Source organism: Azospirillum lipoferum 4B, from assembly GCF_000283655.1.
GTDB lineage: Bacteria > Pseudomonadota > Alphaproteobacteria > Azospirillales > Azospirillaceae > Azospirillum > Azospirillum lipoferum_C.
Map to the genome: position 1 here is coordinate 2,172,196 of NC_016622.1, position 112,503 is coordinate 2,284,698.

106 protein-coding genes and 4 tRNA genes (2 of these 110 cut by a window edge) are annotated in these 112,503 nt (G+C 68.0%); 63 read left to right on the top strand and 47 right to left on the bottom strand.

The window, feature by feature from the left end; translation table 11 throughout:
* The 23 genes from AZOLI_RS10015 to AZOLI_RS10125 all read left to right on the top strand — a co-directional run.
* Positions 1–122, top strand: the 3' end of a protein-coding gene (locus AZOLI_RS10015; RefSeq protein WP_244442467.1) for an adenylate/guanylate cyclase domain-containing protein. 775 nt of this gene lie to the left of the window's left edge; the window shows 122 of its 897 coding nt (coding positions 776–897); its start codon lies beyond the left edge, outside the window; the stop codon is at positions 120–122.
* A gap of 184 nt (positions 123–306) precedes the next feature.
* The gene (nifB, locus tag AZOLI_RS10020) at positions 307–1,872 is read left to right on the top strand and encodes a nitrogenase cofactor biosynthesis protein NifB (protein WP_162488052.1); all 1,566 of its coding nucleotides are present in this window, start codon (positions 307–309) and stop codon (positions 1,870–1,872) included.
* Between the two features lie 54 nt (positions 1,873–1,926).
* The gene (locus AZOLI_RS10025) at positions 1,927–2,118 is read left to right on the top strand and encodes a 4Fe-4S dicluster domain-containing protein (protein ID WP_014248512.1); all 192 of its coding nucleotides are present in this window, start codon (positions 1,927–1,929) and stop codon (positions 2,116–2,118) included.
* Positions 2,119–2,297: 179 nt separating this feature from the next.
* Entirely contained in the window at positions 2,298–2,813 is a 516-nt protein-coding gene (locus tag AZOLI_RS10030; protein WP_014248513.1) for a hypothetical protein, read from the top strand.
* The gene (locus AZOLI_RS10035) at positions 2,810–3,622 is read left to right on the top strand and encodes a 4Fe4S-binding leucine-rich repeat protein (RefSeq protein ID WP_014248514.1); all 813 of its coding nucleotides are present in this window, start codon (positions 2,810–2,812) and stop codon (positions 3,620–3,622) included. The genes AZOLI_RS10030 and AZOLI_RS10035 overlap by 4 nt, the downstream gene beginning before the upstream one ends.
* A gap of 29 nt (positions 3,623–3,651) precedes the next feature.
* On the top strand, positions 3,652–3,978 hold the full coding sequence (locus AZOLI_RS10040; RefSeq protein WP_014248515.1) for a nitrogen fixation protein NifZ: 327 nt from the start codon (positions 3,652–3,654) through the stop codon (positions 3,976–3,978).
* A gap of 32 nt (positions 3,979–4,010) precedes the next feature.
* Positions 4,011–4,316 (top strand): nitrogen fixation protein NifZ, encoded by a 306-nt coding sequence (locus tag AZOLI_RS10045; protein ID WP_014248516.1) that lies wholly within the window; start codon positions 4,011–4,013, stop codon positions 4,314–4,316.
* A gap of 14 nt (positions 4,317–4,330) precedes the next feature.
* Positions 4,331–5,482, top strand: a complete 1,152-nt coding sequence (locus AZOLI_RS10050; RefSeq protein WP_044550736.1) for a cysteine desulfurase family protein — start codon at positions 4,331–4,333, stop codon at positions 5,480–5,482.
* 40 nt (positions 5,483–5,522) lie between these two features.
* Positions 5,523–5,732: a putative nitrogen fixation protein NifT gene (gene nifT, locus AZOLI_RS10055; protein ID WP_014248518.1), complete on the top strand. Its 210-nt coding sequence runs from the start codon at positions 5,523–5,525 to the stop codon at positions 5,730–5,732.
* Between the two features lie 5 nt (positions 5,733–5,737).
* On the top strand, positions 5,738–6,022 hold the full coding sequence (locus tag AZOLI_RS10060) for a hypothetical protein (RefSeq protein ID WP_014248519.1): 285 nt from the start codon (positions 5,738–5,740) through the stop codon (positions 6,020–6,022).
* Entirely contained in the window at positions 6,023–7,252 is a 1,230-nt protein-coding gene (locus AZOLI_RS10065; protein WP_014248520.1) for a DegT/DnrJ/EryC1/StrS family aminotransferase, read from the top strand.
* A gap of 23 nt (positions 7,253–7,275) precedes the next feature.
* Entirely contained in the window at positions 7,276–8,163 is an 888-nt protein-coding gene (locus tag AZOLI_RS10070) for an SIR2 family NAD-dependent protein deacylase (RefSeq protein ID WP_014248521.1), read from the top strand.
* Between the two features lie 253 nt (positions 8,164–8,416).
* On the top strand, positions 8,417–9,460 hold the full coding sequence (locus AZOLI_RS10075) for a lipid A deacylase LpxR family protein (protein ID WP_014248522.1): 1,044 nt from the start codon (positions 8,417–8,419) through the stop codon (positions 9,458–9,460).
* Between the two features lie 83 nt (positions 9,461–9,543).
* A complete protein-coding gene (locus AZOLI_RS10080; protein ID WP_014248523.1) occupies positions 9,544–10,110 on the top strand; it encodes a septation protein A in 567 nt (188 codons plus the stop codon).
* Positions 10,111–10,229: 119 nt separating this feature from the next.
* Positions 10,230–10,562, top strand: coding sequence for a twin-arginine translocase TatA/TatE family subunit (locus tag AZOLI_RS33770; RefSeq protein ID WP_014248524.1), 333 nt, complete (start codon positions 10,230–10,232; stop codon positions 10,560–10,562).
* A gap of 197 nt (positions 10,563–10,759) precedes the next feature.
* On the top strand, positions 10,760–11,866 hold the full coding sequence (locus AZOLI_RS10090; protein ID WP_244442468.1) for an SPOR domain-containing protein: 1,107 nt from the start codon (positions 10,760–10,762) through the stop codon (positions 11,864–11,866).
* Between the two features lie 267 nt (positions 11,867–12,133).
* Positions 12,134–12,532 (top strand): response regulator transcription factor, encoded by a 399-nt coding sequence (locus AZOLI_RS10095; protein ID WP_014248526.1) that lies wholly within the window; start codon positions 12,134–12,136, stop codon positions 12,530–12,532.
* 20 nt (positions 12,533–12,552) lie between these two features.
* A complete protein-coding gene (locus AZOLI_RS10100) occupies positions 12,553–14,733 on the top strand; it encodes a 3'-5' exonuclease (protein WP_014248527.1) in 2,181 nt (726 codons plus the stop codon).
* Positions 14,730–14,945 carry a hypothetical protein gene (locus tag AZOLI_RS10105; RefSeq protein WP_014248528.1) on the top strand — a complete coding sequence of 72 codons (216 nt, stop codon included), beginning with the start codon at positions 14,730–14,732 and terminating at the stop codon, positions 14,943–14,945. Before AZOLI_RS10100 ends, AZOLI_RS10105 begins: the two co-directional genes overlap by 4 nt.
* Positions 14,946–14,954: 9 nt before the next feature.
* On the top strand, positions 14,955–17,732 hold the full coding sequence (locus AZOLI_RS10110) for a sensor histidine kinase (protein WP_014248529.1): 2,778 nt from the start codon (positions 14,955–14,957) through the stop codon (positions 17,730–17,732).
* Positions 17,733–17,980: 248 nt separating this feature from the next.
* A complete protein-coding gene (locus AZOLI_RS10115; protein ID WP_014248530.1) occupies positions 17,981–19,651 on the top strand; it encodes an ATP-binding protein in 1,671 nt (556 codons plus the stop codon).
* 65 nt (positions 19,652–19,716) lie between these two features.
* Complete coding sequence (locus AZOLI_RS10120) at positions 19,717–21,441, top strand: PAS domain-containing sensor histidine kinase (RefSeq protein WP_014248531.1); 1,725 nt, start codon at positions 19,717–19,719, stop codon at positions 21,439–21,441.
* Positions 21,438–21,833 carry a response regulator gene (locus tag AZOLI_RS10125; protein ID WP_014248532.1) on the top strand — a complete coding sequence of 132 codons (396 nt, stop codon included), beginning with the start codon at positions 21,438–21,440 and terminating at the stop codon, positions 21,831–21,833. Before AZOLI_RS10120 ends, AZOLI_RS10125 begins: the two co-directional genes overlap by 4 nt.
* A gap of 53 nt (positions 21,834–21,886) precedes the next feature.
* Here the strand turns inward: AZOLI_RS10125 and moeB are convergent, their stop codons facing one another.
* The 6 genes from moeB to AZOLI_RS10160 all read right to left on the bottom strand — a co-directional run bounded on the left by moeB (position 21,887) and on the right by AZOLI_RS10160 (position 28,432).
* Positions 21,887–23,044 carry a molybdopterin-synthase adenylyltransferase MoeB gene (gene moeB, locus AZOLI_RS10130; protein WP_014248533.1) on the bottom strand — a complete coding sequence of 386 codons (1,158 nt, stop codon included), beginning with the start codon at positions 23,042–23,044 and terminating at the stop codon, positions 21,887–21,889.
* A 13-nt stretch (positions 23,045–23,057) separates the two neighbouring features.
* Positions 23,058–23,342 carry a MoaD/ThiS family protein gene (locus tag AZOLI_RS33055; protein WP_197541512.1) on the bottom strand — a complete coding sequence of 95 codons (285 nt, stop codon included), beginning with the start codon at positions 23,340–23,342 and terminating at the stop codon, positions 23,058–23,060.
* Positions 23,339–24,763: a TfuA-like protein gene (locus AZOLI_RS10140; RefSeq protein WP_014248535.1), complete on the bottom strand. Its 1,425-nt coding sequence runs from the start codon at positions 24,761–24,763 to the stop codon at positions 23,339–23,341. Before AZOLI_RS10140 ends, AZOLI_RS33055 begins: the two co-directional genes overlap by 4 nt.
* Entirely contained in the window at positions 24,760–26,076 is a 1,317-nt protein-coding gene (locus tag AZOLI_RS10145) for a YcaO-like family protein (RefSeq protein WP_014248536.1), read from the bottom strand. The genes AZOLI_RS10140 and AZOLI_RS10145 overlap by 4 nt, the downstream gene beginning before the upstream one ends.
* Before the next feature lie 123 nt (positions 26,077–26,199).
* On the bottom strand, positions 26,200–27,570 hold the full coding sequence (locus AZOLI_RS32470) for a hypothetical protein (protein WP_014248537.1): 1,371 nt from the start codon (positions 27,568–27,570) through the stop codon (positions 26,200–26,202).
* Between the two features lie 307 nt (positions 27,571–27,877).
* A complete protein-coding gene (locus tag AZOLI_RS10160) occupies positions 27,878–28,432 on the bottom strand; it encodes a GNAT family N-acetyltransferase (protein WP_014248539.1) in 555 nt (184 codons plus the stop codon).
* Positions 28,433–28,781: 349 nt separating this feature from the next.
* On the opposite strand from AZOLI_RS10160, the gene AZOLI_RS10165 reads away from it, so the two are divergent.
* The 8 genes from AZOLI_RS10165 to purL all read left to right on the top strand — a co-directional run bounded on the left by AZOLI_RS10165 (position 28,782) and on the right by purL (position 38,743).
* Positions 28,782–29,231, top strand: a complete 450-nt coding sequence (locus AZOLI_RS10165) for a hypothetical protein (protein WP_014248540.1) — start codon at positions 28,782–28,784, stop codon at positions 29,229–29,231.
* Positions 29,232–29,348: 117 nt separating this feature from the next.
* The gene (locus AZOLI_RS10170) at positions 29,349–29,630 is read left to right on the top strand and encodes a hypothetical protein (protein WP_014248541.1); all 282 of its coding nucleotides are present in this window, start codon (positions 29,349–29,351) and stop codon (positions 29,628–29,630) included.
* 132 nt (positions 29,631–29,762) lie between these two features.
* On the top strand, positions 29,763–30,659 hold the full coding sequence (locus AZOLI_RS10175; protein WP_014248542.1) for a glycine--tRNA ligase subunit alpha: 897 nt from the start codon (positions 29,763–29,765) through the stop codon (positions 30,657–30,659).
* A gap of 4 nt (positions 30,660–30,663) precedes the next feature.
* Entirely contained in the window at positions 30,664–32,751 is a 2,088-nt protein-coding gene (glyS, locus tag AZOLI_RS10180) for a glycine--tRNA ligase subunit beta (RefSeq protein ID WP_014248543.1), read from the top strand.
* Positions 32,752–32,910: 159 nt separating this feature from the next.
* Positions 32,911–34,281, top strand: a complete 1,371-nt coding sequence (locus AZOLI_RS10185; protein ID WP_014248544.1) for a TldD/PmbA family protein — start codon at positions 32,911–32,913, stop codon at positions 34,279–34,281.
* 211 nt (positions 34,282–34,492) lie between these two features.
* On the top strand, positions 34,493–35,719 hold the full coding sequence (locus AZOLI_RS10190) for an ammonium transporter (protein WP_014248545.1): 1,227 nt from the start codon (positions 34,493–34,495) through the stop codon (positions 35,717–35,719).
* A gap of 112 nt (positions 35,720–35,831) precedes the next feature.
* On the top strand, positions 35,832–36,521 hold the full coding sequence (gene purQ, locus AZOLI_RS10195; RefSeq protein WP_014248546.1) for a phosphoribosylformylglycinamidine synthase subunit PurQ: 690 nt from the start codon (positions 35,832–35,834) through the stop codon (positions 36,519–36,521).
* A complete protein-coding gene (gene purL / locus AZOLI_RS10200; RefSeq protein WP_014248547.1) occupies positions 36,518–38,743 on the top strand; it encodes a phosphoribosylformylglycinamidine synthase subunit PurL in 2,226 nt (741 codons plus the stop codon). Before purQ ends, purL begins: the two co-directional genes overlap by 4 nt.
* Positions 38,744–38,842: 99 nt before the next feature.
* On the opposite strand, the gene AZOLI_RS10205 is transcribed toward purL, so the two are convergent.
* The 3 genes from AZOLI_RS10205 to AZOLI_RS10215 form a co-directional block, all read right to left on the bottom strand.
* Positions 38,843–39,328, bottom strand: a complete 486-nt coding sequence (locus AZOLI_RS10205) for a DedA family protein (RefSeq protein WP_014248548.1) — start codon at positions 39,326–39,328, stop codon at positions 38,843–38,845.
* Between the two features lie 278 nt (positions 39,329–39,606).
* Positions 39,607–40,056 carry a hypothetical protein gene (locus AZOLI_RS10210; protein ID WP_014248549.1) on the bottom strand — a complete coding sequence of 150 codons (450 nt, stop codon included), beginning with the start codon at positions 40,054–40,056 and terminating at the stop codon, positions 39,607–39,609.
* A gap of 146 nt (positions 40,057–40,202) precedes the next feature.
* The gene (locus AZOLI_RS10215; protein WP_014248550.1) at positions 40,203–40,691 is read right to left on the bottom strand and encodes a putative toxin-antitoxin system toxin component, PIN family; all 489 of its coding nucleotides are present in this window, start codon (positions 40,689–40,691) and stop codon (positions 40,203–40,205) included.
* Positions 40,692–40,819: 128 nt separating this feature from the next.
* Between AZOLI_RS10215 and AZOLI_RS10220 the strand changes: the two genes are divergently transcribed.
* Positions 40,820–41,179, top strand: coding sequence for a response regulator (locus AZOLI_RS10220; protein WP_014248551.1), 360 nt, complete (start codon positions 40,820–40,822; stop codon positions 41,177–41,179).
* A 5-nt stretch (positions 41,180–41,184) separates the two neighbouring features.
* Complete coding sequence (locus tag AZOLI_RS10225) at positions 41,185–41,811, top strand: chemotaxis protein (protein ID WP_014248552.1); 627 nt, start codon at positions 41,185–41,187, stop codon at positions 41,809–41,811.
* Positions 41,812–41,883: 72 nt separating this feature from the next.
* Here the strand turns inward: AZOLI_RS10225 and AZOLI_RS10230 are convergent, their stop codons facing one another.
* From AZOLI_RS10230 to gltX, 3 genes are all read right to left on the bottom strand, one after another.
* Positions 41,884–42,318 (bottom strand): DoxX family protein, encoded by a 435-nt coding sequence (locus tag AZOLI_RS10230; RefSeq protein ID WP_014248553.1) that lies wholly within the window; start codon positions 42,316–42,318, stop codon positions 41,884–41,886.
* Positions 42,319–42,748: 430 nt separating this feature from the next.
* Complete coding sequence (gene cysS / locus AZOLI_RS10235; RefSeq protein ID WP_014248555.1) at positions 42,749–44,125, bottom strand: cysteine--tRNA ligase; 1,377 nt, start codon at positions 44,123–44,125, stop codon at positions 42,749–42,751.
* Between the two features lie 27 nt (positions 44,126–44,152).
* On the bottom strand, positions 44,153–45,496 hold the full coding sequence (gltX, locus tag AZOLI_RS10240) for a glutamate--tRNA ligase (protein WP_014248556.1): 1,344 nt from the start codon (positions 45,494–45,496) through the stop codon (positions 44,153–44,155).
* Between the two features lie 360 nt (positions 45,497–45,856).
* Here gltX and AZOLI_RS10245 point away from each other — a divergent pair, with 360 nt between their 5' ends.
* The 4 genes from AZOLI_RS10245 to AZOLI_RS10260 all read left to right on the top strand — a co-directional run bounded on the left by AZOLI_RS10245 (position 45,857) and on the right by AZOLI_RS10260 (position 48,695).
* On the top strand, positions 45,857–46,834 hold the full coding sequence (locus AZOLI_RS10245) for an alpha/beta fold hydrolase (RefSeq protein WP_014248558.1): 978 nt from the start codon (positions 45,857–45,859) through the stop codon (positions 46,832–46,834).
* 135 nt (positions 46,835–46,969) lie between these two features.
* A complete protein-coding gene (gene elbB / locus AZOLI_RS10250) occupies positions 46,970–47,638 on the top strand; it encodes an isoprenoid biosynthesis glyoxalase ElbB (RefSeq protein WP_014248559.1) in 669 nt (222 codons plus the stop codon).
* A 135-nt stretch (positions 47,639–47,773) separates the two neighbouring features.
* Positions 47,774–48,343 (top strand): hypothetical protein, encoded by a 570-nt coding sequence (locus AZOLI_RS10255; RefSeq protein WP_014248560.1) that lies wholly within the window; start codon positions 47,774–47,776, stop codon positions 48,341–48,343.
* Positions 48,344–48,470: 127 nt separating this feature from the next.
* Positions 48,471–48,695, top strand: a complete 225-nt coding sequence (locus AZOLI_RS10260) for a hypothetical protein (RefSeq protein WP_014248561.1) — start codon at positions 48,471–48,473, stop codon at positions 48,693–48,695.
* 77 nt (positions 48,696–48,772) lie between these two features.
* On the opposite strand, the gene nadE is transcribed toward AZOLI_RS10260, so the two are convergent.
* The gene (gene nadE / locus AZOLI_RS10265; RefSeq protein WP_014248562.1) at positions 48,773–50,428 is read right to left on the bottom strand and encodes an NAD(+) synthase; all 1,656 of its coding nucleotides are present in this window, start codon (positions 50,426–50,428) and stop codon (positions 48,773–48,775) included.
* A 277-nt stretch (positions 50,429–50,705) separates the two neighbouring features.
* On the opposite strand from nadE, the gene AZOLI_RS10270 reads away from it, so the two are divergent.
* Positions 50,706–51,698, top strand: a complete 993-nt coding sequence (locus AZOLI_RS10270) for a hypothetical protein (protein WP_014248563.1) — start codon at positions 50,706–50,708, stop codon at positions 51,696–51,698.
* Positions 51,699–51,852: 154 nt separating this feature from the next.
* Complete coding sequence (locus AZOLI_RS10275) at positions 51,853–52,263, top strand: nuclear transport factor 2 family protein (RefSeq protein WP_014248564.1); 411 nt, start codon at positions 51,853–51,855, stop codon at positions 52,261–52,263.
* Between the two features lie 12 nt (positions 52,264–52,275).
* On the opposite strand, the gene AZOLI_RS10280 is transcribed toward AZOLI_RS10275, so the two are convergent.
* From AZOLI_RS10280 to AZOLI_RS10290, 3 genes are all read right to left on the bottom strand, one after another.
* Positions 52,276–53,508 carry a serine hydrolase domain-containing protein gene (locus AZOLI_RS10280; protein WP_014248565.1) on the bottom strand — a complete coding sequence of 411 codons (1,233 nt, stop codon included), beginning with the start codon at positions 53,506–53,508 and terminating at the stop codon, positions 52,276–52,278.
* Positions 53,509–53,671: 163 nt separating this feature from the next.
* Positions 53,672–55,435 (bottom strand): glycosyltransferase family 39 protein, encoded by a 1,764-nt coding sequence (locus tag AZOLI_RS10285; RefSeq protein ID WP_014248566.1) that lies wholly within the window; start codon positions 55,433–55,435, stop codon positions 53,672–53,674.
* A complete protein-coding gene (locus AZOLI_RS10290; RefSeq protein WP_014248567.1) occupies positions 55,432–56,526 on the bottom strand; it encodes a glycosyltransferase family 2 protein in 1,095 nt (364 codons plus the stop codon). Before AZOLI_RS10290 ends, AZOLI_RS10285 begins: the two co-directional genes overlap by 4 nt.
* Before the next feature lie 422 nt (positions 56,527–56,948).
* Here AZOLI_RS10290 and AZOLI_RS10295 point away from each other — a divergent pair, with 422 nt between their 5' ends.
* Positions 56,949–58,958, top strand: a complete 2,010-nt coding sequence (locus AZOLI_RS10295) for a HAMP domain-containing methyl-accepting chemotaxis protein (protein WP_014248568.1) — start codon at positions 56,949–56,951, stop codon at positions 58,956–58,958.
* Between the two features lie 160 nt (positions 58,959–59,118).
* Positions 59,119–59,781, top strand: a complete 663-nt coding sequence (locus tag AZOLI_RS10300) for an elongation factor P hydroxylase (RefSeq protein ID WP_014248569.1) — start codon at positions 59,119–59,121, stop codon at positions 59,779–59,781.
* Positions 59,782–59,998: 217 nt separating this feature from the next.
* On the opposite strand, the gene AZOLI_RS10305 is transcribed toward AZOLI_RS10300, so the two are convergent.
* From AZOLI_RS10305 to AZOLI_RS10320, 5 genes are all read right to left on the bottom strand, one after another.
* Positions 59,999–61,696, bottom strand: coding sequence for a methyl-accepting chemotaxis protein (locus tag AZOLI_RS10305; protein ID WP_014248570.1), 1,698 nt, complete (start codon positions 61,694–61,696; stop codon positions 59,999–60,001).
* Positions 61,693–62,013: a hypothetical protein gene (locus tag AZOLI_RS32475; RefSeq protein ID WP_162488056.1), complete on the bottom strand. Its 321-nt coding sequence runs from the start codon at positions 62,011–62,013 to the stop codon at positions 61,693–61,695. Before AZOLI_RS32475 ends, AZOLI_RS10305 begins: the two co-directional genes overlap by 4 nt.
* A 339-nt stretch (positions 62,014–62,352) precedes the next feature.
* Positions 62,353–63,297 carry an AEC family transporter gene (locus AZOLI_RS10310; protein ID WP_014248571.1) on the bottom strand — a complete coding sequence of 315 codons (945 nt, stop codon included), beginning with the start codon at positions 63,295–63,297 and terminating at the stop codon, positions 62,353–62,355.
* A 72-nt stretch (positions 63,298–63,369) separates the two neighbouring features.
* Positions 63,370–64,038, bottom strand: coding sequence for an RraA family protein (locus AZOLI_RS10315; RefSeq protein WP_014248572.1), 669 nt, complete (start codon positions 64,036–64,038; stop codon positions 63,370–63,372).
* Positions 64,039–64,807: 769 nt separating this feature from the next.
* Positions 64,808–64,882 (bottom strand) — tRNA-Gly (locus AZOLI_RS10320).
* A gap of 160 nt (positions 64,883–65,042) precedes the next feature.
* Here AZOLI_RS10320 and AZOLI_RS10325 point away from each other — a divergent pair.
* The 5 genes from AZOLI_RS10325 to AZOLI_RS10345 all read left to right on the top strand — a co-directional run bounded on the left by AZOLI_RS10325 (position 65,043) and on the right by AZOLI_RS10345 (position 68,086).
* Positions 65,043–65,588 (top strand): prolyl-tRNA synthetase associated domain-containing protein, encoded by a 546-nt coding sequence (locus AZOLI_RS10325; RefSeq protein WP_014248574.1) that lies wholly within the window; start codon positions 65,043–65,045, stop codon positions 65,586–65,588.
* A 166-nt stretch (positions 65,589–65,754) separates the two neighbouring features.
* The gene (locus AZOLI_RS10330) at positions 65,755–66,708 is read left to right on the top strand and encodes a thioredoxin family protein (protein WP_014248575.1); all 954 of its coding nucleotides are present in this window, start codon (positions 65,755–65,757) and stop codon (positions 66,706–66,708) included.
* Between the two features lie 57 nt (positions 66,709–66,765).
* Positions 66,766–67,446: an LON peptidase substrate-binding domain-containing protein gene (locus AZOLI_RS10335; RefSeq protein ID WP_044550006.1), complete on the top strand. Its 681-nt coding sequence runs from the start codon at positions 66,766–66,768 to the stop codon at positions 67,444–67,446.
* A gap of 29 nt (positions 67,447–67,475) precedes the next feature.
* Positions 67,476–67,706, top strand: coding sequence for a Trm112 family protein (locus tag AZOLI_RS10340; RefSeq protein ID WP_014248577.1), 231 nt, complete (start codon positions 67,476–67,478; stop codon positions 67,704–67,706).
* A complete protein-coding gene (locus AZOLI_RS10345) occupies positions 67,703–68,086 on the top strand; it encodes a gamma-butyrobetaine hydroxylase-like domain-containing protein (RefSeq protein WP_014248578.1) in 384 nt (127 codons plus the stop codon). The genes AZOLI_RS10340 and AZOLI_RS10345 overlap by 4 nt, the downstream gene beginning before the upstream one ends.
* A 41-nt stretch (positions 68,087–68,127) precedes the next feature.
* On the opposite strand, the gene AZOLI_RS10350 is transcribed toward AZOLI_RS10345, so the two are convergent.
* From AZOLI_RS10350 to AZOLI_RS10370, 5 genes are all read right to left on the bottom strand, one after another.
* Positions 68,128–69,639 (bottom strand): UbiD family decarboxylase, encoded by a 1,512-nt coding sequence (locus tag AZOLI_RS10350; protein ID WP_014248579.1) that lies wholly within the window; start codon positions 69,637–69,639, stop codon positions 68,128–68,130.
* 116 nt (positions 69,640–69,755) lie between these two features.
* Positions 69,756–69,938, bottom strand: a complete 183-nt coding sequence (locus tag AZOLI_RS10355; RefSeq protein WP_162488057.1) for a hypothetical protein — start codon at positions 69,936–69,938, stop codon at positions 69,756–69,758.
* A gap of 147 nt (positions 69,939–70,085) precedes the next feature.
* On the bottom strand, positions 70,086–70,808 hold the full coding sequence (gene phbB, locus AZOLI_RS10360) for an acetoacetyl-CoA reductase (RefSeq protein ID WP_014248581.1): 723 nt from the start codon (positions 70,806–70,808) through the stop codon (positions 70,086–70,088).
* Between the two features lie 147 nt (positions 70,809–70,955).
* On the bottom strand, positions 70,956–72,131 hold the full coding sequence (locus AZOLI_RS10365) for an acetyl-CoA C-acetyltransferase (RefSeq protein ID WP_014248582.1): 1,176 nt from the start codon (positions 72,129–72,131) through the stop codon (positions 70,956–70,958).
* 113 nt (positions 72,132–72,244) lie between these two features.
* Positions 72,245–73,471: an alpha/beta fold hydrolase gene (locus AZOLI_RS10370; RefSeq protein WP_167331731.1), complete on the bottom strand. Its 1,227-nt coding sequence runs from the start codon at positions 73,469–73,471 to the stop codon at positions 72,245–72,247.
* Positions 73,472–74,108: 637 nt separating this feature from the next.
* On the opposite strand from AZOLI_RS10370, the gene phaR reads away from it, so the two are divergent.
* On the top strand, positions 74,109–74,744 hold the full coding sequence (gene phaR / locus AZOLI_RS10375; protein ID WP_014248584.1) for a polyhydroxyalkanoate synthesis repressor PhaR: 636 nt from the start codon (positions 74,109–74,111) through the stop codon (positions 74,742–74,744).
* A 266-nt stretch (positions 74,745–75,010) separates the two neighbouring features.
* A complete protein-coding gene (locus tag AZOLI_RS10380; protein ID WP_014248585.1) occupies positions 75,011–75,229 on the top strand; it encodes a hypothetical protein in 219 nt (72 codons plus the stop codon).
* 20 nt (positions 75,230–75,249) lie between these two features.
* On the opposite strand, the gene AZOLI_RS10385 is transcribed toward AZOLI_RS10380, so the two are convergent.
* The 10 genes from AZOLI_RS10385 to AZOLI_RS10430 all read right to left on the bottom strand — a co-directional run bounded on the left by AZOLI_RS10385 (position 75,250) and on the right by AZOLI_RS10430 (position 85,288).
* On the bottom strand, positions 75,250–76,440 hold the full coding sequence (locus AZOLI_RS10385; protein WP_014248586.1) for a glutathionylspermidine synthase family protein: 1,191 nt from the start codon (positions 76,438–76,440) through the stop codon (positions 75,250–75,252).
* Positions 76,441–76,786: 346 nt separating this feature from the next.
* The gene (locus AZOLI_RS10390; RefSeq protein WP_014248587.1) at positions 76,787–77,155 is read right to left on the bottom strand and encodes a hypothetical protein; all 369 of its coding nucleotides are present in this window, start codon (positions 77,153–77,155) and stop codon (positions 76,787–76,789) included.
* A gap of 210 nt (positions 77,156–77,365) precedes the next feature.
* Positions 77,366–77,441, bottom strand: a tRNA-Ala gene (locus AZOLI_RS10395).
* A 36-nt stretch (positions 77,442–77,477) separates the two neighbouring features.
* Positions 77,478–77,564 (bottom strand) — tRNA-Leu (locus AZOLI_RS10400).
* Between the two features lie 320 nt (positions 77,565–77,884).
* A complete protein-coding gene (locus AZOLI_RS10405; RefSeq protein WP_044550756.1) occupies positions 77,885–78,838 on the bottom strand; it encodes a methyltransferase domain-containing protein in 954 nt (317 codons plus the stop codon).
* A 204-nt stretch (positions 78,839–79,042) separates the two neighbouring features.
* Entirely contained in the window at positions 79,043–80,011 is a 969-nt protein-coding gene (gene mepA, locus AZOLI_RS10410) for a penicillin-insensitive murein endopeptidase (protein ID WP_244442469.1), read from the bottom strand.
* Positions 80,012–80,199: 188 nt separating this feature from the next.
* Positions 80,200–81,333 (bottom strand): ABC transporter permease, encoded by a 1,134-nt coding sequence (locus AZOLI_RS10415; RefSeq protein ID WP_014248591.1) that lies wholly within the window; start codon positions 81,331–81,333, stop codon positions 80,200–80,202.
* Between the two features lie 226 nt (positions 81,334–81,559).
* Entirely contained in the window at positions 81,560–83,323 is a 1,764-nt protein-coding gene (locus AZOLI_RS10420) for an ABC transporter transmembrane domain-containing protein (RefSeq protein WP_044550016.1), read from the bottom strand.
* Between the two features lie 136 nt (positions 83,324–83,459).
* Positions 83,460–84,680 carry a DUF418 domain-containing protein gene (locus AZOLI_RS10425; RefSeq protein ID WP_014248593.1) on the bottom strand — a complete coding sequence of 407 codons (1,221 nt, stop codon included), beginning with the start codon at positions 84,678–84,680 and terminating at the stop codon, positions 83,460–83,462.
* The gene (locus tag AZOLI_RS10430; protein ID WP_014248594.1) at positions 84,677–85,288 is read right to left on the bottom strand and encodes a TetR/AcrR family transcriptional regulator; all 612 of its coding nucleotides are present in this window, start codon (positions 85,286–85,288) and stop codon (positions 84,677–84,679) included. Before AZOLI_RS10430 ends, AZOLI_RS10425 begins: the two co-directional genes overlap by 4 nt.
* Before the next feature lie 249 nt (positions 85,289–85,537).
* Here AZOLI_RS10430 and rpmE point away from each other — a divergent pair, with 249 nt between their 5' ends.
* Entirely contained in the window at positions 85,538–85,762 is a 225-nt protein-coding gene (gene rpmE, locus AZOLI_RS10435; RefSeq protein WP_012974887.1) for a 50S ribosomal protein L31, read from the top strand.
* Positions 85,763–85,865: 103 nt separating this feature from the next.
* Here rpmE and AZOLI_RS10440 read toward each other — a convergent pair whose 3' ends face one another.
* Positions 85,866–86,291, bottom strand: coding sequence for a DUF1465 family protein (locus AZOLI_RS10440; RefSeq protein ID WP_014248595.1), 426 nt, complete (start codon positions 86,289–86,291; stop codon positions 85,866–85,868).
* A 278-nt stretch (positions 86,292–86,569) separates the two neighbouring features.
* Here AZOLI_RS10440 and AZOLI_RS10445 point away from each other — a divergent pair, with 278 nt between their 5' ends.
* On the top strand, positions 86,570–87,058 hold the full coding sequence (locus AZOLI_RS10445; protein WP_014248596.1) for an Hsp20 family protein: 489 nt from the start codon (positions 86,570–86,572) through the stop codon (positions 87,056–87,058).
* Positions 87,059–87,149: 91 nt separating this feature from the next.
* On the opposite strand, the gene AZOLI_RS10450 is transcribed toward AZOLI_RS10445, so the two are convergent.
* The gene (locus AZOLI_RS10450) at positions 87,150–87,812 is read right to left on the bottom strand and encodes a hypothetical protein (protein WP_014248597.1); all 663 of its coding nucleotides are present in this window, start codon (positions 87,810–87,812) and stop codon (positions 87,150–87,152) included.
* 277 nt (positions 87,813–88,089) lie between these two features.
* Here AZOLI_RS10450 and AZOLI_RS10455 point away from each other — a divergent pair, with 277 nt between their 5' ends.
* Positions 88,090–91,533, top strand: a complete 3,444-nt coding sequence (locus tag AZOLI_RS10455) for a type ISP restriction/modification enzyme (RefSeq protein ID WP_044550019.1) — start codon at positions 88,090–88,092, stop codon at positions 91,531–91,533.
* 180 nt (positions 91,534–91,713) lie between these two features.
* On the opposite strand, the gene AZOLI_RS10460 is transcribed toward AZOLI_RS10455, so the two are convergent.
* Positions 91,714–91,803, bottom strand: a tRNA-Ser gene (locus AZOLI_RS10460).
* A 208-nt stretch (positions 91,804–92,011) separates the two neighbouring features.
* On the opposite strand from AZOLI_RS10460, the gene rplU reads away from it, so the two are divergent.
* The 5 genes from rplU to AZOLI_RS10485 all read left to right on the top strand — a co-directional run bounded on the left by rplU (position 92,012) and on the right by AZOLI_RS10485 (position 95,906).
* Positions 92,012–92,329, top strand: coding sequence for a 50S ribosomal protein L21 (gene rplU, locus AZOLI_RS10465; protein ID WP_012974890.1), 318 nt, complete (start codon positions 92,012–92,014; stop codon positions 92,327–92,329).
* Positions 92,330–92,384: 55 nt separating this feature from the next.
* A complete protein-coding gene (gene rpmA, locus AZOLI_RS10470) occupies positions 92,385–92,672 on the top strand; it encodes a 50S ribosomal protein L27 (protein ID WP_014248601.1) in 288 nt (95 codons plus the stop codon).
* 162 nt (positions 92,673–92,834) lie between these two features.
* A complete protein-coding gene (obgE, locus tag AZOLI_RS10475; RefSeq protein WP_014248603.1) occupies positions 92,835–94,127 on the top strand; it encodes a GTPase ObgE in 1,293 nt (430 codons plus the stop codon).
* The gene (gene proB / locus AZOLI_RS10480; protein ID WP_014248604.1) at positions 94,117–95,256 is read left to right on the top strand and encodes a glutamate 5-kinase; all 1,140 of its coding nucleotides are present in this window, start codon (positions 94,117–94,119) and stop codon (positions 95,254–95,256) included. Before obgE ends, proB begins: the two co-directional genes overlap by 11 nt.
* Before the next feature lie 5 nt (positions 95,257–95,261).
* Entirely contained in the window at positions 95,262–95,906 is a 645-nt protein-coding gene (locus AZOLI_RS10485) for an HAD family hydrolase (RefSeq protein WP_044550759.1), read from the top strand.
* 39 nt (positions 95,907–95,945) lie between these two features.
* Here AZOLI_RS10485 and AZOLI_RS10490 read toward each other — a convergent pair whose 3' ends face one another.
* The 8 genes from AZOLI_RS10490 to AZOLI_RS10525 all read right to left on the bottom strand — a co-directional run bounded on the left by AZOLI_RS10490 (position 95,946) and on the right by AZOLI_RS10525 (position 104,826).
* On the bottom strand, positions 95,946–97,100 hold the full coding sequence (locus tag AZOLI_RS10490; protein WP_014248606.1) for a divergent polysaccharide deacetylase family protein: 1,155 nt from the start codon (positions 97,098–97,100) through the stop codon (positions 95,946–95,948).
* 15 nt (positions 97,101–97,115) lie between these two features.
* Positions 97,116–98,531, bottom strand: coding sequence for a S41 family peptidase (locus tag AZOLI_RS10495; RefSeq protein ID WP_044550021.1), 1,416 nt, complete (start codon positions 98,529–98,531; stop codon positions 97,116–97,118).
* Positions 98,532–99,899, bottom strand: a complete 1,368-nt coding sequence (locus AZOLI_RS10500) for a murein hydrolase activator EnvC family protein (RefSeq protein WP_014248608.1) — start codon at positions 99,897–99,899, stop codon at positions 98,532–98,534. It abuts the gene before it with no gap.
* A 288-nt stretch (positions 99,900–100,187) separates the two neighbouring features.
* Positions 100,188–101,750, bottom strand: a complete 1,563-nt coding sequence (gene gpmI / locus AZOLI_RS10505; RefSeq protein WP_014248609.1) for a 2,3-bisphosphoglycerate-independent phosphoglycerate mutase — start codon at positions 101,748–101,750, stop codon at positions 100,188–100,190.
* 90 nt (positions 101,751–101,840) lie between these two features.
* Positions 101,841–102,299, bottom strand: a complete 459-nt coding sequence (gene rlmH / locus AZOLI_RS10510) for a 23S rRNA (pseudouridine(1915)-N(3))-methyltransferase RlmH (protein ID WP_014248610.1) — start codon at positions 102,297–102,299, stop codon at positions 101,841–101,843.
* 37 nt (positions 102,300–102,336) lie between these two features.
* Positions 102,337–102,783 (bottom strand): ribosome silencing factor, encoded by a 447-nt coding sequence (rsfS, locus tag AZOLI_RS10515; protein WP_014248611.1) that lies wholly within the window; start codon positions 102,781–102,783, stop codon positions 102,337–102,339.
* A complete protein-coding gene (locus AZOLI_RS10520) occupies positions 102,780–103,409 on the bottom strand; it encodes a nicotinate-nucleotide adenylyltransferase (protein ID WP_014248612.1) in 630 nt (209 codons plus the stop codon). The genes rsfS and AZOLI_RS10520 overlap by 4 nt, the downstream gene beginning before the upstream one ends.
* A 142-nt stretch (positions 103,410–103,551) precedes the next feature.
* A complete protein-coding gene (locus tag AZOLI_RS10525; RefSeq protein ID WP_014248613.1) occupies positions 103,552–104,826 on the bottom strand; it encodes a glutamate-5-semialdehyde dehydrogenase in 1,275 nt (424 codons plus the stop codon).
* Between the two features lie 165 nt (positions 104,827–104,991).
* On the opposite strand from AZOLI_RS10525, the gene AZOLI_RS10530 reads away from it, so the two are divergent.
* From AZOLI_RS10530 to AZOLI_RS33605, 7 genes are all read left to right on the top strand, one after another.
* Positions 104,992–105,735, top strand: a complete 744-nt coding sequence (locus AZOLI_RS10530; protein WP_014248614.1) for a sulfite exporter TauE/SafE family protein — start codon at positions 104,992–104,994, stop codon at positions 105,733–105,735.
* A 20-nt stretch (positions 105,736–105,755) separates the two neighbouring features.
* Positions 105,756–106,247, top strand: coding sequence for an RNA pyrophosphohydrolase (locus AZOLI_RS10535; protein WP_014248615.1), 492 nt, complete (start codon positions 105,756–105,758; stop codon positions 106,245–106,247).
* Positions 106,248–106,430: 183 nt separating this feature from the next.
* Positions 106,431–106,745, top strand: a complete 315-nt coding sequence (locus tag AZOLI_RS10540; RefSeq protein WP_014248616.1) for an STAS domain-containing protein — start codon at positions 106,431–106,433, stop codon at positions 106,743–106,745.
* On the top strand, positions 106,730–107,107 hold the full coding sequence (locus AZOLI_RS10545) for a response regulator (protein WP_044550026.1): 378 nt from the start codon (positions 106,730–106,732) through the stop codon (positions 107,105–107,107). Before AZOLI_RS10540 ends, AZOLI_RS10545 begins: the two co-directional genes overlap by 16 nt.
* A gap of 29 nt (positions 107,108–107,136) precedes the next feature.
* Positions 107,137–109,431: a chemotaxis protein CheA gene (locus AZOLI_RS10550; RefSeq protein ID WP_014248618.1), complete on the top strand. Its 2,295-nt coding sequence runs from the start codon at positions 107,137–107,139 to the stop codon at positions 109,429–109,431.
* Positions 109,432–109,440: 9 nt separating this feature from the next.
* Positions 109,441–109,986 carry a chemotaxis protein CheW gene (locus tag AZOLI_RS10555; RefSeq protein ID WP_014248619.1) on the top strand — a complete coding sequence of 182 codons (546 nt, stop codon included), beginning with the start codon at positions 109,441–109,443 and terminating at the stop codon, positions 109,984–109,986.
* A gap of 67 nt (positions 109,987–110,053) precedes the next feature.
* Positions 110,054–112,503, top strand: the 5' portion of a protein-coding gene (locus tag AZOLI_RS33605; RefSeq protein ID WP_014248620.1) for a methyl-accepting chemotaxis protein. The gene runs 160 nt beyond the window's last position; 2,450 of the gene's 2,610 nt are visible here — the first part of the coding sequence; the start codon lies at positions 110,054–110,056; its stop codon lies beyond the right edge, outside the window.

Below are 112,503 nucleotides of genomic sequence, written 5' to 3' on the forward strand. Positions count from 1 at the left end.
CGCCGCTGGTGCTGCGCCGCGATTCGACCAAGCTGGTCGGCAGCGGCCTGATCGGCTTCGGGGCGGAGGCGCTGGACGAGAGCCAGGACCATGTCGTCGCCTTCCGCGGCGAACTGGCCTGACCGCTTTGTCGGCACCCCGACAAAGCCCCCTGCCGGTCCCGCCATTGTCGCAATGACGACAGCGTCCGCGATGCCGACAAATCTCTATAAGCCTTTGTAAACGCTTCATTTCTGCCTCTGGCCCCGAACTTGCTTTTCTCCACTTCATCCAACGGTGTCGTCCGGCACGGCAGGGAAGGAGTGGATGATGGGCAACGTGGTTTCGCTCGACAGCATCTTCGGGCTGGGAGAACTGGCTCCGCCCTTGACGATGCCGGCAGCGCCAGAGGCGGCGTCCGGCTGTTCGTCGTCGTCCTGCGGCTCATCCGATGGTCCGGCCGACATGGACCCGGCGGTGTGGGAGAAGGTGAAGAACCACCCCTGCTATTCGGAAGAGGCGCATCACTATTTCGCCCGCATGCATGTCGCGGTCGCCCCGGCCTGCAACATCCAGTGCAATTACTGCAACCGCAAATACGATTGCTCGAACGAGAGCCGGCCGGGCGTGGTCTCCGAAAAGCTGACCCCCGATCAGGCGCTCAAGAAGATCCTCGCCGTCGCCCAGGAAATCCCGCAGTTGTCGGTGATCGGCATCGCCGGCCCCGGCGACAGTCTGGCGGCCAACGGCAAGAACACCTTCGCCACCTTCGAGATGCTGCAGAAGAAGGCGCCGGACCTGAAGCTGTGCCTGTCCACCAACGGCCTGGCCCTGCCCGAGCATGTGGACACCATCGCGCAATACAACATCGACCACGTCACCATCACCATCAACATGGTCGATCCGGAGATCGGCGCGCAGATCTACCCGTGGATCTTCTACAAGCACAAGCGCTGGACCGGGCTCGACGCCGCGAAAATTCTCCATGAGCAGCAGATGCTGGGGCTGGAGATGCTGACCTCGCGCGGCATCCTGGTGAAGGTGAACTCCGTCATGATCCCGGGGATCAACGACGAGCACCTGCTGGAGGTGAACAAGGCGGTGAAGAGCCGCGGCGCCTTCCTGCACAACATCATGCCGCTGATCTCCGACCCCGCCCACGGGACGTATTTCGGTCTGAACGGCCAGCGCGGCCCCACCGCGCAGGAGCTGAAGGTGGTGCAGGACGCCTGCGAGGGCGGGGCCAAGCTGATGCGCCATTGCCGCCAGTGCCGCGCCGATGCGGTCGGCCTGCTGGGCGAGGATCGCGGCGAGGAGTTCACCGCCGACAAGATCGAGGCGATGGGCGCCATCGACTATGACGACGAGGCCCGCCGCAGCTACCGCGAGCATGTCGAGGCCGAACGCGCTGGCCGCCATGCCTCTAAGGCGGCGGCGCAGGCCGATGTCCGCGACAGCGTCGGCACCACGGCCGATCCGATCCTGATCGCCGTCGCCACCAAGGGCGGCGAGCGCATCAACGAGCATTTCGGCCACGCCAAGGAATTCCAGATCTACGAGGTCGGCCCCAACGGCGCAAAGTTCGTCGGCCATCGCCGCGTCGACCAGTATTGCGAAGGCGGTTCCGGCGACGTCGACACGCTGGACGGCGTGCTGGCCGCCATCAACGACTGCACCGCGGTGTTCGTCGCCAAGATCGGCGGCTGCCCGTCCAAGTCGCTGGCCCAGGCCGGGATCGAGCCGGTCGACCGCTTCGCCTTCGACTACATCGAGGAATCGGCGCTGGCCTATTTCAAGGACTATGCCGAGCGGCTCGGCCAGGGCGTCGTCCAGTCCCGCGCCGGCCAGGATGCGGTGATCCGCACCGGGGCGCTGACCGCGCGGCGCGCCTGACCTCCCGTTCCCCTTCCCCCTTCCACAGCCATCCCATCACCGAAGGAGAGAGCCATGGCCTACAAGATCAAGTCCGCCGAATGCACCGTCTGCGGCGCCTGCGAGGCCGAGTGCCCGAACATCGCCATCAGCCTGAAGAAGGGCACCTACGTCATCGACCCGGCCAAATGCACCGAATGCCAGGGCCAGTTCGACAGCCCGCAATGCGCCGCCGTCTGCCCGGCCGACTGCTGCGTCCCGGCGTGAGTTGAGCCCCCTCTCCCGCCCCGGGAGAGGGAGGGACCCGCCGAAGGCGGGAGGGTGAGGGGCACGGTGGACATGGATTCTCGATCCTTGGATCACCCCCACCCTTCCCATGCTCCGCATGGGTCCCTTCCCTCTCCCGGGGCGGGAGAGGGACCTGAGGAAACCAGGAGCACCGCGCCATGCTGGACGAGGTGGATGAGGACTGGCTCGCCCGCCGCTACTACGGCGGGGATCTTCCGCCCGAGGCGGAACGCTGCCTGCATCTGGCCGCCGCCAGCTATGCCGACAGCGAGGCGGCGCTCGCCCATCTCGCCCGCGCGGCGGAGGTTGCCCCCGGTCATCGCCTCGTCGATCTCGGCCATTACAAGTTCCACTTCTACAAGGCGAACCTCGACCGGGCGCTGGTCTATGGCGAGCGCATGATCGGCCACGCCATGGCCGCGCTCGGCGTCAACCATGCCGACTGGCGCGCCGTCACCCCGGCCACCGCCGATTTTCGCGGGCTGGAGCCGGCTCCCCGCCTGTTCCTGTTCGCCCTGGTGGCCATCGGCTACCTGCTGCTGCGCACCGGTCGGCTCGAAGCCGGGCGGGAGGCGTTGGGCAAGGTCCGCGACCTCGACCCCGACGACCGCTTCGGCGCATCCCGCCTGATCGCCATTGCCGACCAGCATGAGCGTGAGGAGGCCGGCGCATGAGCGACGACATCCTCGAATCCCTGGATTGGCGCGGCGAGCCGGTGGACTGCACCGCCTGCACCCACAAGGAGCGCCGGCTCGACCCGGATACCGCAGCCCTTCCCGCTGGCGGCAAGCTGACCGGACACTGCCTGCTGTCGAAGGCCTGCGTGCAGGACCGCTACGCCAAGCGCATCCAGCGTTTCTTCGAGTGGAATCCGGAGCTGTCCGCCGGCCATCTCAACCATCCCTATTTCGAAGTGCGGGCGAACGCCGCGCGCTTCGCGCCGATCTTCCAGCTTCCCCGGCTGATGAACGACCCGGACGAGACGGTGCGCTCCGTCCTGGCCCGCCGGCTGCCGCGCCGCCTGCTGCTGAAGCTGCGCGACGACCCCGACTGCGAGGTGCGGATCGCCGTCGCCACCCGGCTGGAGGATGCCGACCTCGCCCCGCTGATGCGCGATCCCGACTGTTCGGTGCGGCTGCGCGTGGTGCGGCGGATCCCCGACGGCATGCTGCCGGCGATGATGCATGACGAGGACCCGGAGGTGCGGGTGGAGGTCGCCCGCCGCCTTTCCATGGATTGGCTGCCCAGCCTCGCCTGGGACGACAGCCCGCGGGTGCGGTTGGTGGTGGCGCAGCGGCTGCCGGCGTCGAAGCTGCATGTGCTGCTGCCGGATGCCGACTGGATGGTCCGCCTCGCCGTCGCCGGTCGGATCGATACCGGGCAACTCGGCCCGCTGCTCGACGACCCGGAGGAGGAGGTGCGCGCCATCGCCCGCCAACGCGCCGCCGGCCTCGCCATCGCCAACGATCTCCCGCCCCTCTAGCAGCCATCAACGGACGGAGCGCCAGCGCCATGACCGACATCGAAGCCGCCGCCCCATACCGCCGCGAGCGCGCCCGCAGCGCCGAGGATGCCAACGAGCTGGTCGGCCCGCCGGTGCTGGAACAGGGCTTCAAGGTCAAGGCGCTGCGCGACGTGCGCAACGACGGGACCTATCCCGGCCGGCCGGTCGGCGACTTCCTGATCCGCGAAGGCGATGTCGGCTACGTCATCTCCATCGGGACCTATCTGCAGATGTACTACATCTATGCCGTTGATTTTTATGAAAAACGGGTCGTCGTCGGCATGCGCGCGCGCGAGCTGGAGGTGATCGACGCCCACTGCAACGACCCGCAATGAACACTGGTCCACACCCGATAAGGAGCCTCGCGATGTCCGACGTCGAAGCCGCCGCCAAGCCCGGTTTCATCCCGCCGCGCGAACCGCTGTACGACTGGGGCCTGCGGGTCACGGTGCAGGAGGACCTGTTCAACGACGGCAGCCACCCCCAGGTGCCGGACGGCGCGCTGCTGGCGCCGAAGGGCACGCCGGGCGTGATCGTCCGCGTCGGCCGTACCGAGGAAGGCAGCCTGCCGGTCTATCTGGTGGAGTTCCCCGGCGGCACTGTCGTCGGCTGCCTGGAGGAGGAAATCGCCCCGGCCGACGGGTCGCGGCGCGGCGTGCCCGGCGTGATGTGATGGGGGGCGATGCGATGACCATCTACCTCGACAACAACGCCACCACCGCCCTGGCTGCGGAAGTGCGCGACGCAATGATGCCGCACCTGTTCGGCGAATTCGCCAACCCGTCCAGCCCCCATTCCGCCGGCATGGCCGCCCGCCGCGCGGTCAGCGAGGCCAAGGCCCAGGTCGCCGCCTTGATCGGCGCCAAGCCGGCCGATCTGGTGATGACCGGCAGCGCCACCGAGGCGACGCACGCCGCCATCCTCGGCGCGCTCCGCGTCATCGAGGAGACCGACCACCGCCGCGACCACATCGTCACCACCGCGGTGGAGCACCCGGCGACGCTGGCATTGTTCGGCGACCTGCGCCAGCGCGGCTGGCGCGTCACCATCCTGCCGGTGAACCGCGACGGCCTGCCCTCGCTGGTCGATCTCGCCGCCGTGGTGACGGAGGCGACGGCGCTGGTCTCCATGATGTGGGCCAACAACGAGACCGGCGTGCTGATGCCGGTGGAAGGTGCGTCCGCCATCGCCCATGCCCATGGCGCGCTGTTCCACAGCGACGCGGTGCAGGCGGCGGGCCGGGTGCCGGTCGATTGCGGCATCGCCGATTACCTGACGCTGTCCGCCCACAAGATGCACGGGCCGAAGGGTGTCGGCGCGCTTTATGTCCGGAAGGGCGTCCCCTTCCACGCGCTGATCCACGGCCATCAGGAGCGCCGCCGCAGGGGCGGCACGGAGAATGTGCCGGGTATCGTCGGCTTCGGCGCCGCCGCGTCGCTGGCGTCGCTCTGGCTGGACGAGGCCGACCTGATCGCCTTCCTGCGCGACCGGCTGGAACAGGGCATCCTCGCCCGCTGGCCCGGCGCGGTGGTGAACGGCGCCGGCGCCGCCCGGCTGCCCAACACCAGCAACATCCGCTTCGCCGACGGCCGTGGCCATCCGCTGGATGCGGAGGAGTTGCTGATGCGGCTCGACCGCGCCGACATCGCCGTGTCGATGGGCGCCGCCTGCTCCTCCGGCGGCAACGAGCCGAGCCATGTGCTGACCGCCATGGGACTGAGCGGCGAACAGGCCGCCGCCAGCCTGCGCTTTTCGCTGAGCCGCTACACCACCGCGGCGGAGGTGGACGCCGTCCTGTCGGAATTGCCGGCCCTGCATGCCCGGCTGGTCGCCGCTTGAGACGAAATATCAACGATAACAACAGGCTGGAGTGTCCGTGATGAAGGTGATGATCCGCAAGGCGTCCGAGCAATACACGATCTACGTCGCCAAGAAGGACCTGGAGGAACCCATCGTCGAGATGGAGAAGCCGGACCTGTGGGGCGGCTGGATCAAGGTCGCCAACGGCTGGACGCTCGACCTGCCGGAGATGCCGGCGGACACCCGCCTGCCGATCACCGTAGACGCCAAGAAACGCGGAACGGAGTGACGCCCATGGCCCTGTCTCCCGAGCGCATCGACAGCATCGCCACGCTTGCCGGCCGGCTGTTCGCCGGTGGCGGCAAACTCGACGCCGTGGTCCGCGGCGTGCGCGAGGCCAACCCGGACCTGAAGACCGTCACCGGCGCCATGGCCGCGGTGATGGCCGAGGATCCCTTCCGGGAGGAGGCGGGCTTCGACCTGCATCTGGTGGACGGCAACAACCACTGCTGGCTCATCACCGACAAGCCGGAGCTTGCCACCGGCGTCGTGATCGCCCAACGGGACGAGGACGAGTGAATGAGCGATGCCGCCGCGGTTCTGCACGAGCCTTCCCCCGCCGATGACGACCCCACCGATATTGGTGAAGTGGACGACTACATCCCGCTGACCGACCCCGACATCTCGGGCGCCGAGGTCGAGATGCTCGGCCGCCTGCTGTCCTCCGGGGCCTTGAGCGATGGGCGGATGGTGCGGGCGTTCGAGGACGCCTTCGCCGCCTATGTCGGCCGCGACCATGCGGTTGCGGTATCGAGCGGCACCATGGCCACGCTGCTGATGCTGAAGGGCTATGGCATCGGCGAGGGCGACGAGGTGCTGTGCAGCCCCTTCGGCTGGCATCAGGTGCAGCATGCGGTGGCGCTGTCCGGGGCCACGCCGGTGCTGGTCGACATCGACTATTGGCAGCACACCATCAACCCGGAAAAGGCAGCGGCCCTGGTCACGGAGAAGACCAAGGCGATCCTGGCCGCCAACGTCAACGGCCACCCTGCCCATTGGGACGAGCTGCGCGCCCTGGCCGATGCCAAGGGCCTTCTGCTGCTGGAGGATTCGAGCGAGGCCATCGGCTCCACATACAAGGGCCAGATGGTCGGCACCTTCGGCGACGCTGCGGTCTTCGATTTTTCCGAACCCGGCATCCTGCTGGCCGGCGAGGGCGGCATGATCGTCACCGACGACCGCGATCTCGCCCACCGGCTGCGCTACATGCGCCAGCGCGAGACCGAGCACCGCAACACCGTGGTCATCACCCGCACCCTGCCTTGGCAGGCGGGGATGAGCGACCTGAATGCCGCGCTGGCCCTGGTGCAGTTGAAGCGCCTGCCGGAGATCCTGACCCGCCGCAATCTGGTCATCGCCTATTACGACGCGGCGATGGCGAGCTTCGAGGGGATCAAGCCGCCCTATCGTGGGCCGGGGGCCGAGGTGGTCAACCCGATGGTCTATTGCGTCCATCTCGGCACCCGCTTCACCGCGTCCGGGCGCCGGTCGATCATCGAGGATCTGGACACCCACGACATCGACGCCAGCGACTTCGGCCAGCCGCTGCACACCCAGCAATACTACATCGAAGCGCTGGGCGAGGATCGGGCCGGCCGCGGCGCCTGCCCGGTCTGCACCAAGACGGCCGACCGCGTGCTCGCCCTGCCGCTGCACCGCAAGATCACCCGCGATCAGGTCGCCTTCATCGTGGAAACGCTGAAGGACGCCAGCGTCAACACCGGCGCCGGCGCCGCGATCTATCTGTGAAGACCCGAAGGGAAGAGGCATCCATGACCGTCACCACGCTTGCAACCGATTCCGACTCCGTCACGGTTCCGGACGCCGCGGCGGCGCTGGCCGACATCGCCGCCGCGCTGGCGGCGAGGCAGGTGGTGCCCTATCTCGGCCCCGGCGCCTTCGCCCTGCTGCCGCCCGACCGGTGCCCGATCCCGCGCAATTCGGCGGAGCTGGTGCAGCGCCTGAACGCCAAGGTCGCCGCCCCCGGCCGCATCCGCTCCAACCTGACCGCCGTCGCCCAGTTCATCGAGACGCGCAAGCACCGCAAGACGCTGGAGACCATCCTCAACGAGATCTTCCGCCAGACGGTGCCGGCGACTCCGGTGCATGGCCTGCTGGCGGCGGTCCCGGCCCCGCCGCTGGTGGTCGATGTCTGGTATGACAATGTCCTGGACAGCCTGCTGAGCGCCGCGGCCGACCGGACCTGGGGCCAGATCCAGGGGGTGTCGCACCCGCAGTCGACCGGCGAATGGGTGCGCTACTACGCCCCCGACGGCACGGAGACGACGGCGGAGGCGGCGATCGGCTGGGACACTGTGCTCTACAAGCCGTCGGGTGCGGTGACGCCGGCCGGCAACTATCTGATCTCCGACAGCGACTATGTCGAGATCCTGACGGAGATCGACATCCAGACGCCGATTCCCGCAGTGGTGAAGGACCGTCGCGCTGGCCGCCATTTCCTGTTCCTGGGCTGCCGCTTCGACCACGAGATCCAGCGCACCTTCGCCCGGCAGATCTCCAAGCGCTCCTCCGACAGCCATTGGGCGGTGATTCCCGGCGAGTTGTCGAAGAACGAGGCGCGCTTCCTGGCGCTGCACGGGATCAAGCGGATCGACATGACGCTGGAGGACGCGGTGGAGGCGCTGAGAGCGGGGGTGTGAGGGCTTTGTTGGGGAGGTGTCGGCTGGCGAATGCCCCCTCCCTAGCCCTCCCCCGCTAACGCGGGAGAGGGGACTGCCGTCGCTTTGGCAGTTACATTACGCGAACAAGCGTCCTACCCCCTCTCCCGCAAAGCGGGGGAGGGATGGGGAGGGGGCAATAGCCAGAACACCCCTACCCCCAAAGAAGCGGCACCGCATCGCAACACACTCCCCCTCCATCCGTTACCCTGCGAAACGGATGGAGCGTGCCGGAATGGCGACGAACAGCGGCCTCACCTTGTCTGCAGCAATCGCGGCCCTGCTGCTGACCGCATCGACGGCCGACGCCCAGGAAACCACCCCGCCGCCGGGCGATGCGCCCGCGGCCTCCGGCCCGGCCATCGGTTTCTGGATCGACAACGACCTGTTCGGCGGCGGGACCGACCGCTACTACTCGAACGGATTCCAGTTCTATTACTTCTCCGGCGCGCGGCCGACCTACGGCAGCATCGACTGGCTGGCCAACCTCGTGCCCTGGATCGAGCCGGGCGGGGTGCGCCGCTACGGTTTCGCCTTCGGCCAGAACATCTATACGCCGAGCAACCTCAAGGTCCGCAATCCGGACCCCAGCGACCGGCCCTATGCCGGCTGGCTCTATGGCCGGGTGTCGGTGCTGAACGAGGCGCCGACGGCGGTGGACCGCATCGATCTCGACCTCGGCATGGTCGGACCGTCCTCGCTGGCGGAGCAGACGCAGAAGACGGTCCACAAGATCGTCGGCGGCGCCACCTACCCGGAGGGCTGGAACTACCAACTGCGCGACGAGCCGGGCGTGGTGCTGAGCTATGAGCATGTCTGGCGCAGCGAGAAGCCGAACAGTCTGGGGCCGCTGGAATGGGATTTCAGCCCCCATGTCGCCGGCAGCCTGGGCAATGTGCTGACCTTCGCCGCGGTGGGGAGCACGGTCCGGCTGGGCGGCAACATGCCGCCGCCGGTCGGCGCCCTGGCGACCCGCCCCACCTCCAGCATCCCCTACCAGGACTCCCCCTATTCTGAGCGGCCGGGGCGCTTTTCCTGGTACGTCTATGCCAGCGCCGAGGGGCGGGCCATCGCGCGCAACATCTTCCTGGACGGCAACAGCTTCCGGGAAAGCCGGTCCGTCGACAAGCATCCCTTCGTCGGCAGCGTGCAGGCCGGGCTGACGCTGCGCTACGGCCGCTATGGCCTGACCTATGCCCAGACCCTGCAGACGCCGGAGTTCCGCGGGCAGAAGTCGCTGACCAATTACGGCTCGCTCCGGCTGTCGGCGCAGTTCTGAGCGGCCGGCATCATCCGTCCGAATGCCCCGCCCGCCACCATTCGCCCCTTTCACGGGCGGCCGGTTCGGGCTATGTCAGGGGAATGAACCAGTTCGCACGCCTGGCGATCGAGGCCGGTCCGCTGGCCGCCTTCTTCGTCGCCAATTCCCAGGCCGGCATCATGACCGGCACCGCTGTCTTCATGGTCGCCATCAGCATCGCGGTCGCGGTGTCATGGCGGCTGGAACGCCGCATCCCGATCATGCCGGTGGTCGGCGCAGGCTTCGTGCTGCTGTTCGGCGGCCTGACCCTGTGGCTGCAGGACGACCTGTTCATCAAGATCAAGCCGACCCTGGTCAACCTGCTGTTCGCCACGGTGCTGTTCGTCGCCCATGCGATGCGCCGCAACGTGATGAAGCGGCTGCTGGGCACCGTGCTGAACCTGTCGGACGACGGGTGGCGCACGCTGAGCATCCGCTGGGCCTGGTTCTTCCTGGTCCTGGCTGTGTTGAACGAGGTGGTGTGGCGGAACTTCTCCACCGACATGTGGGTGAACTTCAAGGTGTTCGGCATCATGCCGCTGACCCTGGTCTTCAGCGCCTTCCAGGCACCGCTGATCATGCGCCACCAACTGCCGGACGAGCCGGCGGAAAGCGGACCGGCCGCCTGAGGGCGCCGCCTTTATCGGGTTCCTTCGGCGCACGCCTCTTGTGCGGCGCGGAAGGGGCACTCACATTGGTGGCGACCGCGACGTCGTCCGCTTCGACCGATTTGCAGAGGTATTGATCGATGGGCAGTTTCAGCATCTGGCACTGGTTGATCGTTCTGGTCATCGTGCTTCTCCTGTTCGGCGCCGGCAAGCTGCCCAACGTGATGGGCGACATCGCCAAGGGCGTGAAGGCCTTCAAGTCCGGCCTGAAGGACGAGGAGGACGAGACGCAGCCCGCTCCCGCCCAGACCGCTTCCCAGGCCCCGCCCGCCGCGATCAACCCGGCGCCCGTCCAGCCTGCCGCCCAGCAGCCGGTCACGCAGGCTCCGGTGCCCCCGGCTGCTTCCCAGTCAACTTCCCCGGCCGCCACCCAGCCGCACCCGGTCGATCCGGCCAAGCCGCATCAGGGCTGACCGGCAAACCAGGACGGCAGCCCCTTCTTTTGCATCGCCCGTCCGCCGGGCGCGGCCGCTTGGCGGTTTGATGGGGCGGCAAAATACGATAAAGAGAAGGGGCTTTCCGCAGTCGGTCCGTTTTCCGCGGAGCGGCCGGCGGAAGGCCCCTCCTTGTTTCCAGCCGGCCCGCCATGACGGGCAAGCGCAGGTCGACCGTGACGCTCAAGCCACCGCCCCGGCAGGCTCCCACCCTGTCGACACCGACGTTCAAGGACGAGATGAAAGCAAACGGCAAACCTTCCGATACTCCGCCGCCGGAGAATGAGGACATCGCCAAGCTGCTTCGTGCCTTGAACGAGGATCTGCACGCGGATCAGCAGGACGAGGTCGAGGACGACGAGGAAGAGCCGGCAAGCCGTGGCCTGCCGCTGGGCAAGATCGCGCTTGCCCTGCTGGCGGCGGGCGGCATCGCCGTCGGCGTCGTCTATTTCGGATCGGGCGATCCGGAGCCGGTGACGACGGCGGCCAACGGCTCCTCGCCAATGGTGCCGGCCCCGGCCATCACCCGTGCGCCCCAAAACGCGACGCCGTCCAATCCGGCGCCGTCCGGCGCAGCGACCAACGGCGCGCCGGCCGCGGCCGTCACACCGCCGGCACCGACGCCCCCCACCCAGGCGGCCCCGGCGACGCCGATGGCTCCGCCGGCCGTGTCCGCCGCACCGCCGCCGCCGGTCGCCGCCCTGCCCGCCAGCCCGCCGCCGGTGCTGAAGGTGCCGGAACCGCCGCCCGTCCCGGCCACGGCGCCCGCCGCAGCACCCAAGCCGCGCGCTTCGGTCCCGGCCGAACCCGCTCCGCCGCCGGTTGCCCAGAAGCCGGAAGCTGGGGAGCCCGCCGATACCGGCTCCCTCCAGGCGATGCTGGCCCCGCCGAAGGAGGCTGCCAAGCGTCCGCCCGCCGGCGCAGCCCCCGCCGCGACTCCGGCTGCACCGCCGGCTCCGCCGGCCACGGCATCGGCTCCCCCGTCCGCCAATGGCGAAGCGAAGCCCCCGGCCAAGGCCGCCACGCCGCCGGCTTCCGCGCCGGCCGGGCGCTACACCGTGCAGGTCGGCACCTTCTCGGTGACGGCGAATGCCGATTCGCTGGCGCAGCGTCTGCAGGGCGGCGGCTTCCAGGCCTATACGGTGGATTGGACCGACAGCTCCAACCGGTCCTGGCGGGCGGTGCGCGTCGGCGGATTCGCCGATCAGACCGCGGCAAGGCGCGAGGCGGAACAGTTGAAAACGAAGATGGGGCTCAACCCGGTCGTGATCACCGCCCGCTGATCCCCCGCCGGACCGGTGGAGGCACGGCGCCGGTCCTTTCCCTGCGACAACGTGTCATGCAAGCGATGGCCCGGCGGCGACATTTGGTCGCGGCCGGGCTTTTTCTTGCGCCGTTTACCCCCGTTCTTTGGTCGGGGGAGCGGGGAGTGCCGCTTGATCCCCGCTAGTCTTTGCTCGTACCATGGACATTCCAGGGCACGAATGCATTGCCCAGGCCACAAATTTGGGAAGCCGGCAGCAGACCGGCGCACCGGAGGACGCCCCGCCATGAAGCCGACCATCCTGGTCGTCGACGACGAACCCAGCATCGTCCTGTCGCTCCAGGTCCTCATGCAGCGCGCCGGGTTCGACGTGCGCATCGCCCGCGACGGGGACGAGGCGCTGCGCTCGGTGGAGGACTATACCCCCGACCTGATCCTGCTCGACGCCATGATGCCCAAGCGCGACGGCTTCGACGTCTGCCAGACCCTGCGGACCAACCCGGCCTGGAAATCCCTGCCCATCATCATGCTGACGGCGCGCAGCCGCGACGTCGAACGGCAGAAGGGGCTGGCGCTGGGCGCCACCGACTACATCACCAAACCCTTCTCCACCCGCGACCTGCTGACCACCGTCCGCCGCCATCTGGGCCTGCCGGCCACCGGCAGGGTGGAGCCGGCGCCGTGACAGCCCCCAAGACAGCAACCGTGACCGCCCCGACGGCCGCTTCCGCGCCGCCCCGGCGGATGGTGCCGCTGGCCTTCCGTGCCGCCGGCCTGGGTCTGGTGGGACTGTCGGTCGGGCTGGCGATGGCGGTGCGCGGGTCGGACGCGGCGGATCCGCTGCTGACCTATGCCGTGGTGATGACGGCGGCCTGCGCGGCGGCGGTTTGGGGGTTGTGGCTGGCGGTCGACCGTTACCTGTTGCGCGCCGCGGAAACGCTGGGCCGGGAGGCCGGGTTGATCGCCCACGGCAATGCGGAGGGTGCGGTCGGCGGCCGGGTGCCGCTGGCGCGCTACGGCGACCTGCAGCCGATCGCCCGCGCGGTCAACGACCTGTCGGACAAGCTGGCCCAGGTCCGCCGCGACATCGCCCGCACCGTCGCGGAGTCGACCGCCAAGGCGGAGGAGCAGAAGACCCAGCTCGCCGCCGTGCTGCGCGACCTGCATGAAGGCGTCCTGGTCTGCAACACCCGGCACCAGATCCTGCTCTACAACCAGACCGCCCTCGACATCCTGCACCTGACGGGGGAGCTGGGGCTGGGCCGCTCCATGCTGCATTTCGTGGTGGCGGAGCCGCTGACCCACACGCTGGAACGGCTGTCCTTGCGCGTGCGCGAAGGCCGGCACGTCAACCACGAGCACGGCACCACCGCACAGTTCGTCGGCGCCACCACCGACGGCCGCATCCTGCTGGAAGGCCGCATGAGCGCGATCCTGCAGGACCCGGAACCGGGATCGGACGAGCCGCCGGTCATCACCGGTTATGTGCTGACCCTGTCCGACGCCACCAGCGAGCTTGCGGCGCTGGGCCAGCGCGACGCCCTGCTGCGCGAGGCGACGGAGGGGTTCCGCGCGCCGATCGCCAACCTGCGCGCCGCGGTGGAGACCCTGTATGACGCGCCGGACCTCGGCCCCGTCGACCGGGCGGCCTTCGAAAGCTCGATGCTGGACTCCTGCGACAGCCTGTCCCGCCGGCTGGAGCAGGTGAGTGCCGCCTACCGCAGCGTCGTCACCGGCAGCTGGCCGATGAGCGACATCCACTCCAACAACCTGATCAATCTCGTGGCCCACCGGGTCGGGACCGAATCCCCCACCACGGTCACGCTGACCGGCCTGCCGCAATGGGTGCATGGCGACAGCCACGGCCTGGTCCTGCTATTCGCCTATCTGATCGAAAAGGTGCATGGCCTGACCGGCGCCACCGCCTTCGACCTGGAAGCCGCCGGGCCGCAGGACGGCGACCGCTGGGTCTATCTGGATCTGGTGTGGGAAGGGCCGGCGGTGCCCAGCGCCACGCTGGACAGCTGGCTGGACCAGACCCTGCCGGGCGGGCTGGGGGGACTCAGCGCCGGCGACGTGCTGCAGCATCACCGCAGCACCGCCTGGAGCGAGCCGCTGCCAACCTCCGACGGGTCGGCCGGCCGGGCGCGGCTGCGCGTGCCGCTGCCGCCGGCGCAGTCGCCCCGCTCCGCCCATCCCCGGCCACGGGCCGGCGCCCGGCCGGAGTTCTTCGATTTCGGGCTGCTGCACCAGCCGCTGGCAACCAGCGAGCTTGGCCGTACGCCGCTGGACCGGCTGCATTACGTGGTGTTCGACACCGAAACCACCGGCCTGTCGCCCAGCACGGGCGACGAGATCATCCAGATCGCCGCCGTCCGCGTCGTCGGCGGGCGCATCCTGACGGGGGAGACCTTCAACACGCTGGTCGACCCGAAGCGGCCGATCCCGCCGGAGTCGGTCCCCTTCCACGGCATCACCGACGGCATGGTGGCCGGCAAGCCGACCATCGACGCCGTGCTGCCGCAGTTCCGCGGCTTCGTCTCCGGCGCGGTGATGGTGGCGCACAATGCCGCCTTCGACCTGAAATTCCTGAAGATGAAGGAACGGGCGGCGGGGGTGGCCTTCGACTGCCCGGTGCTGGACACCATGCTGCTGTCGCGGATGCTGCTGGGCAATGACGGCGACCACACGCTGGACGGCATCGCCGAGCGGCTGGGCATCGAGGTGGTCGACCGCCACACCGCGCTGGGCGACAGCCTGGTCACCGCCGCGGTGTTCCTGCGGATGATCGAGATGCTGCGCGAACGCGACGTGCGGACGCTGGACGACGCCATCCGCGGCGCCAACATCCTGGTCGAACTCGCCGCAAGGGAACGCGCCTTTTGAGCGCGCCGGACCGCGACGAACAGCGCGCCCCCCGCCGCCGCGAGCGCATGGCCGGGCTGTTCCTGCTGGCCGCCGTGCTGTTCAGCCCGCCGCTGCTCGGCCTGTTCGGGGTGGAGGGCACGATTCTCGGGGTGCCGGCCCTCTATGCAGGGGTCTTCGGCGTGTGGGCGGCGGTGATCCTGCTGGCGGCGCTCGCCGGCCGGACCCGATAGGGGGGCCGCATGGAGGTCGGGCTCGATTGGGGCACGGTCCTGGTCGCGGCGCTGGCCTACCTGTCCGCCCTGTTCGCCATCGCCCATTGGGCCGACCGGCGGGAAGCGGCGGGGCGCAGTATCATCGCCTCGCCCACCGTCTTCGCCCTGTCCTTGGCGGTCTATTGCACGACCTGGACATTCTACGGCTCGGTCGGGCGGGCGGCGACGCTGGGGATCGGCTTCCTGCCGGTCTATCTCGGCCCCACCCTGCTGATGCTGCTGGCCCCGCTGGTCCTGCGCAAGATCCTGCGCATCGCCAAGGCGCAGCGCATCACCTCCATCGCCGATTTCCTGGCCAGCCGCTATGGCCACAGCCCCCTGCTGGGCGGGCTGGTGGCGCTGACCGCCACCGTCGGCGTCACCCCTTACATCGCCCTACAGCTGAAAGCGGTCGCCGTCAGCTTCGACGCGCTGACCGGCGGCGGGCTGGAGACGGCCCCGGCCCCCATCCTCGACCAGGGATTCCTGATCGCCGCGGTGATGGCGCTGTTCGCCATCGTCTTCGGCGCCCGCCAGATCGACGCGGCGGAGCATCACCCCGGCATGGTCGCTGCCATCGCACTCGAATCGCTGGTGAAGCTGATCGCCTTCCTGGCCGTGGGAATCTTCGTGGTCTGGGGCCTGCACGGCGGGCTGGACAGCCTGTTCACCGCTGCCGCCTCCCGCCCCGACCTCGCCCGGCTGTTCGGCGGCGACATTGCGCTGGAAGGGGCGGCATCCGGGGTCTGGGTCACCACCACCATCCTGTCGGCGGCGGCGATGCTGTGCCTGCCGCGCCAGTTCCAGGTGATGGTCATCGAATCGGTGGACGAACGCCAGCTGGACCGCGCCGTCTGGCTGTTCCCGCTCTATCTGCTGCTGATCAACCTGTTCGTCCTGCCGGTGGCGCTGTCGGGGCTGCTGACCTTCGGCGGGCGGGTGGACCCCGACCTGTTCGTGGTCGCCCTGCCCCTGCATGGCGGGGCGGAGTGGCTGGCCCTGCTGGCCTTCCTCGGCGGATTGTCGGCCGCAGCGGGGATGATCGTGGTGGAGACGGTGGCGCTGTCCACCATGCTGTGCAACGACCTTGTGGTGCCCATCCTGCTGCGCTTCCGGCCGGCGGCGCTGGCGCGCTCGACCGATCCGGCGCCGCTGCTGCTGATGGTCCGGCGGGTCGCCATCGTCGCGATCCTGCTGTTCGGCTACGGCTATTACCGGCTGGCGGGATCGGCCTATGCGCTGGTGTCGATCGGGTTGATCTCCTTCGCGGCGGTGGCACAGTTCGCCCCGGCCCTGATCGGCGGGCTCTACTGGCGCGGGGCGACCCGGCGCGGCGCCATCGCCGGGGTGGCGGCGGGCACGCTGGTCTGGGCCTACACGCTGCTGCTGCCCAGCTTCGCGCGGTCGGGCTGGCTGCCCGCCAGCTTCATCGCCGACGGGCCGTGGAGCATCGCGGCGCTGCGGCCCTATGCGCTGTTCGGGCTGGAGGGCTGGGACCCGCTGGCCCATGCCCTGTTCTGGAGCGCGCTTGCCAACATCGGCGCCTATGTCGGGCTGTCGCTGTTCGACCGTCCCGACGCGGCGGAGCGGGCGCAGGCCGCCGCCTTCGTCGATGTGTTCGAACCGACGTCCGCCGCCAGTCCGCAGACCTCGCCGGCGGACTGGCGCAGTGCCGCCAGCGTCGGCGATCTCGCCCGCGTGGTCGCCCGCTTCCTCGGACCGCAGCGCGCCGAACAGGCCTTCGCCGGTGCCGACCCGGACGAGCCGGCGGGACCGGAGCGGCTGCGGCTGGCCGAACGGCTGCTGGCCGGCGCCATCGGCGGGGCGTCGGCGCGGGTGGCGCTCGCCTCCTCCGTCTCGGCGGGGGCGGTGGAGGCGGCGGAGCTTCTGCGCATGCTGGACGAGACCAGCGACGTCATCGCCCACAGCCGCCAGCTGGAACTGAAGACGGCGGAACTGGAGCGCGCCACCGACGCACTGCGCGCCGCCAACGAAAGGCTGACCGAGCTGGACCGGCTGAAGGACGATTTCCTGTCCACCGTGACGCATGAACTGCGCACGCCGCTGACCTCGATTCGCGCGCTGAGCGAGATCCTGCACGACGATCCGGAGCTGGAGGCGGACCAGCGGCAGGAATTCCTGGCCGTCATCATCAAGGAGAGCGAGCGGCTGACCCGCCTGATCAACCAGGTGCTCGACATGGCGAAGATCGAGGCCGGCGCGCTCGACTGGCGGATCGAGGCCATCGATCCGGCCGCCCTGCTGACCCAGGCGGTCGCGGCGACGGAGGCGCTGTTCCTGGAACGCGGCATCGCCCTGTCGGTGGATATCCCCGGCGACCTGCCGCCGGTGCGCGGCGACGAGGACCGGGTGATCCAGGTGGTGGTGAACCTGTTGTCCAACGCCGCGAAGTTCACGCCGTCCGGCGGCCGGACCCGGCTGGAGGCCCGGCCGGAAGGGGGAATGCTGCGTGTCACAGTGACCGACAGCGGCCCGGGCGTGGCACCGAAAGACCGCAAGCTGGTGTTCGAGCGTTTCCGTCAGGCCGGCGACACGCTGATCGGCAAGCCGGCCGGCACCGGCCTGGGACTTGCCATCGCCAGCCGCATCGTCGGGCATCTCGGCGGCCGGATCGGGGTGGAGGACGCCCCCGCCGGTCTGGACGCCGATTCGGGCAAGGGGGCCGCCTTCTGGTTCACCCTTCCGCTTGCCGGGACGCCTGCCGATGCGGCCTCGGAAGCACTGCCGCGGAGTTCCGCCGACTGATCGGCCATGGCCCGTTCACAACCGTCTGGCCGCCATGCAATCCCGTGTTATCCTGCCTGCCGACCGCGCACGATAATCAAGTGGGGATTTCCGTCTTGCGGCCCGATCCGGATTTGCGGCCACAGTGCCATGCAACCGATGGGGCACCGTACGCCACGGTGCTTCCCGTTCGAACGATCCGCGCTTATGGTGGGGGCCCCGGATCCGGTTGCGGCACGGGTCGGGCGGGTTGGCGGTAGGAAGGCGGGATGGGAAAGATTCTGGTTGTCGACGACGAGAGGGACGTCGAGACGCTGATCATGCAGCGTTTCCGTCGCGCCGTCCGCGCCGGTGAACTGGAGTTCCTGTTCGCCCATGACGGGCAAGAGGCGCTGGAGACCCTGCGCGCCCGGCCCGACATCGACATGGTGCTGAGCGACATCAACATGCCGGGGATGGACGGGCTGACCCTCCTCGACCATCTGCCGCAGGTGAATGCCGACATCCGCGCGGTGATGGTCTCGGCCTATGGCGACCTCGGCAACGTGCGGGCGGCGATGAACCGCGGCGCCTTCGACTTCATCATCAAGCCCATCGATTTCAGCGACCTGGAAGCCACCATCCACAAGACGCTGGAGGCCTGCCGTGCCGTGCGGCGGCTGCGCGATGCATTGCAGGAGACGCGGACGGCCGAAGCGGCGTCGCGCGCCCAGGCCGCCCGCCTGCGCCGGGTGCTGGACGGCAGCCCCATCGGCGTGTCGATCATCACCGAAACGGGCGAGCTGCTCTACTGCAACCAGCGCTGTGCCGACCTGTTCGGCGTGCCGGCGGAGGCGATGCACCAGCGCTGCGCCCCCACCCTGTTCCGCCATGTGCGGGAAAGGCTGCCGGACCGGGCGCCCGGAGCCGTGCCAGCGTCGGACGAAATCGACTATATGCGCGAAGACGGGCGGACGGTGTGGATGGCGATGTCCGTCGACCGCACCTCTTACGAGAACCAGCCGGTCTTCATCGTCTGGCTCTACGACATCACCGAGCGCAAGGTGCAGGCGGAAGCGCTGCGCAGTGCCAAGGATTCGGCCGAAAAGGCCCTGGCCGACCTGGAGCGCATGCAATCCGACCTGATCCGGGCGGAGAAGATGGCGGTGATCGCCCAGTTGATCGCCGCGGTCGCACACGAGATCAACACCCCCGTCGGCATCGCGCTGACCGCCGCCACCCATCTGCAGACGGCGTCGGAAGCGATCATCATGACCTTCAAGGGCGGCCAGCTGCGCAAGAGCGACTTCCAGGACTATGTCGGCACCGCCAGCGAGGTTTCCACCCTGCTGGTCGCCAACATCGAACGCGCCGCCGCCCTGATCCAGAGCCTGAAGCTGGTGACGGAGGGCAAGGCCAGCTCGCCGCGCAGCCGCGTCGGCCTGCGCGACTACCTGTCCGATATCGTGCTGGCGGTGCAGGTGCAGCCGGCCGCGGCCGGGCACCAGCTGGCTCTGGACTGCCCGGACGGGCTGGCGCTGGACACCTATCCCGGCGCGCTGACCGAGGTGCTGCTGGCCCTGCTGACCAACGCCTTCGCCCATGCGTTCGAGCAGGTGCCGGCGATCACCGCCATCGGCGCGCATGCCGGGGACGGGACGCGGGAGGATGAGGCTGCCGTCCGCCGTCCCGGCGGCAAGGTGACGGTTTCGGTGCGGATGCTGGGGGAGGACCGGGTGGAGCTGCGCGTTTCCGACAACGGCCGCGGCATCCCGGCCGATATCCGGCCGCGGCTGTTCCAGCCCTTCACCACCACCCGCCGCGGTGCCGGCAGCATGGGGCTGGGGCTCTACGCCGTGTTCAACCTGGTTACCGGAAAGCTCGGCGGCGAGATCGACATCGACAGCGAGGTCGGCCGTGGCACCAGCGCAATCCTGCGGTTGCCGCTGGACGCCCCCTGACCCGGCCCCCGATCCTGCCGAATCGGCGGCAGAAGCCCTGCAGACGACATCTTCGGGACCCCTCCATGGACGACAAGACCGATCTGCTGCGATCCCTGCCCCCGCTGTCGTCCTATTCCCCGGAGGAGTCGGTGGCGCACTCGCTGGACCGGGCGCGGCTCTACCATGACCAGCTGGTCGCGGCGATGCCGGGCCTGATCGTCCATCGCGAGGGTGCGATCCTCCATTGCAGCGGCACGCTGGCCCGCCTGCTGGGCTACCAGTCGGCCGAACAGGTGATGGCCCTGCCCGACGTCATGGCGCTGGTCCCTGAAGACGCCCGTCTGGCAGAGCGCAACGCCTATGCCCGTTGCCTGCAAGAAGGCCCGACCCAACCGCTGGCCCGCCGCATCAAGCGCCACCGCGCCGACACCAGCATCCAGTGGTTCGACCAACTGCTGGAGCCGGTGGACTGGGGCGGCGCGCCCGCCGTGATGGAGATGCTGACCCAGATGCGCCCGGAGGCCGCCAACGCCGAGGTGCCGCATCAGGGACAATTGCTGCAGGCGGCCATCGACGCCATGCCCAACGGCGTGCTGATGCTGGACCGCGACCTGCGGCTGGAAGGGGCCAACAGCGAATATTTCCGGCTGTGGGACTATCCCCCCGGCATGTTCCCGCCCGGCACCCCGGTGGCCGAGACGCTCTATTACAACCACCGGCGCGGCGATTACGGCGACGTCCCCTGCGAGGAGACGGTGGCGGAGCTGTGCACCCGCTTCCTGGTCAAGGGCGTCATCAATTCCGAACGCCAGGTTCCGACGAACGGCCGCATCCTGGACATCCGCACCGCCCCGCGCGCCGATGGCGGATACGTCATCACCCAACACGACATCACCGACCGCAAGCGCATCGAGGATGAATTGCGGGAGGCCAAGGAGCGGGCCGAAGCGATCCTGAAGGAGCTGCGCGAGACCCAGCAGCAGCTGATCGTGCAGGAGAAGATGGCCTCGCTCGGCCAGCTCACCGCCGGCATCGCCCACGAGCTGAAGAACCCGCTGAACTTCGTCAACAACTTCGCCGAGCTGTCGGGAGAGTTGCTGGACGAGATGCTGGCACTGCTGGAGCCGCTGAACGACCATCTGGACGACGCGACCCGCGGCGACGTGGACGATCTGGTCGACAGTCTGCAAAGCAACCTGCGCAAGATCGCCGACCATGGCCGGCGCGCCGACAACATCGTCAAGAGCATGCTGGCCCATTCGCGCGGCGGCGGCGGCGAATGGCAGACCACCGACCTGAACGCTCTGGTGGAAGAGGCCCTGTCCCTGTCCTATCACGCCGTGCGCGCCCAGGACCGCAACTTCAACGCCACGCTGGAGCGTCGATTCGCGGCGGATGTCGGCGAGGTGAAGCTGGTTCCGCAGGACATGTCGCGTGTCCTGGTCAATTTGTTCACGAACAGCTTTTACGCCGTCCGCAAGCGGCAGCTGACTTGCGGCAACCCGGATTATGAACCGACGTTGAGGATAACAACCGAAGCAAGAGGAAGTGAGGTTTCCATAAGAATTCACGACAACGGCGTCGGCATGCCACCCGCCGTGGTCGACAAGCTTTTCACGCCTTTTTTCACGACGAAACCCACCGGCGAAGGAACAGGCTTAGGTCTTTCGCTCAGCTATGACATCGTGGTACATCAACACAGGGGCCGTTTCGATGTATCCAGCATCGAAAACGAGCATGCCGAGTTTGCGATCACGCTGCCACGAATCGTGACAGCCATGTCGTTAGGGGAGCGCCGGAAGACATGACCCTGGGAATCCTCGTCGTCGACGACGAACCGGATATCGAGGATCTGTTCCGTCAGCGCTTTCGCGCAGAATTGCGCCGTGGAGAACTGGCCCTGCACTTCGCCTCTTCTGCAGAAGAAGCACTCCAAAGCTTGAACACCGGCCTGCAACCGGAAGCTGTTCTTGTCCTGAGCGATATCAATATGCCCGGCATGAGCGGTCTCGACTTCCTGCAGCGCCTCCGCGCGGAAGCCCCGCAGGTGCCGGTCATCATGGTCACCGCCTATGGCGACAGCGAAAACCGCCGCCGCGCGCTGGACATCGGCGCGACCGAGCTGGTGACCAAGCCCGTCGATTTCGTCGCCTTGAAGAAGCTGGTCCAGAACGTCATCGTCCAGAAGACGGCGGCCTGAGCGCGGGCTTTCGCCGGCCCCGGGTGGGACGGGGGCGGACGCCCCCGCACCGATCACCCTGCACAGACCGCCGCGATGTCGATCAATTCCGGCCGCGCGCCCGCCGAGCAGGACGGACAGTCGGGATCGACCGGAACCGCGATCTCGTTGAACTCGCCGCGCAGACCGTCATAGAGCAGCAGGCGGCCGGCCAGAGGTTCGCCAAGGCCGAGCAGCAGCTTGATCGTCTCGGCCGCCATGATGGTGCCGATCACGCCGGGCAGCACGCCCAGCACGCCGGCCTCGGCGCAGGACGGCGCGTATTCGGCCGGCGGCGGTTCCGGGAACAGGCAGCGATAGCAGGGCCGCAGCCCCGGTGCAGCGCCGCCGAACACCGACACCTGCCCCTCGAAGCGGAAGATCGCGCCATAGACGTTCGGCGCGCCCAGCCGCAGGCAGGCGTCGTTGACCAGATAGCGCGTCGGCAGATTGTCGGACCCGTCGACCACGACATCGTGGCCGGCCAGCAGGTCCAGCACATTGGCCGCTTCCAGCCTCGTGTCGTGCGACACCACCTCAATGGTCGGGTTGAGGTCGAGCAGGGCGGCCCGGCCGCTTTCCACCTTGCGCTGGCCGAGTCGGCTTTCGGCATGGAGGATCTGGCGCTGCAGGTTGCTGCGCTCGACCCGGTCGTCGTCGATCAGGGTCAGGCGCCCAACGCCTGCGGCGGCGAGGTAGAGCGCGATGGGCGAGCCCAGCCCGCCGGCACCGATCAGGGCGACGCGGCTGCGCAGCAGCCTGTGCTGCCCGGCCTCCCCCACCTCCGGCATGGTAAGGTGGCGGCGGTAGCGCTCGCGCTGGGCGGCGTCGAGCTGCGGCGGCACCTCCACCGGCAGACCCGCGGCCTTCCAGGCGGAGAAGCCGCCGGCGACCGAGCGAACATCGGCATAACCAAGCCGCAGCAGATCCTCCGCCGCGAACAGCGACCGGGTGCCGCCGGCGCACAGCAGCAGCAGGGGACGCGCCGGGTCGGGCGCCTTCTCCTCGATCCGCAGTTCCAGGAAACCGCGCGGCAGACGCAGCGCCCCGGCGGGGTTGCCGGTCGCCGTCTCCTCGTCCTCGCGGACATCGACCAGCAGGGCGCCCTCCCGCTGCAGGGCGAGCGCGTCGGCGGCAGTCACTTCCGCGATGCGGGCGCGCAGGTCGGCAAGGCGCCGGTCCTTCAGGCTCATGGCGAATCGCTCCTCAACCGCCGGCCAGGGCGACCATCAGGGTCAGGGTGGCGCCGGCCGGCAAGGCCGCCTCCAGCCCGCCCAGCCGCCGAACGTCATCCCGGCCGAGATAGACGTTCACGAAGCGGCGCAGTTCGCCTTCGGCGGTAAACAGCCGGTCGCGGAAGGCATCCTGCCCGGCGGTCAGCGCCGACAGCGCCTCGCGCACCGTGGCGCCCGGCACCGTCACCTGATCGCGCCCGCCGACGAAGCCGCGCAACGGGGTCGGCACGCGGATGGTCACTTCTGCGGCTATCACGTCTGCATCTCCTCTTCCGGCACGGGCTGTTCCGGCATGGACTCCTGCGGCACCGTTTGGGCCAGCGCCGCCTCCGCCTCCACCGCCAGCTGGCGGAACAGGTCGCGCACCTGCTTGGCCCGCATCAGGTCGATGCGCAGGTCCAGCAGGTCCTTGAAGCCATATTCATAGGACCAGACGTCGGCCGGCGCATCAACCCGGCAGGAGGTGCTGGCGACATGCTCGGCCAGCAGTTGCTCCACCGTTTCCTTGGGCTGGCGGCTGGCGTCGCCGAAATGCAGCTCCATCACCCGGTCGACCAGCGCCGCCTCCTCGGCGGTGGACTCGTAAAGCCCGCGCAGCCGCAGCTCGTTCAGCACCGGCTTGGTCGTGCGCGCCAGGAACCGGCGCGGGATCAGCCAGAGCCGCATCGCCCGCTCGATGGCCAGCTCGGTCATCAGCTCGCTGAACTCGGCATCGGTCAGGTCGTTGCGGCGGCACCAGTCGGCCAGCGCCTCCGCCCCATTCAGGCCGCGCATGGCGCAAAAACGCTGGGTTTCCGTCCGCACCGCCGCCTCATCCACCGTGACGCCCATGACCTCGGCGAACTGGCGGATCAGCAGGCGGCCGAGTGCGGCGTTGTTGATCTCGGCGAAGTCCGGCCGGTGTAGGGCGGCGTGCGACGCGATTTCCGACAGCGGCACGGTGTTGCCGCCATGGCAGACGCGGCGGTCGCGCTCATACAGCACGTCGAAGTAATGGGAGGCGTTGAAGTCGAAGGGCGCCGGCCGCGGCGGCGTGATCAGGCTGGCGAGATGGCCGAGCAGCGCCTCCGCATCGCGGCGCTTCTGGTCGATCGCACCGCTGTCCAGGAAGCGCTCCAGCCGGTCCGTCTCCTCCCGGCTCAGCCCGGCTTCGGCGAGGATGCGGTCGCGGGTGCGTTCGGTGAAATACAGCGCCTTCGCGGCGGCGATCACCCGGTCGTGCAGGCTCCGGTCCACCGCACCGGCGGCCAGCGCCGCAGCCATGCTGGCGCGCAAATTCACCAGCGGCTCCGACAGCGGAAACCAGCCGTCTTCCGGCCCGGCATGGGCCAGCGCCACCTCGTCGTCACCGGTCAGCCGGCCGTCGACATAGCCGCGCGCCACCTCGCCGACCGGCACCATGCCGAAGGGATGGCATTCGGCCGCCCGCAAGGCGCCCATGCTGGACGCACCGTAGACCGCCACGCCCTTGTGCAGGGCATAGAGGATTTCCTTGTGCCAGACCGACAGCGACTGACCGAACACCCCGTCGATCAGGGCGATCACGTCCGGCCGGTGGATGGTCATGGCGCTGATGATGTCGGCCTGCGCCGCCGGCGGCAGGAAGACCGCGCCCGGCAGGATGGCGCGGGCATCCTCCACCGGCATGGTGGGCCCCAGGAACACACAGATCTTCATGCGACCGATCCCATTTGCGCCTGAGATGCATGCGCCTTCAGCGCCTCCGCGAAGGCCAGCGGACGCGCACCCGGAGTGTAGAAGTCGAACTGGTAGCCTTCCAGCCCCGGCACCAGCACCCGCACCACCGGAATGCCGATTTCCGGCAGGGTCAGGTCGAAGACGAGCGCCTGCTCGATCCCGGCGCGGTGCAGCACGGTCAGCAGAATGGCGACGTCGCCTTCGAAAGTCGGCGTGGCATGGTTCCGGTGACGTCGCCCGTCGGTGTTGATCGGCGTGGCTTCCAGCGCCGCGATCTCGGCGCTGCCGTCGGCATTCTGGTTGCGGACCAGATCGCGGCGGAAGAAGTCGTCGCGCGAACCGGCGATCAGGACCAGCCGCGACTGCACCGCCTCGGTCAGGGCGCGGCACATGGCGACCGCCGGCTCCAGATGGCTGCCATAGCCGCGGTTCATGCCGGTCTTGCGCAGCTCGCGGTCATAGACGATGGCCATATAGCTCGGCACGCCCATATCTGTTGTGACATCGAACAGCAGCGGACGGATGCCGGCCAGCTCGAAACGATGCAGCAGGTCGCGGACGGACGGCGCGTCGATGCTGGCCAGATCGACCCGCGGCGTCGGCCAGTTCAGCCGGTCGCCGGCATAGCGCCAGCAGGCGACGGAATCGCGCTCGATCACCTCATAGAGGCCGGCGGCGACCGCCTCCAGGATGTGATTGCCGCTGGCCAGCCCGTTGGTGCCCATGGCGTAGAAGCTGCGGGCGCCGGGCTTGGTCCCCGGCGGCATGCTGTGCAGCCCGACCGAGGTCCAGGGTGCCGCGACCGGACGGCCGCTCATCAAATCCCAGCCCCAGGTCCAGATTTCCGGCCGGTCGGGACGGAAGGAACCGTGCTTGGTCCCCGGCAGGCGGTCCAGCGGAATGCGTCCGTCGGCCGGCAGGTCGTTCCACGCCGCCTCGACATGGGGCAGGCGCAGATGCTCGGCATGGTGGAATTCGATCGCTTCCATCGCGGCGGAGACGGTCGCGGCGGCGAGGCTGAAACCCTTGCCGGCGCTGCCCGACAAGGTCGGACTGTTCGGCCGGTGTCCGATGACGGTGTGGATGCCCAGGCGGTCCAGCCCGGTCACGTCGGCCAGCCGCGTGATGCCGCACCGGGCGAAATGGGGCGAGATGCGGGCCAGCGTCTCTTCCGGCGTCGCCGTGCGGTGGGTACCGAGGAAGAAGCGCTTGGCGGCGCGGTGAACGGTGTCACCCAGGCGGATGCCGGGGAACTCCGGATGGACGGTGTCGGGCGATACGCTGTCAGCCATGGGATGGGTCAGGACTCGCGGCTCCGGCCGGTTCGGGTGGAGATGGTTCGCGGCTCCGCAGAGCGCGGGAAGCCAAGGGACGGGGCCGGCCGCCTCCCACAGGAAAGGCCGGCCCCGATCCTATCACGCCTCGGTCGTGGGATCCTCGCTCGCCGCCGGACCCTGCGACGCGGAAGCCGACGCCCCAGGAGTGGCCGCGGCCGAGGTCGCCGAAGCCGACTGCGCCGCAGCGGAGGTGGCCGACGCCGAGGTCGCCGACGCCGACATTGCCGACGCGGAGTGAGCGGACGCCGGAGCGGCGACAGCCGAGAAGGCCGGGGCCGGAACCGCGGACGCAGACTGCGCCGCTGCCGAGAAGGCAGACGCCGGAGCGGCAACAGCCGAGAAGGCCGGAGCCGGAACCGCGGACGCAGACTGCGCCGCTGCCGAGAAGGCCGACGCCGGAGCGGCGACGGCCGAGAAAGCCGGGGCCGGAACCGCGGACGCAGACTGCGCCGCTGCCGAGAAGGCGGACGCCGGGGCGGCGACGGCCGAGAAAGCCGGAGCCGGAACCGCGGACGCAGACTGCGCCGCTGCCGAGAAGGCGGACGCCGGGGCGGCGACGGCCGAGAAGGCCGGGGCCGGAACCGCGGACGCCGACTGCGCCGCTGCCGAGAAGGCGGATGCCGGAGCGGCCACCGCGGAGAAGGCCGGAGCCGGAACCGCGGACGCAGACTGTGCCGCAGCCGAGAAGGCGGATGCCGGAGCGGCGACGGCCGAGAAGGCCGGGGCCGGAACCGCGGACGCCGACTGTGCCGCAGCCGAGAAGGCGGATGCCGGAGCGGCGACGGCCGAGAAGGCCGGGGCCGGAACCGCGGACGCCGACTGCGCCGCTGCCGAGAAGGCGGATGCCGGAGCGGCGACGGCCGAGAAGGCCGGAGCCGGAACCGCGGACGCCGACATTGCCGACGCAGAGTGAGCGGACGCCGGGGCAGCAACGGCCGAGAAGGCCACCGGGGTCGGAACCGCAGAAGCGGACTGCGCCGCCGCGGAGGTCGCGGATGCCGATTGAGCGGAGGCGGAGAAGGCGGGCGCCGGAGCAGCGGAGGCCGACTGGGCCGAGGCCGAGAAACCGGACGCCGAAGTGGCCGAAGCGGAGGTTGCGGAAGCCGACGTGGCTGAAGCTGACGTCGCGGAGGCGGAGGTCGCGGACGCCGAAGTGGCCGAAGCGGAGGTGGCGGAAGCAGACGTGGCCGAGGCCGAGGTGGCCGAGGCGGAAGCGGCCGTCGCGATCGATTCGACCGCCACGTCGCTGTCCAGGCCGGTCTCTTTGCCGGTCAAGGAGTTGAAGGCGTCGGCGGCTGCGCTGCGGACATGGTCGGGAAGGACGCCGCCGAACCCGCTCTGCGCCAGCAGGGCCTGCTTTCCCGAAATGTCGAGGGCGTTCAGCTGATTACGGAATTCGCCGTCGGTGGCGAGGCGCTTAATGAGGGCGAGTGCCTGTTCCTTGGCCATTTACGGGCCCCTCCTGCAATCGGTCAGCCAATAGGATTGCTGCGAATGGAATGCAACGGCTAAACCAATAGCATAGGCAATCCGCAAAAATTCTAGTGAAAACACACAAGAATCTATGCCTGACACCGAAATTTAACGTCCGCTTCGGGCGGAGACCGGCCGTAAGCCTACAGGATGGCGCAGAATAGGCAGGGCTGCGCCCCGATCATGGCCCGCAATCGTCATCAGGTGCGATGCGACCGCCTGAAACGCACACATATGAAGGGGGCGGGAATGATGCGGCCGCGACTCGGGACAACAATCGCTCTCAACCGGTAAGCGCCGCTTCCCGCCGCCGCGCCCGCCATTCCACGCGCGTCTGGTGCCAGACATCCGCCTCGGGCGGGTTGACCGGCTCGGGCAGCAGAGTGGTTCCGCGCACCTCAGCGCCCAGCCGGCGCGCCACCGCCTGCGAGGCCGTGTTGCGGGGATGGATGGTATGGATGACCTCGGTCCAGCCGAGATGGTCGAACACCCAGTCGATGGCCGCGACAGCGCTCTCGACCGCATAGCCGCGACCCCAGCAGTCCCGCATGATCGCCCAGCCGACCTCAGGTCCCGGCCAGCCTTCCGGCACCCAAGGGCCGACTCTGCCGACCCAGCGGCCGGTCTCCTTCTCGATGACGGAGAACATGGCGAAGCCCTGGATCGACCAGGCGCCGGCCATCGACAGGAATCCGCGCCAGGCGACCGGACGGGACTGCAGGCCACCGATGAACTCGGTCGCCTCCGGATCGGCCATCATCGCCGCCCAGCCATCGAAATCCTCCGCCCGCGTCGGCCGCAGGATCAGACGAGCGGTTTCCAGAATCGGTTTATCCATGGAGGCCTTCATCCCGCCGACTCGACCCTCAGCAAAAAGCGCAGCCATGCCGCGAACACCCTCTCGAAAATCGCCCACAAAAAAGATATGGGCAAATCATTAACAACCTAAACATGCCGCCGATAACAAATCCGTCAACGGTTACAAGAAATATCATTCACAAGCATCAAACCTGCGTCCAGAGCGAACTGTCGGCACCACCGTTGCGCAGCGGGACCTTGACCGAACACCCTAGGCATTCTGGGCTAGGGCGACGGCGCGCATCGGTTCCCATATGATGGTGCGAAGCCCGGTCGCTTCTTTGTGCCCGGGCGGACAAAAAGAACAGAGACAAGTACGGAGCACAACGATGTTGCGGTTTCGGATGGCCATCCTGGCCCTGGCGGTGGTGAGCGGCGCGACCCTGGCCGTCGCCGGCTTCAGCGGCGGTGCCGCGGCCCAGTCCAAGCTGGATTCCTCGGGCCAGCCCGTTTGGGACGAAAGCCACAACCAGCGCCCGACCGCGGCCAGCGACCGCGCGCTGCCGGCCGGCGTGGTCACCCTGCGCACGGCGACCTCCGCCCCCGGCCTGCTCGGCGTCTACGCCCGCAACGGCCTGCCCTTCGACATCGTGCTGACCCGTGTCGACGCCAGCCAGTGCGTCAACATCCTGCCGGAGGATTGCGGCCTGCTGGGCACCGACGTGCGCGTTGCCAGCGGTACGGAGGTTCTGGTGCGCAGTGTACGTCAGGCCGACATGACCCGCACCTATGGCGTCACCCCGGTCTACAGCTGGCGCCCGGCCGTCGCCGCGAAGTAAGCGGCGGATCCGACGGGCCGCCGTCCCTTCGGGGACGGCGGCCCTCCCCTTCCCTATTCCCTTGACTTCCCGTCGCCCGCGGGCTGAATGCGCGCAAGAGCAGACGGGTAGCCGGCGATGATATCCTTGTCCAAGATTCTCCTCCTTGCGCTGGTGATCGGCGTCGTGTGGTTCGGCTGGCGCTGGATCAACCGCGTCCAGGCCATCGGCCGCGCCCGCACCACCCCCCGCCGGCACGACGGCCGCCGCGATCCCGCCCCCGGCCCTTCGCCGCGCGACGCACGGACCTCCGCCGCCACGGAGGCTGAGGATATGGAGAAATGCCCGGAATGCGGCGCCTATGTCGCCCCACGCTCCGCCGTGTCCTGCGGCCGCCCCGCCTGCCCCTACGGCCGCTGACGGCGGCACGCGCTCTCCCCTGGTCCCCGACACGGCGCCGCCGCGGCGCGATTTGCCGCGCTGCGGCTTGATTTGACGGTGGCGCCCGCCTATCGTGCGGCGCGTTTTCAACATTTCTATTGTGGACCGTCCATGGCCTCCCAGATCGGGACTTCCGACGGCGGGAATTCCGCCGACCGCCGCGGCCTGTCGTTCCAGGCCCTGATCCTCAAGCTCCACCAGTTCTGGTCGGAGCAGGGTTGCGTCATCCTGCAGCCCTACGACATGGAGGTCGGCGCCGGCACCTTCCACCCCGCGACCACGTTGCGCGCGCTGGGGCCCGATGCCTGGAAGGCGGCCTATGTCCAGCCGTCGCGCCGGCCGAAGGACGGCCGCTATGGCGAGAATCCGAACCGCCTGCAGCATTATTACCAGTATCAGGTCATCATGAAGCCCTCGCCGGCCAACGCGCAGGAGCTTTACCTGGACAGCCTGCGCGCCATCGGCATCGACCCGGCGCTGCACGACATCCGCTTCGTCGAGGACGACTGGGAAAGCCCGACGCTGGGCGCCTGGGGCCTGGGCTGGGAAGTGTGGTGCGACGGCATGGAAGTGACGCAGTACACCTATTTCCAGCAGGTCGGCGGCATCGAATGCGACCCCGTCGCGGTCGAGCTGACCTATGGTCTGGAACGCCTCGCCATGTATGTGCAGGGCGTGGAGAATGTCTACGACCTGGACTTCAACGGCCAGGGTGTGAAGTACGGCGACGTGTTCAAGCGCGCCGAGGTCGAATATTCGAAGCACAATTTCGAGTTCGCCAACACCGACATGCTGCTCCAGCATTTCAAGGACGCCGAGGCCGAGTGCCAGGCGCTGGTGGCGCAGAACCTTGCGCTGCCCGCCTATGACCAGTGCATCAAGGCGTCGCATCTGTTCAACCTGCTGGACGCCCGCGGCGTGATCAGCGTTGTCGAGCGCGCCGCCTATATCGGCCGCGTGCGCACGCTGGCCAAGGCCTGCTGCGAAGTCTGGACGGGGGCGAAGTAATCCAATGACCGAACTCCTGATCGAATTCTTCTCCGAGGAAATCCCCGCCCGCATGCAGGCGCGGGCTTCCGACGACCTGAAGCGCCTGGTCACCGACAAGCTGGCGGCGAACGGCCTGACCTTCACGACGGCCGACGCCCATTCCACCCCGCGCCGTCTGGCCCTGGTGGTCGACGGGCTGCCGGAGCGCACCGCCGACGTGCGCGAGGAAAAGAAGGGTCCGCGCGTCGGCTCGCCGGAGCAGGCGGTTGCCGGCTTCCTGAAGTCGGCCGGCCTCGACAGCCTCGACCAGTGCGAGCAGCGCGACACCGGCAAGGGCGTGTTCTATTTCGCGGTGACCGAGAAGAAGGGCCGCGAAACTGCCGAGGTGCTGGCGGAGATCATCCCCGCCGCCATGGCGGAACTGCCCTGGCCGAAGTCGATGCGCTGGGGCACCGGCACCGTGCGCTGGGTCCGTCCGCTGCACTCGATCATCGCCCTGTTCGGCGGGCGCGTGCTCGACGGCGGCTATGACATCGGCGGCACCCAGGGCCGCATCGCCTTCGGCAACGGCACCCGCGGCCACCGCTTCCTGGCGCCCGACGCCTTCACGGTGGAAAGCTTCGCCGACTACAAGGAGAAGCTGCGCGCCGCCAAGGTCGTGCTCGACCGCGAGGAGCGCAAGGCCAAGATCAAGGCCGATGCCGAGGCGCTGGCCGCCGCGCAGGGCCTGACCCTGTCGCCCGACGACGCGCTGCTGGAGGAGGTCGCCGGCCTCGTCGAATGGCCGGTCGTGCTGATGGGCAGCATCGACGAGAGCTTCATGGACGTGCCGTCGGAGGTTCTCATCACCTCCATGCGCACCCACCAGAAGTATTTCGCCGTGCTGGATGCCGACGGCAAGATGGCCCCGCGCTTCATCGTCGTCGCCAACACCGAGACGCTGGACGGCGGCAAGGCCGTGGTCGCCGGCAACGAGCGCGTGCTGCGCGCCCGCCTGTCCGACGCCAAGTTCTTCTGGGACCAGGACCGCAAGACCAAGCTGGAATCCCGCGTCCCGGCGCTGGAGAAGATCACCTTCCACGCCAAGCTGGGTACGGTGGCCGAGAAGGTCACCCGCGTTCAGCTGCTGGCCGCCGAGATCGCCCGCGCCATCGGTGCCGACAGCGACGCCGCCAGCCGCGCCGCCCTGCTCTGCAAGGCCGATCTGGTGACCGAAGTGGTCGGCGAATTCCCCGAGGTCCAGGGGATCATGGGCCGCTACTATGCCCTGGGCCAGGGCGAGAGCGCCGACGTCGCCAACGCCATCGCCGACCATTACAAGCCGCTGGGTCCGTCGGATTCCTGCCCGACCGCGCCGGTTTCGGTCGCGGTGGCGCTGGCCGACAAGATCGACACGCTGGTCGGCTTCTTCGCCATCGACGAGAAGCCGACGGGCTCGAAGGACCCCTACGCGCTGCGTCGCGCTGCGTTGGGCGTAATCCGGCTGGTGCTGGAGAACGGGCTTCGGGTGAAGCTGTCGGAGGTGTTTGCGGCTGCTCACGGCGCCTATACGGTCAGCGGATTCGCCCCGGCCGGCAGCGTCGGCGGCGACCTGATGTCCTTCTTCGCCGACCGCCTGAAGGTGGTGCTGCGCGAGCAGGGCGTCCGCCACGATCTGGTCGACGCCGTGTTCGCGCTCGGCGGCGAGGACGATCTGGTGCGGCTGCTGGCCCGCGTGAAGGCTCTGCAGGCGTTCGTCGGCTCCGATGAGGGCGCCAACTTGGCAGCGGCCTACAAGCGCGCCTCCAACATCGTCCGCATCGAGGAGAAGAAGGACGGTGCGAGCTTCGACCAGCCGGTCGATGCTGCCCGTCTGGCCCAGGACGAGGAAAAGGCGCTGTTCGCCGCGCTGAACGAGGCCTCGGCCACCGCCAAGCCGCTGCTGGAGGCGGAGGATTTCACCGGCACCATGGCGGCGCTGGCGAAGCTGCGCGGCCCGGTCGACGCCTTCTTCGACAAGGTGACGGTGAACGCGGAGGACAAGGACCTGCGCGCCAACCGCCTGCGCCTGCTGACGCAGATCCGCACGACTCTGAACGCGGTCGCCGACTTCTCGAAGATCGAGGGCTGAGTGCGGAGGGGGGCGTCCGCGCCCCCCTCCCCGCATCCCATTCCACAAAACGCATGCATCGCATGGCCGCTTGGACGGGTCAGCGGCCATTTCCCCTCTTCCCCGTTCCGCGTTGCCCTCCCATTTGCTAGACAGACAGGAGACCAACCGGAGAGCCTGATGACCGTTTCGCCGAACGACCAGCACCGGACGGATCCGTCCGGGGTCCTGAACCTGCTGGACGACCTGATCGCCAAGGCGCGCGCCGCCGGGGCGGATGCCGCCGACGCCGTGCTGTTCGACAGCGCGTCCGTGTCCCTCGCCCAGCGGCTGGGCAAAACCGAAAAGCTGGAGCGGTCCGAATCCGGCGATCTCGGGCTTCGGGTGTTCGTCGGCAAGCGGCAGGCCATCGTCTCTTCCACCGACCGCAGCGCCAAGGCGCTGGGCGAACTGGTCGAGCGCGCCATCGCCATGGCCCGCGTCGTGCCGGAGGACGGATTTGCCGGCATCGCCGATCCCGAACAGCTGGCCCGCAGTTGGCCCGACCTCGACATCTGCGACACTGAGGAACCGTCCTCGGAAACGCTGATCGAGCGCGCCCGCATCGCCGAAGAGGCGGCGATGGCGGTCGAGGGCGTTACCAACTCCGAAGGCGCCGATGCCAGCTGGAGCCGGTCGACCATCGCGATTGCCGCGTCCAACGGCTTCGCCGGCAGCTATGGCGTGTCGCGCCAATCGCTGTCGGCCTCCGTCATCGTCGGGACCGGGACGGGGATGGAGCGCGACTACGACTATGACAGCAAGGTCTATGGCGCCGACCTGCGCGATGCCGCCGAGATCGGCCGCGAGGCCGGCGAGCGTGCCGTCCGCCGCCTGAACCCGCGCCGCGTCAAGAGCTGCAAGGTGCCGGTGGTGTTCGACCCGCGGGTGTCGCGCGGCCTGCTCGGCCACCTGACCGGCGCCATCAGCGGCCCCAGCATCGCCCGCGGCACCAGCTTCCTGAAGGACAAGATGGGGCAGCGGATCTTCGCGCCCTCCATCACCATCGTCGACGATCCGCATGTGAAGCGCGGCCTGCGCTCCCGCCCCTTCGATGCGGAGGGCGTCGAGGTGACGCGCCGCACGCTGATCGAGGACGGCGTGCTGACCACCTGGCTGCTCGATCTGCGGTCGGCCCGGCAGCTCGGCCTGCAGACCACCGGCCACGCCGCCCGCGGCACCTCCGGCCCGCCAGGTCCGGCCCCGGCCAACGTCTATATGGCCGCCGGCAAGCGCAGCCGTGCCGACATGCTGGCGGAGATCAAGGACGGCTTCTATGTCACCGACCTGATGGGGATGGGCGTCAACGGCGTCACCGGCGATTACAGCCGCGGCGCCGGCGGTTTCTGGATCGAGAACGGCCAGCTCGCCTATCCGGTCAACGAGATCACCATCGCCGGCAACCTCAAGGACATGTTCCTGAACATGGAGGCCGCCGACGACCTGGAGCTGCGCTTCGGCATGGATGCGCCGACCGTGCGGATCGACGGCATGACCATCGCGGGCATGTAACCGGCCGGGCGGAGGGTATCTCCGCCCGCCTCTTCATCACTTGGCATCCTTCTTGCGCAGACAGCGGGCAACCCTTGGCGGGTTCGCCCGCTTTTTGTGCTGCATTTCCGCCACTCCGCCTATCCAAACGTCAGCTACGCCCTTGCGCATATCTGCCCAATCTGATAGCAATTCGCCGCTTTTTTAGGCGCATTGCTGAAGGTTTGTGCAAATGGATGCGGCAAAGACGGGTGGCGACGTTCTTTTCGTTCTGATGGGCGCGGTGATGGTGCTGGCGATGCACTGTGGCTTCGCCCTGCTGGAGGTCGGGACGGTCCGGCGCAAGAATCAGGTCAACGCGCTGGTGAAGATCCTGTCGGACTTCGCCATGTCGACCATCGCCTATTTCTTCATCGGCTACACCGTCGCCTACGGCATCGATTTCTTCACCGACGCCCAAACGCTGATCGGCAAGGGAAGCGGCGGATTCGCGGCCTACGGCTACGATCTGGTGAAGTTCTTCTTCCTGGCGACCTTCGCCGCCGCCGTGCCCGCCATCGTGTCGGGCGGCATCGCCGAGCGCGCCCGCTTCTGGCCGCAGGCGGCTGCCACCCTGGCGCTGATCGCGCTGTTCTATCCGCTGATGGAAGGCACGGTGTGGGGAACCCGCTTCGGCCTGCAAGCCTGGATGGCGGCCAGCTTCGGCCAGCCCTTCCACGACTTCGCCGGGTCGGTGGTGGTCCATGCCTTCGGCGGCTGGGTGGCGCTGGGTGCGGTGCTGAACCTCGGCAACCGCCGCGGCCGCTACCGCGCCAACGGGTCGCTGGTCGCCATCCCGCCGTCGAACATCCCGTTCCTGGCGCTGGGCGCCTGGGTGCTGTGCGTGGGCTGGTTCGGCTTCAACGTGATGAGCGCGCAGGTGCTGGACGGCGTGACCGGTCTGGTCGCGCTGAATTCGCTGATGGCGATGGTCGGCGGCATCGTCACCTCGCTGGTCATCAGCCGCACCGATCCCGGATTCGTCCACAACGGCGCGCTGGCCGGTCTGGTCGCGGTCTGCGCCGGCTCCGACGTGATGCACCCGCTGGGGGCGCTGATCACCGGCGGCGTCGCGGGCCTGCTGTTCGTCTGGGCCTTCAACAAGTGCCAGATCGACTGGAAGATCGACGACGTGCTGGGCGTCTGGCCGCTGCACGGCCTGTGCGGACTGACCGGCGGCCTGCTGGCCGGTGTGTTCGGGCAGGAGGCGCTGGGCGGCCTGGGCGGGGTGTCGATCCTCAGCCAGATCGTCGGTACGCTGGGCGGCGCCGGCTTCGGATTCGCCGCCGGTCTGGCGGTCTACGGCCTGCTGCGCGTCACCGTCGGCATCCGCCTCGACCCCGAACAGGAATACAAAGGCGCCGACCTGTCGTTGCACCACATCACCGCCTACCCGGAAGAGGATGCGCCGGGTATGTAATGCGCCGCACACAACTCCGCCGCCCCTTGGCCGACTCTTGCTTTGCCGGGGCGGCGGCTTTAGTGTCCGGCGCGAACTCCTCCCCCTCACGACGCCGGATTTTGACCGCCCCATGAAGGCCGCCATCGTCGTTTTCCCCGGCTCCAACCGCGAACGCGACGCCGTCGCCGCGCTGGAGGCCGTCAGCGGGACCAAGCCGCATCTGGTCTGGCACCGCGACACCGAACTGCCCAAGGTCGACCTGATCGTCGTGCCCGGCGGCTTCTCCTATGGCGATTACCTGCGCTCCGGCGCCATGGCGGCGCATTCGCCGATCATGCGCGAGGTGAAGGCGCGGGCCGATCAGGGCGTGCGGGTGCTCGGCATCTGCAACGGCTTTCAGATCATCACCGAGGCCGGTCTGCTGCCCGGCGCGCTGATGCGCAACGGCGGACTGAAGTTCATTTGCCGCGTCCAGCATCTGCGGGTGGAGAACACCGACAGCCCCTTCACGGCGAAATACGCCAAGGGTCAGGTCGTCCGTTACCCGATCGCCCATGGCGACGGCAACTATTGGACCGACGCCGAAACGGTGAAGCGTCTGGACGGCGAGGGCCAGGTCGCCTTCCGCTACATCGCCGACGAGACCCGCGCCGATCCGCGCGGCAATCCCAACGGTTCGGTCACCGACATCGCCGGCATCTTCAACGCCAAGCGCACCGTGCTGGGCCTGATGCCGCACCCCGAGGACGCGGTGGAGGCCCTGCACGGCAACACCGACGGCAAGCCCATGTTCGAAGGTCTGGTGGAGGCCCTGTCGTGAGCGCTGAAGCTACCAAGGCGCAGGAGCGTCCGGTCACCGTCGAGCTCGCCAAGGAGTTCGGCCTGTCCGCCGAGGAATACCGGAACGCCCTGGACATCCTGGGCCGCACCCCGACCTTCACCGAGCTGGGCATCATTTCGGTCATGTGGTCGGAGCATTGCTCCTATAAGTCGTCCAAGGTCTGGCTGAAGACGCTGCCGACCACCGGCCCGCAGGTGATCTGCGGCCCCGGCGAGAATGCCGGCGTGGTCGACATCGGCGACGGCGACGCCGTCATCTTCAAGATGGAAAGCCACAACCACCCGTCCTACATCGAGCCCTTCCAGGGCGCGGCGACGGGCGTCGGCGGCATCCTGCGCGACGTGTTCACCATGGGCGCCCGACCCATCGCCAACATGAACGCCCTGCGCTTCGGCTCGCCCGACCATTCCAAGACCCGCCATCTGGTGTCGGGCGTGGTCGCCGGCATCGCCCATTACGGCAACTGCGTCGGCGTGCCGACCGTGGGCGGCGAGACCAACTTCCACCCGGCCTTCAACGGCAACATCCTGGTCAATGCGATGACCGTGGGCGTGGCCAAGACCGACAAGATCTTCTATTCGGCCGCCGCCGGCATCGGCAACCCGGTCGTCTATGTCGGGTCCAAGACCGGCCGCGACGGCATCCACGGCGCCACCATGGCGTCGGCCGAGTTCACCGAGGATTCGGAGGAGAAGCGCCCGACCGTGCAGGTCGGCGATCCCTTCACCGAGAAGCTGCTGATCGAAGCCTGCCTGGAACTGATGGAGACGGACGCCATCGTCGCCATCCAGGACATGGGTGCCGCCGGCCTGACCTCCTCCTCGGTCGAGATGGCCGGCAAGGGCGGCCTGGGCATCGAGCTGACGCTCGACACCCTGCCGATGCGCGAACAGGCGATGACGCCCTATGAGATCATGCTCTCCGAAAGCCAGGAGCGCATGCTGATCATCCTGAAGCCCGGCCGCGAGGAGGTGGCGAAGGCCATCTTCGACAAGTGGGAGCTGGACTTCGCCGTCATCGGCCACCTGACCGACACCGGCAATCTCGTCATCAAGATGTATGGCGAGACCTGGTGCGACATGCCGATCGCCCCGGTCTCCAACGCCGCGCCGGAATACAACCGCCCGTGGGAGCCGACTCCGAAGTCTTCGGACGTCGATGACGGCGTGCTGGCCGGCTATTCCGCCGATCTCGGCGACACCCTGACCAAGCTGTTCGGCTGCCCCGATCTGGCCTCCAAGCGCTGGATTTGGGAGCAGTATGACAGCCTCGTCGGCGGCGACACCCGCTTCATGTCGGGTCAGGCCGACGCCGCGGTCGTCCGCGTGCCGGGCCAGACCAAGGCGGTCGCCATCACCACCGACTGCACCCCGCGCTACTGCCTCGCCGACCCGGTCGAGGGCGGCAAGCAGGCGGTGGCCGAGGCTTGGCGCAACCTGTCGGCGGTGGGCGCCCTGCCGCTCGCCATCACCGACAACATGAACTTCGGCAACCCCGAGAAGCCGCGGATCATGGGCCAGTTCGTCGGTGCCGTTCAGGGCATCGGCGAGGCCTGCAAGGCGCTGGACTTCCCGGTCGTGTCGGGCAACGTCTCGCTCTACAACGAGACGAATGGCGAGGCGATCCTGCCGACTCCGGCCATCGGCGGCGTCGGCATCATGCCGGACGCGATGATCGCGGTCGGCATCGCCTTCAAAAATGAGGGCGACGTGATCCTCGCCGTGGGTGAGACGAAAGGCCACATCGGCCAGTCGATCTTCCTGCGCGAGATCCTCGGCCGTGAGGAGGGAGCTCCCCCGCCGGTCGATCTGGCGGTGGAGCGCCGCAACGGCGACTTCGTCCGCGGCCTGATCCGCGAGGGTCTGGTGGTGTCGAGCCATGACGTGGCCGACGGCGGCCTGATCGTCACCATCGCCGAGATGGCGCTGTCCGGCGGCGTCGGCGCCTATCTGACCGCCTTCGACGGCGCGTCCCCGCGCGTGCTGTTCGGCGAAGACCAGGGCCGCTACGTCCTGGCCGTCCGTCCGGATGTCGCCGCGACGGTGCAGGAGAAGGCCAAGGCGGCCGGCGTTCCGGTCACCGTGCTGGGCGAGACCCGCGGTACGGCGCTGTCGGGTCGCGGCGGCGACATCGTGTCGCTGAAGCGCCTGCGCGAGGCCAACGAAAGCTGGCTGCCGGATTACATGGCCGCCGAGCTGTAAGGTAAGAAAAAGGGGCTGCTTCGGATGAAGCAGCCCCTTTCGATTCGTGTCACTTTATAGGACTGGTGGACGCCCCCCAGCCTTCTCAGGTCCGGCGCCTCACTCCGCCGGATTGGTCGCGGCAAGCGCCCGGCGGCGGACCCAGAGGATGCTCTTGATGGCGATCCACAGGGCGCCGATGGCCAGAGCGGACAGCACCAGGATCTTCGGCCCGTCCTCGCCGATGGCGGCAGCTGCTTCGCCGAACAGGTAGCCCGCACCGGCAAAGCTCCAGGCCCAGATGCCGGCGGCGATGAAGTTCCAGAACAGGAAGCGGGACCACGGCATGCGCGAGGTGCCGATAGCGACCGACGCGATGTTCCGCACGCCATAGAGGAAGCGGAAGACCAGGATGAAGGCGACGCCGTATTTCTCAAGCCAGCGCAGCACCCGGCTGGCATGGACCTCGGCCGAGGGGAAGCGCGCGAGTGCCCTGTTGCCCCAGCGGCGCCCCAGCCAGAACCAAACCTGATCGCCCATGAAGCTGCCGATCCAGACGGTGCCAACCAACCAATATAGATTGATGATGCCGAGCTTCGCACCCATCCCGCCGAAGATTACAAATGTTTCACCTTCAAAAAAGGCCCAGACAAAGGCCAGCGGGTAAAAGGCGTTCCCCCATTCCTGCAACCAAGTGATCCAGTCCAAAGCCCCCTCCGGGAGACGTCGCTTGTGGGTTCAGCGGGCCCAAAGGCGTTTGACAGCCACTATATTGTGCGATGCGGCATATAAAACGCGGGCTGGAAGGGATCATGACATAAAGACGCGACGTTTGTCTCGGAAACTTTCTTGACTAAGGAGTGGCCCCAAGGGCGCCCAGCCGGTCAGAAGTCGTCACCCGACAGCTCCCCCACCGCTTGCCTGGCAGCCCGCAGCAGAGCCTGGTTCGGCTCCTGCGGCATATCGCCGTCATCGCCGTCCGGATCGCTGCGGTCGGGCGCGGCGCGACGCTTCAGTTCCCGCGCAGCTTCGATCAGCAAATGAGCCAGCCGCTGGTCGGGCAACGCCTGCACCAGCGCCCGCAGCTCCGGATTGGACAGCGCGGCCGGGTCGAACGCAGGGGGCGGAGGCGGCGGAGCAGGCGGGGCGAGGGGCAAGGTCGCGACGCCGGCCGTGAGCACTGCGGCCCTGGGCAGAGGGGCGGCCTCCCGCACCATGTCGACCGCCACCTGGGCAGCCATGGTTGCCGCAGCGCCGGCCGTCCGGCTGCGGCGCGGCTTGCGCGCCGGTTCCGTCTCCGGCAGGTCGTCGAACAGAAGCCGTTGGACGCTCATCGCTGCAGATGCTCCCTGCACTCCACCATCGGCATGGCGTCACCGTCGCCGCAGCCATTTCCGTTCACTCGCAGTTTGCGATGTGTTCTCTTTTCATTCTAGGAAGAGCATCCGGTTTGTCGAGTGGATTCTGTGGGGCTGCCCGATCAGCGCGCCGTGTCCAGGGCGTCCAGGAACCGTTCCGGCCGCAGCACCCTCGTCTCCCCGGCCCGGCGCACCGACAGGAGTTGACGGTCGACGGTCACCAGCCAGGGCACCGACCCGCCAACCGCGGCGGCCAGGAACATGTCATCCTCCGGGTCGCGGCACAGGCGCCCGACCGCCGCCGGTGTCACCAGAACGGTCTCCGCCCTGATGCGGTCGAGGAAGGCGCGGCGATCCGCCGCGGAGGCGTAGCGGTCGAAGGTCGGGCGCATCAGCACCTCCTCCAGTTCCGCCAGCGTTTCGCTGCTGCCGGTCAGCCCGCCATCCTCCCGCACCCGCTCCACACAGCGGCGGATCGCGTCCTGGCGCCTGATCACGGTGTCGCCCAGCAGCGCATAGGCCACCAGGATGTTGGTGTCGAGCACGGCACGGACCGGGGCGCGGACCTGTGGGCGAACCGTCTCCGACGCTGTGTTGTCCTGTGTGAACATTGATATATCGGAAGGCTGTATTGGTTGAAGAACTCAGCTGCCTTGCGAGGCCCTTGTTGTGGGGCGGAACGGTTTGCGGTAAGAAGCCCGCGAGGTCTGAACGGAATCTTTAGGACGGAAACATCGGCATGACCAGCATCCTCGTCGTCGACGACAGCCGACTGGCACGCAATATGGTTTCCAGCGTCATCGCCTCGCTGCGGCCCGACTGGACCATCGTCACGGCCGCGAGCGGCGAAGAGGCCCTGGAAATCGTCGGGGAGGTGCCGCCGGCTGCCGCCATCGTCGACTACAATATGCCGGGCATGGACGGTCTGGCGCTCGCCGAGCGGCTGAAGGAGCGTTTCACCGGCCTCACCATCGGCCTGCTGACCGCCAACGTCCAGGACGCCCTGCGGCGCAAGGCCGAGGCGCTGGGCGTCCGTTTCATCGCCAAGCCGATCACCTCCGACAAAATCCGCGACTTCCTCGCTGCGGCCGGGCAGTGACGCCGATGGAAGAGCCCGCATCGGGGGATTTCCTTCGCCTGGACGACGACGAGGCCGACGCCATCGCCGAGTTGTTCAACATCGGCATGGGCGAACCGGCCGCCGCCCTCAGCTCCATGCTGGGGGAGGAGGTGCTTCTGTCGGTGCCCTCCTTCGCCGTGTCGACCCACGCCCGCATCACGCGGGAGGTCGGCGGCGATCTGGCTGCCGACCGGCCGGTTTGCGCGGTCCGCGGCGCCTTCACCGGTCCCTTCACCGGGGAGGCGATGCTGATCTTCCCCGAACGCGGAACGCTGGCCCTCGTCGGCCGGCTGGTCCCCGTCGATCCCGCCGCCGAGGCGCCGGGCGAGATGGAGCAGGACGCGCTGACCGAGATCGGCAATATCATCCTGAACGGCTGCCTCGCCAGCCTGTCGAACCTGATCGGCGGCGAATTGTCGGGGGCGGTTCCGGGTTATGGCGCCGGCGCCCCCGCGGCGGTCATCGGCTCCGCCACCGACCCCGTGCTGTTCGTGCGCATCGACATGGCGCTGGCGGCGGGCGATGCGCACGGACATGCGCTGTTCCTGCTGGACATCGCATCGCTGGATGCCTTCCGCGAGGCGATCCGCCGGGCATTGGCAGGGCTATAGCGAAACGGGGGAGGCGGCAATCTGCCCCCTCCCCCGTTCCGCTCATCATCGGGTGGCGTGCGCCTCGCCGGATCAGGCCAGTTCGCGCCGGCCGGCGGCGGGAGTGCCCAGCGCCGGAACCTTCACTGCGAAGGCACCGTCACCCAAAAGAGACTGCACCACGAGCAGAACCGTCCAGAAGGCCGGAAACTCCCAGCCGCCACCCTGCGCGCTGAACACCCAGCCATTGCCGACATGCTGCAGCGTGGCGCCGATCATGATCGGCAGCAGGGCCAGCGCGATCCAGCGGGTATAGACACCGGCGATCAGCAGAAGCCCGCCGCCGATCTCGCCCAGGATCACGAGATAGGCGAAGACGCCGGGAAAGCCGATGCTCTCGAAATAGCCGACGGTGCCGGGGATGGTGAAGGTCATCACCTTCAGCACGAGGCCATGGGCCAGGAACAGCAGGCCAAGGCCAACGCGCAGCAGGAAGGCGGCATAGGGAGCGGTGCGAGTGTCGATCATGGTCAGGGTCTCCTCTGTCAGGCGGTCGGTTGCGGCCGCGTTTCGTCTGCAGAGGAGATTAGGCTGGATCGATGCGCGCGATAATCCGCGGAGTCAACGAAGATTTGTTGTTGGTGGAGGGACAATTGGCCGGCGGTGCCCTCTCCCGCCTCAACTCCCTCTCCCCGGGGGGCTACGGGATGCATACATCTCGCATTTGCGAAAAGACGCGCAACTTAACATTGAGGACAGCCCCTCTCTCCTTGCGGGAGAGGGGTTGAGGTGAGGGGCGGAAACTTGATTGCCACGGGCTTTCAGCCCGTCGCACCCCTCATCCCAACCCTTCTCCCGCAAGGGGAGAAGGGCTTTTCACCACCGGTGGTTGCCGCCATTTCGCAGAGGCGAGATGTGTGCATCCCGTAGCCCCGGGGGGAGAGGGGATCCTCCCAGCTCACCCCCGCTTCCAGCTGGTGCCCTGCGGGCCGTCCTCAAGAACGATGCCCTTGTCGGCCAGCTCCTTGCGGATGCGGTCGGCCTCGGCGAAGTTCTTCGCCGCGCGGGCGGCCTTGCGGTCGGCGATCAGCTGCTCGACATCGGTGTCGCTCAGCCCTTCGGCCCCGCCGGTCGGGGGCCAGCGGAACCATGCCTCCGGGTCCTGCTGCAGCAGGCCGAGCTGCCGGCCGGCCGCCAGCAGCGCGCCCTTGGCGGCGGCCTTCTCGGCATCGCTCTTCGCCTTGTTCACCGCGGTCGCCAATTCGTGCAGATGCGCGATGGCGAGCGGGCTGTTCAGATCGTCCTCCAGCGCCGCCAGCACGTCGAAGGGCAATTCGCCCGGCATCGCCGCGGGTTCGCCGCGCAGGGCCTGATACCAGCGGTCGAGGGTGCCCTTGGCCTGCCGGATGCCTTCGCGGGTGAAGTCCAGCGGCTGGCGGTAATGGGCGCTCAACAGGGTCAGGCGGATCGCCTCGCCGGGGAACTCGTCCAGCAGGTCATGCACGGTGAAGAAGTTGCCGAGGGACTTCGACATCTTCTCGCCTTCGACCGTCACGAAACCGTTGTGGACCCAGGTGCGGGCCAGCCGGTCGGTGCCGTTGGCGCAGCAGCTCTGCGCGATCTCGTTCTCATGATGCGGGAAGATCAGGTCCAGCCCGCCGCCATGGATGTCGAAGGTGGCGCCCAGATGCTCCTTCGCCATGGCGGAGCATTCGATGTGCCAACCCGGACGGCCGCGACCCCACGGGCTGTCCCAGCCGGGCTGGTCCGGCGTGCTGGGCTTCCACAGCACGAAGTCCGAGGCATCGCGCTTGTAGGGTGCCACCTCCACCCGCGCGCCGGCGATCATGTCCTCCAGCGAGCGGCGGGACAGCTGGCCATAGCTGGGCATCGACGGCACCGAGAACAGCACATGCCCTTCCGCCGCATAGGCATTGCCGCGTTCGATCAGCGTGGCGATCAGCGCGATCATCTGGCCGATATGCTGGGTCGCCCGCGGCTCGATGGTCGGGCGGAGCGCGTTCAGCGCGTCCATATCGGCATGGAACAGGTCGGTGGTGCGCGCGGTCAGCGCGTCGATCGGCTCGCCGCTGTCGCGGGCGCGGTCGATGATCTTGTCGTCCACATCGGTGATGTTGCGGACATAGGTCACCGCCGGGTAGAGCCGCGACAGCAGCCGGAACAGCAGGTCGAACACCACCACCGGCCGGGCATTGCCGATATGGGCGGTGTCGTAGACCGTCGGACCACAGACATACATGCCGACATGGTCCGGGCGAAGCGGCTCGAAGCGCTCCTTACGGCGGGTCAGCGTGTTGTAGAGGTCCAACGGCACGGTCCGAACTCCTGGAGTGAGAGGGATTCAGGCGGTTTCGCCGGCCAGTCGCCGGAGGCTGCGCGCCCGTCCGATCAGGGGTAGCAGGTTCTTCAATTCCGGTCCATGGTCGCGCCCGGTCAGCGCCCGGCGGAGAGGAAGGAACAGCTCCTTGCCCTTGCGCCCCGTCGCCCCCTTCACCGCGTTGGTCCAGGCGCCCCAGGTGCCGAGGTCCCACGGCTCGTCCGGCAGCAGCGCCGCCGCCTGGGCCAGGAAGCCGGCATCCTCGACCAGCGGCGTCACCGGCGCATGGGTCACCGCCCACCAGTCCCGCGCGTCGCTCAGCCGCGCCAGATTGGGCCGCACCGCATCCCAGAAGGCGGCATCGGCGCCGGTCAATCCCAGCGCCTCCAGCCGGGCGGCCACCGCCTCGAAGGGCGTCAGATGCAGGATGCGGGCGTTCAGCCGGCCCAGCTCCTCCGGATCGAATTTCGGCGTGCCGCGGGCGATCTTGGACAGGTCGAACTCCGCCACCAGCTCGTCCAGCGTCAGCCGCGCCTCGATGGGGTCGGAGGTGCCGAGCTTGGCCAGCAGGCTGTTGACCGCCATCGGCTCGATGCCGTCCTCGTCGCGCAGGCTGCCGACCGACAGGCTGCCCAGCCGCTTCGACAGCCCCTGCCCGCCGGCATCGGTCAGCAGCGGCAGATGGGCGAAGATCGGCACCGTGGCGCCCATGGCCTCGAAGATCTGGATCTGCACCGCAGTGTTGGCGACATGGTCCTCGCCGCGGATGATGTGGGTGATGGCGAAATCGGCGTCGTCGACCACGCTGGTCAGGGTGTAGAGCGGCCGGCCATCCTCGCGGATCAGCACAGGGTCGCTCAGCGCCGTACCTTCGAACCGCACCGGCCCGCGGACGAGGTCGGTCCACTCCACCGGAGTCGGGGTCAGCTTGAAGCGCCAATGGGCTTTGCGCCCCTCCCCTTCCAGCCGGGCGCGATCCTCGTCGGTCAGGCGCAGGGCGGCACGGTCGTAGATCGGCGGGCGGCCCTGCGACACCAGACTGGCGCGCTTGAGGTTGAGCTCTTCCGGCGTCTCGTAGCAGGGATAGAGCCGGCCGGCGGCCTTCAGCGCGGCAGCGACCTCGTCATAACGCGGGTAGCGGTCGCTTTCGCGGGCGAAACGATCCCAGGTGAGACCGAGCCAGGTCAGGTCGGCGGCGATGGCGTCGGCGAATTCCTGGGTGGAGCGCTCCTCGTCGGTGTCGTCCAGACGGAACATGAAGCTGCCGCCGGTCTTGCGCGCGAACAGCCAGTTGACGAGCGCCTGGCGCACATTGCCGACATGGATGCGGCCGGTCGGGCTGGGGGCGAAACGGACGGCGGTGGACATTGGCTGGACTCGATTGCAGACGGGACAGGTCGGCAGTCCTAGCATGCTGCGCCGCCCGCCGGAAGCCGCACGCACTCCCGGATGCCGCCTGTGGCGCCTCCCCCGGCGCGCCGAGAGGCTGCGTCCACCGGCGCCGCCTGCTCCAGCCGCTTCTCGTCCAACGGAATGCGGAACCGAACCGGCGGCGGATTTTCGGGCGGCGCGGACATGGGGCCTCTTCCTGTCCGATTGGGTGCGGAAGCCTTATCGCAGAAAAAGATATCGTAATAATAATTTGACTGGACAAGCCCCAGCCAGGCAGTGTAAGGATTTGCATATCGCGATAACCAATGTCGCACAATCGATCGTCGGGAGATCGACATGACCTCGTTGAAGACCGGCGCCTCGCGGCGCGGCATGCTGACCGTCGGCCTGGGCCTGTCCGCCACCGCCGCCGCCCTGCCCTTCGTCCAGTCCGCGCAGGCCGCCCAACCGGCCACCGCGTCCGCATCGGGCGCGAAGGTAATGGGCAGCGGCACCGTCACGACCAAGGACGGCACGCAGATTTTCTTCAAGGACTGGGGCACGGGTCAGCCGATCGTCTTCCATCATGGCTGGCCGCTGTCGTCGGACGACTGGGACGCCCAGATGCTGTATTTCCTGTCGCAGGGCTTTCGGGTCATCGCCCATGACCGGCGCGGCCATGGCCGGTCGACGCAGACCGCAACCGGCAACGACATGGACACCTATGCCGACGATGTCGCGGCCCTGACCTCCCATCTCGGCCTGAAGAACGCCATCCACATCGGTCATTCCACCGGCGGCGGCGAAGTGGCCCGCTATGTCGCCCGGCATGGCGGAAACGGGCGGGTGGCGAAAGCCGTGCTGGTCGGCGCGGTGACGCCGATCATGCTGAAGACCGCCGCCAATCCGGGCGGCCTGCCGCTGGAGGTGTTCGACGGCTTCCGCGCCGCATTGGCCGCCAACCGCGCGCAGTTCTTCCGCGACATCCCGTCCGGCCCCTTCTATGGCTTCAACCGTGACGGCGCCAAGGTTTCGCAGGGTCTGATCGACAACTGGTGGCGGCAGGGCATGATGGGCGGGGCCAAGGCCCATTACGATTGCATCAAGGCCTTCTCCGAAACCGATTTCACCGAGGATCTGAAGAAGATCGACGTGCCGGTTCTGGTGATGCACGGCGACGACGACCAGATCGTGCCGATTGCCGATTCCGCCCTGCTGGCGGTCAAGCTGCTGCGGAAAGGGACGCTGAAGGTTTATCCGGGCCTCCCGCACGGCATGGCCTCCACCCACGCCGACATCATCAACCGGGATCTGCTGGACTTCATCAGGAGCTGATGCCGTCACGCGAAAGCCTCGGGCAATGTCCGGGGCTTTCGCCGGTTGCCTGCCCCGGTTGCCCTAATGGAGCATTAGGCGAACGGAAGACTCCTGGGGTAGCGTGGCGGCAAAGCCAACCCCCGGAGAGTTTCCATGGCAGAGAAAAGCTTGCGCATCGGCGTCGTGCTGTCGGGCTGCGGCGTTTTTGACGGTGCGGAAATCCACGAGGCGGTCTGCACCCTGCTGGCCATCGCCAAGGTGGGGGCGGTCGCGGTGTGCTACGCCCCCGACATCCCGCAGGCCCATGTCGTCAACCATCTGACCGGTGCCGAGACCGGCGAGAGCCGCAACGTGCTGGTCGAATCGGCCCGCATCGCCCGCGGCAAGATCGCCCCGCTCAGCGAGTTCTCGGCCGGCGACGTCGATGCGCTGATCTTCCCCGGCGGTTTCGGCGCGGCCAAGAATCTCAGCGATTTCGCCTTCAAGGGGGCGGACTGCTCGGTCAACCCGCAGGTGGTGGCAGCCGTCGCCGCCATGCGCGCGGCCGGCAAGCCGATCGGCGCGCTGTGCATCGCCCCGGCCATCCTCGCCAAGATCCTGGGCCAGCAGGGGGTGGAACTGACCATCGGCAACGACCCCGGCACCGCCGCCGCGCTGGAAACCATGGGCGCCATCCACCACACCACCAGCCATGGCGAAATCGTGGTCGATCCGGGGCTGAAGATCGTCACCTCGCCCTGCTACATGCTGGATGCCGATCTGCTGCAAATCGCCGAGGGTGCAGAAAATACGGTCAAGGCTCTGGTCGATCTGGCGAAGTGACCAAGAGAAAGGATGGCGAAGGGGGTAGCGATACCTCCTTTGTCACCCGTAATGTCACAAAGCCGGGCAATAATTCATTAACCGCCTTCCAACACCCTTGGCCTCGGTTTCGTATTTTTCGGGCGAGGGCTGGCGATGACCTGCATTGTGGGATTGGTGGACGGCGACCGGGTGTGGATGGGCGGCGACAGCGCCGGGGTGAACGGCCTGGACATCACGGTGCGCGCCGATACCAAGGTGTTCCGCAACGGCGATTGCCTGATCGGCTTCACCAGTTCCTTCCGCATGGGCCAACTGCTGCATTACCGGCTGGAAGTGCCGTCGCGTGACGGCGATGTCGACCTGTTCCGCTACATGGTGGTGGACTTCGTCGATGCCGTCCGCAGCTGCCTGAAGGATGGCGGATACGCCCACCGTTCCAACGATGTCGAGACCGGCGGCACCTTCATGGTGGGGTTGGAAGGCCGGCTGTTCACCGTGCAGTCCGACTATCAGGTCGGCGAGGCGGTGCGCGGTTATCACGCCATCGGCTGCGGCTCCGACTATGCGTTGGGCTCGCTTGCCTCCACCGCCGGGCAACCGCCGGAAGAACGCGTGTTGAAGGCCCTGGAATGCGCCGAGATGTTCAACGGCGGCGTCCGCGCGCCCTTCACCATCCAGTCCAGCCTGCGCCGTCCGCAGCTGGCCCTCACCGAGGCTGCGTAGCCTTCGACCAAAGTCGAAAGCAATGGCCAAGGCTGGGCTCTGGTCATCCAAAGCATCGTGGCGTATGAACCGACGTCCTGCTGCAGTGCGGGACAGGGAATAACCACAAAAACTTTGGGTGATAGAGATGACGGACCAAGCGGTTACCGCCGATGCTTACTTCGGTGAAGACGAGAACCCGGCCGGGTTGCTGACCAACTGGGGCAACTCTCCCTATCTCGTCTTCCCGGCCATGCTGCTGATTTTCATCATGCCGCTGGCGATCGTCTTCCATCCGACCTGGATCGTGCTGCCGGCCGTGCTGTGGAGCTTCGGCATGATCGCCACGATCATCAAGCTGACCCGCGGCTGACGCCCGGACCGGCAAAAGCAAAGGGCAATGGGGGACCGTTCGCTCCCCCTGCCCACCCGCATCCGCAATAATCGCACTCAAGCCAGATCGACGACATCGCCGCCGACCGGAAGGCGCCGCAGCCGTGCGACGGTCCGGCGCGAAACGCGCGGTCCCGGCGGCGCCCGGCGGCGGTCCGCTTCCGCCCGAACCACCATCCGCCAAACCGCCTCCACCGTTTCGGCCCCATGTCCGCGCCCGGCGAGATCGACCGGCGAAAGCCCGCCGTCGAGCAGGCCCGCCAGCAGATCGTCCAGCACCTCCACCGGCGGCAGTCCGGCCGGCGTCGCGGCCTTCAGCCGGCGCGCCAGCACCCGTTCCGGAACCACCCGCCCGGCCGGCCCGCGCGATCCCGCCGGCTGGTTGGCGTTGCGCCAGCGCGCCAGTTCCAGCACCGCAGTCTTCGGTATGTCGGCCAGCACGGCATAACCGCAGCCCGACTCCTCCGGCACGAGGCCGAGCAGTCGGTCGGTGCGGTCGGCGGTCGACAGAAGCAGCGCTCCCATCCGCTCCGCCAATGCCGCCAGGGTCGCGGCGCGCAGGCGGGCGTGCAGCCGGTCCGCCGCCCCGGCCGAGTCGCGCCCGGCAAAGACAGGGGCCAACAGCGAGTCGGCAGCCTTCAGCACCGGGGCGAGCGCGACATTGTCCAGGCGGCACCCCAGCAACTCCACGATCTCGGCCGCGTCGTCCAGGCTGTCCGCCAGCGCATCGACCTCGCTGCCCGGCAGCGGGGCGCGGACCGCCAGCACCCGCTCCGGCCCAAGCGCGTCGACGGCGATGGCCGCGGTCAGCGCCGAGTCCAACCCGCCGGTCAGGCCGACGACCACGCCCGGGGCGCCGCCCTTCGCCACCGCGTCGCGCAGGCCCAGCACCAGCGCGCTGTAAAGCGCCTCCACCCCCTCGACCGGCGCAATCATTTCGGCTTCGGAACTGTCCCAGGAATCATCGTCGCCACGCTCCCAGCGGGAGAGCAGCAGATGCTCGGCGAACAGCGGGGCTTGGGCGACCAGCCGGCCGCCGGGCGCGAGGGCGAAGCTGCCGCCGTCGAACACCCGCTCATCGTCGCCGCCGACCGCGTTCACCGCGACCAGGGGCAGGCCGCACTCCACCACCCGCGCAACGGCGGCCTGCACCCGCTCGTCGGCACGGCCAGGGGCGAAGGGGCTGGCCAGCAGCGCGACCAGCAATTCGGCGCCGCTTTCGGCCAGCGTTTCCGCCACGTCGGCGCCCGCCAGATCGCCGCCGACCAGCAGGCCGACGCGCACACCGCGGACATTCACCGGCCCCGGCATCGGACCGGGATCGAAACGATCATCCTCGGGCGCGCCGATTTCGCCACCATCCGTTTCGGCCTGGAAACGAACTGCGGCGATCTTGCCCGCATCCAGCAGCAGGGCCGCATAGTGCCGCTTGGCGTCATCACGCCAGGGGGCACCGACCAGCAAGGCCGGCCCTCCATCGGCGGTATCCGCCGCCAGTGCCCGGGCCATCGCCTCCACGGAGTCGAGGAAGGCGGGCTGAGCGATCAAATCCAGCAGAGGAAGGCCGGACAGCGCGCCGGCCGGACAAACGACGAGGTCGGCGCCGCGCGCCGCGGCCTCCGCCCGGGCGGCGCGGATGAGATCGGCGTTGGCGGCGAGGCTGCCGGCGGCCGGATCGATCTGGGCGAGCGCGATGGAAAGTCGGTCGGTCATGATGGCAGGTTCCCTTCCTGCGGGTCCTTTTGCCATCAGCGTAGCAGTGCGCCCGGCCGAGCGAAAGCCGCGGCTCGTCGCAGGTCGTCACGCAAACGAAACAAGTGGCCGAACAAATGGCGTAAAGCTTAGAGACAGAAGCAACAAAGTCTTCGATGCTTAGTAAGGTAAGGAAGTTATCACGATCTTTTGGAGAAATGTCCGAAATTAATAAATGGTAAAGGTTGCCGGCGTCATGCTTCCACTTGCACAAAAACTACGCGATGCGGGGGCATCCATGTATTACGCGGAGCTCAGCGGCCCGAACGGCAAACCGTCGGTGCTGTCCACGGCTGTGCAGAACGGCTCGTCAAAGACGGCCGGCACGGCGAAGGACGCGCTGGCCAAGTCGGACGCGAAATCGGTCGACGGCGACAAGGCGGAGAAGAAGAGCCAGTCGCCGGCCTACACCATCAGCCAGTCGATGGAATCGCTGCTGGACAGCATGACCGGCAAGAGCGGTGCCCAGGCGGCGGGCGGGGGTGGCGCCCTCGCGGCCGGCAACAGCAGCGTCGACCGCGCCAAGCAGGCGCAGTCGCTGATGCAGTCGGCGCTGGACCACGGCAAGGATCTGGCTGGCGCGTTCGGCAAGGGCATCGACGCGCTGAAGCAGGGGCTCGGCGACACGCTGAGCATGCTGGGCGTTCCGCAGAACCGCATCGACGACGCGGTCAGCGGCTTCGGCGACAAGCTGAAATCCAAGCTGGACGGCATGGACTTCAGCCAGATGTCGGTGGATATGCAGGCCACCCAGTCGCAGTGGTCGATCGAATCCCACGGGATCGAACTGGAAATCCAGGACGGCGACCGCAGCGTCCGCATCTCCTTCGCCAAATCGACTCTGGATTTCCGCCGCGACGACCAGCGGCTCCAGGCCTCCCTGGGCAAGGGCGGCGACATGGAGCTGAGCGCAATGGGCATGACCACCACGGCCACCGGCAAGTCCACCGGCATGATCGTCCGTTCCGAAGGTTTCAGCGACGACGAGATCAAGGACATCCTCGGCAAGCTGAACGACATGGCTTCCAAGGCCGGCGGCGACGGGATGAAGGGGCTGGCGGTGCTGAAGCCGACCACCTCCAAGAACGGCGTCACCCACCTGACGCTCGACCTGTCCGCCCCGGTGGACGGGCTGTCCGGCGGCAAGGACGGTGCAGCGGTGAAGGAGGCGGAGGCGGCCTCGTCGTCGGGCTCGGCCGCGAAGCCGCAGAGCGTCAACCTGACTGCCTGAGGCTCCTTTCTTAACAGCCAACTTGTCACAGCGCCGGCCCGGAACCGACCGGACCGGCGCTTGCCCATGCCGGGTGGCTTCATTACAAGCGGACTGACGCCGGCCGGAGAGCCGTGCCTCACCCGTTCCCGGAACCATCGCCCGGACAGAAGCCATGACCGACCGCGACACGCTGCTGGCCCTGAACCAGGCCTTCTACCGCGCCTTCACCAACCGCGATGCCGCCGCGATGGAAGCGCTGTGGGCGGAGACGCTGCCCGTGTCCTGCATACATCCCGGCTGGACCGCCCTGTTCGGCCGCGATGCCGTCTTGACCAGCTGGCGCGACGTTCTGCGCGCTCCCAGCGGCGTCACCGTCGAGGCCCGGAACGAGCGCGTCACCCTGCACGGCGACACCGCCCTGGTGGTCTGCGAGGAGATGCTGGGCGGAGCCGTTCTGGCCGCCACCAACCTGTTCGCGCGGGAAAACGGCAGCTGGCGCCTTGCCCACCATCAGGCCGGTCCGATCGCCCACGCCCGCGCCGATGTGGAGGTCCCCGCCAAGGCACCCCGCCGCCTGCATTGAGGGCGACCCCACTTACGGCAAGCTCGCCACCTCCGGCCGAGTCTCCAGGTGGCGGACGAGGTCGATCACGACCCGGTCGGCGGTGACCTGATCGGGATCGCTGTTGGTCAGCGCCACCACCCCCCAGCGATGCGCCTTGGAAAAGGCGATATAGGCGTTGAAGCCGCCGGTGGAGCCGGAATGCCAATGGATCGGCGTTCCATCCCCTGCCCAGGCGACGAACCAGCCGAGCGCCATCGCCCCTGCCCCAAGGCTTCCCGCATCGGTGAGCGTCCGGCCGTCGACCTGGACCGTCTGCGCCAGCGCCAGGGTCCCCGATGCCGCGGACGTGCAGCCTTGCCCGGCGGGCCCCGCGGCGCGGCTGGGACAGTCGCCCAGATTGGCGGACAGCCAGCGCAGCATATCGTCGGCGGAGGAATAGAGGCCGAAGGCCGGTAGCATCGCCGGCGCCTCCCAATCCGGCACGATCCGGCCGCGGGCATGGCCGGCCGCCTTGCGCGCCCGCTGCTCCGCCGTCGGCTGCAGGGTGGTGTCGCGCAGGCCGAAGCGGTCGGTCACCACCCGCTTCAGCAGGGCGTCAAAGGATTGTCCGGCCGCGGCGGACAACGCCTCGCCCAGCACCGCCATCCCGGCGTTGGAATAGCTGAAACGCACGCCCGGCGGCACCGGCGGCCGATAGCCCGACAGCCACAGCCCAAGTTCTGCGCGCGACAGCCGCTTGTAGGGGTTGCGCGGGTCTTCCAGCCGGTTCCAGGAAAAGCGCGGAGTCTCGGGCACGCTGGGCAGACCGGCGGTGTGGGTGGCAAGATCGCGCAGGCGGACGCTCAGGCCGTCATGGTCCGGCGGATGGGCGACCTGCACCGGGCCGACGCGCCGCAGATGGCGCTCCAGCGGATCGTCCGGGGACAGGCGGCCCTCCCGCACCAGTTCAGCCATGATGGTGCCGGTGAAGGGCTTGGTGAGGGAGGCGATCTGGAACAGCGTGCGCCCGTCCGCCGGACCGCCGTCCGCACGCCCGGCGTCGCCCCGCCCCACCACCAGCGACCGGCCGTCGCGGATCACGCCGACGACCAGACTGCCCGCCCCGGCCGGCGGCCGGCGCTCCTCCACCGCACGGGTCACCAGTTCGGCCAGCGGGTCGCCGGCCCGATCCTCGGACTGATCGAGACCGATGGCCCCGGTCGGGCCGAAGGGAACGCTCCACAGCAGCAGACTTAAAACGCACAGCAGCAGCCTGCGCCGCATCCCCGCCTCCGCCCGGCCTCAAAATCGCAGGTTCGGAGAGTGGGGAGAGCTCCGGCGGGCGGACAGAGCCGCGAAGGGCGATCCGGCTAAAGACGGCGGCGGAGCGGTCGGGGGTACTCCCCAACCACCCGCGCCGCCTCAACCGGTCACTTCAGCCGGGGGGTTATTCGGTAGGAACGTCGGCCTTGGGCGGACGGCGGTCCTTGACGATGGACAGCGGTACGTCGTCGGCCGCTATCTCCAGGATCGGATGGCCGTCCAGCAGCGACGGGCAGCGCTTCACCTGGGTGAAGGCCAGGAAGAAGTCGGCCTTGCGCCAGTCCGGCTCGATCCCGTTGACCAGACGCAGCCAGGGCGGCAGTTCGAACCGGACCGCCAGCGTGTTGCCGCAGACGGTCAGGGTGTACTGCCGCGGCGGCGGGCGGCCGTCATTCTCGCGCTCGACATACTCGATCAGCTCCTGCAACGCCTCGTGCAGGGAATTGCCCCAGTAATCCAGCTCGAACTTGCCATCGGCGCCCCGTACGCCGCCGACGAACTGGTTGTAGTACACGTACTGGTTCGGATGCATGGCGCCCAGCTGCCACGCGTACACCACAGCGACCACGGTCATCGCGGCGGCGAAGCCCTGCCCCAGCGCCCGTCCGCCGCGCTGGCACAGCGTCCACAGACGGTCGGTGGCGATAGCGGCCATCACCACGAAGGGCGGCACCAGGAACAGGAAATGGCGGATGCCGTTGTAGACCGACGGCCGCATCAGGATGAACAGCAGGATCGGCAGGAATCCCGCTAGCGCCAACGGGGTGTAGCGCACCAGCGTGAAGGCGCCGGTCCGCCGCCAGCCGCCGCGGGCCAGCCAGACCGCGGCCAGCACCACCGCCGCGGCGACGCCGATCACCACCGCTTCCGGCAGCTTCACCGCCAGATAGACCGGCAGATACAGGGCGGGCGGGTCGTTGGAATGGACCAGTTCGCCCATGAACAGGGTCTGGATGTCGATGGGGAAATGCGAGACGACGCGCAGCGCCTCCAGCGGATTGCGCAGCGGCCTCTGCACCACCCAGGGCCAGAACACGGCCATGATCGCATAGGCGACGGGAATCGCCGGCCACAAGGACAGGAAGGCGCGGCGCGCATCGACGAGCGCCCAGCGATGCCCCTCCTGCTGCGTCACCAGCGCGAAATGCAGCGCCATGGCGACCGCCAGATAGAAACCGGCCAGCACCCCGCCGACGCGGATCGCCAGTGTCAGGCCCAGCACCAGCCCAAATTTCAGCACCGCGCTGCGGCTGGGCCGCGGCAGCTGCTTCAGGATGCGGGTGGCGAAATAGAGCGTCCACACCATGCCGGCCGCGAAGGGCACGTCCTTGGTGTTGTTGAACATGGCTCCGTAATAGACGCCGCTCAGCGACAGCAGCGCCGCGGCGATGAAGCCGGCGCGCGGGCCGGCCAGCAGCCGGGTGTAGCGCCATGTCCCGGCAATGCCCAGCACACCGACCAGCGCGCAGAGCAGATGCCGCGTCTCGTACTCCTCGAAGGGGGAGAACGGCACGATGACGGCGGTGACGAGGTCGAACAGTCCGCCGTAATAGGCCAGATCCTTGAAATGGAAGGCGGACCGGTCCTGGAAGAAGCTGGTGTAATAGGACAGCAGCTTCTTGCCGTAGATGTGCTGCACCTCCTCGTCCGTGCTGATGCCGTAGCTGAGGAAGGTCAGGGCGGCGAGAATCAGCAGCCCCAGCAGCAGCGCACGCGACAGCCCGTCCCACAGCGCCGCCTCGCCGCGCGGCAGCGTAAGACCGGAGGCAGTGGCAGGCTTGCCGGTATCGGAGGATGGCGCGGCGGTTGCGGACGGGCGGCGGCGGGCGGCAGGCGCCCCGTCACCGGCGTCTTCGTCGCCGGTGCCCAGGCGGGTCTCGATGCTCATCGCTGCGGCTCCTGCCCCGCCGGATCGCCGACCGGTTCGAACTCGCGCCCGTGCTCATCGTCCGCCGTGCCGAAGCCGTGGGCGGAGCGCACGATGAACAGCGGCCTGCCCTTCACCTCGGCGAAGACGCGGCCCAGATAATCGCCGATGATGCCCAGCGTGATCAGCTGGATGCCGCCCAGGAACAGCACCGCGACCAGCAGCGATTCGTAGCCGGGCACGTCGATGCCGTGGAAGAGCGTGCGGACCAGCCGGATCAGGATATAGACGAAGGCGACGCCCGACACGGCCACGCCCACCAGACTCCACACCCGCAAGGGGAAGGTGGAGAAGGCGGTCAGTCCGTCGAAGGACAGGCGCAGAAGCTTGACGAAGCCCCACTTGGTGTCACCGCCGGCGCGTTCCCCCTGCTCATAGGGGATGGCGGCCTGACGGAAGCCGACCCAGGCAAAGATGCCCTTCATGAAGCGCGTGCGCTCCGGCATCCGGTTGATTACCTCGACCACGCGGCGGTCCATCAGGCGGAAATCGCCGACCTCGCGCGGCAGCTTGACCTCCGACAGATGGTCGAAGACCCAGTAGAACAGCTTGGCGAACAGCCGGTGCTTCAGGCTCTGCCCGACGCGGGCGTGCCGCACGGCGACGACCACGTCGAACCCCTCACGCCACTTGGCGATGAAGTCCGGCAGCAGTTCCGGCGGATGCTGCAGGTCGGCGTCCATCGGCACCACGGCGTCGCCCGTGGTGTGGCTGAGCCCGGCGGACAGCGCCAACTCCTTGCCGAAGTTGCGCGACAGGTCGACCACCTTCACCCGTGGGTCGCGGTCATGGACGTCCAGCAGCCGGTCGACGGTGTTGTCGCGGCTGCCGTCGTTGACGCAGACCACCTCCCAATCCATGTCCAGCCCCTCCAGCACCGGAGTGAGCCGGGCGAATAGGGCGTCGATGTTGGGACCTTCGTTATAGAAGGGGATGACGACCGACAGGCGTCCGCGCCGCGGGCGGCCTAAACGATCGGTGCCGAGCCGGCATGCGGACGTGGTGCGAGCATCCGAAGAGGCCGCGGAAATGGGCGCGTCGGGAATGGACATGGCCAGCCGTCGGGTCAAAGCGTCATAGACCGGGAGGATGAGGGATCGGCGACGACCCCGGACGGCCGCTGCGCCCTTTGGCATATACCACGATAGCAGTGGATGTTCAAAATGCCTCTCCTGTGACCGCCACGGCACAAAAAATGGCCTTTCCGCCCGTGATGGCGCCGACGGGACGGCAGCCCGCGGCCCCTACGCAACGGGCAAACGTGCAAGGCATGCGTTTATTCCAAGCCCGTCGTCCGTTGCGTTCCCCAGCGCCAGCCAAGCGTCACCCAGGACCTTCCAGGCCGCGATATCCGTCAACCCGGCCATACCGGGGCATGTGGCACGTTTCCTGAAACCGGTCGTGGGGGCTGACCTTTCCGGTCCCCCCTGACCAAGCGCTGAGCAGCGACACTGTGCCGACGGAGGCCTCGACCATGAGCCTTTTCAATCGCTTTTCCGTGGGTTCCAAGATCACGGCGGCCAGCGCCGGCATCCTGGTGTTCCTGGTGCTGATCGGCGGCATCGGCGTGGTCGGCCTGTCCGATGCCGGCGGCGCGGTGGAAACCTACCGGCGGCTTGGCCAGCAGACCAACGAGGCCGGGCACATCCAGGCCCTGATGCTGGAGATGCGCCAGCAATCCACCCGATTCTTGCTGACCGGCGAGCCGGAGGTCGGCGCCAGCGTCCGCCGCCTTGCCAGCGAGGCGGCGCAGGCCATCGATAAGGCCCGCAGCCTGTTCGCCGACGCGGCCCTGCTGCAGACCGTCGACCATATGGCGCAGGAAATCGCCCAATATCAGGAGGCCTTCGCCGCAACGATGGCGTTGCAGGCGGAGCGTAGCAAGGCCATCGCCGAGTTGGACGAGATCGGACCCCGGCTGGAAAGCGCACTGGACAAGATCATGGACAGCGCCAGTTCCGCCGGCGACACCGATGCCGCTTATCTTGCGGGCATGGCCCTGCGCCACATGCTGTCCGCCCGCATCTCGGCCACGCGCTACAACGTCGACGGCTCCCCGGCACTGGCGAGCCAGACCCGCTCGCAATTCACCGACGCCGCCAGCCGCGGCGGGGCGATGATGGCGAGGCTGACCGACCTTGAACGGCGCAAGATGGCGATGTCCTACACCGCGATGCTGCGCGTCTACACCACCGGCTTCAATGCCGTGGTTAAGGCGACAACCGAGCGCGACCGGCTGGTGACCGAGGTGCTGATCCCCGTCGGCGACTCCATCGCCACCGAGGCGGAGCAGCTGACCGTCTCCAGCGTCGACCATCAGAAGATTTTGGGCGAGGAAACCGGCGCCTTCATCACCAAGGCGCTCACCGTGATGATCGCCGCCTCTCTGGTCGCGGTGGTGCTGGGGCTGGCGACCGCGCTGCTGATCGGGCGTGGGCTGTCGCGCCCGGTGGTGGCGATCACCGACCGGATGACCCGGCTGGCCGGCGGCGACCGCAGCGTCGACATCCCCGGCCTGGACCGCGCCGACGAGATCGGCGGCATGGCCAAGGCCCTGCAGGTCTTCAAGGACAGCCTGATCGAGAGCGACCGGCTGGCCGAGTCCCAACGGGCCGACCATGAGGCGCGCCGGAACCGCGGCGAGCGGATCGACCGGCTGACCCAGGAGTTCGACCGGCTGGTCCTGGCGGCGCTGGGCCGGGTCTCAGCGGCGGCAACGCAGCTTCAGGCGACCGCCCAGACCATGTCCGCCACCGCCGAGCAGACCACCCGGCAGGCCGACGCCGTCGCCAACGCCTCCCATGAAGCCACCGGCAATGTGGAGACGGTGGCCGCCGCGACCGAGGAGCTGACCGCCTCCATCGCCGAGATCGGCCGGCAGGTGGCCGAAAGCACCCGCATCGCCGGGCAGGCGGTCGCCACCGCCGAGAAGACCGACGGCACCGTCCGCGGGCTTGTCGATGCCGCCCAGCGCATCGGCGAGGTCGTGCAGCTGATCACCGACATCGCCAGCCAGACCAACCTTCTGGCGCTGAACGCCACCATCGAGGCGGCACGGGCCGGTGAAGCCGGCAAGGGCTTCGCCGTGGTGGCGTCGGAGGTCAAGAACCTCGCCAGCCAGACCGCCAAGGCGACGGAGGAGATCGGCAGCCAGATCGCCGACATCCAGGAGATCAGCCGGCAGGCCGCCGGCGCCATCGCCGAGATCGGCCGGGTGATCGCCGAGATCAACCACATCTCCACCACCATCGCCGCCGCGGTGGAGGAGCAGGGTGCCGCCACCAAGGAGATCAGCCGCAACGTCCAGCAGGCGGCGCGCGGCACCCAGCAGGTGTCCGGCAACATCGCCGGGGTGTCGGAGGCCGCGGCATCCACCGGCGACGCCTCGCGCGAAGTGTTGACCGCCGCCGACGGGCTGAACCATGAGGCGACCGACCTGCGCGGCTTCGTGTCGCGCTTCCTGACCGATATGCGAGCCGCGTAAGAAACGGCACCGAACTTCGGCGCGGCTGTGACAGTTGTGGCGCCGGCATGACCCGAACAGACCGGGTCTTGCCGGCGCCCATCTTCTGCCGGGCAGCCCTGCTCTTTTGCCGGGTTACATTCCCCTTGCGCCGGAACGCCCCCTTGGGCACATAGGCGCCATGATCCTGACCCCCATCGCCATCGACGACATGCCGAAGGCCATCGCGGCCTTCGACGCCCATCTGGACGGCCATGCCCAAGCGCGGGCCGCCTTCCGCCGGATCGCCGCGACCTGGCCCGTGCGGCCGGAGGACGAACCCGGCGGCGGCGTCGACACGCCGGCCCATCGGGCCGAAGCGGTGCGGCTGGCCCATGCCCACGGCATCGACACGCTGGACGAGCCGCCCAGCCGCTCCTTCATGTGGGACGGCAAGGTGATCCGCACCGATGTCGAGGCGACGGTGATCGTGCATGAGGTGGCGCACTGGCTGTGCGCAGCGCCGGAGCGGCGGACGCTGATCGATTACGGCCTCGGCCCCGGCCCGGAGACCACCGCCCGCAAAGAAGCCCGCGCCGACAAGCGCCTGTGCTTCGAGGACTGCATGCATGAGGAGCAGCAGACTTCGCTGCTGGGCGTGCTGTGGGAGGTGGAGCTGGACCAGCCGGGGATTCTGGCCTTCCTCGAACAGAACTGGATGGAGCATTGGGAGCGGCCGAGCACCGCCGCCTTCTTCATCCGCCACGCCGAGGAACTGTTCACCCGCGGCCTGATCGACGCCGACGGCCGCCCGACGACGGCGCGGGAGTGGGCGGATGCGCGCAAGGGCGTGCTGGTGGGGTGAAGCGTCGGCTTCGAATGCCCCCACCTAACCTCCCCCGCTCTCAGCGGACCTACGGTCCGCCTGCCGCGTCAGCACAAAGCGTAGCTTTGTGCGAGAGCTAGGCGGGGGAGGGACTACTGTCGAACGCCGACAAAGCTCCAATCCCTCCCCCGCCCAGCGGGGGAGGATAGGTGGGGGTCTAACTCCGCAAGAACCCACCACCCTTGTCACCCCACCATCACGCCGCAGTGATGCGGGCGATGAAGGCCTCGATCTCGTGGTCCAGGCGGTTGAAGCTGCGCGACAGCTCTTCCGTGGTGTTCTGGACCGAACCGGCGGAATGGCCGGTGGTCTCGGCGGCCTGCTGGACCAGACGCATTTCCTGCATCACCGCCATGGTGTCGACGGCGGCGCGCTGCGACCGGGCGCTGATGTCGCGGGTGGCGGCGTCCTGCTCCTCCACCGCGGCGGCGACGGTGCCGAGCGATTCGTCGACCTGACGGATGGTGCCGACGATGGCGCGGATGGCGCCGACTGCGGCATGGGTGGCGGCCTGGACCGCGGCGATTTCCGCGCCGATCTCCTCCGTCGCCTTGGCGGTCTGGTTGGCGAGGCTCTTCACCTCCTGCGCCACCACGGCGAAGCCCTTGCCCGCCTCGCCGGCGCGTGCCGCCTCGATGGTGGCGTTCAGAGCCAGCAGGTTGGTCTGACCGGCGATGGACTGGATCAGGCCGACGACCTCCTCGATCTTGCGGCTGGCCTCGCTCAGGCCCTGGACGATGCTGTCGGTGCGGCCGGCCTCCTCCACCGCGCCGCGGGCGAGCTGCGCCGACTGGCTGATGGAGCGGGTGATCTCGTCGATGGAAGCGCGAAGCTGCTCGGCGCCGGCCGCCACGCTCTCGACCTCGCTGGTCGCCTCCTGCACGGAATGGGCGACGCTGTCGCTGTGGTGGCTGGTCTGCTTGGCGTTGTCGAGCATCGAATTGGCTTCGTTGCGCATCGAGGTGGCCGAGCGCACCACCTCGCCCATCATCGCCTTGACCGAAGCCTCCAGGTCGTTGGCGAGCGCCGACATCGCCTGACGCCGTTCCTGGTCGTTGCGGACGCGCATCGCCTCCTGTTCGCGGGACAGTTCCTGCACCCGGATGGCATTCTCCTTGAACACCTGGACGGTGCGGGCCATCTGGCCGATCTCGTCGCCGCGGTCCGCGGCGGGAATGTCGGCCTCCAGGTTGCCGCGGGCCAGCCGTTCCATCACGTCGGTCAGGCGCACGATGGGCCGGGCGATGTTCATGCCGATGAACAGGGCGACGCCAACCGTCACCAGCAACGCGCCCCCCGCCACCAGCATGAAGGCCTGGGTCGTGTTGTCGACCGACGCGTTGACCTGGGTATAGGCGTCCGTCGAGACCTTGCGTTTGTAATTCAGATAGTCGCGGCTGGTGCTCTGAAGACGGGTGTAAGCCGATTGAACCTCCTGCAGGAAGTCGAGTGGATCGACACCCATCTTGAGCAGATCGAGGAAACTTCCCACCTTTGCAAGATAGGTCGCAGCATCGCTGCCGAACCGCTCGAAATACTTCGCTTCCTCGTCGGTTTCAGCGGTAGCGCCCTTCAATGCCTCCGATTGCCCCTTCAGCTTGTCGAGCTGTGCGCTGAGGGCCTTCATCTCCTCTTCCACCGCCTTGGGCGAGGCGTTCGCGCTGTTGAGGATCACGGTCCGGTACATGCCGGCGTGGGCCACCGTCAAGGTGTCGGTCAGTCCCTGGATCTCCGCTTCCCGTGTGAAGGAGCGGTTGAACAGGGTGTCCAGCAGCGTCGACTGCTGGGTGATCGCCGACCAGCCGAGCAGCGCGATCACCAGCATGCCGATGATCGCCGTCGTCGCCGGAATGGCCATCTTGACGGGGATGTGGAAGTTGTTGAGGAGGGTCATGGGGCACCTGCGTCGGCCGTCGGTCCATGGTGCGAACCATCCGGCATGGCATTGGGGCGGAGGAACGGGCGGCGGTCGCGCGACGCCGGCGGCACCATCGGCGCCGCCCTGCGTTCCGCAATCGCCGGACCGCTCTGCGATACGTGGTTGGAACGAGAACCCTGTCCGGGGTCGCATCCGAGGCGGCCGGCCCGCCGGCACGACCACCACGGCGTCATCTCATCCCGAAAATCTTTTTCAATGATTAACAGCGATTCTTTTGCCAGAATCTTTGATCTGTCACAATCATTCGCCAGCTTCTCGACATATTCGCGCATGCAAATCTCTAACATACCAACATATGCACCAAGGCATGGCGGATTTCTATTGTCCGAACCGAACCTGGCCGAACACCACCGCGCCCGCTAAAAGTTCCCCTTTTCCGTGCTGTTCTAGAACAGGAAGCAGCCATAACGCAGTATGCATGCTTCGGAATTCATACAATTAGAGGCTAACAGGATTTCACTCTCGCATCAATGGCGCGATTTCAGGTCATACTGCCGCATGCAGCGCTGAAACAGCCGCCCTTTCCCGCGGGCGCATGGTCGACCCCCGCAAGTCGGTTCTCAGTATTTTCAAATATATGACAAGTAGAGGCGTCAGCGCGGCGAGCCGCCTCAGCCCGCGGCCGAGACCATGAAGGCGATGGAGATCGACACCGGCGACAGCAGGGTGGAGATCAGCAGCGACATCGACACCACGTCCCGGCCGGCGTTGTATCGCTCGGCGAAGACATAGGCGTTGATGCCGATCGGCAGGGCCGCGGCGGTCACGGCCGGAGCGACCCACACCGGCGGCAGGTCGAAGACATGGGTGGCCAGCAGCCAGGTCAGCAGCGGGTGCAGCCCGGTCTTGAGCAGGGCCACGACCGTCGCGGGCAGCACAGCGCCCGAAGCCGGGCTGAGCGCCAGCGACGCGCCCAGGGTGAAGCAGGCGCAGGGAAGCACCGTCTGGGCCATCATGGTGAAGCTCTTCATCACCATGGGCGGAATCGGCAGATGGATCAGGTTGGCCGCCAGCCCGAGGATGACCGACACCACCAGCGGGCTGGTCAGCGTCGCCTTGGCCGCCCCCAGCGTCGCCTGGACAGGCCGCCCGGACCGGCCGCCGCGCGCCGACCGCTGGGTCTCCGCCAGCATGGTTGCAGAGGTGAACAGCAAGGGCGACTGGAAAACAATCAGCAGCATCACCGGCACCGCCACCGTCGGCCCATAGGCCTCCATGATGATGGGTGAGCCGAGAAGCGCGATGTTGGAAAAGGAACTGGCGAGGCCGATGGGTGCGATCTGTTCCCGCCGGCCCGCCATCCGCATCCACAGCCCGCCCACCAGGAAGACCGCCACCGCCGCGATGTAGAAGGACCCCAGCACCGCCCATTCCAGCGGGTCGGGGATGTCCGCCCGCGCCATGTTGGAGAACAGCAGCGCCGGCAGCGCATAGATGCCGAGGAAACGGGAAAGCCCCTGGACCATCGCATTGCTGAACCCACGGTAGCGTGCCGCCCAGTAGCCAAGGGCGATCAGGCCGAACATCGGCAGGACGATCTGGAAAATCAGCGACATGGACACGGCACCATGTGGGCGGGGTCGGCCGGGCGGGCCGACGATGCGGGGGCTTTCCTTACACCGATCCGCTCATTCGGCGGGAACGATCTCCAGCGGCGGGACGCCCAGCACATCCACCAGGGTGGCGCCGGCCTCGATCTGCTCGGTCCACTGGCGCTCGCGCTCCAGCAGGGCGAGGCTCTGGGCCAGGGCGGCATCGGCGAAGGCCAGCGGCACGACCACCACGCCGTCCTCGTCACCCAGGATCAGGTCGCCGGGATTGACCGGCACGCCGCCGATGGCCGCCGTGACGTCCATCTTGCCGCCGAAATTCTTGTGCGGGCCACGGGCGACCGCACCCTTGGCGAACACCGGCAGGCCGAGCCCGCGGATTTCGTGCAGATCGCGGACAGAGCCGTCGACCACCAGCCCGCCCAGCGCCCGGCGCTTGCAGCAGCGCACCACCCATTCGCCGGCCAGCGCAACGTCGTCCAGGCCGCCGCCGGCCACGACGACCACGTCGCCCGGTTCGGCGAGGCTGACGGCATGGTGAACCATGCTGTTGTCGCCGGGCATGGTGACGACGGTGCGGGCCTGGCCGCAGATGCGCATGCCCGGCACCATCGGCTTGATCCGGGAATCCATGCTCTGGCAGCGGTTCAGCGCATCGGAGGCGACGCTGCTGGGCACCGACGACCATTTGGCGAGGGCGTCGGTCGACAGCCGGCGGTAGTCGACGAGATAGCGTTGCATGGCCATGGCGGGGTCCTTTCTTCGGTCTGGTCTTCGTGTCTGGATCGGGTTCGGAGGGGGGCGTGGGGGCGGTGACGGTTCCCGCTTCGGTCGATCCCGTAACCGGCGGCCCCGACACGGCCGAACCGTCCGCCATGCGGCCGGGTGACCGGCAGCGGCGAACGGGTCGAGCGATTCGGACGTCCTTATGCGGGAAGGATTCGGAACTTCAACGCGCTTTTTCGCGGATTTTCAGCGAGCGGCACAACCCCCGGAGCTTTAGACGCCATTTATTTAGATTTTGAAGTGTACTCGCATAAGCCGTCATACGCAAGGAGGTTGACAATCTGTAAATATGTCATAGGAAATTTCGTCCCGCATTGCTGGTTATCACCAAACAACACGCGCCTGAGACGTGAAATTACAAGACAGTCACCGGCCACGCTTTGGCGCTTCATAACTGCCGATACAGGCCACCGGCATTGAGGGGAGTTGAGAAAACGCGCCGACGTATAGGGCAGCGACCAATCCTACAATTGTATGCTGCCGACGGCTTGCCTTACTACAATCTATGGATATGCCAACTCAACCCGTGAGAGCGTGCCGCCAACGTCGGGCGCACAGCTTTGCGGAAATGGCGGAGGAACCGCGACGGCGGGCCGGGGGCCGGCAGGACCGTGAAGGCGTGGGTCGAGGGTAACAGGCCGGCAAGTGCGGGCGCGAAAATGCGAAAGGCCGGCACCCGAAGGTCCGGCCTTTTGAAATCGCATGCTCCAGCAGGAAGACTGGAGGAAACTGGAGCGGGCGAAGGGATTCGAACCCTCGACCCCAACCTTGGCAAGGTTGTGCTCTACCCCTGAGCTACGCCCGCGCTCCGTACCGCTTTCGAACCAGCTTGTGGTTCAGCAGCGTGTCGCTGCCGTCCGGCGGTGTGCGGCGGACTATACTCATCGGCCGACGCATTGCAAGCGCCTTGTTTCAGTTTTTTCACCGGCTGGACGATTTTCCGCTCGCCCGGTACAAGGACTGTCATGGACACCGCATCGACCCCCCTTCCGGATCAGGCGGCGCCGCTGCCGACCTCGCCGGACCAACTGCTGGCGCGGCTCGACGCGCTGGGCATCCAGGCGACCACGCACAGCCACCCGCCGCTGCACACGGTGGAGGAGAGCAAGGCCCTGCGCGGCGCCCTGCCCGGCGGCCATTGCAAGAACCTGTTCCTGAAGGACAAGAAGGACCAGCATTGGCTGGTGGTGGCGCTGGAGGATGCCAGGGTCGACCTGAACCGGCTGGACAAGGCGATCGGGTCGGCGCGGCTGTCCTTCGCCTCGGCAGACCGGCTGTGGCGCGTCCTCGGCATCCGGCCGGGGTCGGTCACGCCCTTCGCCCTGGTCAACGACACCGGGCACAAGGTGCGCGTCGTCCTGCAGAAGGCGATGATGGAGCATGACCTGCTGAACTATCACCCACTGCTGAACGACCGCACCACGGCGATCCGGCGCGATGATCTGCTGCGCTTCATACGCGCCTGCGGGCACGAGCCGGCGATCGTCGAGTTCGGTCGCGCCGAGGAGTGACCGGCCGAGCGGCGGTTTCCACGCAATGCTTGCTTGAGCCGCCTTGCGCGCTCACATATGTCGGCAACGACGAGGATCCGGGCACCGCAACGGCCGGATCGGCAACTCCATGGCCCACCGGGATGTCCTAATGGGCCAGGCATCACCAACGGGACCGAAACACGCCATGTTCTCCATGCCCCCCGCCAACGGGTCCAAGCCCGCCGCTCCTGCCGCCGCCGGTGCCGCTGACGTCGTCAAGGACAGCAGCGACCGCGCCTTCATGGCCGACGTGATCGAGGCCTCGCGCGACGTTCCGGTGATCGTCGATTTCTGGGCGCCGTGGTGCGGCCCCTGCAAGCAGCTGGGTCCGATCATCGAGAAGGTGGTGCGCGCCGCCAAGGGCGCGGTGCGCCTGGTGAAGATCGACACCGACGCCAACCCGATGATCGCCTCGCAGCTGCGCGTGCAGTCGATCCCGGCGGTCTACGCCTTCTTCCAGGGCCGGCCGGTCGACGGCTTCATGGGCGCCCTGCCCGAATCGCAGGTGAAGGCCTTCGTCGACAAGCTGGTGGCGCTGGCCAAGCAGGCCGGCGTCGGCGGCGGGGCCGGCGACCTGCTGGAGGAGGCCTTCGCCCAGGCCAAGGAGCTGATGGAGGGCGGCGACCTGCAGGGCGCGCTCGACCTCTACAGCCAGATCATGCAGGCCGAGCCGGAGAACGCCCAGGCCTATGCCGGGCTCATCCGCTGCCTGATCGCCGCCGGCGACCTGGAGAATGCCAAGCAGATGCTGGCCCAGGCGCCGGAAGCAATCGCCAAGGACAAGGAGCTGGTCAATGTCCGCGCCGCGCTCGACGTGGCGGAGCAGGCCGCCAACGCCGGCCCGATCCCGGAGCTGATGGAAAAGGTCGCCCACGACCCGAATGACCATGCCTCGCGCTTCGACCTCGCCATGGCGCTGTTCGCCGCCGGCAAGCGCGAAGCGGCGGTGGACGAGCTGCTGGAGATCTTCAAGCGCGACCGGACCTGGAACGAGGACGGCGCCCGCAAGCAGCTGGTGAAGTTCTTCGAGGCGTTCGGCCAGACCGACCCGCTGACGGTGAAGACCCGCCGGCGCCTGTCGACCATGATGTTCAGCTGACGCTTTTCAGGACACCGGACGGCTGTTCCACCGGCGAAGGGGTTCTATCTGATTGGCATGACCAGGAACCCAACCAGAAACCCCTTCGACCCCGATTTCGGCCAGTTGCCGGGGATGCTGCCCATCTTCCCGCTGGCCGGCGTCCTGTTGCTGCCGCGGGCCAGGCTACCGCTGAACATCTTCGAACCGCGCTATCTCGCGATGGTCGAAGACGCTCTGGGCAGCGGCCGCATGATCGGCATGGTCCAGCCGCTCGACCCCGCGGGGCGGGAGCGCGAGCCGGCCGTCTATGACTGCGGCTGTGCCGGCCGCATCACCAGCTTCGCCGAGACCGACGACGGCCGTTTCCTCATCACCCTGACCGGCGTCGCCCGCTTCGAGATCGGGCGGGAGGTGGAGGGTGCGCGCGGCTACCGCCGGGTGGTTCCCGACTGGCGTCCCTTCCGCGCCGACCTGGAGCCAGAGGCCTGCGGCGGCATCGACCGCAACCGGCTGCTCGGCGCGCTGAAGAGCTATTTCCGCGTCCAGGGCCTGTCGGTCGACTGGAAGTCCATCGAATCGACGCTGGACGAACGGCTGGTCAACTCGCTCGCCATGATCTGCCCCTTCACGCCCGGCGAGAAACAGGCGCTGCTGGAGGCCCCGACCCTGGCGGAGCGCGGGAAGCTCTTGATCGGGCTGGTGGAGATGGCCATTCTCGACAGCCACGACGGGGACGGCCCGCCACCCAAGCATTGATCCTTACCTTGACGATTGCGAGACACGACATGGCGACGCCCGAGGACAAGAGCAGCGAATCGAAAACCAGTGCGCGGGTCGACCCGAAGCTGCTGGAAATCCTGGTCTGTCCGCTGACCAAGGGGCCGCTGCGCTACGACGCCGAGCGCGGCGAACTGGTCAGCGAGCGCGCCGGGCTGGCCTACCCGATTCGCGACGGCATCCCGATCATGCTGATCGACGAGGCCCGCAGCCTGGACAAGGCGGGGGCGTCGCGATGAGCGGCGATGACTTCGGCACGGTCCACTGGCCGACCGAGATCCGACTGAAGAAGGAGGAGAAGCGGCTGGAGGTCGATTTCGACGACGGCCGGACCTTCTCCTACCCGGCGGAGTTCCTGCGCGTCGTCAGCCCGTCCGCCGAGGTGCAGGGCCACAACCCCAGCCAGAAACAGACCGTCGCCGGCCGTCGCCATGTCGGCATCATGCGGCTGGAGCCGGTCGGCAACTATGCCATCCGCATCGTCTTCGACGACCTGCACGACAGCGGTATCTACACCTGGAAATACCTCTACGAGATCGGCACCGAACAGGAGAGCCTGTGGGCCGAATATCTGGAGGAGCTTCAGGCCAAGGGCCTGAGCCGCGACCCGCGGCGGTAGGGCACGGGCTCCCTCTCCCGGGGCGGGAGAGGGAGCACACCTCACTTCCAGATCGGTTTCCCGCTGCCCGGCAGGCCGTAGAAGTCCCATTTTCGGCTGACCTTCTCCACGACATCGTCGGTCATGTGGAGCTTCTCGCCCCATTCGCGCTTGGTCTCCGGCGGCCATTTGTTGGTGGCGTCCAGGCCGACCTTGCCGCCCAGTCCCGATTCCGGGCTGGCGAAGTCGAGATAGTCGATGGGCGTGCCCTCGATCACCGTGATGTCGCGCGCCGGGTCCATGCGGGTCGAGATCGCCCACATCACGTCCTTCCAGTTCCGCGCGTCGATGTCGTCGTCCACGACGATCACCCATTTCGTGTACATGAACTGGCGCAGGAAGGACCAGACGCCCATCATCACGCGCTTGGCGTGGCCGGGATAAGCCTTCTTCATGCTGACCACCGCAATACGGTAGGAGCAGCCTTCCGGCGGCAGCCAGAAATCGACGATCTCCGGAAACTGCTGGACCAGCAGCGGAATGAACACCTCGTTCAGCGCCTCGCCCAGCACCGACGGCTCGTCGGGCGGGCGGCCGGTGAAGGTGGACAGATAGATCGGCTTGCGCCGCATCGTCATGGCGGTGACGGTGAAGACCGGGAAGGGCTCGACCGAATTGTAATAGCCGGTGTGGTCGCCGTAGGGGCCCTCGTCGGCGTATTCGTCCAGGCTGACATGCCCTTCCAGCACAATCTCCGCCTGGGCCGGCACCTTCAACGGCACCGTTTTGCACTCCACCAGCTCCACCTTCTTGCCGCGCAGCAGGCCGGCGAACTGGTATTCCGACAGGGTGTCGGGCACCGGCGTCACCGCGGCCAGGATGGTGCCGGGGTCGGCCCCCAGCACGACGGCGCAGGGCAGCGGCTCGCGCTTGCCACTGGCAGCCCAGCGGTGATGATGCTGGGCGCCGCCGCGGTGCTTCAGCCAGCGCATGATGGTCTTGTTCTTTCCCAGCACCTGCATGCGGTAGATGCCGAGATTGAAGTCGTCCTCGCGCTTCCCCGTCGGCCCCTTGGTGACCACCAGCGGCCAGGTGATCAGCGGCGCCGGCTCGCCCGGCCAGCAGCTCTGCACCGGCAGGCGGCCGAGGTCGATGTCGTCGCCGGTCAGCACCACCTCCTGGCAGGGGGCCGAGCCGACGGTCTTCGGCTTCATCGACAGCACGGTCTTGGCGAGCGGGATCAGTTCCAGCGCCTCGCGGAAGCCGCCCGGCGGTTCCGGTTGCTTGAGGAAGGCCAGCGTCTCGCCGATGGCGCGCAGCTGGTGCGGCTCGCGGTCCATGCCCCAGGCGACCCGCTCCACCGTGCCGAACAGGTTGACCAGCACCGGCATCTCCGAGCGCGTGCCGTCGGCCTTGACGACATTCTCGAACAGCACTGCCGGGCCGTTCTCGGCCAGCAGGCGAGTCTGGATCTCGGTCATCTCCAGCACGGTGGACACCGGCTCCTTCACCACCACCAGCCGCCCCGCCTTCTCCAGCCGGTCGATGAAGTCACGCAACGAGGTGTAGGGCATCGCAGGGTGTCCAGTGTGTGGGTGGTGCGTCCGAAACGGACGATAACCTTCAACTCGGCGGCCGGTCCGTCAAGTGCGGTGGGGTCAGATATGTGGAGAAAGACCGGTGTCGGCGCCTAGCTCGCCCAGCCATTCTTACGATGTCGGCTTTGCCTGGCGTCCAACAGTGCACTGAACTCTTCAGCATCAATGAACGGCCCGGACAATCGCTGATCAATCAGTCGCCGAAGCAGGTCGATCGTGCTTTCCGAATGCTCGTCCATGTCATCGGTCGGGAGCTTCGATGTGTCAGCCGTCATGACCACCTCCATCTCAAACGTACAGGACGCTTCCACCCGCCCAAAACAAAACCCCTTCCCCACCCCAGGCGGACCAAGGGTCCGGCCGGGCGCGGGAAAGGGGCTTCGTCACAACTCACGAACCGGGGTGCGAGACCCGGTGCGGGATCAGTACATGTGCTGGCCGCCGTTGACCGACAGGGTCGAGCCGGTCATGAAGCCGTTGTCGTCGTCGACGAGGTACAGCACGGCCTTGGCGATCTCCGAGGCGCGGCCGAGGCGGCCGACCGGGATGCGGGCAACGATCTTCTCCAGCACGTTCGGCGGCACCGCGCGCACCATGTCGGTGTCGATGTAGCCGGGGGCGATGGCGTTGACGGTGATGCCCTTGGCCGCGCTCTCCTGCGCCAGCGCCTTGGTGAAGCCGTGGATGCCGGACTTCGCCGCGGCGTAGTTGACCTGACCGTACTGGCCGGCCTGGCCGTTGACCGAGCCGATGTTGACGATGCGGCCGAAACCGCGCTCGCGCATGCCGTCGATGACGTTGCGGCACATGTTGAAGCAGGAGGACAGGTTGGTGTGGATCACCTTCTCCCACTGATCGTAGGTCATGCGGTGCATCACGCCGTCACGGGTGATGCCGGCGTTGTTGATGAGCACGTCGACCGGGCCCAGGTCGGCCTCGATCGCGGCGATACCCTTCTTGCAGGCGTCGAAATCCGCGACGTCGAACTTGTAGGTCGGGATACCGGTGCGGGCGGTGAACTCCTCGGCCGCCTGATCGTTGCCGGCATAGTTGGCGGCGACCTTGTAGCCGGCATTCTTCAGGGCGACGGCAACCGCCTCGCCGATGCCGCGGGTACCACCAGTGACGACTGCAACACGAGCCATAGTTCTTCTCCCCAGATTTAGTGATGATTGGTTGGTTTCTTTGGATTTTTATTTTTGGACGCGAGACTCCGTCCGCAGGTCCGGCGGATGCCTCGTGCCTTAGGCGAAGCGGGCCGCTTCCCTGTTCGAAAGCGGCCCGTCCGATCCTCAGTCGCGCTGAACGCAGAGGGCGATGCCCATGCCGCCACCGATGCAGAGAGTGGCGAGACCCTTCTTGGCGTCGCGCTTCTGCATTTCATACAGCAGCGTGGTCAGCACGCGCGCACCCGAGGCGCCGACCGGGTGGCCGAGCGCGATGGCGCCGCCGTTGACGTTGACCTTGCTGGTGTCCCAGCCGAGATCCTTGTTGACCGACAGCGCCTGGGCGGCGAAGGCCTCGTTCGCCTCGATCAGGTCGAGGTCGTCGACGGTCCAGCCGGCCTTTTCCAGCGCCTTGCGCGAGGCCGGAATCGGGCCGGTGCCCATGATCGCCGGATCGACGCCGGCGGTCGCCCAGGAGACGATGCGGGCCAGCGGGGTGACGCCGCGCTTGGCCGCGTTCTCCGCCGTCATCAGAACCAGGGCGGCGGCGCCGTCATTGATGCCCGAGGCGTTGCCGGCGGTCACCGTGCCGTCCTTCGAGAAGGCGGGGCGCAGCTTGGCCAGCGATTCCGGCGTGGTGCCGTGCTTGGGATACTCGTCGTCCGACACGACGACGTCGCCCTTGCGGCCCTTGATGGTGACCGGGACGATCTCGTCCTTGAAGCGGCCGGCCTTCTGGGCGGCCTCGGCCTTCTGCTGGCTGGCAGCGGCGAAGGCGTCCTGCTCCTCGCGGGTCAGCTGCCACTTCTGGGCGACGTTCTCCGCGGTGGTGCCCATGTGATAGCCATGGAAGGCGTCGGTCAGGCCGTCGCGCAGCATGGTGTCGAGCAGTTCGGCGGAGCCCATCTTGGTGCCGTTGCGCAGATGCATGACGTGCGGCGCCATGCTCATGCTCTCCTGGCCGCCGACGACCAGGACGTCGGCGTCGCCGTTCTTGATCGCCTGATAGCCGAGCGCGACGGCGCGCAGGCCGGAACCGCAGAGCTGGTTGATGCCCATGGCGGTCGCCTCCACCGGGATGCCGGCATTGACGGCGGCCTGGCGGGCCGGGTTCTGGCCCTGACCGGCGGTCAGGATCTGGCCCAGGATGACTTCGTCCACTTCCGCCGCGTCGGTCTTGGCGCGGGCCAGCGCTTCGCGGATCGCGACCTCGCCCAGAACGTGGGCGGGAACGGCGCTGAGAGCACCGTTGAAGCTGCCGATGGGCGTACGGGCGGCACCGGCGATGACAACTTCGGTCATTGAACGCTCCTCGAAATAGGACAGTTTTATTATAGCGCTGGTGGGACGCTCGGAGTGATTGTCACCTTAAGTCGGGCAATGTGACGGGTGCAAGCTGGCCGAAGGTCGCGGCGCTAACCTGTCGCAGCAAGCCATTCGGCCAGCGGATTCCACACGCCGGTCTCGGCGCCGGCGCTCACGACCATTCCGATATGGCCCAGCGGCGGGCGCAGAATGCGGGCGCCGGGGATCGCGGCGGGCAGCGCCAGGGCGGATGCGGGCGGCACGATGCGGTCGCGCTCCGGGATCAGGGCCAGGGTGGGCACGCGGATGGCGGCCGGATCGACCGGCAGGCCCGCGACCATCCAGGCCCCGGCCATCGTATCGTTGCGCCCGTACCAGCCCGCCAGCGAATCGCGCGCCACCGCGGCCACCAGCGGCACCCCGTCGTTCAGCCAGTCCTCCAGCGCGACGAAGGCCGCGGCGGTGCGGGACTCCGGCGCCATGCGGGCGAAGCTGCTGAATTTCTTCAAGGCCAGCAGCGGGTCGAGCTGGGCGAACAGCGCCTGCAGCGCGTCGGTCGGCAACTCGCCCCAGCGCTCCAGCGCCGGCCCCCAGGGCTGTATGAAGGCCGCAACCCGGCGAGCGGCGGCGGCATCCTCCGCATGGAAATCCCAGGGCGTGGCCATCAGGCCGAGCCCGGCGAGCGACCGCGGCCGGCGCTGCGCCAGCCCCGCGGCCAGCAGCCCGCCCATGCAATATCCCACCACCGGCACCGGCCGCCCAACTGCCTCCACCACCACGTCCAGCGCGCGCTCCAGCCGGCCGGCGATGTAGTCGGTCAGGGTGAAGCGGCGTTCCAGCGGCCCCGGCCGGCCCCAGTCGAGCAGAAGCGGCCGGAAGCCCCGCGCCGCCAGCCAGCGCATCAGGCTCTTGTCCCGCGACAGGTCGAGGATATAGGCGCGGTTGACCAGCGACGGCACGAACAGCACCGGCAGCCCGCTGCCCCCCGCGCCATAATCCAGCAGGCGGGATCCGCCCTCGGTCCAGACCACCGGCGGGTCGGGCAGATCGCGGACATAGGGGTGGCGGCGGTAGCGCTCGATCCCGGTCAGGACCGCGTCGATGCGGCGCCGGACCTCCCGGTCAACTTCCCGGCTCAGCCGGTCGTCGGCGCTTGGCCCCGCGCTGCCGCGCAGCCGGTCGGCCCGCGACATTTCGTCCCTCAGCGCCGCCGCCCGTTCCCTCAGTGCCGGGTTCCAGGGCAGCGAGCCGTTCCTCAAGAGCGGCAATGCGGCCGAGGAGCTGAGCAAGCTGCCCAGCGCCGCCGTCAGATGCAGGCCCAGCGGACGCGGTCCCATGCGACGGGGCGCCCCGTCCGCCCGCGTCCCCTTTTCTCCCGTCCTGTCCTGTGGGCGCTCGCTCATCGAAAGGCCGTTCGTTTTGCGGAGAGACGTTGTGGGAGAAGGCGGCCGGACGGGGATCCCAACCGCTGCCGGGCATGCCGCCGCCACCGAATGCGAACCCGGCAGGTCCGAAGGCGAAGGGGGCCGCAGCCGCCATCCCCTGCCCCATCATCTGGAACATCCGGGCCATCATGTCCGCCATCTCAGGATCGGTGGCGCCCGCCGTCCATTGGTCCTGCCACAGGTCCAGGTAGCGGCGCGCCAGCGATTCATAGGAAGGCGGATCGGAGGGGGGGTCTGGTTGCGACGGGTCGGCCATGGGCGGATTATAAGGGCTGCAAGGGTGGATTGACCAGCGCGGCATGGCTCCCCACCTGTCCTTCCGGGTATCGTCGGAGGCTGTCCGGGTGCGTCTCTCCTCGCCGTCCGTGCCGCGCTTCGCACCGCAACCGCGGCGCTATGCCGCGGCGCAACGCTGGACAAATTGCTATCCCTTCGAGTAGTCCTAAGGACGGAACAATTTCCGCCGCAATGTCCCCGTATTCTGGAACATGATGGTTCTGGAATGTGTCCCTTCTTGAAAGAGTCCGCGATGGCCGACAAGGAAGACCAGAAGTCCGCTCCGATCACGATCAAGAAGTACGCCAACCGGCGGCTCTACAACACCGCCACCAGCAGCTATGTCACGCTGGACCATCTCTGCCAGATGGTGAAGGACGGGCTGGACTTCGTGGTCTATGACGCCAAGACGGGGGAGGACATCACCCGCTCCGTCCTGACCCAGATCATCGTGGAGGAGGAGAGCAAGGGCCAGAACCTGCTGCCCATCAGCTTCCTGCGCCAGCTGATCGGCTTCTACGGCGACAACATGCAGTCGGTCGTGCCGCGCTATCTGGAATATTCGATGCAGGCCTTCTCCCGCAATCAGGAGCAGATGCGCGACTATTTCCAGAACACGCTGGGCGGCATGTTCCCGTTCGGCCGCCTGGACGAGGTCAGCAAGCAGAACATGGCGATGTTCGAACGGGCCATGCGGATGTTCACGCCCTTCGGCGTCGCCGGCGCTTCGGACGACGTCGCCGGCCAGCGTCCGGCCGCCCAGCCCGGACCCGCCCCCACCGCTCCGGCGGCCGGCGCCACCTTCGACGAGCTGCAGAAGCAGATCGACGAACTGCAGAAGCAGATCGCCAGCATCGCCAAGCCGGCAGGCAAGACGGACGCGAAGTAACCGGTCCTCATAAGGTTCCGAATGACGGTCAGCACGGAAGGCGGGGGCATACCCCGCCTTTTTCATTGCGCCGGCCGGATCGGGCGCGCAGGCTTTGGCCCGCGCATGAATTGAATCGCGCATGGATCGGATCGCGCAGAATCGAACTCGATTCGAAGCGTGACTCCGATCGCCGAACTCCAGAGGGCGCCTTCTCGTCCACGGCGCCGGTCCGGCGGCTTTGCCGCGTGGGTTCGGCCCGTCCAACCGTCAGGAGGGAACCGACCATGACCACCGAACTGACCGTCTCCATCACCCTGGCCAGCGACGATCCGCGGGAGGTTTCCCGTTTCGAGGACATGCTGCGCAGCTGGCTCGACCATCAGCCGGGCGTGGCCGGGCTGGCCATCGCCGACCGCGGCAACGATCTGGCGACCGAGAACATCTGGCGCGCCGCCCGCAAGGCCACCTTCGGCCCGGCGCTGAAGAACCCCTTCGCGCCCTGACGGGCCGATTCCAGAAGCGATCAGCCCCTGAACAGGTGCGGGACCATCGCCCAATCCGGGCCGCCGCCAAGGCCAAGCCGCGGATCGGACAATTCCCGCACCCCCATGCCCAGGCATTTGTCGCCGACGATCCAGGCATGCAGGACGGCGCGGGTATCCTCCTCGCGGAAGCAGGACGGGGTTTCCAGCCACACCGCCCCATGGGCAGCCACGTCGCCGCCGATCTCCGGCCCGTCGTCGGCGATCACGGCGCCATGGTCGATAACGCGGGTCGGCGCACCGTCCAGCCCGTGGAAGGCCCGCACCGTCACCCTCTCCGCCCCGTCGATGCCGCTGGGGTCCAGGGCCGCGCGGCACAGATTGGGGTGGCGCGGATACAGCGAGGACAGCACCGCCAGCAGGCCGTGGTTCGACCACAGCCAGCACCACAGCGGTGACAGCACGCTCATGCCGCTGCTGCGCAGCCGCTGCAGGAACCCGTCGTCGGCCAGCCCGTCCCAGGGATAGAGCTTCGCCAGCCAGGAGATCGCCTGCCCCTCGTCGTCGATGAAGCGCCGGCCGTCCCAGGCGATGGAATGCAGCGGCAGCAGCCGGGTGTCGATGCCGGCCTCCGCCGCGGTGGCGGCCAGATAGACCAGTTCGCCCTCGCGCATCGGGTCGGGGGTGGCGCAGGTCGCATGCATGCGGCCTCGGCCGGGCACCCCCGCCGCCATCTCCTCCCACCGCTCGACCAGCGCCTCGTGCAGGCCGTTGAACTGGTTGGCGTCGGGGGCCATCGCCTCGCGCCAGTTGCGCTGGATGATGGAGGCGGCGAACAGCCCCTCGCCGGTGTCGTAGTTGCAGCCCAGCAGCTTGATGCTGTCGCGCCCGTCATAGGCCAGCGTCAGCCGGCCGGCGAGCCCGCCCGCCCGCTCGTTGCGCCGCCCGCCGGCCCAGTAATCGGCCCAGGACGCCTCCAGCATCCGCGCCAGATCGCCGCGGATGCCGAGTGCGGCGAACAGCTTGTGCTCCACCACATGGCGCACGGCGACGGCGATCATGCTGTGCAGTTCGTCCGCGACGCTTTCGATCAGATCGATCTGCGAGGCGCTGAACTCATAGACGGTGTCCTCCCGCCAGCCGGCACCGGCCGACATGGCGCGCACACCATAGGGATATTTGCGGAGACCCGGGCGCCAGTCGGCCCGCGGTTTCATCGTCGTCCTGCGCATGCCTGTTCCGATCCCCTGCGTATCAGGACCGGGAGGCCGGACGGCACGCGGCGGCGAAGGTCCGGCGCATGGAGGAGATGACGGGCGGCAGGCTGGTCAACTGTCCATTGGGCAACGCACTACTCCGGGGGAGGCCAATCCGAGGAAGACGCTGATGCTCGCGACGCAATTGCTGCGGCGCAAGCACGGCCTTGCGTATGTAACCCGCCCCGCCACGGCGCGCCAGCGCGCATCCGCGATAGCTCCCCCCGATCGGACGGGCAGCGGAAACGGAATGGACCGCCGCGACGCAGGGCCGCAGCGGTCCATTCCCGCAGTTTTCAAAATGGCAACTGGAAAAGCGCGATCAGACGAGACCGACCGAAGGACGCCGGGTGAGCGACCGCATCGCCCACAGCGCCAGACGGCCGCGCCGCGGCTTCATCACCACCGCCGGCCGGATCGGTGCCGCCGCAAGCGCAGGCACCAGAGCCGGCAAGTCGTCGCGCCCGCCGCTGCCGAGGCGCCGGATACGGCGGGCGGCCAGAACGATGCGCAGCACCTCTTCTTCGGACACGGCACGGCGGGCCAGGCCGGCGGCGAGGCTCGCCGCCTCGCACAGGGCCGCCCGTTCGGCCAAAAGCCCGGTCAGGCCCTTGGCAGCCGCCGTCAATGCAGCTTCATCGTAAAGGGCGAGGACAAGCGTCCTCAACCCGTGTTCCATCCGTGTGGACATGGCGGGCGCTCCGGAAAAAACGGAATGGCGTGCGGATCGGATGCCGGTGGATCGGCAGACGAGATTATCCGTGCGCGGCACCCGTTCGGCCATGCGCCCCAAGGTGGTAACACCGTGACCGCGGCTCCGTGATGCTGGAAAGCCACAGTCGGTAAACCGAAAAATTTCTGGATATGTCGGGAACAGTCCGCTCCGACTGGCGGGAAGAAATGGTGGAGCCAAGGAGGATCGAACTCCTGACCTCTACAATGCCATTGTAGCGCTCTCCCAGCTGAGCTATGGCCCCACTATATTTTCTTCTCTTAACCAACACTTTGGGTGTTGGTGCGCTTGGAGGGAGTCGAACCCCCACGGCCTTTCAGCCACTAGGACCTGAACCTAGCGCGTCTACCAGTTCCGCCACAAGCGCATCCCGCGTTTCTTGGGGTCACGCGGGGCGCTCTATGTACCCAGGCCGGCCGCCGCGCTCAAGAGGAAAATTGCAATCGCGCGAAAGTTTTTCCGGGGGTGGAGATGACGTGTGGATGTGTCGGCGCATTGCCCCCTCCCTTCCCATGCGGTCGCATGGGCCCCTTCCCTCCCCCGCCTTTGGCGGTGGAGGGACAGGAAGCGGCAGTCCCCTCTCCCGCCCAGCTCTCGCACAAAGCTACGCTTTGTGCTGACGCGGCAGGCGGACCGAAGGTCCGCTGAGAGCGGGGGAGGGCTAGGGAGGGGGCATAATGCGCGGCCCTACTCCGCCGGCTTGATCGCGTAGAAGCGATAAACCCGCACGCCGGCCTCGATGGCGGCAACGCGGCGGGCCCAGAGCTCGACCTCCTCCATCACCGCCAGCTTGGTGGGGACGTCGAGCTGGAACCTTTCCAGATGCTCGACCAGCCCCTGGATGGCTGACAGGATCAGGCCGCGGTGGGTGTCGGTGATGTCCTCGGCGATGCGGAGGTCGAGGTTGCGCTGGGCGAAGGCGTTGGCCATGCGGTCCTTGGGCCACAGGTTCGGCGTCAGCGGTTCCTTGTCGCACCAGGTCTGCACCGCCTTGGCGTCCATCACGTCCGCCTCGGCGATGTAGTCGGTGATCAGCAGATGGCCGCGCGGCTTCAGCGCCAGCTCCATCCCGTCGAACATCTGCTCCTTGTCGCGGACGAAGAACAGGCCTTCCTTGTAGACGATGGCGTCGACGCGCTTGGGATAGCCGAAATGCTCGGGGTTGAAGGTCTCGACCGGCGCCTTCTTCTCCAGCCCCAGCTTGAAGGAACGGACCATCCCTTCCTTCGCCAGCAGTTCCGACGCCTCCAGCCCGGTGACCCAGCAGCCGTATTTGCCGGCCATGGTGCGGCTGGTTCCGCCCAGCCCGGCGGCAAGGTCCAGAACGCTCATCGCCGGGTTCAAGCCCAGCGGCTTGACCAGATAGGGGATATGATCGGCGCCGCCGGGCGTGTTGAAGCCCTCGCCCCACATCTTCTCCGCCACCTCGATGCGGGTGGCCGTCCACAGCGGCTTGCCCCAGCGGTTCATGCCGGGACCGGGGCCGGGGCCGGAATTCGACGGCTGCTGCTCCGCCGGCGCCTGCTGCGGTTCGTCGCCCTTCCTGGTCTTCAGGCCCGACAGGTCATAGCCTTCCCACCAGGCGTAAAGCCGGGTCTTCAGGCTCGGTCCGTGCCCGGACGATCCGTTGTTGTCCGTCATCGCCGTCGTCCATCCCATCGGCCGATCGACGCCTCCGGCGCCGCCGGCATCATCCCGTTCGGCGCCACGCGGCGCATCATCCTTGCGGTTGTTCCGTGACACTGAAACACACCATCCGCAAGAATCCTTCCCGCCTCAGGTTAGACTGACGCTAATTGCATGCAAGTGGAAAAATTTCCCTGCTGTAACGCCGCCCTTGGGGCGTCAGCGCGCCGCCTTGGCCGGCGCCGGGCTCGAGTCCGGAAGGGAGGCCATGCGCGTGCCCGCCGCATTCAGCACCGGGGCGCAGGCGGCGGGCATCTTGCGGACCACCCGCGGTTCCGGCTTGTAGCCCAGCGGCCGCTCGATGGCGGGGGAGGCGCTGCTCAGCCAGGACATCAACTCGTCATCGCAGCCGTCGCCGTCGGGCGGGGCCGTCTGCTGCTCGCACAGCGGGCTGCCGGCCGGGCAGTTCAGGCGGATGTGCATATGGCCGTCATGGCCGTGCCAGGGCCGCAGCTTGTTCAGGAAAGCACGGTCGGACCAGTTGCGCTGACACATCGCCAGCTTGATCGCCGGGCTGACGAAGATGCGGGAAACCCGCGCGTCGCTGGCGGCGATCTGGACCATCTTCGCCTGCCGGTCCGACCAGTCCTCGGTCACGCGCATCCGGTCGTAATCGACATACTTGATCTCCTCCAGCCGCTCGCGACCGGCACGCCCCATCGGCGGCAGGTCCAGCCGCAGCCAGACATCGGCGTCCAGCCCGATCTGGTGGCTGGCATGCCCCGACGGCATCGGGCCGCCGCGCGCCTGCCCCATGTCACCGATCAGCGCGGTGCCCAGCCCGGCGAGCGCCACACGCTGGCCGAAATCACGGAGCATGTCGACCAGCACCGGATGGCCGTAGTTGCGCTTGCGCGACAGGCGGATGACCTGATAGCCGACCCCCTCCGGCGGCAGGGCGCGGGCGCCGGCGACACATCCCGCGGCATAACCGCCGATGGACTGCGCCGCCCCCAGCGACGGACCGGACACCGCGCCCCAGGCGACGCTGGTGGCATAGGCCGGGATCGGCGCCGGCTTCTTCTTCCGCTGCTTGGCGTCGGCACCACCGGACGCCAGCAGGGCGACAGCCAGCCCGGCGCACGCGACACCCCTGAAGGCACGCCCCCCGAAAGCGCGAAATCCCATATCCGTTCCCCGCATCGCCACCAGTACCGCCGTCGGCACCGCCCCCAAGCACCGTCACCGTTACGGCTATAGCGGAGTCGTGGTTAAGGAATGATGGAGGAGGCCTCCGGGCCGCACAACCGGACGGTCAGGCGCCGGTCCGGTCCATCCGGGGTGAGCCCCTTGGCCGAAGCTGCGGCTTGCGGCGCTCAGTCCAGCGTCTGGCGATAGCGTCTCAGCGCCACCACCGTCACCACCGTCAGGAACAGGAGAAGCGCCAGCACCTCCGCCGCGATCTCCGCCAGCCCGTTCCCCTTCAGCAGGATGCCGCGGACGATGCGCAGGAAATGGGTCAGCGGCAGCAACTCCCCCACCGCCTGCGCCCAGCCGGGCATGCCGCGGAACGGAAACATGAAGCCCGACAGCAGCATCGACGGCAGGAAGAAGAAGAAGGACATCTGCATCGCCTGCAGCTGATTGCGCGCCAGCGTGGAAAAGGTGAAGCCGACGGCGAGGTTGGCGGCGATGAAGAGAATCAGCACGGCGGACAGCAGGCCGAGGCTGCCGACGATCGGCACGTCGAACATCAGCCGCGCCGCCACCACGATCAGCAGCACCTGGACATAGCCGACGGCGACGAAGGGCACGATCTTGCCCAGCATCACCTCGAACGGGCGCACCGGCATGGCCAGCAGGTTCTCCATGGTCCCGCGCTCCCGCTCGCGGGTGACGGCCAGGGCCGTCATCATCACCATGGTCATGGTCAGCACCACGCCCATCAGGCCGGGCACGACATTGTATTGGGTGATGCCCTCCGGGTTGTAGCGGCGGTGGATACGCAGTTCCACCGGGTCCGGCCCGGCGCGCAAGCCCGTCAGCGGTCCGGTCAGGTCGGGGTTCAGCGCCTGCCGGGCGATGGTGGACAGGGCCGACAGCGCGTTGCCGGTCGCTGCCGGATCGGTCGCATCCGCCTCCACCAGCAGAACCGGGCGGGTGCCGCGCTGCAGGTCGCGGGCGAAGCCGGTGGGAATGGTGACGGCGAATTGCACCTCCCCCTCCGCCAGCAGCCGGTCGATCTCGGCCTCCGACGACGCGGTCCGGGTGATGGCGAAATAGCGGGAGTTCTCCATCGCCGCGACGAGCGTGCGGGCGAAGGGGCTGGAATCGGCGACCAGCACCGCCGTCGGCAGCGCCTTGGGGTCGGAGTTGATGGCGAAGCCGAACAGGATCAGTTGCAGGATCGGCACCCCCACCATCATGGCGAAGGTCAGCCGGTCGCGCCGCATCTGGATGAATTCCTTCACCATCACCGCCATCAGACGGCCCGCCGATATCCGCGCCATCGCACCGCCCCGCCGGTTGGGTGTGGGAGAGAGGGTAGCGCGGTCGAGTGAAGGCGTCGATGCCCCCTCCCTTCCCATGCTCCGCATGGCCCCCTTCCCTCCCCCGCCCTCGGCCGACCAATGGCCGGTCCGATCGCGGTAGAGGGAGTGATTTGAACCCGGCGGCAGTCCCCTCTCCCGCCCAGCGGGGGAGGGTTAGGGAGGGGGCATCGGAGCCGACAGCCCCCTACAGTGCCAAATCCGCCCGGTCGAACTGCAGCGCCGCCAGCCTTGCATAGAGTCCGCCCTGCGCCACCAGTTCGGCATGGGTGCCGGTCTCCACCACGCGGCCCTTGTCCATCACCACGATGCGGTCGGCGTTGAGCACCGTCGCCAGCCGGTGGGCGACGATCAGGGTGGTGCGGCCATGCATCAGCCGGTCGAGCGCGTCCTGCACCATCCGCTCGCTCTCGGCATCGAGCGCGCTGGTCGCCTCGTCCAGCAGCAGGACCGGCGGGTCGCGCAGGATGGCGCGGGCGATGGCGAGGCGCTGGCGCTGGCCGCCCGACAGCCGCACGCCCTTCTCGCCCAGGAAGGTGCCGAGCCCCTCCGGCAGAGCGTCGAGAAAGTCCAGCGCATGGGCGGCCTCGGCGGCGGCGCGCACCTCGGCGTCCGACGCGTCGGGGCGGCCGTAGCGGATGTTCTCCCAGGCATTGGCGGAGAAGACCACCGGGTCCTGCGCCACGAGGCCCAGCCGGCGCCGCACCGCCACCGGATCGGCATCGCGGAGTTCGACGCCATCGAGTCGCACCGAACCGGCCTGCGGGTCGTAATAGCGCAGCAGAAGCTGGAACACCGTCGACTTGCCGGCCCCCGACGGGCCGACCAGCGCCACCCGCTCGCCCGGCCTCACGTCCAGCGAAAAGCCCTCCAGCGCTGCCCAGTCGGGGCGCGAGGGGTAATGGAAGCGGACGGCGTCGAAGGACAGCGCCCCCGCCGCCGGGCTGGGCAGCGGCTTGGGCGCGGGCGGCGGGCGGATGTCCGACTCGATGGCCAGCAGGCCGAACAGCCGCTCGGTCGCACCGGCGGCGCGCTGCAGGTCGCCGATCACCTCGCTGATGGCGCCGACCGAACCGGCCACCACCACCGAATAGATGACGAAGGCCGACAGCTCGCCCGGCGTCAGCCGCCCGGCCACCACGTCATGGCCGCCGATCCACAGGATGATGCCGACAGCGCCGAACACCAGGACGATGACGATCACCGTCATCAGCGCCCGCACCCGAACGCGGCGGATGGCGACGTCGAACGCCTCCTCCACCCGCTTGCCGAACAGAGCGCGGTCGATGGCCTCGTGGGTGTAGGCCTGGACCGTGCGGATGGCGGCCAGCGTCTCCTCGACGAAGGATCCCACATCGGCGATGCGGTCCTGGCTGTCGCGCGACAGCTTGCGCACCCGGCGACCGAAGAACACGATGGGCGCGACCACCAGCGGAACCACCAGCGCCACCAGCCCGGTCAGCTTGGGCGAGGTGATCAGCAGCATGCCGGTGCCGCCCAGGAACAGCAGGGTGTTGCGCAGGGCGATGGAGGCCGACGACCCGACCACCACCTGCAGCAACGTGGTGTCGGTGGTCAGGCGCGACAGGATCTCGCCGGTCTTGGTCGTTTCGAAGAAGCCCGGCGACAGGGTCAGCACATGGTCGTAGACGGCGCGCCGGATGTCGGCAACCACCCGCTCGCCGATCCAGCTGACCAGATAGAAGCGCCCATAGGTGGAGGCCGCCATCAGCGCGATCACCCCCAGCAGCACCAGCAGCGCCCGGTCGAGCAGCGAGGTGTCGCCGCCGGCAAAGCCCTGATCGATCAGCACCCGCATGCCCTGGCCCAGCCCCAGCACGGTGCCGGCCGCCACCGTCAGCGCCACCATCGCACCCAGGATGCGCCATTTGTAAGGAAGCAGGAACGGCACCAGCCGGCGCAGGGGCGACAGATCGCGACGACGCTCCATCGCCTTCGGATCGACGGACTCGGAGGATTGGGACACGGAGGGAACCGGGCTGCTTGGAAGGGTGGTTGCCATATAGCAATGCGGCCGTGACGCGGCAAGCAGCCCGCCCCCGTCGGGCCCCGGCCAAGCCCCGCTTTCAGGATCGGACCGGCGCGGTTGGCCGGCGCCAGGACGGCCGGCGGGCGATGGTCAAGGCCCGAAGCACCCATTCGACTGGACCATAGGCGAAGCGTCCCAGCCACCAGCGGCTCCAGACGAGCTGTGCCGCGAACAGCGACAGGGCAATCCCGCAACAGGCCGCCGGCGGCAGCCGCCCAATCAGGCCGGCGCCATAGCCGGTGAACAGCAGGGCGCAGACCAGCGACTGGCTCAGATAATTGGTAAGGGCCATCCTGCCGGCCGGCGCCAGCCATCCAGCGACGATCCGCCCCCTTTCCGTCTGGAAACCGAGCAGAATCGCCGTGCCATAGGCAGCGCTCAGCATCGGCGCCGTCAGCAAGCTCACCCCCAGCCCGATAGCCTCGCCCCCGGCGTCTCCCACACTGCGGACCAGCCACTCCTTGGCCAGCATTCCCGGCAGGCCGATCAGCAGGCCCAGCCATAGGATGCGGCGGAACAGCCGGCCGTGGCGTTGCACCGAACGCAGCAGTTCCCGCCGGCCGGCGACGAATCCCAGCAGGAACATCGCCAGGGCTGACGGCGCCTGGATCGCCAGCAAGGCCACCCAGACCTGGGTCAGATCATCCCACCGCCGGGCGATGATGGTCAGCGGATCGCCGCGATAGTCCCGCTGGGCAGCGAGAGCCTCGGCGACGACGGCCGCCCGGTCGATGGTCCCGCCGGCCCACCATTGCAAAAGCCCCAGCGCCAGCCAGAGGCAGCCGCCGATCCCGATCAGCCATACGGCGACCCTCAGCGCCCGCGAGTCGCTTCCACCCCGCATCGCCAGCAGGACCAACCCCAGCAGGGCATAGATCGTCAGGATGTCGCCATGGAACAGCAGCACGCCATGGGCAAGGCCAATCACCAGCAACCCCGCCTGCCGCCGCAGCATCCGGCCGGTCAGCGGCTCCCCCGCCCGTTCGGCGGCGGCCATCTGCAGGGTGAAGCTGTATCCGAACAGAAAGGAGAACAGCAGGTAGAACTTCATCTCCGCCAGTGCGGAGACCAGCAGGCGGATCAGCCGGTCCCCCAGCGCCTGGAACGCCGGATCGGCGACGCCGGTGCCGTAGACGGCCGAGGCGAATGCCTGGATGTTGACGATCAGAATGCCGAACAGAGCAGCACCGCGCAGCGCGTCGACATCGGCGATGCGATGGACAGCCGCAACGGGAGCGGGCGAAACCGGATCGCTCATGGCGCAACCGTCCCTGCGGCCGGCGCCAGAAAGCGCATCACCAGCCGATGGACCATCGCGCCCTGGTCCTGGGGGCGGAAGGCGGAGTCGAGCGACACCCGGTTGAACAGGCCATCGACCACCGCCCCGATCCAGACCGCCGCCGCCGCCGGATCGAGCGCCGAATCGATCGCCCCGGATGCGGCGGCATCGGCGAGCAGATCGCGCAGGGCGCCTTGCAGAATACCGTCGCCGCGCGCCACCCGGGCCGCAACCGCCGGATCACGGGAAGCCTCGGCCGAAATCTCCAGCGCCAACCGGACATAGGCTCTGTCGGCCGCGAGATCGAGAATCAGGTCCAGGAAGCGGGACAGGCCGTCCAGCGGCTCCATCTCCCGCAGCCCGGCGAAGAGGGCGACGACCTCCTCCGCCTCGCGGTCGACGATCGCCACGATGATGGCCTGCTTGCTGGGGAAGTAATGGAACAGATTGCCGGAACTGATCCCGGCCGCCGCGCAGATGTCCGCGGTGCTGGTCCGGTGGAACCCCTTTTCGCTGAAACAGCGCGCGGCGGCGGCCATGATCGCCCCCCGCCGCGCCGCATGCCTGTCCGGATCGACCGTTCGCATTCCCTCTCCTTGACGCGCTGCAACGAGCGGCGCCTCATTAATAGATCGAGCACTCGGTTTATATACGAGCGGCGACCGTCCCGCAAGAGCAGGGCACGCGATGCGCCACCCTGAAACTCCCGATACGATCTGGAGACGGCATTCCGGAGGGGATTTTTTACCGGGATGGGCCAGATCGGCCTGGGATCGGGGTTGCATCGCGAGGGACGTTTTGGTATAGACGCCGCTCGCTTTGCAGGAACCCCGGCCATGAAGACTGACATCCATCCCGACTATCACGAGATCACCGTGGTCATGACCGACGGCAGCTCGTTCACGACCCGCTCCACCATGGGCAAGCCGGGCGACACGCTGCGTCTCGACATCGACCCGAAGTCGCACCCGGCCTGGACCGGCGTGCAGAAGCTGCTGGACACCGGCGGGCAGATCGCCAAGTTCAACAAGCGCTTCGCGAACTTCGGCCTCAAGAAGTAAGCGTTACCGCACTTCTATCCTGCCGATGCGAAAAGGGCGTCCGACCGGTTCGGACGCCCTTTTCGTTTGTGCGTGTCGTGAAGCCGCCTGTCCCGGGGCTCCTTTACCCCACCGCCGCCGCGGCCTCGCGCTCCACGTCGGCGCGAACCATCGCGTCGAGCCGATGGACGCGCATGTACAGGCTGTGGCTGCGCTCCAGCAGGCTGCGCAGGCCGGACGGCAGTTCCTCGTTGTCGGGACCGCTGGGATCGGAACAGATTTCGCCGCCGGACAGCGCGAAATCCTCGCTCGCCGCCTTCTCCTTCGTCATCTCGCCGGCATGCACGGCCTTCTGCGCCAGCAGCCAGGCCATCACCTGGGTCAGGCGGCTGGTGACCCGCATCGACTCGTAGGAGATCTGCAGGCGGACCTGCGGCGGCAGCTTCCGGTGTTCGGCCGCATCATGATAGGCGATGTAATTCCGCGCCTCGATCAAGAGGGCCATCGTCTCGTCATAGGGACCGTTGAAGAAGAAGGTATGCGAAGTCATGGTCGTCGGCCCCCTCCTGCGGACTTACGGCCCTAGCCTGAGCCTTGCCGCAACTGATTAACAATTGGTGACCGGGCGGCGACCGGCAACCCCAAGCGGGGATTGACCGGTCGTTGTGGCCCCGCCCTCTTGAACAGGGAAAAGCGTCGATTATCTCTCGCTCGTCCGGCGGATGCCCATACGGGGTCCGCCATCAACCGGCCCCTCGGGCCAGCCCTTGGAGGACCGACCGATGCAGTGGTCCTCGACGGCCGTATCGCTCTTTCGGAGGATATGTCATGCGCAGCTACGACCTTTCGCCGCTGTTCCGTTCCACCGTCGGTTTCGACCGCCTGTCGCGTCTGCTGGAGACCGCGACCACCGGTGACGAGGCGGCATCCTATCCGCCCTACAACATCGAAAAGCTGAGCGAGGATTCGTATCGGATCACCATGGCCGTCGCCGGCTTCGGGATCGACGACCTCGACATCGTCGCTCACCAGAACTCGTTGACCGTCACGGGTAAAGCTAAGAAGGACGAGCCGACCGGCCAATTCCTCTACCGGGGTATCGCCGGCCGCGCGTTCGAGCGCCGCTTTCAGATCGCCGACTTCATCAAGGTTACCGGCGCGTCTCTTCAGAACGGCCTTCTGCACATCGAGCTGGCACGCGAGGTACCCGAAGCGATGAAGCCGCGGAGCATTCCGATCGCCACCGCCGCCGGCAACGGCTCGGTGCAGGTCGAAGCGCCCGCTCCGGCTCCCGCGCTGACCCGGCAGGCCGCCTGACGCCTGACACGGTCCGTCCGCGCATGACGCGGACATGAATGCGGCGCCCCGGACGTTCCGGGGCGCCGTTTCCTTTACCGGCCGGTCCGGGTCAGGCGCGCGGAAAACTGTCCGGGGGCGCCAGCACCCACTCGGCATAGCCGGCGCGCAGCAGCTCATAGGCGGCGACCAGCCCGGCCGCCCCGGCATAGGCGGTGACCAGCACCTGTTCCGGCGACACCTGCGCCCCGAAGCCGATCAGCAGAGCGCCCAGGAACGGCCCACCCAGCAGGAAAGCCGCCAGCCACAGCGGTTCGGCCGACAGCCAGGCGCCGAGCACCGCGCGCGTCCGCTGCGACAGGCGCAGCAGCCCGCCGGCCTTGGCGTCCAGCGCTTCGAGGCTGCCGGCCCGCAACTCCGCCACCCGCCGGCCATCGGCATCGATGAAGACGACCTCCACCTTCATGCCATGGCGCCGGACCGCGGCCCGCACCGAGTCGCCGAGCCGCGTCTCCAGCAGAATGCTGTTGCCGCCCAGTGCGGGCAGCGCATCGCGCACCTCCTCCGGCGGTTCGCCCCACTCGCGGAGCGCCGCCAGAATGACGCGGGGATCGTCGCAGGGGATCGCATCCATATGGATCACCCGCCCCTGCGGAGCCTTCACCGTCAGGATCAGCACCTGCTCCACCGGATCATGCATGCCCTCCACCCGCAGACCGCCCTCGGCCACATAGGAGAAGCGCAGGCACCCATCATGGCGGCTGAGCGTGTTCATGGCGGCGGTGCCCTTCCGGTCGCGGTCGATGAGATAACCAACAAACCAACCGGGAGAACGGCCATCGCGATCGCGCGGCGAAAAAGGGGAGGCTCGACCGGTCGAAGCCGGACCGCGGGAGGAGGAGGAAGGGGTCGCCCGCCGCTCCGGAATGCCGTTCTTTCGGCTGGCTTTCCCGGTGGCAATCGGGGATTTTCACCCCCTGCGGGCGGAAGGCCCTGGACATCGCACGTCTACGGACGTGCCGGACCGAAGAAAAGCCAAGCGGGGAAACGCGATGGACAATGCTGTCGAGACCTATCTGCGCCGGATGGCGGAGATCCGCGGAACCGGCGCGGCGACAGGCGAGACCTCCTATTACGGCGCCCTCGAAACCCTGCTCAACGACATCGGCCGGACCCTGAAGCCCAAGGTCATGTGCAACGGCCAGATCCGCAACCAGGGCGCGGGGCATCCCGATTTCGGCCTGTACACGCAGGAGCAGTGCGCCAAGGGAGAGCCGAAGAAGGGCCAGGGCGAGACGCCGGAACGCGGGGTCATCGAGGTGAAGGCGGCCAGTGACGACAGCTGGCAGACCGCCGACGGCGATCAGGTGTCGAAGTACTGGAAACGCTACGGCCTTGTCCTGGTCACCAACTACCGTCAGTTCGTCATCCTGGGCACCGATGACCACGGACAGCCGGCGAAGCTGGAAAGCTTTTCGCTGTTCGACACCGACGTCGCCTTCTGGGAAGCGACGCGCAAACCCCGAACGGTCACCGCGGAACAGCGGACGCGCTTGGTCGAGTTCCTGCGCCGGGCGCTGCTGCTCAAGGCGCCGATCACCACCGCCCGCGATCTGGCATGGCTGCTCGCCTCCTACGCGCGCGAAGCGCTGGCGCGGGTGGAGGCGGCGGACCTGCCCGCTCTGGCCACCCTGCAGACCGCGCTGGAACAGGCGCTGGGGATGAAGTTCGAGGGTCCGAAGGGTGCCCATTTCTTCCGCTCGACCCTGGTGCAGACCCTGTTCTACGGCGTGTTCTCCGCCTGGGTGATGTGGTCGCGCCAGCAGCCGCCGGGAAGCAAGGCGGTGTTCGACTGGAAAAGCGCCGGCTGGTCGCTGCATGTCCCGATGGTGCGGAACCTCTACGACCAGGTGGCGCAACCGACCCGCCTGGGACCGCTTGGGCTGACGGAGGTGCTGAACTGGACGGGGGACGCGCTGAACCGGGTGGATCGCCCGGCCTTCTTCTCCGCCTTCGATGCCGGACACGCCGTCCAGTATTTCTACGAGCCGTTCCTGGCCGCCTTCGACCCGGATTTGCGCAAGGATCTCGGCGTCTGGTACACGCCGCCGGAAGTCGTCACCTATATGGTCGAGCGGGTGGACCGGGTGTTGCGCAGCGAACTCGGCATCAAGGCCGGGCTGGCCGACCCCGACGTCTATGTGCTGGATCCCTGCTGCGGCACCGGCTCCTTCGTCATCGCAGTGCTCGACAAGATCAAGGCGAATCTCGCCGGGTCCGGGGCGCTGATGGCGCTGCGGCTGAAGGAGGCGGCGACCAAACGGGTGTTCGGCTTCGAGATCATGCCGGCTCCCTTCGTCATCGCCCATTGGCAGATCGGATTCTTCCTTTCCGCGCTCGACGTACCGCTGGACGGCGAGTCGGGGGAACGTGCCGCCGTCTACCTCACCAACGCCCTGACCGGTTGGGAGCCGCCGGCCGAGCCGAAGACCCGCCTGCTGTTCCCCGAACTGGAGGCGGAGCGTGACGCCGCCGACCATGTGAAGCGGAAGGTGCCGATCCTCGTCATTCTCGGCAACCCGCCCTACAACGCCTATGCCGGCATCAGCCCGCCGGGCGAGGACGGGCTGGTCGCTCCCTACAAGGAGGGGCTGGCGAAGGTTTGGGGCATCCGCAAATTCAATCTCGACGACCTGTATGTCCGGTTCCTGCGGATCGCCGAACGCCAGATCGGCGAGCGGGCCGACCGGGGCGTCGTCTGCTACATCACCAACCATTCCTATATCGGCGATCCCTCCTATGTCGTCGCCCGCCAGCGGCTGCTGACCGGCTTCGACCGCGTCTGGATCGACGGGCTGAACGGCGACAGCCGCGAAACCGGAAAGCTGACGCCGGACGGCAAGCCGGACCCGTCGATCTTCTCGACCGAGTTCAACCGCGAAGGCATCCGCGCCGGCACGGCGGTCGGCCTGTTCGTCCGCACCGCCCGGCACGAGCCGCCCGCCGTCCGCTACCGCGATTTCTGGGGAACCGCGAAACGGGAGGAACTGGCCGCCAGCCTGACTGCCGAATCCTTCGACGACGCCTACAGCATCGCGACACCGGATGCGGCCAACCGCTTTTCCTTCCGTCCCGCCGCCGCGTTCGGCGATTACGACCAGTGGCCGCGTTTAAATGAACTATGCATGATCGAACCGATCAGTGGACTGCTTGAGATGAGGCAATGGGCACTCATTGATATTGATCAAGCTAAACTCGCTGATCGGATGAAGAAATACTTTGATAAAAACCTGTCCTGGGAAACAGTCAGATCCAACAATTTTGGTCCCGTAGAAAATGCAGGAGCGTTCAATGCGAAGAGGTCAAGGGAGCTGGCCATAGAAAAAGAAACTTACCAATCTGACAGAATAAAAAGAATATCTATGTTCCCGTTTGATAATCGCTGGGCTTACGTTACAGATATCGCTGGATTATGGAATAGATCGCGCCCCGCGCTCACCATGCACCTTAGAGAGCGCAATTTTTCTATTGTCACTCGAATTGCAGGACGCAAGCCAGATGAAAATATTCCCGCGACTACAACAAGTGTTCTTCCAAACTACCATCTGCTTGACCCGAACTCAAAAGCAATACCAAACCGTATTTATGCAGGAAGTCATGATGAGAAGGACCTAAATCTATTTTCATCTTCTCAATCAGGCAGCAGCTCAACAGCCAACCTGTCCCCCCGCGCCCGCGCCTATCTGGCCGGACTTGGCACGGCGGACCCGGACAAGGATGAGGCTGCGGGTTCCCTGCTCTGGCACCATGCGCTGGCCGTGACCTTCTCGCCCGCCTACCTGTCCGACCATGGCGAGGCGGTGCGTCGCGACTGGCCGCGCGTGCCCCTGCCCGCCGACAAGGCGGCGCTGGAGGCGTCGGCGGCGCTGGGCGCGCGGCTGGCGAGCCTGCTCGACACCGAAACGGCGGTGGACGGTGTGGACGGCTTCCCGCTCGACCCGCTCTACACGCCCTTCGGCGTGGTCAGCCGGACCGGCGGCGGTGTATTGCGGGAGACCGATCTCGCCGTGACCGCCGGCTGGGGACGGTCCGACACCAACGGCGTCATGCCGGGCCGCGGCAGGCTGACCGCCCGGACCGCTTACGAACCCGCCGTCGATTCGGCGATCCGCAAGGCGCTGGCGAACGCGGCCCTGCCCGCCACCCTGCTGGACCGGCTCGGTCCGCCGGTCGATGTGTATCTGAACGACGCCGCCTATTGGGCGAATGTCCCGACCGCCGTGTGGGAATACCGCATCGGCGGCTATCAGGTGGTCAAGAAGTGGCTGTCCTACCGGGAGCGCTCCGTTCTCGGCCGCACTCTGACGATGGACGAGGTCGAATACGTCACGGGCATGGTCCGCCGCCTGACCGCCATCGTCATGCTGGAGCCGGCGCTCGACGCCAGTTACCGCAGGATCGCCGCCGATGCTTTCGCCTGGGGGGAGGTGCTCTGAGACGATCCGGGGCGGCCCTCCGCCGCCCCACCCGGCTTTCCTCCGACGCCGCACCGAAAGGGGCGGATGCGTCAAGGCATGCTAAAAGTCCGGCTTCAAGGCATTTCCGCCTCGACCGGACTGGATAACTTCTGGATTATCCTGGGAATTCGCTTACTCTTCCAATCCTGTGGAAGAGAATGGCGGATGGGGGGAGATTCGAACTCCCGATACCCGTGAGGGTATGCCGCATTTCGAGTGCGGTGCATTCAACCGCTCTGCCACCCATCCGCTGCCCCGTTTGGCGGGGTGGGCGGAACCTATATAAACGCCTTCGGGCGTGCAAGCCTTTTTTGCAGAAAAATGCGAAGGCGTTGGCCCGCATCCCTGTTGACTCTCGGGCCACCTTGAGTATAGATCGTCGCTCCCATGAACGGGCTTGCGCATCGAACGGTGGGCGAGAAGCCCGCCGTTTGTTTTGACATAGGCAGTGACGACAATGTTTGCAGTGATCCGCACCGGCGGCAAGCAGTACAAGGTCGCCAATGGCGACGTGATCCGTGTTGAGAAGCTCGAGGCCGATGCTGGCGCCTCCATCACGCTCGATGACGTGCTGATGGTCGGCGACGCAGGCAACACCACCATCGGCACCCCGACCGTGGCCGGCGCCTCGGTTGTCGCCGAGGTCGTCGCCCAGGATCGCGGCCCGAAGATCATCGTCTTCAAGAAGAAGCGCCGCCAGAACTATCGCCGCAAGAACGGCCACCGCCAGGACCTGACCGTCCTGCGCATCACCGGCATCAACGGCGCGGCCTGATCCGGGTCCTCCGGTCTGGCTTCCAGGCGCATCTTCAGTTTAGGAGCAACACCCCATGGCACACAAAAAGGCAGGCGGCTCGTCCCGCAACGGCCGTGACTCCGCCGGCCGCCGTCTCGGCGTGAAGCGTTTCGGTGGCGAGAACGTCATCTCCGGCAACATCATCGTCCGTCAGCGTGGCACGAAGTTCCACCCGGGCGAGAATGTCGGCATCGGCCGCGACCACACCCTGTTCGCGATGGCCGATGGCCAGGTTTACTTCAAGCACAGCTCGAACGGCCGCACTTTCGTGAACGTCGTTCCGGCCAACGACCAGGAAGTTCCGGCCGTCGCTGCCGAGTGATCGGGCCGAGTAACCTCTAAGGTCGTTGCGCGGCCTGTGTCGCAGGCCTGCACGCTTGTGGGATAAGATCGGGGGACCGGGCGACCGGCTCCCCGATTTTCGTTTTGAGTCCGGTACCGTCCCGCTGCCGGTTTCCCTTCCGTTTACGGGCAAGGTCCCCCGATGAAGTTTCTCGATCAAGCCAAGGTCTTCCTGAAGAGCGGTGACGGCGGTCCCGGCGCCGTGGCGTTCCGGCGCGAGAAGTTCATCGAGTTCGGCGGTCCCGACGGCGGCGACGGCGGACGGGGCGGGGACGTGATCATCGAGGCGGCGGACGGCCTGAACACGCTGATCGACTACCGCTACAAGCAGCATTTCAAGGCGCAACGCGGCCATCACGGCATGGGCAGCAACCGCAACGGCGCGCGCGGCGAGGATGTCGTCCTGCGCGTTCCGGTCGGAACCCAGATCCTGGACGAGAACCAGGAAACCGTGCTGTGCGACCTGACCGAGGCCGGCCAGCGCCGCGTCTTCCTGCGCGGCGGCGACGGCGGGCACGGCAACGCCCACTTCAAGACGCCGACCAACCGGGCGCCGCGCAAGTTCCACCCCGGCTGGCCGGGGCAGGAGCAGTGGGTGTGGCTGCGGCTGAAGCTGATCGCCGATGCCGGCCTGCTGGGCCTGCCCAATGCCGGCAAATCGACCTTCCTGGCGGCGACCACCGCGGCCAAGCCGAAGATCGCCGATTACCCCTTCACCACGCTGGCTCCCAACCTGGGCGTCGTCCGCGCCGGCGACGAAGAGTTCGTCATCGCCGACATCCCCGGCCTGATCGAGGGCGCGCATGAGGGTCATGGGCTGGGCGACCGTTTCCTCGGTCACGTCGAACGCTCGCGCATCCTGCTGCACCTGATCGACGGCACGGCCGACGACGTCGTCGCCTCCTACCGCACGATCCGGAACGAGCTGGAGGCCTATGGCGGCAACCTCGCCGACAAGCCGGAGGTGATCGGGCTGAACAAGTCCGACGCCCTGCTTGACGAGGAGATCGAGGAGAAGAAGAAGGCGCTGGAGGAGGCCTCCGGCGCCGAGGTGATGGTGCTGTCCGGCGTCACCGGCGACGGTGTGAAGCAGGTGCTGTACCGCCTGCTGACGGTCATCAAGGAGTCGAAGGCGGAAGACCCCGAGGTCATCAACGCCCCCGCCACCCGCTCCATCCCGCGCCCGCCGGTCGGCCAGAAGCTGCCCGACGACGGCGAGATGCAGTGGGACGACGAAACCGGCGAATGGGTCGGCGGCGAGGACGGCGACCTTGAGAACGGGGATTTCGAGGAGGATGACCTCGAAGAGGGTGGCCTCGAAGAAGGCGAGGAACTGGACGGCGAAGAGGACGAGGGCCTTGACGGCGATGAGCCGGAGGGCGAAGAGGACGGCTCGGACGACGATACGGACGGAACCTCCCGCCATGGCGCTTGACGCCCCTACCCTTCTCGAATCCCGCCGGCTGGTCGTGAAGATCGGCTCGGCCCTTCTGGTCGATGGTGAAACCCGGCAAATCCGCCGGGACTGGCTCGACGCGCTGGCCGACGACGTCGCCGCCTGCCGCAAGCGCGGACAGGAGGTGGTGATCGTCACCTCCGGCGCCGTCGCCTGCGGGCGGGAGCATCTCGGCCTCGTCGGCCGGGCGCTGAAGCTGGAGGAGAAGCAGGCCGCCGCCGCCACCGGCCAGATCCGCCTTGCCCACGCCTATCAGGAAACGCTGGCCCGCCACGACGTCACCGTCGCCCAGGTGCTGGTGACCCTGGAGGACACGGAAGAACGTCGGCGCCACCTGAACGCCCGCAACACCATCGATACCCTGCTGAAGTTGGGCGCCGTTCCCGTCATCAACGAGAACGACACGGTCGCTACCGCGGAAATCCGTTTCGGCGACAATGACCGGCTGGCCGCCCGCGTGGCGCAGATGGTCAGCGCCGACACGCTGGTTCTGCTGTCGGACATCGACGGCCTCTACACAGCCGACCCGCGCAAGGACCCGGACGCGCGCCACATCCCCACCGTGCGCGAACTGACGCCGGAGATCGAGGGCATGGCCGGCGAGCCGCCCCCCGGCTACAGCAGCGGCGGCATGGTGACCAAGATCGCCGCGGCGCGCGTCGCCCTGTCGGCCGGCTGCCGCATGGTCATCGCCAAGGGCAAGCGCATGAACCCGCTGGCGGCGCTGGAACAGCGGCCGGAGGATGGCGGTGCGCTCTGCACCTGGTTCCTGCCCTCGGCCGAACCCACCAGCGCCCGCAAGGCCTGGATCGCCGGCCATGTCAACGCCACGGGCGTGCTGGTGGTCGATGACGGCGCCATGCGCGCCCTGTCCCACGGCGCCAGCCTGCTGCCGGCCGGCGTCACCGCCGTGCAGGGCGAATTCGACCGCGGCGACGTGGTGATCGTCCGCACCCAGGAAGGGCGCGAGGTCGCTCGCGGCTTGGTCGCCTACAGCGCCGACGACGCCCGCAAGATCCTGCGCCACAAGAGCACCGAGATTCCGGAGATCCTGGGCTATCGGGGACGCGACGAGATGATCCACCGCGACGATCTGGTGGTGCGGTGACCGGCATGGTCAGTCACCCGATCCGTGCCGTCCTGTGGGACATCGACGGCACGCTGATGGACAGCGAGCCCTGGCACCAGCAGATCACTGTCGAGGTCTGCCGCGGCTACGGCCATGAGCTGAGCGACGAGGATTGCCGGTCGATGCACGGCGTGGCGTTCCGCGAGATCTACGCCGCCCTGCACGCCCGCCGCCCCTTCCCCATCGACCTGCACGCCTGGGCCGACGAGATCAACGCCCAGTATGTCGCCAGCGTCCACCACGTCCGCCCGCGCGAGGGCGCCTTCGCCCTGGTGGAGGCCTTCGCCGCCCGCGGGCTGGCGCAGGCCTGCGTGTCGAACGGCGGGCGCATGATCGTCGACGCCAACATGCGCGCCATGTCGATCCCGCATTTCCGCTTCAGCATCGCCCGCGAGGACGTCGCCAACGGCAAGCCCCATCCGGAGCCCTACCTGCTGGCCGCGAAGATGCTTGGCCTGCCGCCGGAAGCCTGCGCGGTGATCGAGGACAGCCCCACCGGCGCCCGCAGCGCCAAGGCCGCCGGCATGCTGACCATCGCCTGGCCCCAGCACCCCGCCGTGGTGTTCGACGCCGTCGACCATCTGGTGGAGGATCCGGGGTCGCTGGATTGGGACGCGCTTTGCGGGTGAGGATGACGGGGAGCCGATGAACGCTGCTCCCCGCGTCCGTTACTTCTGGATGTTGACCACCGCCGACACCGGGGCCAGCGCGATGCCACGGTCGGCCAGCGCCGTCAGCCAAAGATTGAGCCGCTCGATCGTCGTCGGGTAGGGGGAAGCGAAGCCGACCGCCGCACCGTTGGTCTTGGCAAGCTCCTCCAACTCGCGCAGCTGGTCGTCGATGGCGCCGCGCGACAGGTCGCGGTCGATGACGCGGTCGCCCAGCGCCCGCGGCACGCCGGCCAGATTGGCAAGCGGACCGGCCACGCTCTTGGGATTGATCCGCGAATCGACCAGCAGCAGGCCGCGCGCCTTCAGCGCATCGATCACCGGCTGCATCGCCGCCGGGTTGGCGGTGAATTTGCTGCCGGTGGTGCTGGTGATGCCGACATAGCCCACCGCCTTGCCCAGCGACCATTCCAGCCGTTCCATATTGCGGTCGGGGCCGAGCATGGTCAGCAGCGCATTGGGGCCGGGATCGTCCCGCGGATAGTTCAACGGCTCCATCGGCACCGACAGCATCACCTCGTGCCCCTTGGTGCGGGCACGCTCGACCCAGTCGTCCAGCCGCTCGGCATAGGGCAGGAAGGCCAGCGTGATGCCGGGCGGCAGCTTCGCCAGCGCATTGCCGGTGGTGACGCCGCTGAGTCCCAGGTCCGACATGACGATGGCGACGCGCGGGCGCTTGTCGGTCGCCGGGAAAGGCCGGGCATAGACCTGCCAGGGCTTGCGCCCGTCCTGGGCGATGCGCGGCAGCGGGCCGTTGCGGCTGTCCTCCACCAGCCCCGGCACCGGCGCCGGGACCAGCGTCACCGCCGCCGCCTGGGCGCCCGGCAAGGGCAAGGGCGCGGCGTCGGTCGGCAAGGGCGTTGCCGGGGCGACGACCTTCGGCTCCGGCTTCGGCGGGGGCGGCAGCGGGGCGACCGCCATCGTGGCCGAGGGGATGGACGCCTGCCACGCCTCCCGTGTCGAGTCGGCATTCAGCGCCAGCCAGCCGCCCAGCCCGGCATAGCCGACCGCCACCAGGGCAGCCGCCCCCAGAAGCGGTTTGGACAACTGGATGCGAGGCACCGCCCCGCCGGGGAAGCGACGCAGCCAGCCGAGCCCGGGGCGGAAGCCCCGGACATCGAACCGCAGACGACCGAGCAGAGCGGGAACCTTCACCGTCGCCAGCCCCGGTCAGCGCGCCGCGGCGCGCTGCTGGAACAGGGCGACGCCGCGAAGCAGATCCAGCGCGCGGGCGAGCTGGAAGTCGAAGGGCGGCTCGGCCCCCTCCGCCGCTGCACCATCGGCCGGCGCAGCCCCCGGCGCGGGAGCGGCACCGGGAGCTGCCGGAGCCGCACCGGCCCCCGGCGCAGGAGCCGCCGGATTCGGGGCGGCGGGAGTGCCGGGCGCCGCCGGGTTGGTGGTGGCCGGACGCGGCGTCTTGCTGGCGTCGGGATTGACCAGCGCGCCCTTCAGGTCGGCCTCGCGGCGGCGGACGATGTTCTTGTCCAGATCCTCCACCTTGGCGACATGCACCTCGATGTCCGGGGTGATGCCCAGCTGCTGGATCGAACGGCCGGCCGGCGTGTAGTAGCGCGCCGTGGTCAGCCGCATGGCGCCATGGCCGGGCAGCGGAATGATGGTCTGCACCGATCCCTTGCCGAAGCTCTGGGTGCCCATGATGATCGCGCGCTTGTGGTCCTGCAGCGCGCCGGCGACGATTTCCGAGGCCGAGGCCGAGCCGCCGTTGATCAGCACCACCATCGGCATGCCCTTGATCAGGTCGCCCGGCTTGGCGTTGAAGCGGGTGCCCTCCTCCGCGCGCCGGCCGCGGGTCGACACGATCTCGCCCTTGTCCAGGAAGGTATCGGACACCGACACCGCCTGGTCGAGCAGGCCGCCCGGATTGTTGCGCAGGTCGAGCACGAAGCCCTTCAGCTTGTCGCCCAACTGCTGCTGGATGGAGGAGATCGCCTTCTCCAGCCCGCTCTGCGTCTGTTCGTTGAAGCTGGTGACGCGGATGTAGCCGATGTCGCCCTCGGTGCGGTAGCGGACCGACTGCACCTTGATGACGGCACGGGTCAGCGACACGGTGAAGGGCTCGCCCGCCTCGCCGCGGCGGACGGTGACCTTCAGTTCGCTGCCCACGGGCCCGCGCATCTTCTCCACCGCCTCGTTCAGGCTGAGGCCCATCACCGCCTCGCCGTTCAGCTGGACGATCAGGTCGCCCGGCTGCAGGCCGGCGCGGAAGGCCGGGGTGTCGTCGATGGGCGACACGACCTTCACCAGGCCGTTCTCCATCGTCACCTCGATGCCCAGCCCGCCGAACTCGCCGCGGGTCTGGACCTGCATGTCCTGGAAGCTTTTCTTGTTCAGATAGCTCGAATGCGGGTCGAGCGAGGTCAGCATCCCGTTGATCGCCGATTCGATCAGCTGTTCATCGGTGACCGGTTCGACATATTCGGCGCGGACGCGCTCGAAGACGTCGCCGAACAGGTTCAGCTGCCGGTAGGTGTCCGACGAATTGCTGGACTGAGCGGTGACGGTGGCGACGCCGGCGCCCAGAAACACCAGAGCAGCCGCCGTGGCGGCGCGCTTGATCATCCTCATCTACCCTTGTCCTTTCCCCTCCGGGGCGCCGAACCCGCGTTGCGGATTGATCGGCTGGCCGTTTCGTCGCAGCTCGAAATAGAGATCCGGATTGCCGTCCGGCGGCATGACCGCCAGCGGTTCCCCGCCGGCCACCTTACGCCCGACAGCCGTGTCGATCCGGCCCAAACCCGCAATCAAACTATGATATCCGTTGCCGTGTTCCACGATCAAGATAAGGCCATACCCCTTGAAGGGGCCGGCGAACACGATCATGCCACCGCGCGGCGCCACCACGGCGGCCCCGCCGCGGGTCTGGACCGTCACGCCGCGGCTGGTCGCGCCAAAGCGGTCGGCCTCGCCGAAGCGGGTGGTCAGCTTTCCGGCGGCGGGCAGCACCATGCCGGCGACCGCCGGAGGACCATCCGGCGCCCTTGCGGCCAGTTCGCGCTCGCGTGCCGCTTCCTTCGCGGCTTCGTCCTTCGCGCGCCTTTCCTCGGCGGCCTTCTGTTCGGCGATCTTCTGCTCGGCGGCGCGCAGTTCGGCCAGCTTGCGTTCGGCCTCCTTGCGCTCCGCCTCCTTCTGGGCGGCAAGGCGCCGCTCGGCCTCGCGCTTCTCCGCTTCGCGCTTGGCCGCTTCCCGGCGCTCCGCCTCGCGCCGTTCGGCCTCGCGGCGAGCGGCGGCCTCGGCGGCAGCGCGGCGTTCGGCCTCGATCCGCTCCATCAACTGGCGCAGGTCGGTGGCTTGGCCCGACAGCTCCGCCATGCGCTGTCCGACCTGGACGCGCTCCTCCTCGGTCTGGCGCGACAGCTCCTCGCGCCGGGCGATCAGGCGGTTCATCTCGCCCTGCTTCTCGGCCAGCGCCACCCGCGCCGCCAACGCCTTGGAGCGCTGATCGACCAGTTTGCCGCGGGTGTCGGCCAGCGCGGTCAACGCCTGCGCCAGCGCATCGGCCCGCGCCTTCAGCGCCGGCACGGCGTCGCGCAGCAGCAGGGCGGAGCGCAAGGTGTCGACCGGACTTTCCGGCCGGGCCAGCGCCGCTTCCGGCGGGATGCGGGCCAACCGCTGCAGGGCGGCCAGCAGGGTGGCGATCTGCTGGCGTTCGTTGTCGAGCCCGGCGGACCGCTCGCGCTCCTCCGTTTCCAGGGCGGTGAGCGTCTCTTCCAGCTGGTCGAGCGCCTGTTCCTGCCCGCGCGCCTGATCGGCCAGCGCGATCAGGCGGCCGCGCAGGTCGTCCAGTTCGGTCTGCAGGGCCTGGGATTGGCGTTCCAGCTGCTGCTGTCGCTGCTTGCCGGTCTGAAGCTGCTGCTCGACGCGCTTCAGCGTGTCCTTGGGGGCATCGTTCTGGGCATTCGCCGGCTGGGCGAGGATCAGGCCGGCGACGACCACGAAGCCGGCGAGGATACCCTCTCCCGCCCCGGATACCCTCTCCCCAGCGGATACCCTCTCCCCCCCGCTCACGCGCAAACGAAGTTTGCGCTGACGCGACAGGCGGACCTCTGGTCCGCCGAAAGCGGGGAGAGGGCTGGGTGAGGGGGATGCAGTGCGAGACGTAGATTGAAAAGCTGAACTACGCCCCAATCCTCTTGCACCTCCACTCCACGCGCCCCCCTCACCCCGACCCTCTCCCCGGGGGGGAGAGGGGGAAGAAGAGATGAAGGGGACGGGCGCCATCCGTTACTCCGCCGCCGCGCGGGCGGCGGTGCGGACCAGCAGGTTGCGGCCGGTCATCTCGGCCGGCTTGGGCAGGCCCAGCAGGTCGAGCAGCGTCGGGGCGATGTCGGCCAGACGGCCGCTCTCGATCCGCGCTCCGGCCGGGCCGTTGACCAGCACCAGCGGAACCTTGTCCAGCGTGTGGGCGGTGTGCGGGCCGCCGGTCTCCGGGTCCTTCATCAGCTCGCAATTGCCGTGGTCGGCGGTGACCAGCATGGTGCCGCCGGCACGGCGCACCGCGGCCTCCACCTGACCCAGGCTGCCGTCCACCGCCTGCACCGCCTTGATGGCGGCGTCGAGCATGCCGCTGTGGCCGACCATGTCGGGATTGGCGAAGTTGACGACGATCAGGTCGTACTTGCCGGAATCGATGGCGCCGACCAGCTTGTCCGTGACTTCGGCGGCGGACATCTCCGGCTGCAGGTCGTAGGTGGCGACCTTCGGCGACGGGACCAGGATGCGGTCCTCGCCCTCATACACCCGCTCCTCGCCACCGTTGAAGAAGAAGGTGACGTGGGGGTACTTCTCCGTCTCGGCGATGCGCAGCTGCTTCATTCCGGCCTCGGAAACCACCTCGCCAAGCACCTTGGTCAGGGATTTCGGCGGAAAGATGGTGGTCATCAGCTTCGCCAGCGACGACGAATATTCGACCATGCCGACGGCGGCGGCCAGCTTCGGCGCACCGTCCACCGGGAAACCGTCGAAATCCTTATCGACATAGGCGGCCAGGATCTCGCGGGCGCGGTCGGCGCGGAAATTCGCCATCAGGATGGCGTCGCCGTCCTTCATGCCGGCATAGTCGCCGATCACCGTCGGCAGGATGAACTCGTCATGCTTGTCGGCGGCATAGCTCTGCTCGATCGCCTGGATCGGGTCGGCGGCGCGCTCGCCCTCCGCCTTGGTCATCGCGGCATAGGCCTTGGCGACGCGGTCCCAGCGCTTGTCGCGGTCCATGGCGTAATAGCGGCCGATGACGGTCGCCACCTCCACGCCCGGCAACTCGAAGACGTCGGCCATGAACTCGGCCACCTGGTCCTTGGCGCTCTGCGGCGGCACGTCGCGGCCGTCGGTGAAGGCGTGGACCACCACCGGCACGCCCTCGCGCGACAGCACGCCGGCCAACGCCGCGATGTGGTCCTGGTGCGAATGCACGCCGCCCGGTGACAGCAGGCCCATCAGGTGGACGCGCCCGCCGGTCTTGTGCATCGTCTTCACAAGATCGTTCAGCGCCTGATTGCGCTCGAGATCGCCCTCGACGATGGCGTGGTCGATCATCACGAGGTCCTGCATGACGACCCGGCCGGCGCCGAGATTCATGTGCCCGACCTCGGAGTTGCCCATCTGCCCCTTCGGCAGGCCGACCTCTTCCTCGCTGGCGTTCAGGAAGGCCGTCGGCTCGGCCGACCACAGGCGATCCCAGTTGGGGGTGTCGCCCAGCGCAATCGCGTTGTCGGACCGCTCCTCGCGATAGCCCCAGCCGTCCAGGATACAGAGGACGACGGGGCGGGGTCGGTTGGTCTCGGTCATCGCGCTTACCTTTCTCGAAAGGTTGTGGTCTCGGAGTTTCGTGTTCTTCCGCTCCGGCGCTTTTCCGCGCGCCGGATGCGACGCTCGGTATCAGGATCTGTGATAGGGGTGGCCGGCAAGAATTTGTTGGGCGCGATAGAGTTGCTCCGCAAGCATGCCGCGCACCAGCATGTGGGGCCAGGTCATCGGCCCGAAGGCGAGCAGGAAGTCGGCCCGCGCGCGCACCGCGTCACCATGGCCGTCGGCACCGCCGATCAGAAAGGCGAGGTCGCCGGCGCCGCGGTCGCGCCAGTCGCCGATCTTGGCGGCGAAGCTCTCGCTGGGCAGCGCCTTGCCGCGTTCGTCCAGCGCCACGACGATGGCGCCGGCCGGCACGGCGGCGAGCAGCAGCTCGGCCTCCTGCCGCTTCAATTCGTCGGAGGAGAGGCGTTTCTTCACCTCGACCTCCTTCAGGGTAAAGGGCCAGCCGAGCCGGCCGACATACTCGTCGAACAGGTCGCGGGTCGGTCCGCCCCGCGACCGCCCGACGGCGGCGAGCCACAAACGCATGAAGCGGCCCTCCGCCCTCGTTTCCGTCCTCGGCCCGTCAGGCGCTCAGCCGCGCCGTGCCCGACGGCGTCGGCAGCTCCAGACCCCACATCTTCTCGATGTTGTAGAAGGTCCGGACTTCCGGCTTGAACAGGTGGACGATCACGTCGCCGGCATCGACCAGCACCCAGTCGCACTGGGCCATGCCTTCCATCTCGACGCCGCGGACGCCGGCCTGCTTCAGCTTCTCGGCCAGCTTCATCGCCATGGCGGCGATATGCCGCGTGTTGCGGCCCGACGCCACGATCATGTAATCGGCGAAGGTGGTTTTCCCGGCGAGATCGATGACGGTCACGTCATCCGCCTGATCGGCGTCGAGCGACGCCTGAATGAGCGCCTTCAGGTCCTGAGGTTCCAGGATCTGGGGAACGGCGGCTGGCCGCGGAGCGGTCGCGGCCGTTTCGGTGTGCGTGGTGATGGCTCCAACCTCTTGCAACGGTTTCACGACCCGGCGGCCCGTGCCTGCCGGATCGCCGTCGCCGAGGCCGGATGCAGGGGGTTGCGTAAGAACGCCCAGGCCGGCCGCCTGCGGCGCGCCAGCCCTTTTACCCCCGACACGGACACCCGTCGACGGGTGAAACGCTGGGCGGCCTTGCCGCTCAGCGCATTAAGAGAATAGGTGGGACGGGCGAAAACCGCAACGGCCACCGAGTCGAAGATTCGTGTCCAAAGCTTCCAGCGCGAAATTTGTCGCAGATTGTCCGCTCCCATCAACCAGACGAACCGCGTTTTCGGGAAGCGGCGCTGAAGCTTCGCCAGCGTATCGGCGGTGAAGCGGGTGCCGAGCGCGGTCTCGATCGCCGTCACCTCGATCCGCGGATGGGCGGCTACCGCCCGCGCCTCCGCCAGCCGTTCGGCCAGGGAGGCCATGCCGGCGGTGGGCTTCAGCGGGTTCTGCGGGCTGACCATCCACCACACCCGGTCGAGACCCAGCGCCTTCAGCGCGAACAGGCTGATGTGCCGGTGCCCGGCATGGGCCGGGTTGAACGACCCGCCGAGGATGCCGACGGTGAGCCCGGCATAGAGCGGCCCGGAATAGAGGTGGGGGACTTTCTGAAAACTGCGCCCCAACCTGGCGCGTTTCCCCTCTCCCCCCCGGGGAGAGGGTTGGGTGAGGGGGTCACGCTTCGAGGATCGTCCGGCGGACGGAACCCCCTCACCCTGCCCTCTCCCCGGGGGGGAGAGGGTTTCACGGGTGGGAGAGGGGTCGGTCTTAAGGCCGCGTCTGGCCATCGCCGCGCACGACATACTTGTAGCTGGTCAGCTGCTCCGCACCCACTGGGCCGCGGGCGTGGAACTTGTCGGTGGAAATGCCGATCTCGGCGCCCATGCCGAACTCGCCGCCGTCGGCGAACTGGGTAGAGGCGTTCCACAGCACGATGCCGCTGTCCACGCGGGACAGGAACCGCTCCGCCGCCGCCGGATCCTCGGTCAGGATCGATTCGGTGTGGTGGGAGCTGTGGGCGTTGATGTGGTCGATTGCGGCATCCACCCCGTCCACCACGCCGCAGGCGATGATGGCGTCGAGATACTCGGTGTCCCAATCCTCAGGCGCCACCGCCGTCACGCGCGAATCGACGGCCTGCGCCGCCGCGTCGCCGCGCACGGCGCAGCCGGCATCCAGCAGATCCTTCACCAGAACCGGCAGGGCCTTGTCGGCGATGGCGCGGTCGACCAGCAGGGTCTCGGCCGCTCCGCAGATCGAGGTCCGGCGCATCTTGGCGTTCAGCACCACCTTGCGCGCCTTCTCCAGGTCGGCGGCGGCATCGACATAGACGTGGCAGTTGCCATCCAGATGCTTGATGACCGGCACACGGCTTTCGTCGGCGATGCGCTGGATCAGCGACTTGCCGCCGCGCGGGATGATGACGTCGATGTAATCGCGCATGGTCAGCATGTGGCCGACGGCGGCGCGGTCGGTGGTGGGGACCAGCTGGATCGCCGCCTCCGGCAGGCCGGCCTCGCGCAGGCCCTGGACCAGGCAGTCGGCGATGGCGCGGGACGAGCGGATGCTCTCCGATCCGCCGCGCAGGATGGCGGCGTTGCCCGACTTCAGGCAGATGCCGCCGGCATCCGCCGTCACGTTCGGCCGGCTTTCATAGATGATGCCGACGACGCCCAGCGGCACGCGGACGCGCTGGATGCGCAGGCCGTTGGGCCGGGACCATTCCGCCAGCACGCCGCCGATGGGATCGGGGAAGTCGGCGATGTCCTCCAGCCCCTTGGCCATCGCCTCGATGCGCGTGTCGTCCAGCATCAGCCGTTCGCGCATGGGGCCGGACAGGTCGCGGGCGTTCGCCATGTCCTCGGCGTTCGCGGCCTTGATCTCGGCGGCACGGGCGCGGATGGCCGCCGCCGCCGCCCTCAGCGCCCGGTCCTTCGACGGCCCTGGCACGGTCGCCAGCGCGGCCGCGGCGGCGCGGGCCTTGCTGCCGAGGGCGATCATCTGGTCGTGCAGGGCGTCGGTGGTGTCGAGCAGGGCGGACATGGAGGTCTCCGGACACTCTATCCGTTGAAGGGACGACGACCTTAACGAATTGTTCGGGGTTGCGAAAGCCGCGCGGTTGTGGGACTTCGGCGTTGCGGTATGGGCGGGCGTGTGCAAAACGCAACGCGCCGGCCCCGCCGGGGCAAGGTTTTCGGGTAGGGTGACATGCTGACGCTGCTGCTGATCGTCTCCGCCTTTTTCGCCGGCGTGTTGAACGCCGTCGCCGGGGGCGGCAGCTTCCTGACCTTCCCGGCGCTGATCCTGGCCGGCGTGCCGCCGCTGAACGCCAACGCCACCAGCACCGTCGCGGTGTCACCCGGCGCGCTGGCCAGCGCCTTCGGCTACCGGCGGGAGTTGGGCCGCATCCGCGACATCCATCTGCCCTCCTTCCTCGGCATCAGCCTGGTCGGCGGGCTGCTGGGGGCGCTCTTGCTGCTGTGGACGCCGCAGCGGACCTTCGAGGCCATCGTCCCCTGGCTGCTGCTGTTCGCGACGCTGCTGTTCGCCATCGGGCCGAAGGCGTCGGCCTGGATCCGCCGCACCTGCACCATCGGCCATGGCACCGTGCTGGCCGTGCAGTTCCTGATCGCCGTCTATGGCGGCTATTTCGGCGGCGGCATCGGCATCCTGATCCTGGCGACGCTGGGCGTCTTCGGCCTGACCGACCTGCATGCGATGAACGGGTTGAAGTCGCTGGTGTCCGGCTGCCTGAACGCCGTCGCGGTGGCGGCCTTCGTCGCCGGGGGTGCGGTCTATTGGACGGAGGCGATGATCATGCTGGTCGCCGCCATGGCCGGCGGCTATGCCGGCGCCTCGGTCGCCCGCCACATCCCGCCGCCCGTGCTGCGCAAGGTCGTGATCCTGGTGGGTGCGTCGATGACCGTCTATTTCTTCATCACCAAAGCCTGATCCGAACGGAGTTCCCCGGCATGACCGCCCCCATCGACCGCAACACGCTGCCTTACCGCCCCTGCGTCGGGATCATGCTGCTGAACGAGCGCGGCGAGGTGTTCGTCGCAAAGCGCTGCGGGTCCGATGCCGACTGGCAGATGCCCCAGGGCGGCGTCGACGAGGGCGAGGACGTCCGCAGCGCCGCCTTCCGCGAGCTGGAGGAGGAGATCGGCACCGCCAAGGCGGAATTCATCGCCATGACCACCGCCCCCCACCGCTACGACCTGCCCGACGATCTGCTGGGGAAGGTGTGGAAGGGGCGCTGGCGCGGGCAGGAGCAGATGTGGATGCTGGCCCGCTTCACCGGCGACGAGTCCGACATCCGGCTCGACACCGGGCATCCGGAATTCGATGCCTGGAAATGGGTCGACGCGGAGGAGCTGCCGGGCCTGATCGTCGCCTTCAAGCGCCCGGTCTACGAATCGGTCCTGGCGGAATTCCGCCCGCTGATCGCACGGGCAAGGGGCTGACCCACATACCCCTGCGCCGGTCCCGTCCCATGTCCCATAATTGATTGCGGTTATCCCCAACTTCTCAACGACACCCGGTCCATCCACCACTTCCGCTTAACGAATCCTTGAGACGCCTTCTGGCAACGTCGCTCCTGCAACCGGAATGCGCAAGAGTGCGTCTGCTGTGGACGGAGGGGTGGCGTGTCGCTGATCAAGTGGACGGAGGAGGATGGCGGGCGGATTCGCCTGGGCCTGCCCAGCGACCTGGACTTGCCCATGGCGCAACCTCTGCTCGACAGCCTGCGTGCCGCCTTCAAGGCGTCGGCGGACGTCACCGTGCAGGCGGACGCGGTGGAGCGGATCAGCGCCGCCTGCATCCAGGCCCTGGTCGTCGCCGCCCGCGATGCAGCCGAACGCGGGGCCGCCTTCGTCCTCGCCGCCCCGTCCGAGGTCCTGTCCGAAGCGTGCGAGGATTTGGGTCTCGCCGCCTGGCTGAAGCAATGGAGCCGAGCGTGAAGAAGAAAGTGATGACGGTGGATGATTCGCGGACCATGCGCGACATGGTGTCCTTCACCCTGCGGGGCGCCGGCTATGACGTGGTGGAGGCCGCCGACGGCCAGCAGGCGATGAGCGCCATCGCCACCACCAAGGTCGATCTGGTCATCACCGACCTGAACATGCCGGTGATGGACGGGCTGACCCTGATCCGCAAGCTGCGCGCCATTCCCGCCCACCGCACCCTGCCGATCCTGATGCTGACCACCGAAGCGGACGAGAGCAAGAAGTCGGAGGGCCGGGCCGCCGGAGCGACCGGCTGGATCGTGAAGCCCTTCAACCCCGACAAGCTGGTGTCGGTGGTGCAGAAGGTCTGCGGCTGAACCGCAGCGGACGGTAAGGAGGCATAGCCGTGGACGATCTCAGCCGCTTCAAGCAGACCTACTTCGACGAAAGCGCCGAATTGCTGGCCGTCGCCGAGGCCGGGCTGCTGCGCCTCGCCCCCGGCGAGATCGACATGGACGAGGTGAACGCGATCTTCCGCGCCGTCCATTCGATCAAGGGCGGCGGCGGCGCCTTCGGCTTCAACGACCTCGTCGCCTTCGCGCACGAGTTCGAAACGGTGATGGACGGCGTGCGCAACGCCGAGATTCCCGTCACCACCGAACTGGTGGACACGCTGATCCGCGCCAACGACGTGCTGGCCCGCCTGCTGGCCCATGCGGCCGACGAAACCGACGCGCCGGCGGGCACCACCGACGACACCGTCGCGGCGCTGCGCCGCTTCCTGGACAACGCCGAGGCTCCGGCGGAGGAGCCTGCGGCGCCCGCTTCCGCATCCGCCCCCTATCCCGACGACGAGGATGACGAGGCCGGCATCTTCGGCGACGCGCTGGCCGCCATCCAGGCCGCCCGCGACGACCAGCCCTCCCCTTCGATTTCAGGCCCGGTGCCGGAGGGCAAGGTCCGCTGGACCATCGTCTTCCGCCCGAAGGCCGAATTGCTGCTTTCGGGCAACGAGCCGACCTACATGCTGCGCGCCCTGCGCCGTCTCGGCGACGCGGAGGTCGTCTGCCACCTGGACAAGCTGCCCTCCCTGCGCGACCTCGACGCCGAGTTGCTGCATCTGTCCTGGACGGTGACGCTGCTGGCCGATCCGCAGGTCGACCGCGCCCAGATCGACGACGTGTTCGAGTTCGTCGCCGACGACTGCGACATCCGCATCAGCGCCGAGGCGCCTCCCCCCGCCATCATCGAGCCGGCCGATCCTCTGCCGGCCGCCACCGCGCCGGCCGCCAACCTGCCGGAACCGGCGGCACCCGCCTCGCCGCCGGCAGCGGCCACCCCGGCCACCACCTCCGGCTCCCCCGGCGCCGCGAAGGCCGGCGAGGGCGCCAAACGCGGCAACGGCAGTACCGGCGGCGACCATTCGGGGCCGACCACCCACACCATCCGCGTCGACCTCGACAAGATCGACCGGCTGGTCAACATGGTCGGCGAGATGGTCATCACCCAGGCGATGATCGCGGAGCATCTGCGCGACCTGCCGCCCGGCCAGTTCCAGGAACTGCTGGAGGGGCTGGAGAGCCTTGCCCAGCACACACGCGAGCTGCGCGAGAGCGTGATGTCGATCCGCGCCCAGCCGGTCTCCAGCGTCTTCTCGCGCATGCCGCGGCTGGTGCGCGAATGCGCCGCCGCCACCGCCAAGGAAGTGATGCTGGTCACGTCGGGCGAGACGACGGAGGTCGACAAGACGGTGGTCGAAAACCTCGTCGATCCGCTGACCCACATGATCCGCAACTCCATCGACCATGGGCTGGAAGGGCCGGAGGAGCGCGAACGCCTCGGCAAGCCGCGCGCCGGCACCGTGCATCTGTCCGCCGCCCACCGGTCCGGCCGCATCGTGATCGAGGTGACGGACGACGGCCGCGGCATCAACCGCGCCAAGGTGCTGTCCAAGGCCATCGAGAAGGGGCTGGTCCAGCCCGGATCCAGCCTGTCGGACGAGGAGATCGACAACCTGATCTTCCTGCCCGGCTTCTCCACCGCCGATCAGGTGTCGAACCTGTCCGGCCGCGGCGTCGGCATGGACGTGGTGCGGCGGAACATCTCCAGCCTGGGCGGGCGCATCGGCGTCTATTCGACGCCGGGCGAGGGCTCGCGCTTCGTGCTGTCGCTGCCGCTGACGCTGGCCGTGCTGGACGGCATGGTGATCTCGGTGGGGGAGGAGCGCTTCGTCCTGCCGCTGACCAACATCGTGGAAAGCCTTCGGCCCAAGCCTGCCGACCTGCATGGGCTGGTCAACAAGTGCGACGTGATGATGGCGCGCGGCGAGTATGTGCGGCTCGTCCACCTGCACCGGCTGTTCGGCATCCCCAAGGCCATCGACGACGCCACCAAGGGGCTGGTCGTGCTGGTGGAGACGGAGGACGGCTCCCGCCTCGGCCTCGTGGTCGACGAGGTGCTGGGCCAGCAGCAGGTCGTCATCAAGAGCCTGGAGGCCAATTTCCGCCGGCTGGACGGCGTGGCCGCCGCGACCATCCTGGGCGACGGCCGGGTCGCCCTGATCCTGGACGTCGCCGGCCTGCGCGAAATGAGCCGCCACGGCGCCGGCTATGGAAACGGCGCCGGCGGCGCCACCCCGCCCTCCCCATCCCTGCCCGCCCCGGCGGACAGGTCCGACCAGCGTCAACGCCAAACGGTTTGAGGCCCAGCGATGAGCAGTTCCTCCGCAATCGCCACCGTCAACTCCCGCACCGACCTCCAGACCGCCGGCGGCACCGCCAACGGGACGGAGGAGCAGTACGTCACCTTCACGGTCGGCAGCGAGGAATATGGCGTCAACATCCTGGCCGTGCGTGAAATCCGCGGCTGGACACCGGAAAGCCGCCTGCCGAACCTGCCGGACTATGTCCGCGGCGTGATCAACCTGCGCGGCATCATCATCCCGATCTTCGACCTGCGCGCCCGCTTCGGCGGCGGCCCCACCCAGGTGACGAAGCGCCATGTCGTGGTGGTGATGCAGGTGGGCGAGCGCACGCGCGGCATCCTGGTCGACGCCATCTCCGACATCCTGGCCATCGGCCATGACGCGATCAAGCCGCCGCCCGACGTCGACAGCGGCCTGATCGACGCCGAATATCTCAGCGGCCTCTACACCGCCGATGACCGGATGGTGACCCTGCTGAACGTCGAGAAGCTGTTCGCCGGGGAGCATGTCGACCAGGACGCCCCGCGCGCGCCGGCACTCGAAACCACCTGACCGGAAAGAGTCAGGGAACCTTCGGCGCCGCTGCAGCGAGAAACAATAAGAAGAGGAAACGTCACCGATGGCCACCGACGGTATGCCCGCCAAAGCCGGCAGCTTTCTCAGCAACATGCGCATCGCCAAACGGCTGTGGCTGGTCTTCGGCCTTCTGCTGGTCCTGATCGCCGCCCAGTCCGGCGTGGGCATCCTGGGGCTGGACGGGCTGAACCGCCGCATCGACGGGGTCATCGCCTCCGGCGACCTCGCCGTCTTCGCCAAGGATCTGGAAAGCCGTCTGGCCGCCGAACGCCTGCAGACCCGCGAATACATCAATCTGGGAACGCCCGAGTCACTTGACCGGCTGCGCGTGCTGCGCGGGGAGTTCAATTCGGCGATGGCGCAGCGGCAGGCGACGCTGGCGGCCTCGCCCCAGGCCGCCGCCTTCGCCGAGCTGGACGCCCTGCACACCACCTACCATGAGCGGTTCGAGGCGGTGCGCGCCATGCGGGAGCAGGCCGACCGCAGCCTGCGCGAACGGATGGACCCGCTGGGCGCCCAGGTAACGAAACTGCTGGAGGAGGTGATCTCGACGGCCGGCGCCTCCGGCGACAAGGATGCTGCCTTCGCCACCCAGGAGGTGGAGAAGCGCTGGCTGATGGTGCGCTTCAGTGCCAACCGCGCCATCGGCCTGCGCGACGCCGCAGCGGCCATGCAGGTGGAAACCGAAGGCAAGGCGATGGCCAACGCCGTCGCCCGGCTGTCCGCCGTCGTTCGTGGCAACAGCGGCCTGTCGATGGCCCTGCGCGAGGTGGATGCCCGCGCCGCCGACTATCGCGCCGCCTTCCGCGACGTCATCGCCGCCAATGACGAGGCGAAGCGCCGCGCCGACCAGCTCGCCGCCGCCGCCACGGCGGTCAACGACGCCATCGACGGCATCGTCGGCCGGATCGCCGCCGATGCCAGGGCGACGGAGGAGGAGGCCGGGACCATGGCGGCCTTCACCATCCGCCTGACGCTGGGGCTGGGGCTGCTGTCGCTGGTGATCGGCGTCGTCGCCGCCAACCGGATCGCCGCCTCCATCGTCACGCCGGTCACCGGCATCCGCCGGGTGATGGCCGAGCTGACCGACGGCAAGCTGTCGGTCGCCGTCCCCCACACCGGTCAGCAGGACGAGCTGGGCGACATGGCCCGCGCCGTCGCGGCCTTCAAGGATGAGGCGGTGGAAGCCCTGCGCTCGCGCATCGCGCTGGAACGGGTGTCGGCCAACATCATGATGGCGGACACCGACGGCCGCATCCTCTACGCCAACGACTCGATCATGGCCATGTTCCGCAATGCCGAGGCCGATCTGCGCGCCTCGCTGCCGGGCTTCGACGCGACCAGGCTCGTCGGCCAGAATTTCGACGCCTTCCATCGCGACCCCTCGCACCAGCGCCGCCTGCTGGCCGACCTGAAGCAGACCCACCGCGGCTGGGCCAGGACCGGCGGCCGCACCTTCCAGGTCATCGCCAACCCGGTGGTCAGCCGCCAGGGCGAGAAGCTGGGCACCGTCATCGAATGGCGCGACCTGACGGAGGAGCTGGCGATCGAGGCGGAGATCAGCGCGATGGTCGAGAATGCCGTCCGCGGCGACTTCAGCCATCGCATCGCGCTCGACGGCAAGACCGGCTTCTTCCGGCTGGTCAGCGAAGGCATCAACCGCCTGTCGGAGAATGTCGCCGCCGTCACCGAAGAACTGGCATCGGTGCTGGAGGCGCTGTCGCAAGGAGATCTCAGCCGCCGGATCGACCAGCAGTATGAGGGCGTGTTCCAGCGGCTGAAGGACGATTTCAACGGCACCGTGGCGCATCTGTCGGAGATCGTCCGGCGCATCGACCATGCCGCCGGTTCCATCGCCGTCGCCAGCCGCGAAGTGGCGGAAGGCAGCCTGGACCTGTCGGAACGGACCGAGCAGCAGGCGTCCTCGCTGGAGGAAACCGCGGCCAGCATGGAACAGCTCGCCGCCACCGTGCGCTCCAACGCCGACAACGCCCAGCAAGTCAACGGCTATGCCACCGAGGCGCGCACCGCCGCGTCCCGCGGCGGCGAGGTGGCGGTCAGTGCCGTGGAGGCCATGCGCCGGATCGAGCAGTCGTCGCAGAAGATCGCCGACATCATCGGCGTGATCGACGAGATCGCCTTCCAGACCAACCTGCTGGCGCTGAACGCCGCGGTGGAGGCGGCCCGTGCCGGCGATGCCGGGCGCGGCTTCGCCGTCGTGGCCCAGGAGGTGCGGCAGCTCGCCCAGCGTTCGGCCCAGGCATCGAAGGAGATCAAGTCGCTGATCCTCGACAGCGGCGGGCAGGTGCGCGAGGGCGTCGGGCTGGTCCGGTCCGCTGGCAGCGCCCTGACGGAGATCGTGTCGGGCATCGGCCGCGTCGCCGATCTCGTGTCGGAGATCGCGCGGGCCACGGCCGAACAGGCGTCCGGCCTGGACGAGGTCAACATCGCCATCGCCCAGATGGACGAGATGACACAGAAGAACGCAGCCCT

Bases quoted from the DNA above. Each gene is read 5' to 3' on its own strand.
- AZOLI_RS10545 (WP_044550026.1), top strand. From the start codon at position 106,730: ATGGAGCCGAGCGTGAAGAAGAAAGTGATGACGGTGGATGATTCGCGG.
- AZOLI_RS10245 (WP_014248558.1), top strand. From the start codon at position 45,857: ATGACCTCGTTGAAGACCGGCGCCTCGCGGCGCGGCATGCTGACCGTC.
- AZOLI_RS33770 (WP_014248524.1), top strand. From the start codon at position 10,230: ATGGGCAGTTTCAGCATCTGGCACTGGTTGATCGTTCTGGTCATCGTG.
- gpmI (WP_014248609.1), bottom strand. From the start codon at position 101,750: ATGACCGAGACCAACCGACCCCGCCCCGTCGTCCTCTGTATCCTGGAC.
- AZOLI_RS10030 (WP_014248513.1), top strand. From the start codon at position 2,298: ATGCTGGACGAGGTGGATGAGGACTGGCTCGCCCGCCGCTACTACGGC.
- AZOLI_RS10260 (WP_014248561.1), top strand. From the start codon at position 48,471: ATGACGGACCAAGCGGTTACCGCCGATGCTTACTTCGGTGAAGACGAG.
- gltX (WP_014248556.1), bottom strand. From the start codon at position 45,496: ATGTCCACCGCCGTCCGTTTCGCCCCCAGCCCGACCGGCCGCATCCAT.
- AZOLI_RS10355 (WP_162488057.1), bottom strand. From the start codon at position 69,938: ATGACGGCTGACACATCGAAGCTCCCGACCGATGACATGGACGAGCAT.
- AZOLI_RS10380 (WP_014248585.1), top strand. From the start codon at position 75,011: ATGACCACCGAACTGACCGTCTCCATCACCCTGGCCAGCGACGATCCG.
- AZOLI_RS10095 (WP_014248526.1), top strand. From the start codon at position 12,134: ATGAAGCCGACCATCCTGGTCGTCGACGACGAACCCAGCATCGTCCTG.
- AZOLI_RS10305 (WP_014248570.1), bottom strand. From the start codon at position 61,696: ATGACCCTCCTCAACAACTTCCACATCCCCGTCAAGATGGCCATTCCG.
- AZOLI_RS10345 (WP_014248578.1), top strand. From the start codon at position 67,703: ATGAGCGGCGATGACTTCGGCACGGTCCACTGGCCGACCGAGATCCGA.
- phbB (WP_014248581.1), bottom strand. From the start codon at position 70,808: ATGGCTCGTGTTGCAGTCGTCACTGGTGGTACCCGCGGCATCGGCGAG.
- AZOLI_RS10080 (WP_014248523.1), top strand. From the start codon at position 9,544: ATGAACCAGTTCGCACGCCTGGCGATCGAGGCCGGTCCGCTGGCCGCC.
- AZOLI_RS10430 (WP_014248594.1), bottom strand. From the start codon at position 85,288: ATGCGAACGGTCGATCCGGACAGGCATGCGGCGCGGCGGGGGGCGATC.
- AZOLI_RS10205 (WP_014248548.1), bottom strand. From the start codon at position 39,328: ATGGGTGCGAAGCTCGGCATCATCAATCTATATTGGTTGGTTGGCACC.
- AZOLI_RS10040 (WP_014248515.1), top strand. From the start codon at position 3,652: ATGACCGACATCGAAGCCGCCGCCCCATACCGCCGCGAGCGCGCCCGC.
- rplU (WP_012974890.1), top strand. From the start codon at position 92,012: ATGTTTGCAGTGATCCGCACCGGCGGCAAGCAGTACAAGGTCGCCAAT.
- moeB (WP_014248533.1), bottom strand. From the start codon at position 23,044: ATGAGCCTGAAGGACCGGCGCCTTGCCGACCTGCGCGCCCGCATCGCG.
- AZOLI_RS10165 (WP_014248540.1), top strand. From the start codon at position 28,782: ATGTTGCGGTTTCGGATGGCCATCCTGGCCCTGGCGGTGGTGAGCGGC.
- AZOLI_RS10035 (WP_014248514.1), top strand. From the start codon at position 2,810: ATGAGCGACGACATCCTCGAATCCCTGGATTGGCGCGGCGAGCCGGTG.
- AZOLI_RS10525 (WP_014248613.1), bottom strand. From the start codon at position 104,826: ATGTCCGCCCTGCTCGACACCACCGACGCCCTGCACGACCAGATGATC.
- AZOLI_RS10315 (WP_014248572.1), bottom strand. From the start codon at position 64,038: ATGGCCATGCAACGCTATCTCGTCGACTACCGCCGGCTGTCGACCGAC.
- AZOLI_RS10440 (WP_014248595.1), bottom strand. From the start codon at position 86,291: ATGACTTCGCATACCTTCTTCTTCAACGGTCCCTATGACGAGACGATG.
- AZOLI_RS10285 (WP_014248566.1), bottom strand. From the start codon at position 55,435: ATGAGCATCGAGACCCGCCTGGGCACCGGCGACGAAGACGCCGGTGAC.
- AZOLI_RS10185 (WP_014248544.1), top strand. From the start codon at position 32,911: ATGACCGTTTCGCCGAACGACCAGCACCGGACGGATCCGTCCGGGGTC.
- AZOLI_RS10160 (WP_014248539.1), bottom strand. From the start codon at position 28,432: ATGGATAAACCGATTCTGGAAACCGCTCGTCTGATCCTGCGGCCGACG.
- AZOLI_RS10270 (WP_014248563.1), top strand. From the start codon at position 50,706: ATGTATTACGCGGAGCTCAGCGGCCCGAACGGCAAACCGTCGGTGCTG.
- AZOLI_RS10325 (WP_014248574.1), top strand. From the start codon at position 65,043: ATGGACACCGCATCGACCCCCCTTCCGGATCAGGCGGCGCCGCTGCCG.
- AZOLI_RS10125 (WP_014248532.1), top strand. From the start codon at position 21,438: ATGACCCTGGGAATCCTCGTCGTCGACGACGAACCGGATATCGAGGAT.
- AZOLI_RS10405 (WP_044550756.1), bottom strand. From the start codon at position 78,838: ATGACGGACAACAACGGATCGTCCGGGCACGGACCGAGCCTGAAGACC.
- phaR (WP_014248584.1), top strand. From the start codon at position 74,109: ATGGCCGACAAGGAAGACCAGAAGTCCGCTCCGATCACGATCAAGAAG.
- AZOLI_RS10050 (WP_044550736.1), top strand. From the start codon at position 4,331: ATGACCATCTACCTCGACAACAACGCCACCACCGCCCTGGCTGCGGAA.
- AZOLI_RS32475 (WP_162488056.1), bottom strand. From the start codon at position 62,013: ATGCGCGAATATGTCGAGAAGCTGGCGAATGATTGTGACAGATCAAAG.
- AZOLI_RS10385 (WP_014248586.1), bottom strand. From the start codon at position 76,440: ATGCGCAGGACGACGATGAAACCGCGGGCCGACTGGCGCCCGGGTCTC.
- AZOLI_RS10415 (WP_014248591.1), bottom strand. From the start codon at position 81,333: ATGGCGCGGATATCGGCGGGCCGTCTGATGGCGGTGATGGTGAAGGAA.
- AZOLI_RS10065 (WP_014248520.1), top strand. From the start codon at position 6,023: ATGAGCGATGCCGCCGCGGTTCTGCACGAGCCTTCCCCCGCCGATGAC.
- AZOLI_RS10075 (WP_014248522.1), top strand. From the start codon at position 8,417: ATGGCGACGAACAGCGGCCTCACCTTGTCTGCAGCAATCGCGGCCCTG.
- AZOLI_RS10530 (WP_014248614.1), top strand. From the start codon at position 104,992: ATGCTGACGCTGCTGCTGATCGTCTCCGCCTTTTTCGCCGGCGTGTTG.
- AZOLI_RS10210 (WP_014248549.1), bottom strand. From the start codon at position 40,056: ATGAGCGTCCAACGGCTTCTGTTCGACGACCTGCCGGAGACGGAACCG.
- AZOLI_RS10190 (WP_014248545.1), top strand. From the start codon at position 34,493: ATGGATGCGGCAAAGACGGGTGGCGACGTTCTTTTCGTTCTGATGGGC.
- AZOLI_RS10060 (WP_014248519.1), top strand. From the start codon at position 5,738: ATGGCCCTGTCTCCCGAGCGCATCGACAGCATCGCCACGCTTGCCGGC.
- mepA (WP_244442469.1), bottom strand. From the start codon at position 80,011: ATGGGATTTCGCGCTTTCGGGGGGCGTGCCTTCAGGGGTGTCGCGTGC.
- rpmA (WP_014248601.1), top strand. From the start codon at position 92,385: ATGGCACACAAAAAGGCAGGCGGCTCGTCCCGCAACGGCCGTGACTCC.
- AZOLI_RS10140 (WP_014248535.1), bottom strand. From the start codon at position 24,763: ATGAAGATCTGTGTGTTCCTGGGGCCCACCATGCCGGTGGAGGATGCC.
- AZOLI_RS10115 (WP_014248530.1), top strand. From the start codon at position 17,981: ATGGGAAAGATTCTGGTTGTCGACGACGAGAGGGACGTCGAGACGCTG.
- AZOLI_RS10555 (WP_014248619.1), top strand. From the start codon at position 109,441: ATGAGCAGTTCCTCCGCAATCGCCACCGTCAACTCCCGCACCGACCTC.
- AZOLI_RS10145 (WP_014248536.1), bottom strand. From the start codon at position 26,076: ATGGCTGACAGCGTATCGCCCGACACCGTCCATCCGGAGTTCCCCGGC.
- nadE (WP_014248562.1), bottom strand. From the start codon at position 50,428: ATGACCGACCGACTTTCCATCGCGCTCGCCCAGATCGATCCGGCCGCC.
- nifT (WP_014248518.1), top strand. From the start codon at position 5,523: ATGAAGGTGATGATCCGCAAGGCGTCCGAGCAATACACGATCTACGTC.
- AZOLI_RS10445 (WP_014248596.1), top strand. From the start codon at position 86,570: ATGCGCAGCTACGACCTTTCGCCGCTGTTCCGTTCCACCGTCGGTTTC.
- glyS (WP_014248543.1), top strand. From the start codon at position 30,664: ATGACCGAACTCCTGATCGAATTCTTCTCCGAGGAAATCCCCGCCCGC.
- AZOLI_RS10045 (WP_014248516.1), top strand. From the start codon at position 4,011: ATGTCCGACGTCGAAGCCGCCGCCAAGCCCGGTTTCATCCCGCCGCGC.
- AZOLI_RS10370 (WP_167331731.1), bottom strand. From the start codon at position 73,471: ATGGGACCGCGTCCGCTGGGCCTGCATCTGACGGCGGCGCTGGGCAGC.
- rlmH (WP_014248610.1), bottom strand. From the start codon at position 102,299: ATGCGTTTGTGGCTCGCCGCCGTCGGGCGGTCGCGGGGCGGACCGACC.
- purQ (WP_014248546.1), top strand. From the start codon at position 35,832: ATGAAGGCCGCCATCGTCGTTTTCCCCGGCTCCAACCGCGAACGCGAC.
- AZOLI_RS10535 (WP_014248615.1), top strand. From the start codon at position 105,756: ATGACCGCCCCCATCGACCGCAACACGCTGCCTTACCGCCCCTGCGTC.
- AZOLI_RS10425 (WP_014248593.1), bottom strand. From the start codon at position 84,680: ATGAGCGATCCGGTTTCGCCCGCTCCCGTTGCGGCTGTCCATCGCATC.
- AZOLI_RS10295 (WP_014248568.1), top strand. From the start codon at position 56,949: ATGAGCCTTTTCAATCGCTTTTCCGTGGGTTCCAAGATCACGGCGGCC.
- AZOLI_RS10455 (WP_044550019.1), top strand. From the start codon at position 88,090: ATGGACAATGCTGTCGAGACCTATCTGCGCCGGATGGCGGAGATCCGC.
- AZOLI_RS10225 (WP_014248552.1), top strand. From the start codon at position 41,185: ATGGAAGAGCCCGCATCGGGGGATTTCCTTCGCCTGGACGACGACGAG.
- AZOLI_RS10120 (WP_014248531.1), top strand. From the start codon at position 19,717: ATGGACGACAAGACCGATCTGCTGCGATCCCTGCCCCCGCTGTCGTCC.
- proB (WP_014248604.1), top strand. From the start codon at position 94,117: ATGGCGCTTGACGCCCCTACCCTTCTCGAATCCCGCCGGCTGGTCGTG.
- AZOLI_RS10310 (WP_014248571.1), bottom strand. From the start codon at position 63,297: ATGTCGCTGATTTTCCAGATCGTCCTGCCGATGTTCGGCCTGATCGCC.
- AZOLI_RS10175 (WP_014248542.1), top strand. From the start codon at position 29,763: ATGGCCTCCCAGATCGGGACTTCCGACGGCGGGAATTCCGCCGACCGC.
- AZOLI_RS10110 (WP_014248529.1), top strand. From the start codon at position 14,955: ATGGAGGTCGGGCTCGATTGGGGCACGGTCCTGGTCGCGGCGCTGGCC.
- obgE (WP_014248603.1), top strand. From the start codon at position 92,835: ATGAAGTTTCTCGATCAAGCCAAGGTCTTCCTGAAGAGCGGTGACGGC.
- AZOLI_RS10340 (WP_014248577.1), top strand. From the start codon at position 67,476: ATGGCGACGCCCGAGGACAAGAGCAGCGAATCGAAAACCAGTGCGCGG.
- AZOLI_RS10070 (WP_014248521.1), top strand. From the start codon at position 7,276: ATGACCGTCACCACGCTTGCAACCGATTCCGACTCCGTCACGGTTCCG.
- AZOLI_RS10330 (WP_014248575.1), top strand. From the start codon at position 65,755: ATGTTCTCCATGCCCCCCGCCAACGGGTCCAAGCCCGCCGCTCCTGCC.
- AZOLI_RS10255 (WP_014248560.1), top strand. From the start codon at position 47,774: ATGACCTGCATTGTGGGATTGGTGGACGGCGACCGGGTGTGGATGGGC.
- AZOLI_RS10365 (WP_014248582.1), bottom strand. From the start codon at position 72,131: ATGACCGAAGTTGTCATCGCCGGTGCCGCCCGTACGCCCATCGGCAGC.
- AZOLI_RS10025 (WP_014248512.1), top strand. From the start codon at position 1,927: ATGGCCTACAAGATCAAGTCCGCCGAATGCACCGTCTGCGGCGCCTGC.
- AZOLI_RS10390 (WP_014248587.1), bottom strand. From the start codon at position 77,155: ATGTCCACACGGATGGAACACGGGTTGAGGACGCTTGTCCTCGCCCTT.
- AZOLI_RS10450 (WP_014248597.1), bottom strand. From the start codon at position 87,812: ATGAACACGCTCAGCCGCCATGATGGGTGCCTGCGCTTCTCCTATGTG.
- AZOLI_RS10230 (WP_014248553.1), bottom strand. From the start codon at position 42,318: ATGATCGACACTCGCACCGCTCCCTATGCCGCCTTCCTGCTGCGCGTT.
- AZOLI_RS10220 (WP_014248551.1), top strand. From the start codon at position 40,820: ATGACCAGCATCCTCGTCGTCGACGACAGCCGACTGGCACGCAATATG.
- AZOLI_RS10280 (WP_014248565.1), bottom strand. From the start codon at position 53,508: ATGCGGCGCAGGCTGCTGCTGTGCGTTTTAAGTCTGCTGCTGTGGAGC.
- AZOLI_RS10215 (WP_014248550.1), bottom strand. From the start codon at position 40,691: ATGTTCACACAGGACAACACAGCGTCGGAGACGGTTCGCCCACAGGTC.
- AZOLI_RS10290 (WP_014248567.1), bottom strand. From the start codon at position 56,526: ATGTCCATTCCCGACGCGCCCATTTCCGCGGCCTCTTCGGATGCTCGC.
- rpmE (WP_012974887.1), top strand. From the start codon at position 85,538: ATGAAGACTGACATCCATCCCGACTATCACGAGATCACCGTGGTCATG.
- AZOLI_RS10495 (WP_044550021.1), bottom strand. From the start codon at position 98,531: ATGAGGATGATCAAGCGCGCCGCCACGGCGGCTGCTCTGGTGTTTCTG.
- nifB (WP_162488052.1), top strand. From the start codon at position 307: ATGATGGGCAACGTGGTTTCGCTCGACAGCATCTTCGGGCTGGGAGAA.
- AZOLI_RS10485 (WP_044550759.1), top strand. From the start codon at position 95,262: ATGGTCAGTCACCCGATCCGTGCCGTCCTGTGGGACATCGACGGCACG.
- AZOLI_RS10300 (WP_014248569.1), top strand. From the start codon at position 59,119: ATGATCCTGACCCCCATCGCCATCGACGACATGCCGAAGGCCATCGCG.
- AZOLI_RS10420 (WP_044550016.1), bottom strand. From the start codon at position 83,323: ATGGAGCGTCGTCGCGATCTGTCGCCCCTGCGCCGGCTGGTGCCGTTC.
- AZOLI_RS10350 (WP_014248579.1), bottom strand. From the start codon at position 69,639: ATGCCCTACACCTCGTTGCGTGACTTCATCGACCGGCTGGAGAAGGCG.
- AZOLI_RS10335 (WP_044550006.1), top strand. From the start codon at position 66,766: ATGACCAGGAACCCAACCAGAAACCCCTTCGACCCCGATTTCGGCCAG.
- AZOLI_RS10275 (WP_014248564.1), top strand. From the start codon at position 51,853: ATGACCGACCGCGACACGCTGCTGGCCCTGAACCAGGCCTTCTACCGC.
- elbB (WP_014248559.1), top strand. From the start codon at position 46,970: ATGGCAGAGAAAAGCTTGCGCATCGGCGTCGTGCTGTCGGGCTGCGGC.
- AZOLI_RS32470 (WP_014248537.1), bottom strand. From the start codon at position 27,570: ATGGCCAAGGAACAGGCACTCGCCCTCATTAAGCGCCTCGCCACCGAC.
- AZOLI_RS10170 (WP_014248541.1), top strand. From the start codon at position 29,349: ATGATATCCTTGTCCAAGATTCTCCTCCTTGCGCTGGTGATCGGCGTC.